The sequence below is a fragment of the Runella sp. R5_40 genome, from assembly GCF_057652295.1.
On record NZ_JBYFCH010000017.1, the window covers coordinates 57,672 to 155,264 of the forward strand.

Sequence of the window (97,593 nt, forward strand, 5' to 3'; positions counted from 1 at the left end):
TAAAACCCATCAAGTACAAATCCACCCGAATATGCTCAAGTTGCTTCATTACTTGATTTCCAATCGTGATTTGATAGCGTTTATGGTAAGTGCCTCCCAGTAAAATGGTCTCGATTTTGGGGTGCTCGTTCAATACCGCGGCCAAGGGTAAGCTATTCGTAATCACTGTCATTTCCAGATTTTTAGGAAACTGCTCCGCAATATGAAAATTGGTTGTCCCGCCATCCATGAGTATTGTCTGGTGATTGTAAAAAAGCTTTTGAGCTTTTCGGGTCAGCATCACTACTTCTTGCTGGTCGGCGCTGTAATTGTGCGTATTTTTAAACGATAAATACGAATTGGCCACCGCACCTCCGTGGACTTTCTTTAAAAGCCCCTTGTCTTCTAGCTCAATGACATCGCGACGAATGCTATCGTAGGAGACATTCAGCAATTGGCTCAACTCCAACAAATTGATTTTTTGGTCACGATTGAGCTTCTCAATAATGAGCCGTTGGCGTTCTTCTTTAATCATAGGTTAACGTGTCTGACAGGTATCCAAGTATCATTTGCAAAGTATTGAAAATTCTTTGCAAAAAAATGCAAAAAAAAGTTGCATTAAAACAAAAAGTTTGCATATTTTTGCAGTGTTGATTCAATCACAACTTGACCTATGATGAAAAAAACCTCGCGCTACCTTAGGGGTTTGTGTAGCTGCGAGGTTTTACAAGAATCTGTTTTAAAATGATGTGGATAGGAACGTCAGACCCAGCTGTTTCAGCTGGGTTTGTGTTTTTATCTACAGTTCACGAATACGGACATTGCGGTACCACACTTTGTCGCCGTGGTCTTGCAACGCAATCTTGCCTTTTGCAAATTTTCCAAATCCTTCCCAAGTCTTAAATTTACTATTGGCAACCAAGGCATCCCATCCTTCTCCTTTGGTTGGGAATGTCACCATTTGCTTGCCGTTCAACCAAAATGTTCCTTGTCCGTTTGAAATAACCATTTTAGCCTTGTTCCACTCTCCTGCGGGCTTCACGGCCGTCAGGTCTGCGGGTGGAATCATGTCATACAATGAACCTGCTTTGTGGTTACCATTTTTACCCGCAAATGAATCTGGGTGTTTGGCATCATCCAATACTTGCATTTCTGGCCCTGTGCTGTAAGGGCAACAATATTTTTTGTCTTCTACTACGCCCCACATCACGCCGCTATTGCCTTTTTCGGCGATTTTCCACTCCATTTCCAACTCAAAATTTTCGAACTCCTGGTCAGTTACTAAATCACCACCGCCTCTGGCAGTAAGGGTCATTGCACCATCTTCTACCTTCCATTTATCCGACACGGGCTGCCCTTGCTTATTAAAGTTGTGCCAACCGCTGAAATCTTTACCATTGAAAAGCTTTTGCCATTTTCCTTTTTTTTGCACAAATCCGCAGGTCAAAATAAGCGCTGCTGCTGCAAAAACGAGTGTGAATTTGAATTTTGTCATGATACTAAAAGTGATAAATTAAGAGAAACAAAAAATGAGTAGTCTTGGTTAAGACCACTCATCAAAAGGAATCTGTGCGACACCTATACTTATTTTACTTTATTTTTTAGCAGCTTGTGGCGCCATACTGTACTTACATTTCACTTTAATTACCTGCGCGATTTTCACAAAAACCATCTGTGGCACCTCTATATTGTGGTCAACCAAGGCAACGTCAAACTCAGAATTAAGAGAGATTGTTCCCTCAGCCACAGTGAGTTTTCCCTTGAGGGTGCGGGGTTTTGTCACTCCATGAATCGTTAAATCACCCGTGGCAGAGACGTCGTACGTACCGTTTTTAGTGTAATCAATTTTTTCTACCAACTTTCCTTTAAAAACGGCTTTGGGATACTTGTCCGAATCCATGTAGTTTTCGTTGAAATGCTCCTGCATCAACTTATTGGGAAAATCAAACTGCTTCATCACCATTTGCACGGCTACGTCTCCCGTTGCGGTGTTGATGATACTTACACTGTTCTTATTCACTGCCGAAATGTCCTCGACGGGGGTTTCTGAGAAGAAAGTGGTTTCTCCCTTATTGGTCAGATATATCCCCTGTGCTTGCAGCGAACCCACAAATAGCAGGCAGCCCAAGAAAAGTTTGATGCGTGTTTTCATAGCCATTCAAATAGGTTTGAGATGATTGTATGCTTTTATTTCATCATGCTTTTAGCTCTCTTGTCGAAGCTAAACGTACGCGACACATTGAATCCGTAGCGAATATCGCCTTTGCCCCAACTCCCCGCCGTATCACCAATAAACTGTTTTTCGACCATGCCTGATGAATTGGTAAAGTGGAGCTGGAAAACGTGCCCGCCCGTTTCGATGTCAAAGCCAATTGCCAACGAGTTATTGTACTTATCGCCAAGGTCATTGATAATATCTTGATCGCGGAAAGCCCAATAGTATTCGGCATTCAACGAGACGCGCTTACTGACTTTCATTCGTCCCCCAAAACCAAGGGCAAACAACGCGCGTTCTTGCGCAGCCGTAGCCACTCGATTGCGGTACAATAGCGTTGGGTTCAATTGCAGCGACAGCTTATCGTTAAATTTCCTTGCAATCAACAATTGCGTACAGTACGAGGTTTTGTCTTGGGTAGAAAGCGTCTTATCTTGGGTTTCGATGACTGCGCTAACCAAACCTGTGATAGACACGGGGATATTTTTTGTTCCACTTGCCTGCCGTAACAACTTGGCTTTCCCAAAGAAATCGTAGGTTTTTTGGACACTGCTACGCCCAACTCCAATCATGATGTTGTCGGTCAGGCCGTATTCAAACCCCAAACGGACAGTAGAATAATCAAGTCCAAACAAATTATAGGCACCCGAATTGAGGCGGTCAAAACGGTGGTGAATCAAAAAATCAAGGTGATTTTTCTTCACTGTTTCAACCGAATGCCCATTGATAATCCGTGTCCCTTTGAAGGTCGCAGAGGTATAGTCGGTTGTTTTGGGAGTTTCTTGCTCCAGCAATTTTGTCAAGTCATCTTGGGCATTTGCCTTGACCATACCTATCACTAGCCACAATAGGGCTATTTTAGCAACTACTTTCATAATCTGGGAATATCAAATGTGTTACAAGCTTTTTATTAATTGAGGAACTTCGGAAATTAGGCACTTACTGTGAGCGTATTGCCATTGGCACTTAGTTGAGCTTTATATACTGTCAAGGCTTTGGTAGCCGGTCCCACTTCTACAGCACCTGTTGTGCTAAATTCTGAACCATGATTGCTACAATAAAAATCATTTTGAGCCGAGCGGTAATCAATGGTTGTACCTTCGTGGGTACACGTTTTTGAAAGGGCAACGATGGTGCCTTTGGCATTGGCCACAATCACACTACCGACCACCACAAAGCGTCCATCCGTTTTTAAAGTTGAGTAGGTGCTTGACGTTAAATCAAGGGTAAAACTAATCGCTCCTTTGCTCAAATCCGCATTGCCTGTCAGTCCAGTAGTGCCTGTATTTGTCCCTGTGTTTGAGCCTGTTCCAGAAGTATCTGGGTCAACACTCCCGCTTGAGCAAGCCGTCAGGGTTGTTCCCATGCAGTAAAATGCCATTAACGCACTGCTACTAAGCCCCAAATTGCGCAAAAATTGTCCTCGTTTCATGGTTTGATTTTTCATGTTGAAAGAAAGATGGATTGTTGGTTAAAAACTCCTTTTGAACGTATTTACGAGTCTCCAACCGATATGGTTGCGTGAACGGCACTTTTTTTTATGCCTTGTAGCAAAAGAGAAGCAATTAAAACAACGAGCCTTGGATTACTTTAGGCTGAATACGAGGAGCTAAGAGTGCAAAGTGGCAGTGTTTATTTATTTGCTCAATCCAATAGCTCGACAGCTCGGGAGCATGAAGATTTTCACCACAGTGAACAAAAATGTAGGCGGTTGACAACCCCGTTTCAAACCAATTTTTTAAACGCTGTACCCATTCGTCCACCCTGCTGTAGTCGGTCGGGTGAAGTTCATTTCCCACAAAGCGGAGCGTAAGCGTTGAATTTGACAGGCCCATGTGAACCACATCGCGGCGGCCTGCCACATCCGACATGACTGTGCCCACGCCTAGCTCGTGCAGCATCTGCAAGGTTTCTTGCCAAATCATTGGTTGCGCAAACCAATCGGGGTGACGAAATTCGACCGCTATGGGAAATTTAGGGGGGAGTTGTTTCAAAAAAGCCATTAACACCTTGGATTGGCGCGCGTCAAAATACGGCCCTAGTTGAAGAAAAGTCATACCAAGATTAGCCTCTAAGCCCAACACCGACTTGGTAAATGCGTCGCTTAAAGGTTCACAACCGCGCAATTGGCGGTCGTGGCTTATTTCTTGGGGCCATTTGGGGCAAAACTTAAAATGAGCAGGTACTGACTCTTTCCACCGCTGAATGGTGGACTCCGACGGAATTTGGTAGTGCGTTACGTTTAATTCAATCGTATTGAACTGACGACTATAATGGTAAAGGAAATCTTTTTCTTTGGCTGTGGTGGGATAAATTTTCCCCACCCATTCTTTATTGGCCCAAATGGGTGGCCCAACAAATACTTGCTTTTCTCCCGCAATGGCAGTTCCTTTTAACACACTCTGATTGAAAACTGGGTCAGTGGGTAGCGCAAAATTAACCCCCGAAATATCCGTTAATTTTCCAAAATCCATGTAGGTATTCGCTTTAAAAAACCAAAAGCCGCTTTTTACAGCGGCTCGCCAATTTACAACAAAATGATGTTTATTATGTTTGATAAAACAGGCTATTTCTATTTCACTCGCTCGTCGTTGGTATAGACTCCAACTTCTTTGCGTCCATTACGGTGATAAAATGCGCCTTGTCCGTTGCGTTTTCCGTTGGCAAAGATACCCACAAATCGATCACCATCCACGTAATAGTACGTTCCCTTTCCATTGGGTAAATTATTTTGAAAAATTCCGACGTACTTATCACCATTGGGGAAATAATAAGCGCCGTAGCCCGCACGTTGGTCGGCCTGAAAATCACCTTTGTACTTCATTTTTCCGTCGGGATAGTATTGAACTCCAATGCCGTGGCGTCGCCCCATCCGAAAATCTCCTTCGTATCGCTCGCCGCTTTCGTGTACATAAATACCGTACCCATTTTCACAATTTCCCGCAGTACACCCTACCTTGTCGTCTTCTTCATCCTCCTCGTCATCGTCGGAAGCAGGAAACGAACCTGTGTTCGTAGAGGCGACAGTTACGGGAATTTTACTTTGATTTTTGGCCGTTAGGGGTGCTTCTGATTTCGACGGTGTGGCGGTCGTTGTTAGCCCTGCCGCATCCATCCAACCTTGCCGAATGGCGTCAATGCGGTATGTTTTGGCGGGATGAGAATATGTGGCTTTGTCGTCACCCAAGGTTTTGATGGCCACCAGCGACTCTTCTAAGGAAGCCCCAAGGCGCTGCATGACAAAACCTGAAAAACGGTCGGCTTCGAGTTCTTTTTGCGGACGCGCCCCTTTTCCATCAATGGTGTGGCCTTGTAAATGGTGCCCAATTTCGTGCGCTACAATACTGATGGCCGACCAGTCGGTGTGGGTTACGTTTTCAACGCGCTTCATAAACGCACCGTCATAAACGATGTAGCGCTGGCCGTCCACCACCGTCGCAAAGCAGTTTTCGGTGTTGGGACACTCGACCACGATAAAGTTTCGCAACAAGCCCACTTGCTTTAAGATTCGGTCCACGACCGCTTCGGCATGTTGGTTGGAGCGAAAGCTCAGGTAGTTACAAATGTCTTTGGGCGATTGGAGTTGTTTGAATCCAAAATAATGACAAACGAAGGCATCATCCTCCGAAGTGTCAGTTTTTGGGGTTGCCGCAGGAGATTGGGCAAACGAATAACTTGAAAGAGCTGTTAATAGGCAGATTAGGCGTTTCATAAGTGGTCGCAGTCAGGAATCGCATTATTGAAAAAACGATGGGTAGGTTCAAAAATTACATTCCCCTGAAAAAATAAAAACCTCTCCCAAAACTCAGGAGAGGCTTTCTGATTTCTCAAAATAGGTCAAGTTACTTTGCAGCAGCCAATGTCAAGTCGATAGCGAAATCATCATAAATCGCTTTGTCACCGATGTTAGCAAAGAATGTTTTTGAGCCATAACGAATATCCCACTTTGTACGGTCAAGCGTGATTTTTGCGTTAGCACTTACGCCTTTCGCATCTGCTTTCACTGTCGCAGGGAAAGTTACGCTTTGAGTAATTCCTTTGATTGTCAAATCGCCCGTGATGTTGATGTTAGCACCAGTTCCGTCCACTTTCTTGATGACGAATTTTGCTTTTGGATGCTTTTCTACCGAGAAGAAATCATCTGATTTTAAGTGACCCACCAATTTCGCGTTGTAACCTGCATCTGTCAAGTCATCACATTTGATGGTTGTCAAGTCAATTTCAAAAGAACCGCCAGTTACTTTAGCGCCGTCCACGTTCAACGAACCATTTGCCAATGCTACTGTTCCGTAGTGCTCACCAGTTACTTTTTTCGCGTGCCATTTTACCACACTTTTCGACGCATCTACTTTGTAAGCAACTGCTTTTTTCGAGCTATTTTTTTCAGTAGCAGAAGCACCGCTAACGGCCAACAAACCAGCTACCAACACACTTGCAATCATTTTCATTGTTTTCATTGTACTTAATTGTAGTTAAAAAAATTAGTGTTTATTGTGAATTTTGAAAGTTTTAAACGTTAAAAATGTACTAATTATAAACTAGGTTTATCGAATTAATAGGTTTTGATTTTACAACAGTTAAATGTGCAAAATTAGTTCGCATCAACCTATTCTTCGACAGATGGGCACTGGCCTTCTTCAGCAGCGCATGACCCTCGGAGGCGGTCAAGCAAGTCGCTTAGTGTGCTCGCTTCTTCTTCGGTCAACCGCTTCAACTGGTTTTCCCATTCTTGTTGCATGTTGTCCAGTTCCAACAAAATCTTTAGTCCTTCGTCAGTAACTACTACATCTACCGCTCGGCGGTCGCTGGGGCATTCTGTACGACGAACATAGCCTTTTGCCAGTAGTTTATCCACCAAGCGAGACGCGTTCGACATTTTGTCGAGCATCCGCTCAATGATGTCATTTACTCGTACTGGCTTCGGATGTTGACCTCGCAATATGCGTAATACGTTGTATTGCTGAGGAGTCAAATCGTAGGGCTTCAATAGACAAGCCTGACTATTTGATAACCAGTTTGTTGTATAAAGCAAGTTAATTGCGACTCGCTGATACGGGTTTTTAAACTTTGTTTGTTTGATGTCAGTTTCGATAGACATGGTACGTGTGTCATATTTGACGTTGCAAATATATGATGTATTTACATTATATGTCAATACATTTAATTTATTTTTTTAGAAAAAACTGAAAATAAAAATTTATCTCTTTGATAATCATCCAATTAGATAATTAACAAAATTTCAACAATTATTTTCTTTTTACTTAAACTGGACGATTTCAGGAGCCGAAATATCGAAATCCCTAAATCTTAACGGTGGGACTCCGTCGAAATTGGCCCGAAATGGCTGCCCAATGTCTGGGATTCCCGAATAAATACTCAGTCGAACCTGAAAAGTTGTAAACGTCAGGTTTTCGTTTCGGAACCTAAACCCAAGTCCATAGCCAGCAAAAGGTTTGTTTCGGAAGAGGTATTGTCCACTAAAGGCAGTCCATCCCAAATCGGCAAAAGTAAAAGGCGCAACCCTAAAACCCAAAAAATTGAGAGGGCTAAAGAAAACCGTCTCCGCACCAATGACCAATTTTCGGGTACCGCGCAGCTCGTCGCTGGAAATACCCCTAATGCCTTCGTTGCCACTTATGTTAAAATATTCATTGGCAAACCGATTGAACCCCCAAGCAAATTTGAGGTTGATAAAATGCCGCGCGTACCATTCTCCTCCAAAGCGATGCAATGGAGTAAAGTAATTGTTTTCGGTGCTAAAAACCCCTTGCTCGGTAGCGCCATCTTTTATGTAAGTGCCGATGTTGGTAAGGTTATATATGTACCCAATTTTAATGTAACGCGCCCTTGAATATTTTAAACCTATGTACTTTCGGTCGCCCAATTCGGCAGGGTCGCTGCCATAAACAAACGACACCAAATCTCCCACGGGTACGTCTTCAGTTCGGCCAAAACCATAGATAAGCAAATCGCGCTGGTATCGGCGATTAGAATACCCAATGCTCAACAAAGTGGGGCGGGTGTTTTGGAAAAGTTGGTTGGTACTATCGGTCACGCTGCGGTCACGATTATAAAAAGATTGGCGAGTATGCCGCAAAGCCACCACAAACCGAGCCCGTTCACGCAGTTTATCATCACCAAAAAATATACGAAAAGAGCGCCCCATCCACGCATCAAACAATACGTATTGCGACCAAAAATAATTCCTAACGGAGCGCCCAGTCAGGGAATCGAGGGTAAATTCAAACAACCGACGGTTGTAGTATCCCAATTCGATGGCTCCCGCATATTTCATTTGGGGGGTTAGGAAAGGACGATAGGCTTTAAAAGAAAGTTGTTTTTGGTCGCGCTGCACGTTGAGTATCCCCTCCCCTGCCACAAACGTTTTGCCAAAAGAAGGAATAAAATAGCGCCCAGCATATTCCAAACGCTGTCGTTCGTCGCGGCCGTTGTACGAAACCGTATTTTTGAACGACTGCCCCAGGCCGCGAAAATTTCGTTGTTCTATGCCAATCGTAAAATTATCAAAATTTGAAGCTGACCCATCGGGCAGCAGCGACCACAAATCTTGGGTATAAACGTGGACATCGACGGCATCTTTGGCATTGCGAAAGGGTACAATGACAATGCGTGCGTCGTGAAAAATCCCCTGTTGGCGCAAATAACGCTCGTTGTCGCGCATTTTTTCGGGGTCAATAACGTCGCCTTCCTCAAAAAAAAGATAATTTCTTAAAATGGTTCGTTCGCGGGTACTTCGGTGCAATTTATTTCCTGTTCGTTCAGTCCAATTTCCTGGTACTTGTAAGGTATCATGCACACTGTAACCAAAAACATCTAAACTATGGATATGGATTTCGCGAATCCAACGACCCGCAAACGGCAAATGCGGGTTTTGTTCCATTTGGGCCACTTGTCCCGAGTCGATGTGCCGATCAATATCTCGAAACAATACACTATAAAACGTCTTGGGAATCACCTTTTTAGCCGTTTTTCCAAAGGCGGTATCTTTGGCGGTGGGGGCATCTAGTTTCGCTTTAAAAAGGCTATCAATGGGCAGAGAAACGCGCATTGTATCTTTGACTTTTGTCGTTTTTCGGGGGTCAGGACGTTCAATAGCGGGCTTCTGCGCCAGCGACGATGCCGTCATCAGCACAAATACCACCCACAAAAGTCCATTTTTTATCATAAAAGCCATTTCCCTTACCACCACTTGCGATTCGTAGTACTACATACGAGTAAATTCAGTTGAAAATTAAAGAAACTTAGTCAAAATCATTACTCTTCTGCGAATTTTTAGAAACAGCTTTGCAGTAAACTTCTGAAAGTTGGCAGATAGTTTTTACTTTTGCCCTCGCAAAAGGCTAACGTTTGAATGTTTTCAAAGCTACTCATTCTTCTTTTTTTGCCCTTGGTTAGTTGCCTAGGGCTGTTGTCAGTAGGCAAAAAAGCCAATGCTTGGGCAGGTTGGGTCGCATCCTTTGTTTCTCTCCTCGGGCTTGGTATCTCTCTTTATCTGTTTCAATCGTGGGTACATGCTCCGCAGCAATTTGCCGTTGAGTGGTTTCAGCTCAAAGAAAAATCATTTACGTTATCGCTTCAAACCGACAACCTTACGCTCATCATGCTTGTTCTTGTGCATTTTGTGGCGTTGTTGGTTCAGCTTTTCTCCATCAGCTACATGCACGACGATGCGGGTCGTTGGCGGTATTTTGCCTTTTTGGGCGTGTTTGTCTTTTCGATGTTATTGATTGTGCTCGCTGGCAACCTATTTTTAATGTACGTAGGTTGGGAATTAGTGGGTTTGTCTTCCTATTTATTAATTGGATTTTGGTACGAAAAACCACGAGCCGTTTGGGCGGCAAAAAAAGCTTTTATCCTCAACCGAATTGGCGACGCGGGCTTTTTAATGGGAATTTTGCTCTTATTTTGGTATTTCGGAACGAGCGAACTATCAGTGCTAAATTCGCAGTTGGCGGTTAACAGTTTACGGTTTACAGTTTCTAATAATGAATTGACACTCATTGGCTTGCTGCTTTTTTGTGGAGCGGTAGGAAAATCAGCACAATTTCCCCTTTCGGCTTGGCTGCCCGATGCCATGGAAGGCCCAACGCCCGTTTCGGCACTGATTCACGCCGCAACCATGGTGGCAGCGGGGATTTTTTTGTTAGCAAGAATTTATTTTTTATTGACGCCCGATGCCCTTACCATCATCGCCCTCATTGGCGGAATTACCATGGTGATGGGTGCTTATCGCGCCATTTTTCAAACAGACATCAAAAAACTTTTGGCCTACTCCACCATTTCACAATTAGGTTTGATGGTACTCGGAATGGGGATTGGCGCGCGCGAAGCGGCTTTGTTTCACTTATTAACCCACGCTTTTTTCAAAGCAGGGCTATTTTTGTGCGCAGGAGCCGTCATCCACGCGGTGCATACACAAGACATGCGAAAGATGGGCAATTTACGCCCCAAAATGAAAATCACCTTCATTGCTTATTCGATTTGCGCGGCTGCATTGGCAGGCTTACCGTTCTTTTCGGGCTTTTTATCGAAGGATGCGATTTTGGTAGAAGCATTTGCCTGGGCTTCGCAACGAACTGCTATTGCGTACGTGTTACCCGTTGCAGCGCTTCTTTCAGCTGGATTAACGGCCTTTTATATTACGAAACAATGGCGTTTGGTCTTTCTATCCCGACCTGCCTCCGAAACGGTGGTTCACTCGCCTGACATACACGAAGCCGATAAGCTCATGCAGCTCCCGATGGTTTTGTTGGCAGGATTGTCGGTTTTTGTGTGGTTTTCGGTCAACCCTTTAGACGCCGCACACGGTTGGTTTTTCCAACTTTTTCCTAGCAAATTTAGCCATGAATGGCATACTATTGTTGCTACTTTATCAATAATTGTCGCAGCAATAGGCATTAGTTTGGGATACATTTGTACTTTTAATCACAACATTCCAGCTCTTGTTCAGCAATTTGGAACCTTGCACGATGCCATCAAAAAAGCATACGAACAAGGGTGGGATTCGGTCAAGCATCAACTCCAAATTCTGAGGGAGCATGACCCCGAAACGGAGCAGTTTTTGTTTTTAATAAGTCCTCTCCAAAAAATTGGACAATGGCTGTATCATCTCGATAGTAAAATTGTGGATGTAACCGTCAATGGATTTGCTTATTTAACCGTCATTATCGCTCATATTATTGGTCGTTTTGACCGAATGGTCATCGATGGAGGAGTCAACGGTGCGGCCTGGCTGGCAAGGTTTGTCGGTAGCCGAACCCGCAACCTCCAAAATGGCCAAGCCCAATCTTATTTTGTAGTCGTTCTCGTAGGAATTATCGCTGTTATCCTGTGGGTACTCCACTGAAACTAAGTTATGAAGATACCTTATCTACTTTCTTTTTTTGTATTTCACCCCTTGGTAGGGACGATTGCTATTCTCCTGATTTCTAACCGTTTCAAACACACGTACAAATGGATTACGTTGTTTTTTACGGCTTGTCAAGTACTTGTATCGGGGGTTTTATACGCCATGTACGACCCTTCCAACCCAGCCCCCCAATTTGTAGAAAAAGCAGATTGGATTACGCTTTCGTTGGGCAAGATGGGCACCGTTTCTATTGATTACCTGCTCGGAATTGACGGTATCAGTTTTCCGATGGTCTTACTTACGTCGATAGTGATGCTCGTGGGAGCGATTTCCTCTTGGACTATTGACAAACGCGAGAAGGCTTATTTCTCCTTGTATTTACTATTAACTACCAGTATCACAGGCTGTTTTATCGCCCTCGACTTCTTTCTGTTTTTCCTCTTCTTTGAGTTTATGCTCCTGCCCATGTATTTTTTGATTGGGCTGTGGGGAGGACCCCGCCGCGAATATGCGTCGATTAAGTTTTTCCTTTATACGCTTGTCGGTTCTTTGCTCATTCTGATTGTAATGATTGGGCTGTATTTGTCGGTTATCGACCCTGTTGAGTCAGAATTAACCCAAACGTTGGTACACACCTTCGACCTTCGTTACATGACAGATATGCGCAACTACTTGCCCAACAGCTTATTATCATTGTCGGGCGAGGTTTATTTATTTGGAATTCCTTCGCGAATGCTGGCCTTTTGGTTGTTGTTTCTTGGTTTTGCCATCAAACTTCCCATTGTCCCCTTGCACACGTGGCTACCCGACGCCCACGTGGAGGCCCCAACGCCTGTATCGGTGGTGCTTGCGGGGATTTTGCTAAAAATTGGGGGCTACGGTTTGTTGCGAATCGCCTACCCTATTTTTCCTGATGCAGCCAATGAATATGCCTTCGTCTTGGCACTTTTGGGCGTCATTTCCATTGTTTACGGCGGTTTTAATGCCCTTGCCCAAAACGACCTTAAAAAAATGATTGCCTATTCGTCGGTGTCGCACATGGGTTTTGTGGTACTCGGAATTGCTTCGCTTACGTCGGAAGGTATCAACGGTGCCATTTATCAAATGGTAAGCCACGGGGTGCTTTCGGCCATGTTATTTTTGGTGGTGGGCGTCCTGTACGACCGTACCCACAACCGCCTCATCGACAGCTACCGTGGACTGATTGGCCCAATGCCTGTTTATACTGTGCTTACGGGAGTGGCCTTTTTTGCTTCGCTGGGTTTGCCAGGGTTTTCGGGCTTTGTGGGCGAACTATTCACCCTCATGGGAGGTTTCAAATCGGCAGTAGTTCCAACTTGGGTAGCAGCCCTTGGCACCGTAGGCATTATTTTAGCCGCCGCTTATTTCTTATGGACACTCCAACGGATGTTTTTGGGGAAATTATGGGCCAAAAATCAAGACGATTTGGCGGTTTTGTATGACCTCGATGCACGTGAAAAATGGATGTTGGTGCCGCTTGGATTGTTGGCGTTCCTCATCGGGATTTTGCCCAATAGCCTCTTCCAGCTTTCGGACAAAACAGTGAGTCAATTGCTCAAGGTTTTTGAATAAACAGGGGCGAGTTGTGAGCAACCCTTAACACAATCAGAACAATACATTGGTCAGGTTGTGAGCAACCTGACTCACATACGCCCTCAATTCCACCATTTTAGTTTAAAAGTCCAAACCGTTCCTATCAGTATAGGAAGAAGGATATTCATACACCAAAGCGTCAGCGTTACTGCTAAAATACGCGCGGGTTCGACGTCGTAAAAGCTAAAAACGTAAAGGGAAGAAGCTTCTCGAATACCCAAATCGCCCAAAAAATTGAGGGCAGGAATGAGGGTTTTGGCAAAAAATACCAGAAATATACCCGCTATGGCAACATCGAAAGGGAGATTTACCTCAAAAAGCCAAAGTAGCAACGCAAACTGTAGGGTAAAAACGCCATAACGCAGGATTGCCCAACGAAACGCTTGACCAATTTCGGATAGTGTATATTCAGCAATGACTTCTACGTAAGGATCCACCCATCGAAACAATCGAAAACGAACCAAGAATTGCTCCGCTTCGCCGCGTTTGGCCATCAATACCACACCAAAAACAAGGGTCATCACCAAAACCAGCAGAAGCAATAGCTGCGGCCATTGTTGTAAAGTAGCTTGATGATATACCCAAAAACCCCAACCCAACGTGCCAAAAAACAAGGACACAAAAAACTGTAATCCATTGGAAAGCAGCGCTGCCCCTACCCCCGACAGGCGTTGGTGACTTTGTAACGAAAGTACCCTTCCTGCCGCATCACCGACGTTGTTGGGCATCAAAAACCCCAGTGCAAGTCCCGAAAGTACCCCTTGAAAGGCTTGTCCAAAGCTGATTTTTTCAATTTTTTGGGCCAAAAGTTGCCATTTACGGCTTTCGCAAGCCCAGTTGATGGGGGTCAGGAAAAGGGCGAATCCGAGGATTCCCCAATGCCCTTGCTGCAAATGAAAACGCAGGAGCCGATATACTTCCCCTAAACTTTGTCCTTTGGCCTCCACACTGACGTACAGGTAGAGCAGCATCCCCAAAAAAAGGAGCCATTTGAACACCCAAGTGATTTTTTTGAGCGAAGAAAGCCGAGAAAACCACGAAGGGCTGTTACTTTGCGTCATGCAAGATCAACAATCAAATCTGACTGAAAAAATTATTTTAGGGATTGACCCTGGAACCCGTATTGCAGGATACGGTGTCATTCGTATTATCGGTGCTCGTATCGACTTACTTCAATACGGCGTCCTAAAACTCGACAAATATAGTAGCCATGAACTAAAACTGAAGAAAATTTTTGACCGTATCACCCAACTTATCGAGGAATTTTTGCCCGATGAAATGGCCGTCGAAGATCCTTTTTACGGAAAAAATCCCCAGTCGATGCTCAAATTGGGGCGTGCTCAGGGTGTAGCGATGGCCGCTGCGCTCAACCGAAACATTCCGATTGTGGAATATTCGCCCAAGACCGTAAAAATGTCGGTAACGGGCAACGGCAATGCGTCTAAAGAACAAGTGGCTTTTATGTTGGAAAGTATCCTAAAAATGCCACTACAGCCCGAATACCTCGACGCCACCGACGCCGTCGCCATTGCGATTTGCCATCATTACCACGCCAACGCCCTACCATCGGCAGCCGCCAAAAAGAAAGGCGCAAAAAAAGGCGGTTGGTCAGCCTTTGCCAGCGAAAATCCAGGACGAATCAAGTAATTTTTTCCACCTTCCCGAAAGTTAACTGCCACCTTCCCGAAAGTTTTGAACTTTCGGGAAGGTAGAAGGAAGGTGGGGAAAAACATCTACGAACTCGCCACGCGAACCACTGGAACAATGATTTAAGCGTATAGTACAGGTCTTTTAACCTTTACTCGTATGCCACCGACTACAACACCTCCTACCGCGTTTCAGCTTCCGTACGTTGCTCGTTTGGGTTTCGTATTGCTCAGTGTCACATTATTGGTGTACTGGATGCATATTTTGGGGTCTATTGTTACCCTGCTGCTCTTCTCCATCATTTTGTCGATGGCCATGTTTCCCCTTACCAAATGGCTCGAAAAAAAGGGACTTCCGAGTACGTTGGCCATCACCCTCGCTATTTTAGCGTTTACGGCCGTTTTTGTAGGGATTGGCTTTGTGATTGGGTACGAGGTCAACGAATTTATGCAAATGCTCCCTCAAATGCTTTCCAAAATGGAATCGTGCGCGGCGCAGATACAGCAATGGGCGTACGAGCATTTGAAGATTTCGCACAAAATGCAAGTGAATAAGCTGCAAGAATATACCCAAAATCTAAGCTCCAAAAGCGGCGATATGGTTGGTTCAGCCGTTACGACCACGGGCTCAATGCTCGGAATGCTCGCGATAGTTCCCGTTTTTATCTTTTTTGTGTTGTATTACCGCAACATGCTTACGCAGTTTTTGTACAAGGTTTTTAGCAACACCCCAAAGTCAAAGCTGAACGGCGTTTTTAGCAAAATTTATGAAGTCGTACACAATTACCTCTACGGCCTGTTTCTGGTAACGCTTATTGTAGGTACGCTAAACTCGATTGGTTTATTGGCTTTGGGTATTCAATCAGCCTTTTTCTTTGGTTTTTTGGCGGCCATTTTGCTCATCATTCCATATTTTGGGATACTCATCGGTTCTATCCTGCCCATTGTGGTAGCGCTTGTTACCAAAGAATCACCCATGTATGCACTTGGTGTGGCTGGCATCTTTTTCTTTGTCCAAATTTTAGAAGGAAATTTTATTACGCCCTACATTGTAGGCTCCAAAATTAGCATCAACCCACTGGCGGCCATTGTCGCGCTGTTTCTTGGCGAAATGCTGTGGGGCATTGCTGGAATGGCCCTCGCCTTGCCACTTACGGCCATCTTGAAAGTCATTTTTGACTCGGTTTCTTACCTAAAACCCTACGGTTACGTCTTGGGAGAACCTGAGGTGGACAAAGAACGCGAACTAAAAAGCACCAAAATCCAGGCCCTCGAACGAGAACTGGTAGAAACCATCCACGAAACTACCGATGAAGTAAAGGCTATTTTCCACAAGAAAAAACCTGTCAAAAAAGCATCGTAATATCGGGGAATAAATTCCCCATTTTTTACCCAATATTGGTAGCAAATGGGCTTGGCATACGATTTTTATATTAAATAGCAAGACTCTAAACCACTAGAAAACAGCAAATAGGCCATGAAAACAATTGAAATCTCAGACATACAAGCAAGTACCATTGCAGGCATGGGAGCCGTACCACATTCGGAAGGTGTTTCGTTTCGGGTTTGGGCTCCCAACGCCAAAGCAGTATCGGTAGTTGGAGATTTCAACAGTTGGAACAAGGAAGCAACGCCCCTTTCGCACGAAGAAAATGGGTATTGGTCGGTCAATGTTCCAGACGCAACAATTGGACAGGAATACAAATACGTGCTTTTCACGGAGGTTACAGAATTGATGCGCAACGACCCTTATGCCCGACAATTGACCAATTCGGTTGGCAACAGCATCGTGCATGACCCACATTTTGATTGGGCAAATGATGACTCATTTCAGATGCCCAACTGGAACGAAATGGTCATTTATGAACTGCACATTGGGACTTTTAACGTAAAAGGGGAAGGTCAAATTGGCGATTTTTATTCAGCCATCGAACGCCTCGACTACCTTAAAGCACTAGGAATCAATGCTGTAGAAATTATGCCCATTGCCGAATTTCCTGGCGGGTACTCGTGGGGGTACAACCCTGCGCATCCTTTCGCCGTAGAATCGGAATATGGTGGGCCATTGGGGTTAAAAAGTTTTGTAAAAGCCGCCCACGAAAAAGGCATTGCCGTTATTTTGGACGTCGTTTATAACCACTTTGGCCCCACTGACATGGACTTATGGCAGTTTGACGGCTGGAGTGAGAACAATCTTGGAGGAATTTATTTTTACAACGATTGGCGAGCCACTACCCCTTGGGGAGACACGCGTCCCGATTACGGTCGGCCAGAAGTACGCCAGTATATTCGTGACAATGCCCTCATGTGGCTCGAAGAATATCGTTTGGATGGCCTCCGAATGGACATGATTCCGTACATGCGGAATGTCAACGCCGACGGCAATCCCGATAACGATTTAGCGGAAGGTTATTCATTGATCCAGTGGATTAATTCGGAAATCAGGGAAAAATTTCCCCACAAATTTACCGTTGCCGAAGACCTCCACACCCTTTCATCCATCACCGATAGTGTATCAAACGGTGGGCTTGGGTACAGTAGCCAATGGGATGCACAATTTGTCCACCCCGTACGAGAGGCCATCATTGCGATGCACGATTCCGACCGAAACATGGATGCGATTGCCCATGCCATTACGCACAAATACAACAACGACGCTTTTCAACGGGTCATTTATACCGAATCGCACGATGAAGTGGCCAACGGCAAGGCGCGGGTTGTTCAGGAAATTGCGGGTGAAGGCGACGTCGATAACTGGTATGCCAAGAAACGTTCCATTTTAGGAGCCGTGCTTACGCTCACATCGCCAGGCATTCCGATGCTTTTTCAAGGACAGGCATTGCTCGAAGACAAATGGTTTGATGATACCGACCCAATTGATTGGAATCGGCTTTCGGCCCACAAAGGTATTGCCAAACTTTACCGAGATTTGATTCATCTAAGGCTCAACAAACACCAAACTACGGCTGGGCTTTCGGGACAACACGCGATGGTATTGCACCTTGACCATGAACGTAAAATTATCGTCTTTTATCGTTTCCGAAACGGTGGCTACAACGACAACACCCTTGTTATCATTAACTTTTCGCAAGAACCCGCCCACGATTTTGGCATTCGTTTTCCCCAAAGAGGGCATTGGCGACTGCGTTTCAACAGCGACTGGGACGGCTACGACGCCGATTTTGACAACCATTTTACCAGTGATTTCATTGCTGTTGGGGTCGAAGACTCCAAACATTTATTGGTCCAAGTTCCCTTGGGAGCCTATGCTGCCCTCATTTATTCACTCGAAGAATAACATACTATTTCACTCATAAACATCACAAAATCATGAAAAAAGCAACCATCATCGTCGCCGCCATGTTGGCATTCGGAACCATCTCATTGTCAAGCTGCTCACGCGAAGAAAAACGCGACGTAGCCGACAACGTACAAAATGCCCAAGATGAGGTAAAAGATGCGGCTGATAACGTAGCCGAAGACGTAAAAGAAGCCAAAGAAGAAACGGCGGAAGAAATAAAAGAAGCCCGTGAAGAGCTATCGCTTAAAATTGAAAATCGCCGTCAAATCATCAACAGTGAGCTTGACGAGCTAAACGCAAAAATCAAAAAGGCGTCGGCCAAAGAAAAGGATAAATTAGAGGCAAAACGTGACAAGTTGAAAGAAAACTTGAACGACCTAAACGACGATTTGGCGGAAGTAAAAAAAGACGTTAAGCGCGACTGGAAACAGTTTAAACGCGACCTTAACGACCGCATTGACGCTATGCAAAAAGATTTTGAAAACTAGCCATTACACCCCAGTCCAGCTCCACAACGGAGCTGGATTTTTTCACTTCCTCTCATGAAACTCCAAGGCCAAAGTACCCTCATTTACCAAATTCCCCAGCCTGTTCCTGTTCAGATGATGCTTCGTCCGTATCGCCACGATGGGCAATCTATTGTAAAAGAGCAGTTTAGCATCCAACCAAGCGTACCTTTTACCGAATACATTGATGCTTACGGCAATCAATGTCAGCGTGCGATTTTACCCGCTGGCGATGTCACTATCACGACCGACGTGGAGGCACTTGTGCAGCCTTATTTGGCGCCAGCCATTCCTCTACCCGTTTATATTCCTGTAGCCGAGCTTCCCAATGAAGTGATGATGTATTTGTTGGCTAGTCGGTATTGCCAATCCGATTTAATTGATATTCAAAATCTTGCCAGAGAAATTGTTGGCAATAGCGAACTAGGTTATGCCCAAGTGGAAGCAATAAGGACATGGATTAATCAGTCGATTAGCTACCAATATGGCACCACCAACGCTACTACCACAGCCCTCGATACGGCGCAACAACGCGTGGGGGTTTGCCGCGATTTCACCCACCTTGCCATTGCACTGTGCCGCAGTTTGTCCATTCCAGCCCGCATGACGGTCGGCTTTTTGGACCAACTCGAATACATGGATCTGCACGCGTGGTTTGAAGCGTATGTCGGTAATCAATGGTACACCTTTGATGCTGTTCAACCGCAAACGCAAGGATGTCGGGTCGTACTTGGCTACGGCCGCGATGCCGCCGACGTAGCCATGGTAACACAGTTTGGAGCGGCCAATCTGCAATCGCTCACGGTCAACGTACAAGTTTTTCAAGAATAATAAGGTTTCCGCTTTTTATATGTTTCGAAAGCTGCATCAATTTTGGTGTAGCTTTTTTTGTGGCCATTTGGGAAAAACGGGGAAAATATTCTACAATTTTCCCTCACCCACAACTCCAACAAAAACTACATCAAAATACTGAAAATCAATTACTTAATATAAAATTTAACAATAACTGGAACAGCTTTTTTAGCTTTTACTGCGTCAATCTTTAACATCAACACAGTATGAAAACGAGCATCATCACCTACTTACTTTGTTTCGGATTAGTAGCACCGAGCCTCTATATACCATCGCAAGCCCAAACGTCGTCGAAGAAAAAAACGACCAAAACCAAGCTCAAAAAAACGCAGTCAGGCGCTTTGATTGGTGCAGGAGCAGGAGCGGTTATTGGAGGAATCATTGGTAAAAACAACCGAAATACCGCCATTGGGGCCATCATTGGGGCAACCGTCGGTGGCGCAACGGGTGCCATCATCGGGCAGTCGATGGACAAGAAAGCCGAAAAACTTCGCCAAGATTTGGGTCCTGATACTAAAGTAGAACGCGTTGGAGAAGGGGTAAAACTCACGATGAACGACCAACTCCTGTTTGACTTTGGCTCGGCTAAGCTCCGTCCCGAAACACTCGGTAATTTGAGAAAAATGGCCGCCACTCTCAAAAGCGACGACCACACCAATTTGCTCATTGAAGGAAACACCGATAACGTGGGTAGCGAAGCCTTCAACAAAACCTTGTCAGAACAACGCGCCGCTGCCGTATCCAATTTCTTGGTAAGCGAAGGTGTTGCCTCAAATCGGGTAAAACTGATTGGTTTGGGCGAAGCAAATCCCATAGCAAGCAACACATCTGAAACGGGACGCCAGCAAAACCGTCGGGTAGAAATTGGAATTTTTGCCAACGAAAAATTAAAACAACAAGCCGCTCAATCGGCCTTTAATGCCCAATAATTACCATACCTAACTTATTTTAACATACCAAAACCATGAGAACTCGCCTCTTCATCATCGCTTTAGTGGCCACCCTAAGCACAGCCTTTAGTGCTTCTGCCCAAGATTACCGCACGGCCGTGGGACTACGTTTAGGTTCTACCAACGGCATCACCATCAAGCACTTTACCAAGCGTAACGTAGCCCTCGAAGGAATTGTTTCTACCCGTTGGCGGGGTGTAGGTCTGACGGGACTTATCGAAGGGCACACCCGCTTTTTGGGAATCAATCGCCTCAATTTCATCTATGGCGCAGGTGGTCACGTCTATATTTGGGGGGAAGGAAACCGTGGCTATGCCCCTTACCAACGGTCTAGCATCGCAGGACTAGATGCCATTTTAGGACTAGAATACAACTTCCGTGAAGTACCCATCAACATCGGCATTGACTGGAAACCAACCCTCAATTTCAGCGTGGACAACGGGTTCTGGGGCGACGAAGCCGCTATTTCTATCCGATATACATTTTAGTGAAACGGGTCATTCACGACCCGCTTTTGCCCAAATTCAACCATTATTAAACATTAAAATCAACAATCGCCATGAATCGCAAACACATCATTTTAGCCATCGCTTTTGTAGCATCAGCCCTTACTTCATTCGCTCAAGACTCCGAAAACAGAGCAAGAACAGGTATCCGTGGTGGTCTAAACGCCTCGAATATGTACATCGATGAAGTTACCGACCGCAACCCTCGCTACGGCTTTCACGCCAGTTTATTTACCCAATTACCTTTGGTGAAAAATAAATTGTATCTCCAACCCGAAATTGGGTACAGCAACAAAGGAACGACGGCCAGATACAACGTTCTCAATACGTTTCAAGGAGAAAATACTTTTAGCCTCGATTATGTAGAAGTTCCTGTGTTGCTAACGTATAAAATTGGCAATTTTGTTGACCTACACGCGGGTGGTTACGGGGGCTATTTGCTCAATGCCAACACCAAAAGTAAAAGCGATGTAGGATCCACTCAAATCGAACTCGGCAAGGGCAATTTCAACGAAATTGATTACGGACTTTCGGCAGGTTTGAGCATCTATTTTGGCAAATTAATGATTGGTACTCGCTACAATTACGGGCTTCGTCCAGTAGCAACGAGCGATGCCGCCAAAGTATTTATGGGTAACGCCAAAAATTCCGTGGGACAAATCAGCGTAGGTTTTACGTTCTAGGCAATGCTGTTGGGGAGGATGCTTACATCCTCCCCACACCGCTAGTATCCTCCCCACACAGCCAACATCCTATCCACTGCTACGAGTACCTCAGTTTCTCTTCATCTAGGTCAATTCCGTGCAACAGTTTTCGCACAATTTCTTCGTCGATTTTATCATCTGTATTGTTTTTATTTTGCAGCCAAAGCCGCTGTTGTTCCAATACATCCAAGTAAATGCGCTTGGTTTCTTCGGTCAGTTCTTCAGGTTCCTCATGGCTTTTTTGTTCCCACAATGCCACTTTAGTCCGTAGTATTTCATTCGTAACGAGGTGTTTACGATAGTTTTGGTGGAAATAGTGCAACGAATGTTCAGCCATTCCCCTTTTTAGCATTGCTTCGGTTTCTTCTTCGGGCAAATAATCCCCATAATCAGGCAGTTCCAACTTTTTAATCAGCCACGGCAACGTAAGCCCTTGGAGTACCAACGTCGTAAGAATCACCACAAACGTCATGAACAAAATAAGGTTTCGGTGGGGAAAAGGAACGCCATTTACCTCTACAGGAATGGAAAGCGCCGCCGCCAACGACACCACGCCCCGCATCCCTGACCAAGACAATAAAACGGGGGCTTTCCAGCCTGGATTGGGGTCGGCTACTTGTATAAAATGACTCATTATTTTGGTCGTAACCACAGCGCCAAATGAAGCGATAATCCGCCCAATAATAAGCACGGCGGTAATGACCAAGCCGTATCCAATGGCCAACGGGAGCGCAATTCCTTCTTGCTTGAGCCCTTCGTGGATTTCGGGCAAGTCCAAACCAATCAGTAAAAAGACCACGCCGTTGAGCACAAAAACAAAGCTTTGCCACACGTTTACCCCCCGTAAACGTGACGAACTTGAGAGAAAAATATGTCTGCGGTTGGCCAATAACAACCCACCACTCACGACCGCCAAGACCCCCGAACTGTGGACTTCTTCGGCCGCGATGTACATCACATAAGGCGTCACAAACGAAAGTACAATGTCAATGTTGGCGTCGGTAGGCAATAGTTGGTGGGCTTTCATAAACAACCAACCTACCGCTAATCCAATCACCGAACCCCCAATGACCATCCACCCAAAACTTAACGCCGCCTCGTGCCAAACAAACTGTCCCGTGGCGACGGTGAGCATCGCAAAACGAAAGATAATCAGCGAGGAAGCATCATTGAGTAGGCTTTCTCCTTCCATGATGGAGGACATTCGTCGTGGAAGTTTCACAAATTTTAAGATGGCACTGGCACTTACTGCATCGGGCGGGGAAACAATACCACCCAACAAAAAGCCCAATGCCAACGAAATGCCAGGAATGCACCAATTAGCCACCAACGCCACCGAAAAGGCCGTTAAAAATACCACAACGAATGCAAAACTGCCGACAATGCGCCTCCAACGCCACAGTTCTTTCCACGACATGGCAAAGGCAGCATCGTACAACAACGGCGGCAGAAAAATGATAAAAATTAGCTCAGGTTTGATTTGTATTTTTGGGATACCAGGAAAAAAACTGATGATTAAGCCCGTGATGACCAACAGCACAGGATAGGCTACTTTTATCTTGTCAGCCAGCATAATCAGTAACAAAATGACGACAATCAGCGCGAGAAAAAAAGGAAAATGTTCAATCATAGATGTAAGAGGTTTGTTGCTTGATGGGTAGGTGGACGTTCAAATGTACATAAAAATTAAAATTACACCACTCATCAAATAATCGGTTGTCGGCAATGGATAAGTACTTTATTTGAAAAATTATCGCTTTAAAACGCCATGGTTCATTTATCGGAGCAAACCAAAAATGTATTGGAGGGAGTCAATTTCCGCAACAATTTGCTGGTGGTTTCGTCATTGAAAGAATTTTACCATCCCATCAAATCACACGGTTTTGCCATTAAATACGTGCTCAACGGGGTCGAGCATTATACCCTCAACGGGCAGGCGTATCCCGTGGGGGCGGGCAACTATTTGCTATCTAACAATACCAGCGATGGTCACGTAGAAATAGACAAAGGCGAATTTGTGAAAGGAATTTGCATCAATATAGTCCCTGAATTATTGGCCGACGTCGTAGCCAGTCGCCAGCGACCAGATACGGCTTATCCCGACGCGAATTTAGGCCATTTTTTTAGCTCACATCTTTTTTTGGAACAACAATACTCGGCCACCAACACCCGCTTAGGGCACCTATTACGGCAACTTCATACAGATTTTTTACAGAATGACTTATTGAACTCCCCCATTGAAAACGATTTTTTTTATACGCTTTCGGAGCTAATCGTTGCCGACCAAATACCTGTTTTTAAGCAACTTCATGCCATCCCCAGCCTTAAACCCTCCACAAAGAAAGACCTCTATCGCCGACTTCATCGGGGCAAAGAGTGCATCGACGCGCTTTTTCAATTTCCACTAGCCATCGAAACCGTCGCTACCGAGGCTTGCCTTTCAGAGTATCATTTTTTTCGTCTTTTTAAACAAGTTTTTGGCCACACTCCCCACCAATACCTCCACCAAAAACGCCTAAATCATGCCGCTCAGTTGCTTGGTCGCGAACGAGCATCGGTGACTGAAGCAGCAATAGCCTCTGGTTTTGCTGACATCCATTCCTTTAGCAAAGCTTTTAAAAAACACTTTGGCATTTCCCCAACCAGTTGGCTGCAAAAAGAAAGTTACTAACCCTAAGTTTCTGCGTGCCTCTGTGTTTTTTCAATCTGTGAGTATCTGTGGGATACAATTTATTTGCTCCATAAAAAGCCGTCATTTTTACAGGTTAAACGCATTTAAAGAAACAGCCTCGGAGAGGCGAAACATTTGTAGAAAATGTAAATACCCCCTTCCCAAAGCCCCATCGGAGCTTTCTACTAAGATATGGCTCCTCTGGAGCAATAAATAGTTACTTTCTATTTTTATGCGTTCAACCTATCATTTATACGAATTAGCAGGATTTGACAAACCGTTTCCTCAGCTTCGCCGTAGTTTTACCCCACAGTTTGAAAACACACTACGATGAAGAAAACTATCCTATTTTTGACGCTTTTAGTAAGCACTGCCTTTGCCCAGCAACCCACTCCCGACGCCCGTTTTGCAGGATTGGACACCCTCTTTGCCCGCGTCCTCAACGAATGGAAATGCGCAGGTTTTGCCGTGGCAGTGGTGGAAAAAGACAAAATTATCTATGCCAACGGCTTTGGTTATGCCGATATCGACACCAAGCGCCCCGTCACCGAGTACACCCAATTTGCCGCAGGAAGCTGCACCAAACCCTTTACCTGCACCGCTTTAAGCTTGCTACGAGCCGAAAATAAAATTGACTTCAACCATTCTGTCCGCGAATATTTACCTCAATTGTCCTTTTACAACGAGGAGATGAACAAAAACATCACCGTTCGCGACTTGATGTGCCACCGAACGGGCTTGCCTCGCCACGACCAAGCCTGGGCGCTATTTTCCACCCATTCCGTGGATACGTTGCTAAAACGGGTTCAGTACTTAGAGCCTAATTATGGGTTGCGCGAAAAATGGCAATACAACAATTTCATGTTTGCGGCGCAGGGAAAAATGGTCGAAAATCTCTCTGGGCAATCGTACCGTGCTTTTGTGAGGGAACGCATTTTTCAGCCTTTAGGAATGAAAGACGTTACTTTTTCGGTCGATAGCATGACGCTTTACAACGACCGTTCGTTGTGCTATACCGTTTCTGAAGATGACAAAATTATACCCTTGGATTACTTCAACCTAGATGTGATGTCGGCAGTGGGAGGTATCAATACTTCCGTCAGTGAAATGGCCAAATGGGTCATGTTGTGGACAAACAACGGCATTTACAAAGGTAAACGCCTCCTACCTGCCGACTACGTACGCGAAGCCATCAGTTCCCAAATGATTGTGCGTGATGCCGCCCCTTCGGCCAGCAATCCCTCATTACACTTTGAGAATTACGGCCTTGGCTGGTTTTTATCTTCCTATCGCGGACATTATCGGGTAGAACACGGCGGAAATATCTCAGGATTTTCAACCAACACTTGCTTCTTTCCCACCGACGGTGTAGGCATTGTTGTTTTCTGCAACCAAGCCGTGTCGCGGGTTCCGTCCGTTGTTCGAAACATTCTCGCCGACCGAATGCTCGGCCTTCCCGACAAAGATTGGCAAAGCTACCTGTACACCTCCGACATGGCGGCAAAAAACGCTGCCAAGAGTGCCAAGAGCCAAATGGCGAGCTTGACCAAAACCAACGTCAAGCCCGCGCATCCAGCGGACGAATACGAGGGTTACTTCCAACACAAAGGGTACGGAACGTTTGAAATTGTGAACCGTAATGACTCGCTTTTTGCCGTTTTTCCGTTGCAGCAATGGTATTTACGCCCCTACGGGCACGACGTTTTTGACGCCTTACCTGTCGATAAGCATGGCAAAGTAGCGTCCGAAGCCAGTGTTCAGCGGATTGTATTTAACCAAAACACCGAAGCCGAAATCGCCAGTGCTTCCATTGCTTTTGAACCTGAATTGATTCATCCGCTGGAATTTACGTGGTCACCTAAAGTCAAAAAATTACCCAAAGTTGTCCTGCAACGCTATGTAGGCGAGTATAATCTCAACGGGATGGCCATGAAAGTGGGCCTTAATACTGACGAAATTTTGTACCTATCGCTCCCCAACCAGCCTACCCGCGAGTTAGAAGCGCTCGGGAAAGGAAAGTTTCGGCTAAAGGGATTGAACGGCTATTCGATATCGTTCAGCCAAGATGCGAAGGAATTTTTGCTCACCCAACCTAATGGCATCTTCAAAGCCCTCAAAAAGAAAGCATAAACTAAACGACTCACAACGATGGAAACTTCTCAACTGGTAAAATCCAAGCTATTCAAAGTTTTTGTAGTGGTATTTATAGCCGCTTGCCTATTTAAAATTTTTGGAAGTGGCTATGATTTTGGCCAATGGCTTTACCGTTCGACGCACTAACCCTGCCCGTGCGAGAGGATACGCGTGCGGGAGGATACATATATCCGACCAACCGTGCGGGAGGATACTCATATCCGACCCCCAAAGGTTTCGCAAAACCTTTGCTAACGGTTCGCGAGGTTTTAAGAAACCTCTGCGTTGGTTTGGAGAAACCAACGGCACCAAACGTGCGGGAGGATACTCATATCCGCCCCAAAGGTTTCTCAAAACCTTTGCTAACGGTTCACGAGGTTTTAAGAAACCTCTGCGTTGGTTTGGAGAAACCAACGACACGACCAACTGTGCGGGAGGATACTCATATCCGACCCTCAAAGGTTTCGCAAAACCTTTGCTAACGGTTCACGAGGTTTTGAGAAACCTCTGCGTTGGTTTCGAGAAACCAACGACACGACCAACCGTGCGGGAGGATACTCATATCCGACCCAAAGGTGCGGGAGGATACTTATATCCGCCCCTCAAAGGTTTCGCAAAACCTTTGCTAACGGTTCGCGAGGTTTTAAGAAACCTCTGCGTTGGTTTGGAGAAACCAACGACACGACCAACCGTGCGGGAGGATACTCATATCCGACCCAAAGGTGCGGGAGGATACTTATATCCGACCCATCACGAGGTTTTGAGAAACCAACGGCACCAACTGTGCGGGAGGATACTCATATCCGACCCATCACGAGGTTTTGAGAAACCTCTGCGTTGGTTTGGAGAAACCAACGGCACGACCAACCGTGCGGGAGGATACTCATATCCGACCCCTTAGGTGCGAAATAGGCCCAGAGCAACGTCCGATTTTGCACAGAAATTGTTCAGTTTCGGACAAGAACTCATTCACATTTCCACTCAACTACCTGTATATCAAACCATTTTTAATCTTGGCACAACTTTAGTGACACATCATTATTTCAACAACCCAAATTCCAATGACAAGAGCTATCTTTTTACTGTTACTATCCACCCATTTCTTACTCGCTCAGACTGCCAAAATCAGCGGAAACGTCGCCAATACGTCCCAGCAGCCCCTCGATGGCGCCGTTATTTCGCTGTTAAAATCCAAAGATTCCACATTCGTTAAAGCAGCCATTACTGAGCCAAACGGTAATTTTGAATTTCTAAACATCAAAGCAGGCGCTTACCTCATAAGCATTTCACACTTAACCTATCAAAAATACCTGAGTAAAGCCTTTGAAGTGGGGCAATCTGACCTTGTATTGCCCCTAATTCAACTCAGTGAGGGCGAAAAAATGCTTGCAGAAGTGAAAGTAACGGGCAAAAAACCCTTTGTAGAAACCAAGATTGACCGAACAGTTATTAATGTTGATGCCCTGATTAGCAACGCAGGTACCAATGCCATGGATGTGCTGGAAAAATCACCAGGCTTGGCCATCGACCCCAACGGAGGGATTCGCCTCAAGGGCAAAACGGGCGTCGTGGTTTTTATCGACGACAAACCCACTTATTTGTCGGCGGAGGATTTGTCTAACTACCTCAAGTCATTGGCCGCGGGTTCGGTCGAAACCATCGAAATTATGCCCAACCCTCCCGCCAAATACGATGCCGCTGGCAACGCAGGGGTGATTAACATTCGTCTTAAAAAGAATACCGTCAAAGGCTTTAATGGTGGACTCAGCCTGAGCTACGGACAAGGCACGTATCGTCGTTCCAACAACAGCTTTAACTTCAATTACCGCATCAATAAGTTTAACTTTTTTAGTAATCTGAGTGTAAATCAAAACAATAGCTACCAAGATTTAACCATTTGGCGGCGGTATTTTCAGCCCAATACGACCATTTTTTCCTCGGCATTTACCCAAAATTCCTACATTCAACGGAACATTGGCGGCAACAATGCCAAAGTGGGTTTTGATTATTATGCCTCTAAAAAAGCTACATTTGGGGTCGTTCTTACGGGCTTTATTAATCCATCGCACGTGGATGTCACCAACAAAGCCAAGGTTTTCAACGCCTCTAACGAAGTTACTAGCTTGGTGGAAGCCATCAGCCCGACGGACAAAACCCTAAAAAACGGTAGCATCAACCTCAACTACGCCTACAAACTTGACAGCACGGGCAAAGAGCTTTCTACCAACGTTGACTATATTCACTACCAAGCAAACACGGCTCAGTCGCTTACCAATTCACTTTTTGATGCCCAAAATAAATTCGTTAGTCAGTCGGTTTTGGTGTCTTCTTTGCCCACAAACATCGACATCGGTACGGCCAAAATTGACTATGTGCATCCGTTGGCCAGCGGCGGAAAATTTGAAACGGGTGTCAAAACAAGTTTTATCAGTACGGGCAACGTCGCTGATTTTTCTGACCAAGTTGACGGTAAACTTTTTCCCAATTATGAATTTACCAATAGCTTCAACTACAACGAAAACATCAACGCAGGCTACCTCAATTATGCCAAAGAACTGCGTCGATTGACAGTTCAAGCAGGGCTTCGGTTTGAAAACACCAACATTCGCGGGCATCAGTTAGGAAATAAACAAACCAAAGATTCGACGTTTACTCGCAACTACAACAACTTGTTCCCTACTTTGTACATGCAGTATCGGTTGGACTCAGCGGCGGTGCACTTGTTAGGTTTTTCGTTTGGGCGACGCATCGAACGTCCTAATTATCAGGACATGAATCCCTTCTCCTACCCGCTCGACCGTTTTACGTACTACGGCGGAAACCCATTTTTACAGCCTACTTTCTCGTATAATTTTGAATTGTCACACACCTTCAAACAACGCATTACGACCACGCTTCAATACAGCGTCGCCAAAAACGTCATTTCCGAAACCAACGAGCAACGCGGTACTATTTATTACAGTCGCCCAGGAAATTTTGGGCAGCGAATTTCGTACGGCATTTCTGTAAATGGGAGCTTTCAATTGGCCAAATGGTGGTCGCTCAACCTTTATACTGAATACATCAGCAACGGATTCAAGGCGACACTCTACGGCCAAAAACTCGACGATTCGCGGTTTTATTGGGCTGTGGTTCCCACCAACCAATTTCAGCTCAAAGACGGATGGGCGGCGGAGTTGGCAGGCTCCTACCAAACCACCTTTTTGTTAGGTCAATTGCTCATTTATCCCATTGGAAACGTACGAGCAGGGGTTTCCAAACGTATTATGAAGAACAAAGGCACGCTGAAACTGAACGTCAGCGACGTATTTTATACCAATCAAATCAAAGGAGACATCCGAAACATAGCTAATGCCGAAGCCAATTGGTTTAGCTATTTGGATACCCGCGTGGCTACGCTCACCTTTTCGTACCGATTCAACAAAGGCAAAACGCTCAACCTTCGTCAAACGGGTGGCTCCGACAGCGAGAAAAGTCGGGTAAAAGCCTAGACTTGTTGAACGTTGTTTTTGCCGTACCGAATCAAGTAATCAAACACCAACAAAACACAAACAGCCACTGCGCCCATCAACAATTGGTCGGGTATGGCAGAAGTAAGTTTTGATACGTCGAAGGAAATCAACTTCACTCCTCGGGGCACAGTTCCTGAGGAGTTTTTTTGTGGAAAAAACAACCCAAAAACCAGCAATGCCCCCACAAAAGTTGCCACCATGTACCACACGTAGTTGGGTATAATAGGGGCAAATACGGTTTTGGGAGGTGCGATTTGCGTCAACACATTTTTCGTAAAATCGGGGACTGTTTTTTCGAGGCCATGCTGCTGCAACAACGTCCGAAGCGCAGGTTCTTTTGCTTCCGACAACGCCGCTTCAGTCTCAATTTTTAGCATAAGTTTGTCCGTAAAAAGCGGGCTTGGGGCGTCCAAATCAGCTTTTTTCAGAAGTTCTCGTAGTTTATTTTCTTTTTCCTCTTCCATCTTAGTTTCCTAATCAACGAGTATAATTTTATAAAACCATATAAGGCATATAAGTCTAACTGCAACGGTTTGAGCCTACTCCAACAAAAAACGCAAGGAATGTTCCAGCTTTTTTCGGGCGCGAAACAGTCGAATTTTAATATTTTCGGCCGTCAGACCCGTAATTTCTTGGATTTCTTTGACCGAACGTTCATCTAAATAATAAAGCGTTACAACCACCGCTTCTAACTTAGGCAATTGATTAATTGCCTCTCTCACAAACCGCTGCTGTTCGGAGGCTTCCATCGGTGGTGCTTCCGTGGAGGTTTCCTCCGACCAGTACGTATCCGATAATTCGTCCGTCAACGGAGCCGTATCCAACGCATTTTCTTTCAACTTTGAGGCTGCCGTTCGGTACGCAATGGTGTATAGCCACGTCGAAAACTTCGACCGTCGTTCAAAACGATAAAGCTGACGATACGCTTTGATAAAAACCTCTTGGGCAATATCCTCGGCTTCGGCTTCATTTTCCACCATTTTTACCGCAATCGTATAAACCATGTACTTATACTTATCCACCAAATACGCATACGCGCGATGGTCGCCCTTCAGAACTTGGTCAATGTATTTGTAGTCTTGCTGTTCCATTCCTACATATGACAGGCGTTTGAGAGCATTGGTTACAGATTCGTGAATTATACTGCGGAATTTAGGGCATACATTTTAAAACACATAGGGCACGTTAGAATTTTCACATAGTAATCATAGAATACAGCTTTGAACTCTGTTTTCTATGTGAAAAATACTGTGTGAACTATGTGGTTACCTCATAAAACACATAGGGCACGTTAGAATTTTCACATAGTAATCATAGAATTTTGTAACCAGTCTTGCACTTCTCGTGTCCTATGAGCAGTCACCTAAAAATTAACTGCTATGGACGAGATATTAAGAGATTGTATTGTGTCAATTACGGCCTTTGGTTCTGTATTCGGAACTCTTTACGTATTGCTCATGACCCGCCACCGCGAACGCATGTCGCTTATGGAACGCGGACTTTCTACCGCTGAGTTTTTTAACCAAAAAAGTACCTTATCTGCCACACTAAGGTACGGTTTATTGCTCGTTGGCATTGGCGTCGGCATTTTGTTTGGCAACTTTGCTCATACCCATTTCGATGTGCCTCCCCAAGGTGCTTTTTTATCCATGATTTTCCTTTTTGGCGGCATAAGCCTCATTATCAGCTTTTTAATCGAACGAAAGTTAAACAAATAAGATAGTAAATTCATTTCTCCCAAACAGCCATGAAACGTATTACTTTAATTCTTGTGTCGAGTATCCTCTTCTTCTTCACAGCCAACGCCCAAACAGATAATCTTTTCAAAGCCATCCAAGGCCAAGATAGTATTATGTTCAACATTACTTTCAACACCTGCGATTTAGGCCCGTTGGAAGAACTCGTTAGCGAAAACTTTGAGTTTTACCACGACAAAGGTGGCATTACGATGGGAAAACGTGCTTTCATCAATAGCCTTAAAAATGGCCTTTGTGCTCACCCTGAGCGTTACCAGTCGCGCCGCGAGCTTGTCAATGGCAGCATGGAAGTCCATCCGTTGGCTAAAGATGGCGTCATTTATGGGGCAATTCAGTCGGGGCGGCATCGATTTTATGAAACCAATAAAGGCCAACCCGAACGGTTTGCAAGCATTGCCCGATTTACGCATTTGTGGCTCTTGGAAGCGGGAAAATGGCGGCTTGCACGTGGCCTTAGCTACGACCACCAAACCACCGATGCACCTGATAAAGAAGCAACTACCTTTGAAAATGAAGAAGGAATCAACCAATGGCTCGCCCAAAACCACATTCCAGCGCTGGGAGTGGGGATTATTCGCGATGGAAAATTAAAAGAAATAAACGTCTATGGGGAAATAAAAAAAGGAGAAACAGCTCCCTACAATGCCCTTTTTAACGTGGCATCGTTGACAAAACCTGTCGTAGCCATTTTAACGCTTCGCTTGGTGAGTGCGGGAAAATGGAAGTTGGACGAACCCTTGGCCAATTATTGGATTGACCCCGACCTTAAAAATGACCCGCGCCACGCCCAATTGACCACGCGGCACGTTTTGTCGCACCAAACGGGCTTTCCAAACTGGCGTCGGAATCACCCTACCAAAAAATTAGCCTTTAACTCCGACCCAGGTACCGCCTATGGGTATTCGGGCGAGGGATTGGAATACCTCCGCAAAGCGTTGGAAAAGAAATTTAAAAAGTCGCTAGACCAACTTGCCAAAGAATGGGTACTGGAACCCATCGGAATGAAAGACACGCACTTTTACTGGGATGGCTCGTTTGACGAAAGTCGTTTTGCCGTGGGTTATAATACGCAAGGTATTCCATACAACATAAACAAAAACACTGCACCCAATGCAGCCGACGACTTGGTGACGACCATCGAAGACTATGGCAAGTTTTTGGTTTCGGTACTCAACAACGAGGGCCTTAGCAAAGCCGTGGCCGAAGAAATGGTGAAACGCCAAGTTAAAACCAAAGAAAACAAATACTTTGGACTGGGCTGGGAAATGTATGAATTGGCCAATGGAGACTATGCGCTTTCGCACGGTGGCGCCGATGAAGGTGTTAAAACCTTGGTGTTTCTTTTTCCCAAAACCCGCGAAGGACTCCTTATATTTACCAATGCCGACGACGGCTACAAAGCCTACGACCTTTTGGTAAAGAGTTACTTGAAAGACAAAGGAAAACAAATCATCGACATTGAAATGGGGAAAAAATAAATTAGGAGTTAAAAATTAGGAATTACGATAGTTGAATTTAGCATTTCTAATCCCCCAATTCGTAATTCCTAATGCTCTTCTACTCTTCCATTAGCTTCATCGTTTCTTGCTCGTAGGTATTTGCCGTTTGGCTATGGTGGAGCGACTGAATCACTTTAAGTGATTGTTCGATACTCCCCTTTTGTCCCAGCAATACCCCCTTGATTTCAGCGTTTGCTTGGATATCTTCCACTTCCAGTGCTGCTTGGTACGCCTCAATAGCCGCTTCATCCCCAAACTCGCACGAGCTCAAAATACCGTTTCGGTCATTACCCACCACAGCCGCTTTAAAATTGAGCCAAGCTTGGTGGAGAATCCCTACCAAGGTGCCTTCATTCGCGGGGATTTCACCTGCTTCGCGTATGTAAGCGGCTAGAGTTTCCGCAAAATTGACGCTTTCATTGTACATACTCGAAAAAATAACTTTCAAGCCTTCGTCTTTGGTATCAGAAGCGGCAATTTGATAGCCAGAAAGACGGTCGTTGTTAATTCTTAAAAGCTCATTGAGCGTCCGTGTTATTACTTCGTTCTGTATCATGGTCTTACGTTGTTTAGTGAATGAGTAGTCAATAAGCCAACAAAACAGTTCCACCCATTTTTAGGAAGCACATTGGGGAATTAGAACGCTAAAAAAGTCCCTAAAAGGTCAAATTGGGGAAAATACACCTCATTTTTTCTCACAAATAAGTATGGTATTTATTTTTTATACAATTCATTACCAAACAGTTATGACCACAAATTAAAGACAGCAACCATGAATAACATAGAAAGAAAAAGTGCAAGAGACTCGGCGGAGTCGAGGAAGTATTCCGCCTCCAAAATCACGCTTACCGTTTTGTTAGTAGGCATCGGGTTAATGGTAGCCGCGTATTTCGCAGGTTTTGTAACCCGCCCCAACGAACAGCGTTTTGGCAAAGTGCAGCCTACAGACTCCGCCATCGTCACCGAAAGTGACACCACCATTGGAAAATAAATTTGAAAACCATAAAACTCAATTAACATGAAAACCACAGAACAAAAAATCAAAGAAACCGCTCAAGAAGGCATCGAAAAAATGGAAAAAGCCGCCACAAAAGCAGAAGCCAAAGTGGAAGTAGCAGTAGCCAAGGCCCAAGCCAAAGCTGAAGTAGCAGCTGAAAAAGCCGACAGCAAATGGGAACAATTTAAGGACAAAGCAGAAGACGCTTGGGATGACGCCAAAGAAAAAGCCGAAGATATTTGGGAAGATGCCAAAGACGCGGCTGAAGATGCGTGGGACAAAACCAAAGAAAAAGCCCACGAGGTAGGCGAAAAAATATCAAAGAAAACGAAAGAAATCAAAGAAGATGTATCCGCTTAGCAGCTAAACGTCTTAAAACAAACGCGCCTGTGAGCAATGCTCGCAGGCTTTTTTTTTAGCAAAAAAAAAGAATGAACGCCAATCGCTCATTCAAAAAACGATCATTACAAAACACTCGCTATCTTCTTCACATCCAGCGGCTTTTCGACAAAACCATCTGCGCCAAGTGCCAAGGCTTGTTCGCGTAAGGCGCTCATGGCCGTCATCATCACGAGTTTGGCTTGCGGCATTTGTTGTCTCACTTGTGCGATATAATCAATGCCCGTTCCGTCGGGAAGGTTATTGTCCAGAAAAATCAACTGAGGGGCTTCGGCGGTCAGCTTGGCAAGGCCATCTGCAAGGCTGTGGGCCCGCATCGACACGATACCGTATTTTTTGAGAAACATTCCTAATAATAGACACGTATCCAGTTCGTCGTCGATTATCAATGCTCTCTCATAGACCTTCTCTAAACTCGCATTATCCATTTCAATAAATCATTAAATAAAAGGCTAATCTTTCAGTAGTGGGGATGCTTACGGTAGTGGTAAGCAATATATGTATTAACATTAAAAAACCGTGCCAGTAGCACGTAGAAATACGGGCTGGTTTTGGTAGAATCTCCCCAATCGGGGTAAAAATGCCTCAATTTTCCACTCAAATCCCCCTTCTGGGCTTTGGAACAGCCTTTTTATCTTATTGTTCGAATTCATCAGTAAATGAATAAATCATCACAAATCATTTAAACAAATAATTGCCATGACTAACAATTCAAAAGTAGTATTGGGCGTAGCTGCGGCAGCCGCAGCAGGTGCCGTAATCGGAATGATGTTTGCGCCAGAAAAAGGAAGCGATATCCGTGAAAAACTTCGCGAAACTGCGAATAATTTCGCTTCAGATTTGCTAGACGCGCTCCAAAACGGACGTACACAATACGCCCAAGTCGCCGAAGAAGTAGAAGACGCTGCGCAAAATGCAAAATCGAAAGTAGTAGGCAAAGTAGCTGAAATCAAAGACCGAGTAGAATCGGAAGCAGGGCAATTTGCCAACTCGCTCAAATCATAACCCCTTCATTCATCCCGACCAAGCGAGGTAGCTCGCTTGGTCATTTCCCTTACCGCCATGGAAGTCATCAAATCAGCCCATGAAATCAAAGATAACGCCACTGATTGGCTCGATTCTGCCACTACCTACCTCGAAGCCCGTTGGAACTTAGGCGTTCTCGACCTCTCAGAAAAATCAGCCCGCGCTGCTTCTCACGTCGTGTCGTTGTTGATTTTAGGTACCATCGGCACTATCGTGCTTTTATTTCTCAGCTTGGGAGTAGCTTGGTTGCTAGGCGAATGGCTTCATAGCCCCGCCAAAGGCTTTTTTCTAGTGGGTCTTTTTTATGGAATTATAGGACTCGTTCTGTTTTGGGTCAAAGACCAATTTATTCGGGTTCCCGTTGTCAATGCCTTTATCAAACAATTTTATTATGAAAAATAACATCCAAACCATCGAAGATATTCGGGCCGAACGCGCCAATTTGAAGAATAAATTAGCTTTGTCACAACTTCACATGCACACCCGTGTACAAGCCATCCAACAGGAGCTTAATCCCGCTCGGCAAGCCCTGGGTGTCGTGAAAGATGTGTTTGCTAGACCCCGCAAAGGACTTCTTTACGTAGGCGTTGGCATCGGCGTTGACCTGTTGCTTCGCCGTCGCTTACTCAAAAAAGCAGGTTGGTTGCCACGGCTAGTTGTTCCTTTTTTGGTTCAAAATGCCGCCGCCAACGTCATTCAACGCAACAGCACGTCGTTCCTAGAAAAAGGACTACGGTGGTTTAAAAAAGCAACCGATAAGCGCTAATTAGCCCCCACGGGCAAACGACTCAGTTGGGTCCAAAATTTAAGCAATGTTTTGACGGTATCGTTGAAGTTTTCGTACGAAGCAGGTTTCGTAATAAAACAATTGGCCCCCATCGAATAGCAATTGTCGATGTCTTCACTGGCGCTCGATGTCGTCAGAATCACAATAGGAATACGCCGTAACAATCCATCCGATTTTACGGCTTTTAGCACTTCCCTCCCATCCATTTTTGGCATATTTAGGTCCAGCAGTACCAAACCAATTCTGTTTTGCAACGCAGGAGAATTGAGGTTTGCTATTGCTTCAAGCCCATTTTTTGCATACACAATCGGATTTTTTATACCACATTCTTCCATGACCGACTTCAATAAATACACATCGTCTTCGTCGTCGTCACAAATAAGAATCGTTATTGCTTTGTTCATTCGTTTAGGTTATTTGGGAAGGTAAACGTGAAAAATGGCCCCCGATTCTCCCTGACGAGGTTCGGCCAGTATGTATCCGTTATGATTGGTGACAATTCTACGGCACAACGAAAGACCAATTCCCGTTCCTTCAAATTCGTTACGGCTGTGTAATCGCTGGAAAATTACGAAAATTTTCTCAGCATATTGAGGTTCAAAACCTATCCCGTTATCTATAAACGTAATTCGGTGGTATATATTTTCGCTCTGCAAATCGCCCGCATTCGGTATTTCTCCCCCCGCTACCTGTTGGTAGTCAATCGTCACTAGTGGGGCAACGCCGTCGTGGCAATACTTCATTGAGTTGGAAATCAGGTTAGTAAACAATTGTTCAAACTGACTTCGTACCCCCAACACCTCAGGAAGTGGCTGACTTATGATGCGTGCATTTTTCTGTACAATTCGCTCCGACAATTCTTCTCGTATATTTTTTAGCACCTCGTTCAGGTCAACTTTTGAGAAATTTTCTTCCCTTCGATTGGTCGCTTTTGAAAATGCTAAGAGGTCATTGATGAGGTTTTGCATCCGCATCGCCGACTGACTTATCTTCACCAGGCTATTTTGAGCATCTTCGTTGAGCTGTGGCGCGTGCCGAACCTGCAATCGTTCGCTAAATGCTCGAATTTTCCGCAATGGCTCCTGCAAATCGTGCGAAGCTACGTAGGCAAATTGTTCCAATTCGGCATTGGTACGTTCGAGTTCTGACAATTTATTTTCCAATTCCGTTTGAAACCCAATCCGACGGCTCAATTCAACGTACAAAAGACGGAAAAAGACGGCCAAAAAAGCCAAGGCTAACCCACACAGCCCCAATAGATACAGCGACATGTTGTGGTCAGCACTTTTTTGTAATTCAATGCGGACTTCTAAGTAGCCTTTCTCTTGCTGATCAAAACGCTCGGAGGTAGCCCGAATCTTATCCATATACCCTTTTCCAAGATTCAAGGTCTTTAGGTCGATTGGGATATTTTCTTTCGCACGGGCAATGTTCCCTCTAATGAAAATCAACCGTTGTTTTATAAATATCTCCAGCGAATCTAGCCGCTTCAATTGGGTATCATTGTCGCTCACGAGCGCCCGCAAGTCCGACTGGTAATGCTTTATGTTTTCGAGTCCTTGTTGGTAAGGCCCCAAAAAATGCTCCTGATGCGACAGTAGAAAACCCCGTTGACCTGTTTCTATATCAACTAATGTCTTGATTAGTTCTTTGTTCAAAAATCGGATTTGGTACGAATGCGCCACATCATTCGTCCGTTTTCCCATCTCTTCAAAGTGATTGAAGGTAACCCAACTCAAAAAAACCAATAAAAGTAAGCTGACAAACGTCGCCAAGATAATGGTAAAAAGAGCACTGGGGACGGAATACAAAGGATTCAAATTGGGAATTTTTTTACCCGAAAAACTGTGGAAATATTTCCCCAATTTGGGTAAAAAACGAATCAAAAACCACACTTTAATTTTCTGCGCTCTTGTTCTCATGCGAAACTGTTACCAAGTCTATCAAAATTCAGCATTTTTTTAGAATTAACTAAAATTTGCTGCCCCATTTTTCAAAAAAAATACCCAAAAGTGAAACTTGGGCATATTTTTTTAATACCACAACCACAGAACAATTCCCATACCACACCATGGCCGCACCTGCCTTTAACCTGTTACAATCGCAAAAGCAAACGCTTAAAATCTCGCCTTCCCAAATTCAGTTGCTGAATTTTCTGCAATTGAATTCACTGGAGCTTGAGCAGTACATCAAAAACGAGTTGGAAGAAAATCCGCTCTTGGAAGAACGCCAAAACGACGAGCAAGACGGAGAGGCGAACGATGCGGAGTTTTCGTCGAGCCCACAAGCCGAAGACCGTACCCAAGACTACATGGACTGGGACGAGTTTAGCAACGATGACTTACCCGACTATCGGACGCGCATTGACCATGCCTCCGACGATGACAAACTATATACGCCTGTGGTGGTCGAAACCACCGATTGGCGGAGTGAATTAAAAGAACAATTCCACTTGTTGCCTTTTTCAGAAAAGCAACTTCAACTTGCTGATTTTCTGATAGATTCCCTCACCGACCAAGGTTATTTACCTGCTTCAGTAAGCACCCTAGCAGATGACGTTTCGTTTACGACGGGGGTATTTGTGGAAGAAGAAGACGTGCATTTTTTGGTTGATTGTCTCCGAAAAATGGAGCCTATTGGTTTGGGAGCGCGCGACTTAAAAGATTGCCTGTTGATGCAGTTGGCCCGCGAAAAAAGTCCCGTTGCGGGCGTAGCTTCATGGCTGGTCGATGACCTTTTTGAGGAAGTTGCGGCCCGTAATTATGATAAAATTATGCGCATGAGCGGCCTGCAACAGCACGAATTGAAAGAGGCAATTGCGCTCATTAGCACCCTCCGCCCTTACCCAATTGTCGATGGCGGCAGCAGTTCAGCCATGGTGATGAAAGAAACCATTGTGCCTGATTACATCATAACGGTCGAAAACGAGGCCATCGAAGTTGGACTTAACACGCGCGGGATTCCACCGCTGAAGGTCAATACCGATTATGCCAAATCTGTGGGCACATCGCGCTCGGCGGCTAGTTACGTCAACTCAAAAATTTCGGCGGCCCAATGGTTAATCGAAGCCATTTTGCAACGCGAAGCGACCATGCTCAAAACCATGCGCACCATTGTAAATTTGCAACGTGCGTATTTTTTGACTGGAGATGTACGGCACTTGAAACCAATGGTGTTGCGCGACATTGCCGAACGCATCAAAATGGATGTATCAACCATTTCGCGCACAACAAGTGGAAAATATGCCCAAACTCCGTTTGGAATTATTCATTTAAAAGACTTATTTACCGAAGGTGTTAAAACCGACAACGGCGAAGAAGTTTCCAACCGCCAGATTCAATCCGCTTTGGTCGCGTTGGTGGGGCAAGAAGACAAATCTCAGCCGCTCAACGACACCCAATTAACGGAACTTTTGGCCCAGCAAGGGTATTCATTGGCCCGTAGAACGATTGCCAAATACCGCGATTTACTCGATATTCCGTCCGCAACCATGCGGCGAATTTTATAACGTACTTACTTGATTTTAATTAGTTTTTGCATCTCATGGCACAAAAAATCTTAGTCATCGACGACGACACCGACATCTGCTTACTTTTACGCCGCTTTTTAAGTAAAAATGGGTTTGATGTGGCCATTGCGCACAATGGTGTCACTGGTTTGGCCACCCTCGACGACTTTCGTCCAGACCTTGTTTTGACGGATTTCAAGCTAGGAGATATGGACGGCGTTACGATATTAGCCCAAATCAAAGAGCGGTTTCCTTACGTTCCTGTGCTCATTATAACGGGTTATTCCGACATAAAAGTGGCCATCAACGTCATGAAACAAGGGGCTTATGATTACATTACGAAGCCCCTTTTTCCCGACGAAATTCTATTGACCATCAAAAAAGCCCTCAGCCAGCCCACCCACCATATTGTGCCTGCGGCGGCTTCGGTCGAGGAAGAAACCAACAGCCCATCGTCGTCCCGTAAAAAAAGCAGTGGCCCCGCGCCTGCTTATATTTTAGGAAATGGCCCCGAATCTCAGCAGTTGTACAAACAAGTTGACTTGGTTGCTCCGACCAATTATAGCGTTCTCGTTTACGGCGAAAGTGGCTCAGGAAAAGAAGCTGTTGCCCTCGAAATCCACCGCCGAAGCAAGCGCGCCAACGGGCCGTTTGTGGCCATGGACTGCGGGGCTATTTCTCGCGACTTGGCTGCGAGTGAGTTGTTTGGGCACGAAAAGGGTTCATTTACGGGCGCACTCACCCAAAAAATCGGTCATTTTGAAATGGCCAATGGCGGTACGCTCTTTTTGGACGAAATTGGAAATTTACCTTACGATGTCCAGGTGTCTTTACTCCGCGTGGTGCAAGAACGGAAAGTGCGCCGAATAGGCGGAAATCGCGAACTCGAAGTTGACGTTCGCATCATTGTTGCCTCCAATGAGCGCCTCATCGAAGCCGCCCGCCGAGGAAAATTCCGCGAAGATTTGTATTACCGTTTCAACGAGTTTAGCATCGACGTCCCACCGCTTCGTGATCGCAAGCAAGACCTCATGGCGTTTGCTCAGTTTTTTCTTGATAAAACCAACGAGGAATTGGGGAAAAATGTCCGTGGTTTTTCGGCCGAAGTCATTCAGGCGTTTGAAGAATATCCTTGGCCTGGCAACCTCCGCGAGATGCGAAACGTCATCAAACGTTCCACACTGCTATCGGAAGGAAGCATGATAGAAGCCCGAACGCTTCCGTTTGAATTGCTGAATTACAGTCGATTGCTATTTTTAGAACCCAGTACCCCTGCGGTAGCCTCCATACCACCGCCGCCCGTAGAAGCACCCATTTATGCACCGCCCCAACCCGTCGTGGCGGTACCCGTAGCCGCGAAAGCTGTGTTTAACAAAACCGACCTAAAAGCCGCCGCGTTGGAAGCCGAATACGAAATGATTTTGAATGTGTTGAAGCAGGTTAATTTCAATAAAAGTAAAGCAGCCGCCGCTTTGGGCATCGACCGAAAAACGCTTTATAACAAAATGAAAAGCCTCAACTTAAACAGCTAGCACTCCTAGCTGTTTTTGGCATTTAAGATACCATGACCGTACCCTACGATAATCCGCTTAAAACATTTCAGCTCGACTTGATTGGAAGCCAAGTAGAATTGCTTTGCCGTATTCTACCTGACCTTATTTACGTGATTGACTTAAAAATCAACAAGTTAGCATTTGTCAGTGACCGAGTCACTGAATTGCTGGGGTATTCGCTCGACGATATTCACGACATGGGCGACACGTTTGGGCCGATTATGATTATTGAAGACCGTGCTAATTTTTCAACCCAAATCTCAGAAAAATTTCACAACCTTCAGATCGGAGAAAATGTAGAATTTATGATGGGATTTCGCCATAAAAATGGCGACATTCTTACGCTTCGTAACCGTGGCACTGTCCTTAAAAAAGACGAAGAAGGAAATAACCACTACCTGATTCTTACTGCCGAAGACGTCACTCAGTCGCAACTCAGGGAGCAAACAATTTATAAAAAACAACAACACATCGAAGACACCGAGCGAGCACTTAAGTTTGGCTCATGGGCTGTAAGCAATTACCCCGCCAACGACAAAGTGTATTGGTCCAACGGTGTTTTTGATATTACGGGGCTGTCTGTCAAAGATTATCCCGACAGCTTTGTTCCGTTTCAAACTTACTCGGAGCTGATTCCCACGCAGGAGCGCGAGCGCGTTCAGGCCATTGCCCAAGCTCACCTTGCCTCCAAAGACCCGTACTATGAAATTGAGCACGGGATGATTGACACCAATGGCCAACAAAAACAGGTTTTGCTTCGCACCCATGCTTTTTTTGACGAGCAAAGCTTTTCGCTGATTGGCACCGTTTCGGACATTACCCTCACCAAGCGCTACGAAGACGAACTTGCCACAAAAATTGTCGAGCTCGAACGTCAGCAGGCGCAAATGGAGGAAGCAGAATCTATTTTTAAATTTGGAAGCTGGGAATGGCAGTTGGGCCAGCAAAGTTTTCGCTGGTCGGAAGGTATGTTTCATTTGCTAGGCATTGACTCAAGCACCTGTCCCAACCATACTGTTCCCGAAGGGTTTTACAATCAGTTTGGACATCCTAGCGACATCAAGGCCATTGATGATTTTGCGGCCGAATTATTGGCAGGAAAAAATGCCATCAACGAACTCAACCACCGCTTGGTTGATAAAAATGGCGACTTGAAGTACATTTCTATTCGGGCAAAAAGCCATTTTGACGAACACGGAAAAGTCCAAAAAATCGTTGGAGTTTGCATTGACGTCACGCAGCTTGAAATTTATAAACGCGAACTCGAACGCCAGCTCGAAGCCGTCAATAAAAGTAACCGTGAGCTGGAGCAATTTGCGTACGTAGCTTCCCACGATTTACAAGAGCCGCTGCGCAAAATCATTGCGTTTGGCGAACGTCTCGAAAAGAAATACCAAGAAAGTCTCGGCGACGACGGGCGTTTTTTGCTCGGCCGCATGACCAATGCCGCCCAACGGATGAACCACCTCATCGAAGGGCTTCTGACCTACTCGCGGGCATCACGCCAGATGGAATCGCTGCAAACGGTTTCGCTACAAGAGGTTATTAAACAAGTACTTGAAGACCTCGAACTGAAAGTCCAAGAAAAACAAGCCACCGTCACGATTGGTGACTTGCCAACGGTGGACGCCCAACCCGTTCAGATGCGTCAGTTATTTCAAAACCTCATCGACAACGCCCTGAAATTCAGCAAAAAAGACACCAAACCAAGCATTGAAATTTCGGCAGCTGAGGTCAGTAAAAATGACATAAAGTACAACCCTCAGCTTAATTCTGAGCTTCATTATTATAAATTTTCGGTCAAAGACAACGGCATTGGCTTTGCGCCCGAATACAATCAACGCATTTTTGGGATTTTCCAACGACTTCATGGGCGCTCCGAGTACGAAGGAACGGGCTTGGGGTTGGCCATTTGTCGAAAAATTGTGGAAACCCACCAAGGATATATCGAGGCCGAAGGCCAAGAAGAGCAAGGAGCCGAGTTCGTCTTTTACTTGCCTGTCAAATAACTGCCTCATTTTAACCTATGTTTAACCTGTAACACCAACCATTTTGGAAGCACACGACACCCACTACAGCAAAAATCGAGCATTAATTTTGGTCGCCGAGGATGATGAAGACGACCAACTTTTCACCAAAGAAGCCTTTGAAGAAGCCCGTTCTTATATTGACATTCGCTTTGTAAACGATGGTCTTGAGTTGCTTGATTACCTCAAAAAACGCAACAAATACGCCGAACCCGCCGATGCACCACGTCCTTCGCTTATTTTGCTTGACCTCAATATGCCCAAAATGGACGGTCGCGAAGCCCTCAAAGAAATTAAGTCGGACGAAACGCTCCGTACCATACCAATCGTTGCCCTCACTACGTCCAAAGCCGAACAGGACGTCTTAAAAACGTACCAATTGGGCGTAAATAGTTTTATTACCAAACCCGTCACATTCACCGAATTTACCGAAATAGCCCGAACCCTCGGCCACTACTGGCTTGATATTGTCCAACTTCCTCAAAATCGTAAGTAAGCTTTTTTAACGCACATGAGCACCGAAACCCTCAAACTCCTCATCGTTGACGACGATGAAGATGATTTTTATTTGACCTCCGATTACATCAAAGAAATACCTTCCAAGAAGTTTGACATCACTTGGGCAAATTCATTTAACGAGGGCATCAAAAAACTCACGCAGGATAACTTCGACCTGTGTTTTTTTGATTTTTTGTTGGGAGCAAAAACGGGTATCGACTTGCTCAAAATGGCCCTCGACAGGGGTGTAAGCTGCCCCATTGTGCTGCTTACGGGCAAAGGCGACCAGCACATCGACCTCGAAGCCATGCGTCTTGGGGCGATGGATTATCTGGTTAAAAGTGAGTTGGATTCTGAGAAATTAAATCGGTGTATTCGGTACTCATTGGAGCGTGCAGAGAGTGTTCGGCGGCTTCGAGAAAGCGAAACCCGACTGCGCAACATCTTTGAACACATAAAAGATGCGGTTCTTTTGAAGCGCCCCAATGGGCTCATTTTTTACCACAATACCGCCGCACTCACCCTCCTTGGGTTTGACGAAACTGACATCCGACAACTTCATTTTCGCGATTTGTTTGTCACCGTTTCTGATTACGACCGCTACGTGCTGGCGCTTGAACACCGCGATTCGTTAGACCATTTCGATGCGCTATTGCTCCGAAAAAACAACGAACGGACACTCTGCTCGCTTCACATCAGCAGGCATACCGACAGCGAGGGGCTTCCGTACATTATGATTGTTATTCAGGATATTACGGCCCGAAAAAAACTTGAACGGGACAGATTATTAGCCGAAAAAGCCGCTTCTACGGCCCGTCTTGTACGAACGCTTGCCCACGAAGTTCGGAATCCCCTTACCAACATTCACTTGTCGCTCGACCAACTAGAACCCGAGCTTGAAGACGAAGATTTGCGCCTTTTTACGGATATTATTCGACGTAACGGCCACCGAATCAACGGTCTTATTACCGAACTCCTCAATTCGTTTAAACCTCAAGAAACGATTCTCAAACACGTTTCTATTCAAGATATTTTGGAAGCAGCGCTGGCTGAGGCCATCGACCGCATCAATTTGAAGAAAATAACGCTCATCAAAGAATTTGGGCCAGCGTGCCTTTTGGAATTGGATGCGTCAAAGATTAAAATTGCCCTACTCAATCTTATTATCAATGCCATCGAGGCCATGGAACCCGAATCGGGCGTGCTTACCATTGTTACGTACATCGACGACGAAACTTGTTTTGTCAAAGTCCAAGACAATGGCTCGGGCATTAGTCCAGAAAACCTAAACCGTTTGTTTGAGCCTTATTTCACCTCAAAAACAAACGGTTTAGGGCTGGGATTGGCCGCTACGCTTACCATTTTACATTCGCATCAAGCGACGGTCGAAGTCGAATCCGAACTTGAAAAAGGCACTACTTTTACTGTGATGTTTCCACTTGCGAAATATACGTCCTTTGCTGAGGAGGAAATGGTCTGATGATTGTTTTTCGAAACAACGACCGCAATAACTCAATCGCCAACGCACCCACCACAAGCAGCATGGCAAACACCGTGGCCCACACTAAAATACGGTGGTACTCTGCTGCTTGATGACGTGCAATGAGGATGCCCGTAAAAGCCCACAAAACTGAAAGGCTCAGGTAGCCATTGCGCAGTAGGTTCAGAGCAATACCCGTCACAATGGCTCCAATGACAACCATCGTACTTGCCCACGACACTTCGTTTTCTGTCCAGCCCCAACTCACCAAATAGGCCGTCACGTTGGCAATCGTGGCAATGCAAATCCAGCCCAAATACATCCCAAATGGCGCTTTTAGTGCCACCCGACTTCCGAGCGTAAGCGCAGGGGCAATTCCATCTATTTTACGATTGATTTGAACCAATTGGGCCAATAACAACACCATAACGACCACCGAAATGGCGATGTATTCAAAATGCCACAAACAAATCCAAGAGGCATTCAGAAAGCAGGTCGTCACAAAACCCAACCCGATACTTCTAACCGTTTCGCCCGTGGCAGGATCCACATTTCTTTGAAACATCGACTTGCTTTGTTTGACACAAAACCAAAAAAGGAGAAGATAAATCACTCCCCAAATGGAAAATGTGATAGGGGCAGGGACAAACAAATTAGGATATTGGTCAGAAAGCTGTCCCGTGGTTTTATGGTTTAAAGGTAGCGCTACGGCAAGGTAGTTGGCCGCAATCATCACTACAAAAAAGACCCAGTTAAGCAACTGTAAAGTCTTGACGCCTAGGTTATTCATCTGTGCTTTCATAGTTTTTCATGTTTTCTATTAGTAATAAAACACGCGTTCCAAAGCCATTGTTTGCCCCAACTGTGGCATTTGTTCCACATTTTCTCCCATGTCTCGCCTCATTTTCCCCATTTTTCGGGTGGTTTTGGCACTGGAACAAGGTTTTTAACTTACTGAGCATCAATCAATTTTTCAACCTAAAACCATTTTCAATCATGCGCTCTCTCTTGTATATTATCGCGGTTATTTTAGTAATAGGCTGGTTAATTGGGGCATTTGCCTACAGCGCTTCTGGGCTTATTCACATTCTTTTGGTATTTGCCGTTATCTCGTTCCTGATTGGATTTATCCGTAGAGGAACGGTTTAGCACCCCTACACTACGTTTTTGTTGATGTTTCACTTAAAAAACTGTTCAATTGTATGGAAGCTCTCATTTTGTTAATAATCATGGGCGTCGGACTCATCGGACTTGCAGTTTCATCGGCGTTGCTTTATTCAACTTATCATCCAAAGCAGGATGGACTCAACACAAACGTAGATCAAGCACACCGTGACTTGTTCTTTCGGAAAGTCAAAAACAACGCCACCCGTATGCGTCACGCTCTTCACTAATAGATAGTACCATAAGCAAAACGGGCCATTCCATCTGCCTTGGAATGGCCCGTTTTTTTTGTTTTATTCTTTCCATAGTGGTAAAAGCCCAGTAAGTTGTCTTTAGGATAGTTGGGAAAGAACCGCCCACTGCGTATTTTTGCAGGAAAGAAAAAACTCGTATAGTTGAAATTTACAGCCCAAATAACGTCTATCATCCTCTTACTCTTAACCTCCTTGGCCGTTTGTGCTCAAGAGGTTAGTATCCAAGTTCTCCAACAAGGAACGTCTTTTAGTGACTCTTCTTTTTATGATATTATTCCCGTTGCCAACCAATTTTGGATTGGCGGGAAATACGGCACCCTCAAAGCCAGCGATGCCTACGGCCAATTATCCGACATTTCGTACCCCAACCAACACGTTGATATTTATAAATTTGACCGCTTCGACGACCAAAATCTGATTGCTTGCGGCGATAAAGGAGTGATTTACAAACACAACTTAGTGTCAAAAACGTGGGAAGTGATACGGGTGAAAGGCTACGAAAAAGCGTGTTTTTACAACATGGCCGTCGTCAACGACTCTACGGCGTTCATCTGCGGGGGCAATTCGGCCATTGCCCACTCTCAGAAAACCGTTCCTTTGGGTTTTATTCTCAAATCCATTGACCGAGGTCGCACTTGGAAAAAAGTCTATAGCAATCCTTTTCAAATGGTTTGGTGCGTTAAGTATAACCCTCATAATCAGCAAGTATATGCCTTGATGTACACCCCAAACAAGACTTTTTTGTACGCCCTATCCAACGACCAATGGAAACGTCAGGAAAAAATAGGCAATAGTATTTTTCACGAAATTCAGTTTGACAGCCCTTCGCAGTACGTAGCCATGGGTGGGTGGATTGGGAAAAAAGGGCGCGTTCATCGCAATCGGCAGCGTTCCGAAATCCCACTTTCAGGCTTGGTTTGGGGGCGTGTGACCAACGACAAATACGAGCTTTACACCGCTTGCAACGGCCAAATTTTATTGGGCGACAACACAGGAAAATACAAACGATTTGGCGTACAACTCAACGACCAATTTAGCATTTACGAAGCCGTTTTTACTTCCGAAAACACCGCATTAGCCATTGGTAGCGCCCAAACCCTGCTTAAAATCACGATTCAGCCCACGCCTCCCACTGTTGGAAGCGCTCAGTAAAGTTGAAGAAATTTTTGCAAGCCCAAGGCAATCAATGCCGTTGTGTAAGCATCGGATGTAAAGTAAAGCACATTGCGCACCACCGTTCCTCCCGAAAAAAACACCCCTCCCTTCCAATAAATCTGGTCTTTTTCTTGCTGTTTTTGACGGCTTAAAAACTGCACAAGTAACCCTATTTTTTCTTTAGGAACATCGGCTCCTGCTTCTTTAAAATACAACATCGCCAACAGCGCATAAGCCGACGACTGCACCACATCTCGGTGATTTACTTTTCGACGACTCCGAAAACTTCCATTGTCCCGCTGCGACGCCACGAGGTGACTTAACATGATTTTAGCAGTTGGTCGTAACGAAGAATCGCCCGCAGCCAAGGCTTTGGCGACTGCATAATGAAAATGGTAGCGGTTTGGGTAATACGTCGCCGCCCGCCGCCAACGCTGCATTTTTGCCTGGTGTTCAATAAAGTTTTTTGCCCCTACCCGCCCTCGGCTTTGGGAAAGTTCCCCTTTTTTGGCCAAATAGGTCAGTACGTTGGCGTTCACGACGGCGTCTAGGTCGTTGGTACCGTACGGAATGTAAGGCTGATAAGGCGTTGGATAGCAAATGCTACTTTTTAGAAAAAATGTCTGGTTGTGTCCAATCGTTTTTAAGATATTCCAACGTTTAAATTCCGCCTCTTTTCCTAGCCAAGTCATGTAAGCACTTGAGTTGGGTAAACCATTAAACAAGTAATTGTACCAATGGCGGTTTTTACGATTTTCGTCCAAAAACGCGTCAAAAAGCCGATGGCTTACCAAGCTGTCATTTGTGCCAAAAATGTGGTTGTGATACCAAATCGCCAAGTTACCCGAAGCCGTATCGTCGGCGTCATTTTCGACGTTGGCAGCATTGTTGATATACCGAGAATTCAATTTATACTGCGTTGGGCGCCGCACCAAGGGCACAGGCTGCGGTTCTGCCCCCCGTTGTAAGTCACGGTTGGGCGACATTTTTTTCCAAAAATTAAATTCCAAATCGGTCGCGTACGAACAAATTTCGGGGTAGGCTTTGAGCAGCATGGGACGAATTTCTTGCAAAGCGGTGTCCGACAAATACATTTCGGCCAGCAAGTTATGAATACCAATTGTGGTAAAACTGTTTGAGTCTCGGTACTTGTGGCGTGTACCTAATAATACAAAACGCGTGTGCATTTGCATGTAAGCAGGCCATTCGCCCGCATATTCTTTGCCTTCAATGGTGAGCGCACACTGGCTCTTTTCCAAATAGTTAAGAGCAAATTTCACTTCCAACGCAATCGAATCAGGTGTTTGGGCGTTAGTTGTGGTACTTGCTCCCCAACAAATGATACCCATGCAGAGATGAATCAATTGCCAACATCGTATGTATAACTGAGAAAGACGAAGGGACATTTTATTGAAAATCTTTTTTACTTATAACAATACCGCCAAAATAGGATTCGTTATTTGAACGAAAAAACAAGAAAAACGGCCTTGTTGAAGTTTGGCAAAGTTATTGATAGACAACAAATCGACGGATTCTTAGTTCTTTTAAGGCAATAATTGTACTTTTGCCGAGTTAATAAACAAACATTTAAGGTACAAAAATTCGTAATTAACGATTACAAGGATAACTAATAACGATTAACTATTTAATCTAAATGGTCAAATTCAGTATGAAAGCGGCGATTTGGGTGCTCTCAGCCACAGTGCTGATCAGTGCTTGTAAGTCGAAACACCCTTCGAGCCTCAATCCAGGCAAGAAAAGTACAGCAACGAACGTGGATTTTGCTTCTAAAAACGGCAAAGCCAAAAAAGGGAAGAAAGGTGTTGCAGCAACGTCTGCCGAGCCAGAAGGCTTCGCAGTAATGCCTTACAAATCGCAAGTGGTAGGGCCTAACCTTGTGTTTATCGAAGGAGGCCGTTTTACCATGGGGGCGTTGGAAGAGGATGTGATGAACTCTCGTGACAATCGTGAGCGTACGGTCAGTGTGCAGTCTTTCTACATGGATGAAACCGAGATTACCAACCTCAACTACCTCGAATACCTCCATTATGTACAGCGCGACTCATCGGCTGAGGTAGCTTCTAAAGCACTTCCTGACACAACGGTTTGGTACGACCCCTTGTCGTTCAACGACTCGTACGTAACGTACTACTTCCGTCACCCAGGTTTCCGTATGTACCCAGTAGTGGGTGTATCGTGGGTACAAGCAAACGACTATTCTATCTGGCGTACCAACTTTGTGAACGATAACCTAGCCAAACAAGCTACGGGCAAACCAAAGAAATCGTCGCTAGGTGGTAAGAAGAAAAAAGGCCAAGCCATGGCTGAGTCGGAAGCATTGATGACCAACGCGCGCCCTGCGGTAGAAAGTGGCTACGTGCTACCGAACTACCGTCTTCCAACTGAAGCTGAGTGGGAATATGCCGCCAAAGCAATGATTGGTACACAGTACGCCGACGAAAACCAGTCGAACCAACGTATTTATCCTTGGGATGGCTCATCGTTGCGTAACCCACGTGGCAAACACAAAGGTGAAATGATGGCCAACTTCAAGCGTGCCAAAGGTGACTATGCAGGTATTGCTGGTAAGTCAAACGACGGTGCCATTATCACGGAAGAGGTGTATAAATACCCTGCCAACGATTTCGGTTTGTACAACATGGCTGGAAACGTAAACGAGTGGGTATATGACGTTTATCGTCCGTTGTCATCAATGGACTTCAAAGACTTGAACCCGTTGCGTCGTGATGGTTTCTTGGACGAAGAAAAACGCTATGACGTAAAAGGTAACAACTCAGTAATCAACGACAAACTCCGTGTGTATAAAGGAGGTTCTTGGAACGACGTAGCTTATTGGTTGTCACCAGGTACACGCCGTTTCTTATCACAAGATTCTTCGACGGCCATGATTGGTTTCCGTTGTGCGATGATTTCGACAGGTAGAAATAAGTAGTAATTAATTTTATATTTTTACACGAAAAGAGGCGGCTGAAAAGTCGCCTCTTTTCGTGTAAAAACGATTGATTATCAAGCACTTTTACTAAAATACAAAATCTATCTAAAAAATATTTTTCATAAAATAGTTGGATTTAACGAATCACTGCTAGACCTTTGCAACCAGCAAAATGGCCAGAGAAAAAAATCTCTGGCCATTTAAAAGTCCTAATAATACATATATTCGATAGGATATAAGTATTTATTAAAACCACAAAAACAACCACCAAAAACTGTCCAATTCGCCACGATTATGAAACAGGCTCTAAAAGTATTCTATTCGATAGGTTTACTATTTTTTGTATTTCAATCGAATGCACAAAACACACCCATTATTAACGCTACCTTATCGGGAACCGTCATCGATGCCGTCACCAACGAACGCCTTATTGGCGCTTCGGTGTCCATCAAGGGTACCACCAATGGCGCTTCTACCGACGCTAATGGTGAGTTTCGACTCGTTACGGGACAAAAACTTCCATTTACCCTCATTGTAACTTACATTGGGTATAAAACCCGCGAACTTATTGTCAACGAACCTAAAGTTGAGATTCGTTTGGAAGCTGGTTCTAACCAACTCGAAGACGTGGTGGTTACTTCGCGTCGTCGCCAAGAGTCGGTACAAGACATTCCCATTCCGATTTCAGTAGTACGCGGTGTAACGGTAGAAGACCAAGGTGCTTTTAACGTAAACCGTTTGAAGGAATTGGTACCAACTGTTCAGTTTTATGCCTCAAACGCTCGAAACACCACCCTCAATATCCGAGGATTAGGCTCAACCTACGGATTAACCAACGACGGAATCGACCCTGGTGTTGGCTATTACGTTGATGGTGTTTATTATGCTCGTCCAGCAGCTACTTCCCTCGATTTTATTGACATCGACCAAGTAGAGGTACTTCGTGGTCCACAAGGAACCTTATTTGGAAAAAATACAACTGCGGGCGCCTTCAACGTCACCTCACGCGCTCCTTCTTTTGACCCAACCGCCAGCTTTGAGCTTAGTTACGGAAATTACGGCTACATTCAAGCAAAAACTTCTATCTCTGGCCCATTGAGCAAAAAACTAGCGGCAAGGGTTTCGTTTTCGGGTACACAAAGAAATGGGTTGTTTTATAATACTCGCACCCAAACCAATATCAATGACATCAATAATATCGGCGTCAGAACGCAGTTTTTGTACAAGCCAACTGAAAAGATAAACATCACGTTTATCGCTGACATCACTGACCAAAAACCTGTGGGGTACGGTTGGCCAGTCGCTAAAGTAGTCACTACCCAACGCGCAGCTTACCGTCAGTTCAACGCCATCATTGCCGATTTGAACTATAAATTGCCCTATCAAAGTGCTTTTGAAAGAATATTAGACTTAGATACGCCGTCAAGAGCTGGTAACCAATTAGGTGGATTGTCCTTGAATGCAGACTTTAAAATCGGCAAAGGAACGTTGACCTCAACAACGGCATGGCGTTATTGGAAATGGGATCCCCTTAACGACCGCGATTACACTGGCTTGCCTTCTTTCACCATATCGTCAGGAACCTCTGCCCATGACCAGTTTTCGCAAGAATTCAGATATTCAGGAAAAATCAATGACAAACTAAGCGGCGTAATTGGTGCTTTCGGTTTGTGGCAAGACTTAAGAACAGATCCAGTGCACACTGAAGAAGCAGGTTCGGCACAGTGGCGTTTTGCCCAAAGCTCTACCAGTGCGCTTTGGAAAACTCCTGGCTTGTTTGATAATTTTGGTATCAAAACTACCTACGGCATCAAGTCATCCAGCGTAGCATTATTTGCGCAAGCGGACTGGGCCATCACCAGCAAATTGCACATCTTACCAGGTATTAGATACAACAACGACACAAAGAAAGCTAACTACAGTCGAGTTACCTACGGAGGCTTACAAACTACCGACGCCGCTTTATTGGCCTTGAAAAATGGGGTATATAGCAACCAAACCTTTGACATTGATGCCTCTGAAGGTAATTTCTCTGGACAGCTAACAGTACAGTATAAATTCAACAAAAACGTCAATGCTTTCGGAACGTATTCACTGAGCTATAAACCAATTGGTGTCAACGTAGGTGGTTTGCCAACGGCAAGCGGTCGAGTATTGACTGAATTGGCTACGGTTAAACCAGAAGCGGTTTCTCACCTTGAATTTGGGTTAAAAACCAAGCCTTCTGCCAACTCCGTGTTGAACATCGTATTTCATAACACCGACATAAAAGATTACCAAACGCAAGTACAAACTCCTGAACCTGGGGTAAATAGAGGATATTTGGCCAATGCTGAACGCGTAAGAGTGATTGGTTTAGAAATAGATGGAAACATCAAAGCAAATAACCACCTCTCTTTCACGGGTGCTTTTGCCTACACAGACGGGAAGTACGTGAAATTCACCAACGCTCCAGTGCCTATTGAAGAAGTGGGTGGCGCACAAGCTTTCAAAGATGTTTCGGGAGGTCAGTTACCAGGTATTTCAAAATACGCAGGATCACTTGGTACTGAAATTACGGGCAAAGGAAGCCTATTGGGACTAAAAGGCAATTTCTTCGGTGGTCTTGATGTGTATTACCGCTCTACATTCTCGTCAAGCCCTTCACCTTCGGCTTTCTTAGACATTGAAGGATACGCGTTGCTCAACGGCCGCGTAGGTTTCAGAGCATCAAATGGCTTGTCTATTTTCATCTGGGGAAGAAACTTAGGCAACAAAGATTACTACGAGCAATTGTTGGTCGCTCCAGGTAGTGCAGGCCAAATCGGCGGTATTTTGGGTGATCCACGTACCTACGGCGTAACGCTTCGATACACGCTATAATCTCACTGTATTTTGAACGAGGGTGTCGTTTTTAACCCTCGTTCAAACCCTAAACAAACACAACCATGGCACAGACATCCGTTCAAAAAAGAGTATTTGGAGGTGATTACATTCTCTTCGGTCTTTTTGCTTTTATCTTAGTAGCCGCCGTGGGTCTGGGAGGATGGCAGCTTTGGGGAGCCAACCTGAAACTGAGTTTTAAGGACTTATTTACCTCCGAAACCCTCCTTTTTATTGGGGCAGGTTTTCTGGCCCAAACCATCGACGGTGCTTTAGGAATGGCCTACGGAATAAGCTCTACGTCACTTTTGTTGAGCTTGGGCGTCCCTCCCGCAGCCGCGAGTGCGAGTGTGCACATTGCGGAAGTATTCACCAGCGGCGCTTCGGGCTTGTCGCATTGGAAGTTTGGGAATGTCAACAAAAAACTGTTCAAGCTTTTGCTCATTCCTGGCATTATTGGGGCAGTCACGGGTGCCTATATTTTGAGTTCGTTTGACGGCAATTTGATTAAACCTTACATTTCCATTTATCTACTTGTTATGGGTGTAATCGTTATCCGTAAAGCCTTGGGTAAGAAAAAAGCCAAATCAAAAACCAAATACGTCGGGCCGTTGGCACTCCTTGGTGGCTTTGTCGATGCCGTTGGAGGCGGTGGCTGGGGACCTGTTGTTACCTCCACTCTCATTGGCAGTGGACGTGACCCTCGCTATACGATTGGTTCGGTCAATACCGCCGAGTTTTTTATTGCAGCTGCAGGTGCAGGGATGTTTACCCTACTGATTGGCATTGATAACTGGCGTGTGGTTATCGGGTTACTTCTTGGTGGCGTCATCGCTTCTCCCTTTGCGGCGTATGTGTGCGGGAAAGTAAACCCAAAAATCTTAATGGTAATTGTCGGAATCGTTATTATACTTCTTAGCCTACGCAATATTTTGACTTTGTTTTAATGCTCAACGCCATGAACATCAACATCTTTGCCTTTGCTGTTCCCCTTTTCTTATTTTTTATCGGATTAGAATACTTTATAGCTAGAAAAACAGGGAAAAAGTATTTTCACTTTAATGAAACCATTGCTAACCTCAACGTTGGGATTGCAGAGCGCTTGATTGACCTGTTTACCGCAGGCGCTTTTTACTTTGTCTATGACTATTTGCATCGGCATTTTGCGCTACTTGACATCCAACCGACACCGCTTCATTGGATTCTTTTACTGTTGTTTACTGATTTTTTGTGGTATTGGTACCATCGGCTTGGCCATGAAGTAAATATTTTTTGGGCGGCGCACGTCGTTCATCACCAAAGCGAAGACTTTAATTTAACTACGGGCACCCGAATCACCATCATTCAGGCCGTAGCCCGAACATTCTTTTGGACCATCATTCCCATCATTGGTTTTCCAGCGGAAATGATTACAGTCGTACTTATCATTCACGGGATTTACCCCTTTTTTACGCATACACAGCTCATTGGAAAACTAGGAATCTTAGAATATATTTTAGTAACGCCGTCGCACCACCGCGTTCACCACGCGGCCAATGAACAGTATCTCGATAAAAACTACGGGGATATGTTCATCATCTGGGACAAACTGTTTGGGACGTTTGCCAAAGAAACTGAAGCACCCGTCTATGGCCTAACAAAACCACTCGAAAGTCACAGCTTTTTATGGCAACACTTTCACTTTTTTGTCGAACTAGGACTTGCCGTAACATCACAAAAAGGGTTCTGGAACAAACTAAAAGTCGTATTTGGTAAACCTGCTGAGTTCGATGAACGAATGAGGTCAAAAGCAGAAATCCTTTTTTTATCTCACCGAAAAGTACAAGCTCCCACTCACCGATTTAAAGGTTATGTACTGGGTCAAATGGCGTTTACGCTCTTTTTACTCTTTTGGTTTTTGCTGTTAGAACACTACGTTCCGCTACCAGTACAGCTCGCTATTTCTTTGTTTATTTTATTAACCTTGGTCAACAGTGGGGCCATTTTAGAACAACGCCGATGGGTATTTTACCTCGAATACCTACGGATGGGAAGTTTGATGGGCGTCGTTTATTACTACTACCCTACTCCGACCACCTTTGTACTTTCGGCGGGCTTATTAGTAGCCGCCTTGGTTTACTTACGAAGCATCGAACGCCAATACCTACGCTTACTCTACGGAAACATTTACCTCCCAAATTCTTAATACAACATGAGAGCCATCATAAAAAACATTGGAGAAGATTATTTTATCTCATCATTACCAACTTCTTATCAAAAAGTACAGCCCGTAAAAAATCGCGGACTTCTCCCCAACATTCGGGTGAATGCCGAGGTAGGTGTATGGCAAAACCTGCCCGTTTATTTGGAATCAAACAGTTTTTTCTATCTGCACGATTTGCTAAATGAAGGGCCTTTGGTACTTAGTACATACAGTCCTGCATGGGAAAAATACGGCGCAACCCACCTCGACCGCCTCAACAAAGCATTTGACGTTATCTCAAAATTAGGCGCTAACATGCTCGTTATCAGTACTGAGCAATTCAAACACATTGTTCATACGGTACAAGATTATGGGATTGAGTTTAACATAGTCCAAGATTTAAACAATAAAATCAGCGAAGCACTGGGGGTCTATTCCGAATTTGAACCCGTTTGGGACCGCATCGCGGGGATTTCGGAGGATGTACCTTTCCCTGCCACGTTTGTCATAAGCCGAAACCGATACATCGTCTATGACTACGTTGACAAGGACTTTGAATATGCTGTTTCAGAAAAAGAAATTGAACGGGCCGTAAAAATTGCACTAAAATAAATCCATCTTATGTCAGACACATCCAACAAAAACAAGCAAACGGCCTTAGGCGACGTAGCCGCTAGACAGCTGGCGATTGCGACCCGTACCGTGCCGCAAATGGTGACCATCACCCCTCGCTGGTTGACTCGCCTTTTGAACTGGGTTCCTGTAGAATCAGGCGTTTACCGTCTCAACAAAGTCAAAAACGCCAACAGCGTTGAAGTCGATTGTTCGGCGCGCGACGAGCGGGTTCTTCCCCAAACATTCGTCGATTACATTGACAATCCGCTCGAATACAATTTGTCAGCCGTACAAACCATTGTGGACGTTCATACGCGCGTTTCTGATTTGTACAGCAAACCTTACAATCAGATTTCGGAGCAGTTGCGCTTGGCGATTGAAACCATTAAAGAGCGCCAAGAAAGCGAACTTATCAATAACAAAGAATACGGTTTGCTGCACAGCGTCGTTCCGTCGCAAGTCATCAAAACGCGCCTTGGCCCTCCTACTCCCGATGATTTGGACGAGCTGATTGCCAAAGTTTGGAAAGAACCTGGGTTCTTTTTGCTCCACCCGTTGGCCATTGCGGCGTTTGGTCGTGAGTGTACGCGCCGTGGCGTACCGCCTCCAACTGTTTCATTGTTTGGGTCACAGTTTATTACTTGGCGGGGCATTCCGTTGATTCCTTCGGACAAGCTTCCTATCCAAAACAATAAAACCAAAATCATTTTGCTGCGCACGGGCGAGAGCCGTCAGGGAGTTGTAGGACTCATCCAACCTGGCTTGCAAGGCGAGCAAACCCCTGGACTTTCGGTTCGTTTTATGGGCATCAACGACAAGGCCATCGCCTCTTACCTTGTTTCACTTTACTGCTCGTTAGCAGTATTGGTGGACGATGCCATTGCAGTTTTGGAAGACGTTGAAATCGGCAACTACCATGAGTACAAGTATTAATACCTCGACAGGACTGCCCGACGTAGCAGCATTGGAAGCACTGGCCAATCAGTTTTTTGCTGCTTTGCCAGGTGAGCATCCGATTGCGCAAAGGTTTGCCAAACAGGCGATTCATGCCCTTACACCTGTTCACGCAGGTGCTCCAAATGAGGTTCCTTTCTATTTTGCAGACGGCGCACCCACGCCGCCTGCATTGGGTGGCCTTGGCATTACACCGACTTTGCACGACCCAACGGCTTTTGTCGCTACTGGTACAGAACCGACTACGCCGCACGTGGTCGAACCTGCCAGCATTAGCTCAAACGGCGGACGAATTCCTAGTTCCGTCGCGGGAAGCGGTGCGTCGCCCTCGGCGATTCAGCACGGCAACAACATTAATCTGGAAAATCCACAAACCAGTTTTCCCGACGAAAACTTAAAAAGTGACGCTATTCCTTCCTCTATTGGGTCGGGCAGGGAAACATCCCCAGAACAGTTGCCCTACCAATCCAATTTTTCGTTTGAATCCGAATTACAACAAGCACTGGAAGCACTTTCGGGGTCAAACCACGTTGCGTCAGTACCTCAACTAGGCAGCCCTTACTATTTTCTTTCGGGCAACCCTTTGCACGGCTTAGGGGATGGTTTCGTACCGCAATTGCCTTTTGTTTCTCCAACAACAGCTTCCGCCAGTAGCTTAAAATCAACTCCAAAGCTCCCGTTGGACGCTGCACTCATCAAAAAAGACTTTCCCAGTCTTCAGGAAACTGTCAACGGGAAACCTCTGATTTGGTTAGATAACGCGGCTACGACCCAAAAGCCTAAGTTGGTCATCGACCGTTTGAGTTATTTTTACGAACACGAAAACTCAAACATTCACCGCGCTGCCCACGAATTAGCTGCTCGCGCTACCGATGCCTACGAAGCAGCACGCGAAAAAGTTAGGGCATTTTTGAATGCCGCTTCGACCAACGAAATTGTGTTTGTTCGGGGGGCAACGGAAGCGATTAATTTGGTAGCTAAAAGTTTTGGAGAACAATTTATTAACGCAGGTGACGAAATCATTGTCAGCCACCTTGAGCACCACGCCAACATTGTACCTTGGCAGCAATTGGCGCAGAAAAAAGGCGCGCGTTTGCGCGTGATTCCCGTGGATGATGATGGCCAAGTAATCTTGGAAGAGTACGTAAAATTGCTCAACTCCCGCACCAAACTCGTATCGTTTACGCAGGTTTCCAACGCCTTAGGAACGGTTACTCCAGCCAAGCAAATCGTTGAACTCGCTCACCAGATTGGCGCAAAAGTGCTCGTCGATGGCGCCCAATCGGTTTCGCACATGAGCGTGGATGTTCGTTACTTAAACGCCGACTTTTTTGTCTTTTCGGGACACAAGGTGTTCGGGCCAACGGGCATTGGCGTGGTTTATGGCAAAGAAGACTTGCTGAATCAGATTCAACCTTGGCAAGGTGGGGGAAACATGATCAAAGACGTGACGTTTGAGCGTACCGTTTACCACCCCGCTCCTTCTCGTTTTGAAGCAGGAACGGGAAACATCGCCGACGCAGTGGGGCTCGGCGCTGCCATTGACTACGTCACAGGTTTAGGCATGAACCTTATTTACCAATACGAGCATCAATTGTTGCACTACGCCACTCATTTGTTGAAAGACGTTCCAGGACTTCGATTGGTAGGTACTGCTCCCGACAAAGCCAGTGTTTTGTCGTTTACCTTAAAGGGGTACACCAACGACGAAGTAGGACAAGCCCTTAACAAAGAGGGAATTGCGGTTCGTACGGGACACCATTGTGCACAGCCTATTTTGCGGCGTTTTGGCTTGGAAAGTACCGTTCGACCTTCGTTGGCGTTTTACAATACCTGCGCCGACATCGACACGTTGGTAGAAACGCTCTATCGTTTGCAACATAAAAAATAACCCTAAACCTTATAGGTTTTTAAAACCTATAAGGTTTCAGAATTGAAACCTTTCTTTCACTATGTCTGACGTAAAAGAATTTATCGATAAGCTTCACCACACGCACAAAGCAGAATGGGAAGCAACGCCAAAAATCCAAGATTCGATTGATTGGTTGACGAACCTCTTTGAGTTTCTTTTTCCCAACAACCGTTTGCATAAAAAGGCAACCTATGTGGGTATCCTCAAAAAGAATCAAATTGACCTTGAGAATATTTTATTGAGTTACTTAGACCCTACGGAAGCCGATATTGAAGGGACGGTCAATGCCTTTTATCAATCATTAGAAACGGTCTATCACCATTTACGAGCCGACGCCGCCAAGATTTACGAGTTTGACCCCGCCGCTACGAGCATTCACGAAGTAATCGTTTCTTATCCAGGCTTTTACGCCATTGCCGTTTACCGAATCGCTCATCAGTTAACGCTCTTAAAAGTACCCGTTTTACCACGGATTTTGAGCGAGTATGCGCACCGAAATACGGGCACCGACATTCACCCTGCGGCGAAGATTGGAGTCCCCTTTATGATTGACCATAGTACAGGCATTGTAATTGGCGCAACGGCCATCATTGGAAATAATGTTTCTATTTATCAAGGAGTTACGCTAGGAGCATTGCAAGTAGCCAAAGAGCTGGCCGAAGTAAAACGCCACCCTACGGTAGAAGACAACGTCATCATTTACGCCCGAACTACCATCCTTGGCGGAAAAACCGTCATTGGTAAAAACAGCATCATTGGGGGCAGCGTATTTTTAACCAAAAGTGTAGCACCCAATTCGCACGTTTTTAATACCCACCAACTCCGAATCGAAGTAAAAGACGAGGTGTTTGACTAAGGTTTGCTTTTTAAGCCTTGTGTTTTATTTTTGCCAATTAATCTATTAAATCTATAAAATTGATATTTATTTTCAAAACCTGATACAATTATGAAAAGATTAGACACTCAGACCTTTACTTTCAACGAAAAATTGACAGAAGAACAAATCTCTTTTTTCAATCAAAACGGTTTTTTGCACTTTAAAAACTTCATTGCCAAAGACACCGTTCAGTTGTTTCTCAACGAATTCAAGCGAATTGAAGAACAAATTTTGGTCGATGGCGAACAAAAAATCAACGGAGTGCCCCTCAAGTTTGGCAAAGACCTCGACGGCAGTCCGTTGGTTCAGCGAATTTGCTTTGCGTCAAAGTTTAGCCCCATCCTACGCGAGTACATCCAAGACCCTCGTCTCCAATCGCTTACGGCTTTAATCGGCGGTGATGCCCGCGTGGGAGAAGACGAAAAAGATGGGCTGGTCTTTAACCATTACGTTCGAGACAAACACAGCAAGTTTACCTCTATGGGATGGCATACCGATAGCCCACGGGACTTGTTTTTAGGACAAAAGATTCACAAAATGCTCAATATCGGTACTCACCTTGATGACTGCCTAAGCCGCAACGGGGGTCTCAAGGTGTTACCGGGTACGCACACCCAAGGCGTTTTTCAGACGCTTTTCCGCAAAAAACAATTCATCGACCACCAGCCCGACGTCAACGAAGTAGGGCTCGATATTGAAGCGGGTGATTTGACCATTCACGACGGCGACTTGTGGCATCGGGTAGAAGCCAGTGTTTTTGAGGGCGAACAGTCACGCCGTCGCGTCATGTATGTACCCATTGTGACAGGAAAATACGTACCCAAAAACGAACATAGCAAAACCCCTTTTTATCAGCGTCTTGCGAAATATGTTGTTAAATAAGCTCCATTGGCTTGTAATAATTCACTCATTCGTAATACGTATTTCCCCATGAACAATCCCCAATATGCCCTCGTAACAGGCTCAGCCAAAGGCATCGGAAAGGCCATTGCCAACGAACTTGCTCAACGTCAGTACCACCTCCTCTTGGTCGATTTTGACCAAGAGGTGCTCGAATATACCCAAACCGAACTGCGCGGGCGCTACCCTGCGCTCAGTGTTCACACCTTTGTGCAAGATCTATCCGAACCAGAAGCCGTCGCCAACATTGAAAAATGGGTGACTCCCTTCAAGGATAAATTAAAGGTGGCGATTAACAACGCAGGGTTTGGACTGACGGGGCGATTTACCGACCTCAATATTGAAGAGCAACTCAACATGGTGGATGTCAACTTCAAAGCGGTCGTGCGGCTTTCGTACCTGTTTGTTTCTATCCTAAAAAACAACGGAGAAACCTATTTGCTCAACGTAGCCAGCACAACTGCCTACCAGTCTGTGCCCTACCTCGCCGTTTATGCGGCCTCCAAAGCGGCGGTATTGTCGTTTACGCGCAGCCTTCGGTTTGAGCTAAGGGAAACTGGCCTTTCCGTTTCGACCCTCAGCCCAGGCAGCACCGACACCGATTTTGTCTATCGCGCCAGAATGGGCGAACATACCAAAAAGACAGCGTCCAAAGTGAATATGACGCCCGAAGCCGTAGGCAAGATTGCCATAAAAGGGTTGTTTGCCAAAAAATCAGAAATCATCCCTGGTTTTCTCAACGTCCTCAATGCACACCTACCCAAGTACGTACCCAAACTTTTGACAGAAAAAGTAGCCGCAAACATCTACGAACCCCGAAACTAACCGAAGTTATGTCAAAGAGCATTCCTGTCCTTATCCCTTCCGAAATCCATAGCATTGTCGATAAGCAATATACGCAAGTACACCAGCTGCTCGGCAAACGCCTTGCCTTGATGTTTGGCTACCTCATTGCTCAATCTGCTCAAAGCGCAGTGTTTTCGGCTTTTTTCAGGAAAAACTTACTGGAGTTGGGAGAAAACCCCGACCTGCTAGAAGTGGAAGAAGACGAATTGCTTGTGATTTTATTTGGCTCAAAAATAGCCACCGAAGGAGGAAAAATTCCCGATGAACTGTACGATGCCCTTACCCAACGCTACTCGCAGGAACAGGTCATTTTGCTCGTGAGTTTTGCGACTCAATTGGTTGCCGCAACGATGTTCAACGCAACGCTGGAAGTCCAAGTCGAAGCATCGCTACAACCGTATGTGTTACCCGAAGCATTCAGAACTGAGTTATGTTTAGTATAAAAACCTATTTCGCGCTTTTTGTGGGCTATTTTTCGATTGTATCTTTGGTACAAGCGGCTGACTTTGACTTTACCCCAACCCTGCAAAAAGCCCACCAAGAAGTGTTTAAACTTCGGCTGGAAGGTGCAAAAAAATTGGCCGCGTCCGAAAAATCAACCAATCCATTTCGGGCTTACGTGGAGCATTATGCCGAAACAATTCACTTACTCAACACCGACACCGAAGAGGCTTATAATGCGTTCCTAACCCACGAAGATGAACGCCTCGACGCCATTGAAGACCTCGACGAACAGTCACCTTACCATCGGTTTTTGCGGGCCGAAATTAAACTACTGTCGGCAGTCGTGCGGATTCGTTTTGGCAATGAGGTAAAAGCGGCTTGGAATGTGATTCAAGCGGCGAAGCTGTTGGAAGAAAACCAAAAATTGTTCCCTCAATTTCTACCAACCTATAAATCGCTGGGCTGCCTACACATCGTCATTGGCTCCGTTCCCGACAACCACCGTTGGGTACTCAAATTGCTGGGTTTAAAGGGTAACATTGCTCAGGGCGTTGCTGAATTGCGCCGAGCTACCAAAGACAAAGAGTGGGGAAACGAAGCACTGCTTACGTCCTTTTTTATTCAAGAATTTGTCTTGAAGTTTGACGAACGCGAAAACACCGAACTGCTCAATACAATTGAAAATCAATCAGATAATCTCAGTTTTTATTGGTTAGCCACGGCCATTTCGCTCAAAAGTACCCGCAACGAGCAGGCATTGAAATTGCTCAAAAAAGCACCATCCGACCCCACTTACCCCGCACTTTCCATTTTTACGCTCTACCGCGCCGACGCCCATTTGCTCAAAGGTGACTACATTGAAGCGAGTCGGCTGTATGCGCTTTATATCCGTCAATTCAAAGGTAAATCTTACCTCAAAGAAGCCTATTACAAACTAGCCCTGTGCCATTGGCTCACGGGAGATTCAACGAAGGCTCAACAATCGTTGTCGCGGATTCCGTCGGTGGGAGTGGCTTACGCGGAGTCGGACAAAGCCGCCGAGAAGTTCTACGAAAGCTATTCAAAAACACACCAACTTCCGAACAAAACCCTGCTCAAAATCAAACATGCTTCTGACGGTGGGTATTACGAAAAAGCGGCGGAATTGCTGACTCAACTTACTGAAAAAGACCTAGAAACCCCTAAAGAACGCGCCGAGTATTATTTCCGAGCGGGGAAAGTGTTTCAACGTACGCATCAAAGTGACCAAGCCTTGGCTTCGTTTGAAAAAGCCATTCAATTGTCGGCCAAAGAAAGTTGGTATTTCGCACCGAGCGCGTCGTTGCAGATTGGTTATTACTACCAAGAAAAAGGGCAACGCCAGCAAGCCAAAGCCTATTTTGAGAAGGCAATTTCTTACAAAAAACACGAATACAAAAACTCCGTTGACAGCAAAGCGCGCGCTGCGCTCACTGAAATGGGGTTTGATAGCTAATATTTTGCTTTATTCAACCCACCAATTCTATACAATTTTCTGAGACAGCTTATACACACAATCGGTCAGACGATAGTCAGACCGTTATTCAGTTTGAGGAATGTCCTTTGGAAAACAGGTTGAACGCATTAAAAATAAAAAGTGACTATTTATTGCTCCAGAGGAGCCAAATCTTCGTAGAAAGAAATAATTAGCCTCCCCTAAAGCCCCATCGGGGTGGCCGACGCTTGATGAAAGAGGTCACCCCGATGGGGCTTTAGGGAGGGGTTTGTTTACTTTTACTACAAAGGTTTTGCCTCTCCGAGGCTGTTTTTTAAATGCGTTTAACCTGTTTGGAAAATAAAATTTGGGATAATTCAAGCGATTACCCCAAATTGACTCATTTCCCAAATTCCCTTTCACTCTCCCTTTACAGGGCTATGAAAAAGACTCAATAAAAAATTATATTAGGCTAACCTTGAAAGGTTCAAAAAATCGTTCATTCAAATCGTTTCGTAAGCGTTTTGGATGGAAAGTTCGGCGGTCGTTTTCGTAAATCTCGCTCAAACTTTGGGTGACATAATCCACCTCGCCAGGCGTGTTGTATTTACTAAACGAAAAACGAATATGTTGGGCTTCGGGCGCGGCTTGAAGCGCCGTCAACACGTGAGAATCAGTAGCTTGAAGATTGGAACACGCACTTCCACCCGAGGCAGCAATGCCGTACAAATCCAAGTAACTCAGCAAAGACTCTCCTGATTTTAAGGCGGGAAACACGACGTGGAGTAACGTATAAAGGCTATTTCCCGAAGAAGCACTCTCACCGTTAAACGTACAGCCTATTCCCAAATTTTCGAGTTGTTTAAACAGGCGATTTTTCACAAAACGAATGCTCTTTTCGTGGGCCTCTAGGTCTTGGTAAGCTACTTCAAGGGCTTTCCCGATTCCGACGATGGCCGCTACATTTTCCGTTCCCGAACGGAGCGAACGCTCCTGTCCTCCACCGTGTAATAAAGGTTTTATCTTACGTTTGGGTGAAACATACACAAAACCTACGCCTTTTTGGGCGTGAAACTTGTGCCCCGACCCAACTAAAAAATCAACAGGAAGACGCTGTAAATCAAACGGATACTTGCCAATTGTCTGGGTGGTATCCGATAAAAAAAGCGCTCCAGCAGCTTGGCACAGACGGCCAATCAACTCCAAATCATGCAGGTTTCCGATTTCATTATTGCCGTGCATAAGCGCCACCAATGAATGCGGAAACTCTTTCAATAATTCTTGCAAATGGCCTATATCTATCTGCCCTTTTTCATCTAGCTCCACGTAATGTAGCTGGATTTTATGCTCTTTTTGCAACCAACGAAGGGGTTGCAGCACGGCTTTGTGCTCAGTAGGACTTGTGATGACGTGCCGAAGTTCGTACGCATTCACCGCTGCGGTAATCACCCAATTCAACGCCTCCGTTGCGCCCGATGTAAAATAAATAGCCTCAGAAGGCGCATTGAGTAGCTTCCCAATTTGGGCTCGGCTTGTTTCAATGGCTTCGCGTGCTTGCCGTCCAAATCCATGACTCGAGGATGGGTTGCCGTAAAAAGTGGTCAAATAGGGCATCAACGCCCCTAACACCTCACGGTCGATGGGGGTAGTTGCTGCATTGTCAAAGTATATTTTCATGGTGTCTGATGATTGGAATGTTAGAGAGGTGGAGAAAAATACTCCGTCGGGGTAAGCCCCCGACGGTTATTTGAAATAACTAACCCACCTTAAATATACATACAGACTAATTTTTGGGGACTTCCCCCCTTTTATTGTTGGCTTGACGAGGCATTTGCCACTAAATTAACGTCAAGCGTAAAGTCGTTTTCGATGGCCTTATCTCCCAAGTTTTCGAAAAAGTTGCTCGACCGATAGCGAATGTCACCCTTAGCACGATTGCCTTTTTTTGACGGACGAGCTTGCGAAACGCCTCCAAACAACATAAATGAGGCAACAACAACTGGTACTTTTTTCATGGTGTTTCTTAATTTAAGTTTAAAAAATAATTATTCCTATATACATTATAGATATTTTGTATAAATGAAAGACTGCATTCAAATGATTAATTGTTAAAAAATTTTCGATGAATTTTGATGAGCGATACTTTTTCTAAAAAAGCTTCACTTTCAAGTGAAGAACAAAACTTAGCTTAGTTGAATAAATAGCCAAATGGTATATCACTTCGCTCAGTGATTGTGGATGCAAAGGTGAGAAATAAAAAAACAATTTTCCAACTATTTTTCAAAAAAAATTAAAAAATGAAATTTCAATTAGTCTATTGATTATTAGGAGTTTATGCCTTCATTTTTTAGTCTAAACAAGGCATTTAGTCGCTACTACTCTTCAAAAAGTACCATTTTACCCCTAGAATACGCTCAAAACGAGAATAAATAATACATTTAGAAGATTTCATGCCAATATATTTTACATATAGACTAATTTATTTACTATAAATAGATAGATTTTAGGGTAATAATTATAAAAAAAATTATATTTAAAGCTTGTTTATATGAAACAGGCTTTTCAACTTTGTGCCCACAATTAACAATCAGCAGCTTCTATACCAATGGTAGTAAGCTTCTGGTCAAACCCAAACTCATTTCTTCCATTTATTTTAAAAATATCCACTAACCAGTAAACCAATGGTTAGTTATTTACGGGCAAATACAGCTTACAGGAAATCATTCAAATGAGATAATATACACAGAAAAAGAAAAAAACGAAAAACCTACAAAAATTTCTATATTTATTCGATAGTCTTTAATCCAATAACAAATTTTGAAGTAACCATTTTTAAATCACCCAATAAACAAAACGTGCCAGAGTAGCGGCAACTACCCTGGCACAAGCTAAAGCAACAAAGGCTCATTGGCTAAAATGATACCATTTCCTTCACAGGAAGTGGCACAACCATTTGTTTTATTTAACCACTGCAAAGTAATGAAAAAAATTTTATCTCTGTGGGGCTTACTGCTATTTACCTCATGGCTGGCTTCGGCCCAAACTACGCCGACCATCAACGCGACGGTTTCGGGTAAGCTCATCGACCAAAAGACACGGGAGGCATTGGTAGGTGCGTCGGTCGTCATCAAGGGAACCACCAACGGAAGTACCAGCGATGCCGATGGCAAATTTACCCTTCGAACAGGGCAAAAACTACCCTTCACGGTCGTCGTCAGTTACATCGGTTACCTGACCAAAGAACTCATTGTCAATTCAGAAAAAGTAGTTCTTGAAATTGCGCCTGACACCAAACAACTCTCTGAGGTTGTGGTGGTTGGCTACGGAACGCTTGAGCGAAAAGACCTCATTGGTTCCATTTCAAAAATTGACCCTGCCGAATCAAAAACCATCCAAGCGGGCAGTTTCGACGCCCAATTGCAAGGCAAAGTATCGGGTGTACAGATTTCCAGCAACACGGGGGTTCCTGGAGAAGCGGTCAACATTCGAGTACGCGGGGCAACTTCCATCAACGCCGACAATGACCCACTTTATGTCGTGGATGGCGTATTTATCAACAACAATTCCTTGCAAACCATCGGAACGGGCGGTAAAGCTACTTCCCCGATTGCCGACCTCAATCCCAACGACATTGAAAGTATCGAAGTCCTCAAAGACGCCGAAGCGACAGCTTTGTACGGTTCACGCGGTGCCAACGGAGTGATTTTGATTACGACCAAACGCGGAAGTTTTGAACAAAAGCCGAAGATTTCGCTGAACGCATCGTACGGACAAGCCAAAGCTACCAAACTTTGGGAATTGACTACGGGGCCAGAGCACGCCCAACTCGTCAACGAGTGGTGGATCAATACGGGCAAAGACACCCCTTCGCTCAACCGCACGTTTGCCAACCGTCCCTTCCGCCCAGTAACAGAAGGCGGACGCGGGCTGCCCGAAGAACAACAAACATACGACCGTTTGAGTGAACTGTTCCGCACGGCAAGCTTATCTAATTACGACCTTTCGCTTTCGGGCGGTACCAAAAGCACCAAGTACTACATTGGCGGTGGTCTCAACACGCAAGAGGCTATCATTAAACCGATTACCTTCCAACGCGCAAGTTTTAAAGTCAACCTTGACCAAAAGGTAAATGATAACGTTCAAGTAGGCGTGAGCAACACCTTTACCCGCACGTACCGCAACCAAGCCCGTGCGGGAGATGGCCCTGCGGGAGGACTCCTACAAGCGGCATTGCACACGCCAACGTACCTTTCGCCCGTCAACGAACAAGGGGTTTTGGTCGGGCGCGCAGGATTTGACAACCTTACGTTATTGCTTGATAATTATAATGTTAACTCCGCCAGCTTGCGCTACATTGGCAACTTATACGCGGATGTTCAACTTTTACCAAACCTAAAATTCCGCAGCAGCTGGGGCGTTGATTACAACAACTACAACGAATCTGAATATTGGAATAACTTGTTGATTTCGGGAAGTCCGAACGGGTTGGCGACGTCTTCGATTAGTCAATTTACCACTTGGTTGAACGAACAAACGCTTACTTTCCGTCAGAAAATCGGGGTCAAACACTCGTTTGGAGTTTTGGTAGGAAATACGCTTCAAAGCGATTTGCTGACCCGTACGTATGCCGAAGGACGCGGTTTTGCCAATAATCAATTTACCCAAATTTCGTCGGCCGCTACTACTGCCGCTTCCCAAAGTTGGAGCAAAAGCAACTTGGCCTCGTTCTTTGCCAAAATAGACTACAATTTTGGCGGAAAATACCTCATTGATTTCAGCGCTCGGGCCGATGGTTCGTCGCGCTTCGGAAACAACCGCAAGTGGGGCTTTTTCCCTTCGGCGGGGGTCGCGTGGCGGATTAAACAAGAAGCATTCTTACAAGACATTCGGGTCTTGAGCGACCTCAAACTACGGGCCAGCGTCGGGGTAATTGGAAACCAAAACGGCATTGGAAACTTTGCCTCGCAGGGTCTTTGGACGGGTGGTTCGGGTTACCAAAGTTCGGCGGGAATTGCGCCTCAGCAGTTGGGGAACGCCGATTTACAATGGGAACGTACGCGTCAGTTTAACGTCGGACTTGATGCTTCGTTCTTAGACCAACGCCTCAACGTAGAATTTAACGTCTATAACAAATACACCACCAACGGTTTGCTGCAATTGGCCTTGCCCGCCACGTCAGGGTTTAGCAATTACTGGTCGAACGCCGCAGAAATCACCAACAAAGGTTTTGAACTGGGCATCAGTTCGGTCAACATTCGCAAGGGTGATTTACAATGGACTACCAGTTTCAACATTGCCCGCAACATCAACAACATTGAAAAACTACCCAACCCCCTTCGTTACGGAAGCCGCGATTTGATTTTGCAGCAACAGGGCACACCACTGTATTCGTTTTGGGTGTATAAAGAACTGGGCGTTGACCCACAAACGGGAAATGTCATTTACGATGACGTCAACAAAGACGGACAAATCACCGTGGCGGACCGCCAAATTGTGGGCAGTATTTGGCCAAAATTCTTTGGAGGCTTGACCAACAACTTCTCCTACAAAGGCTTTGATATTGGCTTATTTTTCTCTTTCCAATACGGCAACAAGATTTATAACCACAACCGCTTCTTTGGCGAAGGAGGCGGCGCGCGCGACGCGGCACGAATCATTTTTGCCAAAAACAACCAACGTTGGCAAAAACCTGGCGACATCACCGACGTGCCTCGTCCCGATGGCATCAACGTCAACAACTACCGCGACGGCGGCAGCCGTTGGTTAGAAGATGGCTCGTTTGTGCGCCTTCGCTCCCTGAACGTAGGGTACTCAATCCCAAAATCAGTTAGTCGTAAAATTGGAGCTGACCAGCTTCGCGTGTATGCTTCGGGAACCAATCTTTGGCTATTGACCAAATACACAGGTTTAGACCCTGAGTCGAGCGCAAGCAGCGACCAAAACCAGCAAGGTATCGACTTAGGTACACCTCCCCAACCGCTAGGAGTACAGATTGGTATCAATGTTACATTCTAAAAATTGAACAAAACAATGAAATTCAAACATCATATACTCTGGGTAAGCTTAGCGCTGGCAAGTAGTTCTTGCGAAAAATTTCTGGATGTTCAGCCCAAAGAATTTATCTCCGACGCCGCCACCATTGTGGACCGTTCTTCGGCCGAAACAGCCGTAAGAGGAGTCTATAGCGCCCTCGCCGACGGCAGTTACTACGGCACTTCTTTCCAATCCATTGGTTATTTGTCGGGCGATAATATCGTTTGGACGGGTTCGCAGTCGCAGGTTCAAGAGTTTATCAATAAAAAAGTCAATGCCGACAATTCAACCATTAGCTCGGCTTGGATTTCGATTTACCGAACCATCAACCGCGCCAACAACGTCATCGACAAAGTCCCCGCCGTTAAAGATGCGCAGTTGACCGATGCCCTTCGGAATCAGTACATTGGAGAAGCTTATTTTGCGCGTGCATTGGCCTATTTTGACTTGGCTCGGACGTGGGGTGGCGTACCTATTATTACCAAACCGACCATCAACCCCACTGACAACAGCGGAATCAAACGCAGCAGCGTTGCCGAAACGTACGCCCAAGTACTCAAGGACTTAGAAACGGCCGAACCGCTTTTACCCGCCACCACTGACCGTTATCGGGCTACCCGCAAAACCGTTTGGGCCTTGAGAGCGCGTTATCATTTGTACCAAAAAGAGTGGGTCAAAGCCGAAGAATATGCCGACAAAGTCATCAGTGACGCGGCCAACTACAAATTGACAAAACCGTTTAGTGCGTTTTTTGCTAACGATGCCCGCGGAACGACTGAATCTATTTTTGAGATTTTTTACAACGGTACCACCGAAGTAAACAGCCACCGTGGACAATGGCAACCCCAAACCAACGGCGGTACGCGCCAGTGGGCTCCCAACGATGCCCTCGTGGCTTTGCTCAACAACCCCGCCGTGGGAGGAACGCGCAGTGCATTGGTCGCCAAAGACAACCAAAACCGCTGGTACGGAAATTTGTACTACCGCAACCCTGCCTCTGACCCAAGCTACGTACTTCGTATTGCGGAAATTATTTTGATTCGGGCCGAAGCGCGTGCTCAACAAGATAAACTCGCACTTGGCTTGGCTGATTTGAACTTGATTCGCGACCGCGCGGGCATTGCTGCCAGTACAGCCGCCACCAAAAACGATTTGTTGTTGGCGATTGAAAACGAGCGTCGCGTAGAGTTTGCATTAGAACCACACCGTTGGTACGACATCGTCCGCACGGGGCGTGCTCCTGTCGTCTTTAATCTTTCGGACGCTAATCGCTACGTGTTGCCTATTCCTGTCCAGCAACTTCTTTCTGACAAAGCATTGGAACAAAACCCTGGCTATTAACCCCTAACACCTCTTAACATCCTCCCTCACAAGCCGCAACGGCGTACGGGGAGGAGTTTGGGGAGGGGTAGTCCAAATCATAACAACTTCTATTCACCTTATAACCGTTAGAACCAACCATGGCAAAAGAATTACTCCTCGACGATTCTACCGAATGGCAAGGATGGGAAAAAAACATTTTTCGATTCTTTGGGCTCTATTTCCTAGTTCAGGTTCTTCCGCTCGACCTTCGATTTTTTAAGCACTTATTTGTAACCGAAGATTGGGCGTTTAGCTACCGAAATATCTTTTATTTGTCCAAATACTCTCCAAATTTCATAGGACAAGAAAGCTTTATCAATTGGCTGATTGTGGCCGTTTTGGTGGGCATTGGTGCGCTCATTTGGTCACGAATCGACAAACCAACGACTGATTATAACAAGCTTTACTACGGAATCCGCGTTTTGGTTCGCTACCGCTTGGCACTTGGTGTGATTGCGTACGGATTCATTAAGTTTTTTCCATTGCAAGCGCCCCTCCCTTCACTCAGTAACCTCAATACCAATTACGGTGACTTCACGGCTTGGAAACTATTCTCGTTGGGCTTGGGCGTCGTTCCTAATTACCAATCGTTCCTAGGTTTGGTCGAAATTGTGGGTGGACTTCTGTTGCTCCACCGTAAAACTGCCACCATTGGTACGCTCATTATTTTGCCTTTTACGGGCAACGTCTTTGTTTCCAACATCGCTTACGAAGGGGGCGAATACATCTATAGCTTTTATCTTATTACGCTAGCCCTCTTTTTGTTTTCGTACGACGCCCTCCGCTTGTTTACGTTGGTATCACTTGAAAAACCTACCCTTCCCAACAAGTATCAACCTGTTTTTCAGGCCAATTGGCAAAAAGCTCGCTGGGCGTTGAAAGCCGTTTATATTCTTTTGTTTGTAGTGTTGTATGGCGCAGAAACCTACGCAGCCTACAAAAAAGGGCCGTACCAATTCCCTGCCAAGCAAGGCTTACCTCATTCAGAAGGGATTTACAACGTCAGCGAATTTAAGGTCAATTCCACACCCCTGCCCTACTCAAAAACAGACTCGACACGCTGGCAAGATGTGGTATTTGAAAAATGGAATACGCTCAGTATCAAGTCAAATCGTTCGGTGAAATTGGATTTGACCAATACTGAAGAGATTCACACCAACGACGACGACCGCACTTATGAATTGGCAGGTTCGCAGGGGCGTCATTATTACAGTTACGAAGTGGATGAAAAACAACACGTTTTGCACCTCAAAAACCGTAACAAACACTACGCGAACGAAGCCCTTGAATTGCATTATTCTCAGCCCAATGACTCAACGATTGTCCTCTCGGGAATCAACGAACGGCGCGATTCGGTGTATGCTGTACTGCACAAAATCAACAAAAAATACCTCACGTTCGAAGCGCAAAAAACAGGACGTCGGAGCGGCTTAAAACTCTAAACTCAAACGCTTTACTGCTATGTCAAAGACACTAAAAATCACTTCGGAAAGGGTCGATTTAGGAGCGGCTTCCGCTCTAAACATACAATCGGTAACGGAGCCATTTCCGCAACACAAAGAACCAGCACAGGCGTCGGGTACTGCATGGCCGCTGTGGAAAAAAATTGCGTTCCGCATTGCGTTTGTCTTTTTTGTGGCCATGTCGTTGCCCAACAACCTCGACTGGTACAAAGAAGTGGCGACGTTTGATTGGTTGCACCTGCACTACCGTGACCTGTACGACGTGGCGCGTTTTGGTTCTGGTTTAAACTTCTTTGGCAACCGCATCTTTGGCAGCACCCTCAACGGGTACGCCGTTTGGGTCATTACCTTCCTGTTTGCTATTGTCGTAGGATTGGTCTGGACGGGCATTGCCACCGTCACTAAAAAAGACCGTAAGGAATACAACTTGCTTTATTATTGGCTTCGCGTGATTGTGCGCTACCGCGCAGGCATTGGCATCATCGGATTTGGCTTCACCAAACTCACACCTACGCAACTTCCTTACCCGTCTTGGGGCGTATTAAATACCAATTTTGGGGATTTGACCCTCCAAAAAATCTACTGGCTTTCGATTGGGATTGTGCCTTGGTACGAAGTATTCACTGGCGTGGTTGAAGTAGCAGCTGGAGCGTTATTATTTTTTAGAGCCACTACGTTTTGGGGAGCCGTTTTACTATTTGGCGCGCTGGCCGACATCGTTTATGTCAACTTTTCCTACGACGGCGGCGTACACGTTTACAGCTCTTACTTTGTGTTGTTTTCGGCCTTTTTATTAGTTGACTACATTCCAAAACTCTACAACCTTCTTATTTTGGAGAAGCCGACTATTCCTACCACCTACTACCCTACTTTTTCTGAAGCTTGGCAGCGTATTACGCGCATTTCGCTCAAAACAGGTACGCTCATTTTGTTTTTACCCGTTTTTACGTACTTGTCGGTCATCAACTTTTTGTACGACCCTTACAAACAACCTGCCCTCAAAGGCATCCCACAGTTACGGGGAAATTACCACGTCACGGAGTTTCGTCACAAAGGCCAAGTGATTCCATTTTCGCCGCTGGATACTTTGCGCTGTCAGCAAGCCACGTTTGAAAAATGGACCACGCTTACCTTCAAAGTCAACAAACCTGTGGATTTGGATTTATCCAACGGCGGCGGCGCTCCCATGCGCGACATCAACCGCACATTTGAACTAACGGGCGTAGCGGGTGGCCAACGCGTGTTTTACTACGAAGCCGACACCGTGCATCACGTGCTGTATTTGCAAGACAAAAACCGTGGACAACGCCAAGAAGGGCGGGAGTTTTTGGGGAATCGCTCCGATTTTGGAGGCGACGGACGCACCAATGCATCAGGCAAAAAGAAGAACGAAAAGAAAAAAGAAGACAACTGGATTCCTAAAGAAGCTTTGGCCATCATTGGCCCCGAAGCCCCTAAGATTGAACCCATTGCGTATTCAACTCGCCGCGTCAAGGGCATTGAAGCCGAATCTCGTCCTGGCAAACGCAACCGCATGATTCTAAAGTATGACGTTCAGAACGGTGGCAATCGGGTGGTGTTGACGGGCATTGATGAGCACAAAGATTCTATCCGAGTCGTACTCGACCGCTACGAGAAAAAATATGCTTTGTCGAGAAGTACGCTAGAGGCTGGAAAGTACAATTAAAAACTCATTTTTAACTAACTACATTGTCAAGTAAACAATTTCATTTCTTACCCGCAGAAACCCGCTGAATAATACAAACGCAGATTTTCGCTGATAAAGAACTCAATGTAGCTAGTCTCATCGGCGAATATCTGCGGCACTAAATCTGCGTCAATCCGCGGGTAAAACTTAAAAAAACTTATCTAACAATGTACTAACCATTATTTTTATGAAAATCAGAAAACTACACTTCATTTTACTCTTGATAGTGAGTTCGGCCATTACTGCTTTGGCCCAAAAGTCCGTATCAGGAACCATCAAAGACAAAGAAACGGGCGAGGCGCTACCAGGCGTCTCGGTCATTGTCAAAGGCACGCAAACGGGAACCATTTCCGACCAACAAGGCGCTTTCAAACTGTCTGTTAACGATAATTCGACCCTCATTTTTTCTTTTATTGGATACACGTCCATTGAAAAAGCCGTTACCAATCAGTCTATTTTTTCTATCGAATTAACATCGGACACCAAACAACTTAGCGAAGTTCGGGTAGTAGGCTACGGTACGCAAACCAAAGCCGAATTTACGGGTTCAGCTGTGCGGGTTTCGGGCGAAGCCATCAAAGAACAGCCCGTGCAGAGCTTTGACCAAGCCCTTCAAGGCCGTGCACCTGGGGTGAGTATTGGTCAACCCAACGGGGTTTTGAACAACCCGCCCGTGATTCGGATTCGGGGCGTCAACTCCATTTCGTTGAGCTCGTACCCGCTGATTGTCGTCGATGGAATTCCCATCAACACAGGCAACGTTTCGACCAGCACAGCCGTTCCTAACAACCCCCTTGGCGACATCAATCCCGCTGATATTGAATCCATTGACGTATTGAAAGACGCCGCCTCTACGTCTATTTACGGTTCGCGGGCAGCGGCGGGGGTATTGCTCATTACGACCAAGCGCGGAAAAGCAGGTAAGCCTCGCATTACGTATGAAACCTGGGCGGGCGTATCCAACGTCGTGCGTTTGCCTGAGTTATTGAACGCCGAACAGTACATCGCCATCAAAAACGAGGCGGTATTAAATGCCAAAATTTTGGGAGGAAATGCCAACAACGACAAAGTAGCTTCGGCTTTATTTTTCCCTAACTATGACGAAAACAAAAACCCGATTGACACGCGCTGGTACGATTACATTTACCGCACGGGGACATCTCAAAGTCATAACATCAATATTTCGGGCGGTACACCCACTACGTCGTACTACTTTTCTGCCAACTATACCAACCAAAATGGCTTTTTGGTCGCCAACGAGTTTAAACGCAAAGCGATTCGTTTCAACATTGACCAAGAAATTACGTCTTGGTTGAAATTAAAAGGAAGCGTTTCGTACAACAGTAGTTACAACAAATCACCATACGCGGGTTCATTGCCCAACTCCAACTTCTTTTTGGTAGGAGCAGCCCGCTTGGCAACGGCACTATCGCCCAACATTCCTGCCTTTAACGCCGACGGTTCGTACAACATCAACCCTTCTGCCCTCAATACCATCGGCATGGGCAACAACCAAGTGGTAAGCAACTGGGGAAATCCCGTGGCGTTGTTGAGAGAAAACCGCTACACGTCCGAAAACGACCGCATTATTGGTACCCTTTCGGCCGTAGCTAATCTCGCCAAAAACCTCGATTTTACCTCTTCTTATTCGATTGACCGCCTCCGTACGGACAACGTAAGCTTTGACAGCGCCATCCAAGGAAATGGTTTTTCAACGCGCGGAAACGCTACCAACACCACTGGAATCAGGGATACGTGGAACTGGACTAACACACTTTCGTACAACCTTGGTTTTGGTGGAAAGCACTCAACTTCGGCATTGGTAGGGTATGATATTCAGAAGTTTGACTATACCGCATGGGGAGCGTCACGTACGCAAACCTCCGACCCTTTCTTTGATAATTACCAAGGAAACTGGGGAGCCATTTCGGCGACTGGAAATGAGATTAGCGAACGCGCGTTCCTCTCGTTCTTTTCCCGTTTGAATTACGACTTCAACAAAAAATACTTCGTTACCTTTAACTTCCGCCGCGATGGCAACTCGGCTTTGGGGGCGGGTAAAAAATACGGAAACTTTGGTGGTGTGTCGGGTGGCTGGGCCTTGTCAGAAGAACCATTTTACAAAAACTTGTCACTTTCCAACGTGCTAAGCAACGTCAAACTCCGCGCCAGTTGGGGGCGCGTAGGCAACGGAAACCTCAACGACGCCTACAGTTCGCTCGAACTTTACAGTGGCTCGCTTTACGGCAGCGTTCCGACTTGGGGAATTTCGCAAGCAGGAAACTCAAATTTGGGTTGGGAAACCAGCAACCAAACCAACATCGGAGCCGATTTGGGTTTGTGGAACGACCGCGTTCAGGTGGAAGTTACGTATTTCAACAACGACGTCAACGGTCTGATTTTGAGCGCTCCGCAGGCAGTTTCCAAAGGGATTCCTGGCAATGCGATTTTGGGTAACGTAGGTTCGATGTACAACCGTGGACTTGAGCTGGGCATCAACGCCACGGTGCTTCGCAAAGGAGACTTTTCGTGGAATACGTCGTTCAATATCACCTCGTTAGAAAACAAAGTAACGGCATTGGCCCAAGGCAATACGGACATCGTGGGAACCACGCACGTGTCGTACGAAACCACCAACATCACACGCGTGGGTTATTCGGTAGGAAGTTTGTACGGAGCCAAAACCGCAGGCGTTAATCCCGACAACGGACAGCGTATTTTTATCAATGCCAAAGGTGAAAAAGTGCAGTACAGCCAAGTGGTATTGCCAGGGCAAAGCCAGTGGACGTACTTAGATGGCACGAAAGCGCCCGCGATTACAGGAGCAGATTACTACCTCATTGGCAACGCCCTTCCCAAGTGGTACGGTGGCTTGACCAACACTTTCAAATACAAGAACTTCGATGCAGCCGTGAGTTTGTCGTTTGCGGGAGGTAACTACATCATGAACGGTACCCGCGCTACCCTTCTCGACCAACGTGCCTACAACAACTCTACCGAAATCTTGAACCGTTGGCAAAAACCAGGTGACATCACCGACATCCCGCGCTTGGTGTACAACGACCAACTTTCGAGCGGTTCGTCGTTCCCCGTATCAACGAACGCCGAAAAAGGAGATTTTCTCCGTTTGCAAAACGCGTCACTTGGCTACCGCATTCCTGCCAATCCTGTGTTCACGAAGCTCGGACTTAGCACGGTTCGGGTCTATGCCCAAGGCTCTAATCTGTTTTTGTTGACCAACTACACAGGCACCGACCCAGAATCGTCGGTCAACGGAAACTCAAACGTGACGCCAGGCATCGAAAAGAACTCGGTGGGTCAAGCAAGAACCTTCACCTTTGGCTTAAATGTGAGTTTTTAGGGGGGCGTTAGCCGTTATCTGTTAATTGTTAACCGTTATCCGTTAATCGTTTACCACTAAAACTCTCATTATCAAAGGTTTTGAAGAATCCAAAGTAGCCTCGGTAGAGGCGTAACATTTGTCGCTAAATCAATTGAAAATGAAAAAAAGTCAGAAATACATCGGAAAAAGAGGCATCATTGGCGCATTGTGCGTGGGGTTGGTATTGTCAACGGCCTCGTGCAACGACCAAGAACTACTCAATCCCCAACCAGAAACCGCCATCAGCGGCGCCAATGCTTTTGATACCCCTGATCGAATTTTGGGGTTGGTCAACGGCGTTTACAAATCCATCAAAAACGCCAACTTCTACGGGGGCAATTACTACACCTACACCGAAGCCCGAGGCGAAGAGTTTATCAACCGTACTAGCAATACCTTTACCGCCTACGAAGCTTGGAATCAAACGCTTAATTCGGGTTCAAACTTCGTGGCAGGTTTTTGGTCGGCGGCGTACACGGCCATTAACAATGCCAATATTCTAATCAAAGGGCTGAACGACAACCCAACCAAAGTAAGCGCTGCACTCAACAAACAGTACATTGCCGAAGCAAAATTTGCCCGCGCGCTGAGTTATTTTGCCTTAGTCACCCTCTACGCCCGCCCCTTCAACGAAGACAAAGGCGCGTCAAAAGGACTGCCATTGCGCTTACAAGCCGAAACGTCAACGGACAACAACGACCTCAAACGCAGCACCGTAGCCGAAGTTTACGCGCAGATTATCAAAGACTTGAACGAAGCCGAAGCCGATTTACCGTTGAACCACGCCACGGCTCTCCTCAACACCACCCGCGCCCACCGCAATACGGCCATTGCCCTCAAAACGCGGGTTTATCTCAACAGCGGTAACTACGCCAAAGTGATTGAAGAAGCCAAAAAAATTGTCTCTGAAACCGCTCCTTACGCGGCAGCTTCGGGCGTCAACCACAAGCTTCAAAACATCGTCGAAATTTTTACGACCAATTACACCTCGACCGAATCTATTTTGTCGGTTCCTATGACGGATTTGGACAACGTCGGTGGGCAATCGTCGTTTCCATACGTCTTTAACGCCAATTCGGAATACAACCTCAATCCCAACGGCATTTGGGGAGAAACCGAATGGCGGACGTCGGACCTTCGTCGCACGTTTGCGCGGACGGCATCGGGGCTTCAGTTCCTTACCAAGTACAGCAAGCCCTCTCCGTTTTTGGACTATATGCCGATTATTCGCTATTCGGAAGTATTGCTCAACTACGCCGAAGCCGCTGCTCGCACGGGCGATTTGACCAAGGCCGTTGAACTTTTGAAAGCCGTGCGTAACCGCTCAGATGCCAGCTATGTATTCCCTCAGAGCGCGATTGGTACGCAAACCGCTTTGGTCAACACCATTTTAAAAGAGCGCCGCATTGAATTGCTAGGCGAAGGGTTTCGTTCCAACGATTTGCTACGCAACTTGTTGCCACTCCCTGCCAAGTCAAGCAGTGCGTTGAGCGCTCCCGAGGTCAAACCGACCGATTCTAATTACACATTCCCACTTCCCAACGTGGAGATTGTGACAAACAAGCTTTTGTTGGATTAATACCGTACCACTAACATCAAAACAAAAAAAATGAAAACACCCGTAACTTTCGTAGGCGCTCTCCTGTTGGGCGTGAGCCTGTTGGCTTTTCGTAGTGATAACCCGCACGAAGCCGAGATTAAATCGTGGCATCAAAAACGCATCGAAAGCCTGAAAGCCGAAGAAGGATGGCTCAACTTGGCGGCGCTTTTTTGGCTCAAAGAAGGCGAAAATACCATTGGCGGAAACGAAAAAAATAGCATCGTTTTTCCAGCGGAACACAGCGATGCGTTTTTGGGAAAAGTTATTTTAAAGGATGGTAAAGTAACGTTTGAAGCAGCACCCCAAGCAGCGGTGCAGTTGGGCGAACAGGCAGTCGCCAACGCCGAACTTTTCCCCTACCAAGGCAAACCCACGGTTTTGAAACACAAAACGTTGCGCTGGTTTATTATCCAACGAGGTGATAAATTCGCCATTCGCTTGCGCGACTTGGAAGGTACCTACGTAAAAGCATTCAAAGGCATCGAAACCTTTCCGATTACGACAGACTGGAAAGTGAAGGCGAAATTTATTCCAACGGAAGGTAAAAAACTTACCATTTTGGACATCACTGGACGGTCGTACGAACAGGCATCTCCTGGTAAATTTGTATTTACGATTGATGGCAAAGAATATAGCCTTGAGTCAGTAGGATCGAAAGAACGTCCTCACTTTGTGTTTGGAGATTTGACCAACAAACACGATACTTACGGTGGCGGACGTTTCTTGGACGCGCCTGCCCCCGACGCTGAGGGATATACGTACATTGATTTTAACAAAGCTTACAACCCTCCCTGTGCTTTTACCCCGTATGCTACTTGCCCGTTGCCTACCAAAGAAAATCGGTTGCAGGTAGCCATCAAAGCGGGTGAAAAGTACCACGGAGACCACTAAACATTAAAAAAATGCCCAAAACTCTAAGCAGGGTGCTCTTGACCGTTGTATTACTCCCATTGTTGATTCCAACTTTGGGAGTTTTTCACGCAGAAAACCCTCCCCAAACCCCTTCCCAAAACATTGCTTCGGATACCGCTCATTTTCCCCGTTCTTTCGGACTTGGCAGAGTGGCGACCCAAGCAGAAATCAAAAAACTAGACATTGATGTCCGCCCCGACGGCAAAGGATTGCCCATTGGTTCGGGCATTTCGGCCAAAGGAAAATCCATTTTTGAGCTCAAATGCGCTCCCTGTCACGGAATAGGCGGCGTGGGTGGCCCCAACGGCTCGTTGGTCTCTTCGGTGCCTGCTGCGGGCAAACGCCCCGAACGCACCATTGGCAATTATTGGCCGTACGCTACCACGGTTTTTGACTACGTGCGCCGCGCAATGCCTTTCAACGCCCCTGGCTCGTTGACCGACGAGGAAGTGTATCACCTAACGGCGTACTTGCTTCATGCCAACAAAATCATCGACGAAACGACGGTGATTGATGCCAAAAGTCTGCCCAATGTTGTGATGCCTGCCCATCAACTATTCATTCCCGACAACCGCAAAGGTGGCCCCGAAATCAAATAACGATGAAAAACAAACTCATTGAGATTGGGCAGATTGCCCCCAAATTTAGCCGACGAAAATTATTAGGTGGTGCCGCAACCGCCGCCGTAGCCATCGTACAAACGGCCCAAGGCAAAAACCTCCAGCAAGCCATTACAATCGGCGATTTGCCCAACGACCCCACCAAAGTAGTAGGTACGCTGGCGGGCGAAGTAGGTACCCGTTCTTCGTTTGAAAAATTGGTTAAAAAGCCTTCCGATATTTCGTCGCGCTCTCCTTTGCAGGATTTTTACGGAATGATTACCCCCTCCGATTTGCACTTTGAGCGTCACCACGCGGGGGTGCCTGCCATTGACCCCAACAAACACGAGTTACTGATTCACGGATTGGTCGAAAAACCGTTGGTTTTCAAACTGTCTGACCTCAAACGTTTTCCTTCGGTATCTCGCATTGCTTTTTTAGAATGTTCGGGCAACTACCGCACGGGCAAAGAAACGCTATCGCCCCAAGAAATTTGCGGGCTCACCAGTCAAAGTGAGTGGACGGGGGTCAAACTTTCGACGCTTTTTCGGGAAGTTGGCGTCAAGCCAAACGCGTCGTGGTTTTTGGCCGAAGGAGGTGATGCCGCCGTGATGACCCGCAGTATTCCCATCAAAAAAGGCTGGGACGACGCCATTATTGCCTACGCCCAAAACGGCGAAGCCCTTCGTCCCGAACAAGGCTACCCCGTTCGGTTATTTTTGCCTGGTTGGGAAGGCAACACCAGCGTAAAATGGTTACGCCGCCTCGAACTGTCGGACGCCCCTTTTATGACCCGCGAAGAAACATCCAAATATACCGAAAGTGTCAACGGAAAAATTCGACAATTTAGCTTTGACATTGATGCCCGTTCCATTATTACGTACCCTTCCTATCCCCAACGCATCGAAAAAGGCTGGGTCGAAATTAGGGGTTTGGCGTGGAGTGGACGCGGCAAAGTAGTCCAAGTAGAAGTAAGCACCAACGCAGGAAAATCGTGGCAACTGGCCCGACTGCAAGAACCGATTTTGGACAAAGCCCACGTGCAGTTTCGATACTTATGGGAGTGGAAAGGAGAATCTACCGAAATTATGAGTCGCGTAACGGACGAAACAGGCTACGTTCAACCCACCTACCAGCAGCTCATTGCTGCCCGAGGTGCGGACGGAGGCTACCATTTCAACGCCATTGCGTCGTGGCAAATCAAATCCGACGGCTCTGTCCTGCATAAACCAGAGAAATAACCGTACTATCGTAAATTTTCATCATGTCTTTTCTTGCGCTTGTTACTGCTTTACTAATTGCTCAAAAACCCGCAGAAGATTCGGTCAAAAACGACCTTTCGGTCAGCGTAGAAATACGTCCGCGCTTAGAATTTAAAGAAAACTATCGGCTTTCTTCGGAAGAAACGTTTGACCCAACGACCTTCATCAGTCAGCGTAACAGGCTTAATATCAACAATCTACGCAAAAACTTTAACCTCCGTGTGTCTTTTCAGGAAATTCATTTATTCTTAAAAGATGGCGTTAGCTCGCAGGTAGGGAGTCTCAATTTCAATGAATTATACATCGAACCAAAAATAGGCAAGCATTTTTCGGCCCTTATTGGTCGGCAAAATTTTCAGTTAGACAACGGACGGATGTTTTCGGCCGCTCCATGGTCGCAGCAACATCGTTCGCACGAAGGCATTCGGCTTCAGTACGTTATCCGTTCGTTGAGAACCGATTTTGCGGCCTTTTTCACGCGAAATTACGGCAACCGCTTCGAGGCTAGTTATTCGCCCGTGGCTTCGCATAAGTACCAGTATTTGTTGGTACATCAACTAAAGGGAACCCACCAGCAGCTCACTTATACCCTCATCAATTCGGCAGAGCTCTTTGACAAAACCTATTTTAATGCCAAACGCTACGCGACGGGTGGCCGACTGGAATACAACCTAAAAAGGATTTATACCACGCTCAGTGCCTTTTACCAATACGGACGAAACCAACAAAATCAGCGCGTAAGGGCCTATTATATTCAACCCGAGGTCAGCGCTACGCTTAAAAAATTTACGTTGAGGGTGGGAGCTGAACTGCTTAGCGGTAATCCAGCCGATGTTAAAAGTGGCTATTCTAATTCGTACGAAATCGCCTACGGGGTTGCGTGGAAATTTATGGGTAACATGAATTTTTACGCAAAATTTCCCGCCGATGTCGCCAACAAAGGCTTGTTTAATCCCTATCTTTTTTTGTTTTACCGCCTCACCAAAAAACTACAGTTGCGCCTCGACAACCACTTGTTTTACAGCCAATACGCCTTGGCAACCCAATCTCAAAAATACCTCGGATACGAAACCGATTTCTCCGTCAATTATAAACCAACCAACTACATTGACCTCAACTACGGGCTATCGTTTTACGACCCCACGTCCAGTACGTTGCTACTGAAAAAAATACGGAACACCACCGCGACGCCCGTCTGGAGTTATTTGATGGTTTCGTTCAATCCAACGCTTTTTTCGCGAAAGAAATGAAATTCGCGTATCAAAATCATTTCCAAGAACTCTAAAAAATAAATGCCTCATACAGACTTTGACGCCATCGTAGTAGGTTCGGGCCCCAATGGGCTCGCGGCCGCCATTACCCTCCAACGAGCAGGGCTTTCGGTACTGTTGGTCGAGGCCAAAAGTACCCTTGGAGGAGGAATGCGCACCGCCGAACTTACCTTACCAGGCTTTCACCACGACATCTGCTCGGCCATTCATCCGATGGCATTGGCTTCGCCTTTTTTTAAGTCGTTGCCACTGCAAAACCACGGGCTTGAATTTGTGCACGCTCCCATTGCCGCCGCTCATCCGTTCGACAACGGTACGTCGGCCGTGCTTACTCGGCATTTGGAAGAAACAGCCGCGTTGCTAGGGAGTGATGAAACGACGTACAAAACGTTAATCAAACCCCTCAAACAGCAGTGGGACACGTTGATACCCGCTATTTTGGGGCCTTTACGCTTTCCCGAAAAACCCATCGAATTGGCTCAATTTGGGCTTTCGGCCTTGCAACCCGCTACTTGGCTAGCCAAAAAATTTAAGACGCCCTCGGCTCAAGCCCTCTGGTCAGGTATGGCCGCTCATTCAATTTTGCCGCTTGAACAACCCACTACTTCCGCCATTGGTTTGGTGCTGATGACCGCCGCGCACCTCGGCGGGTGGCCCATTCCCAAGGGAGGAAGCCAACAAATTGCCAATGCGTTGGGGGATTATTTTGAAGCCTTGGGCGGAAAAATAGAGAAAAACTTTCAGGTGACCTCTTTGTCGCAATTACCCTCGTCGAAGGCGGTTTTATTTGATATTACTCCGCGTCAACTCCACCAAATCGCTGGGCATACCTTTTCGTCCATCTACCGTTGGCAGCTCGAAAAATACCGTTATGGCATGGGGGTTTTCAAAGTAGATTGGGCGCTGGATGGGCCTGTACCTTTTACGTCGAGGGATGCGCGATTGGCAGGAACACTTCATTTGGGAAATACCATCCAAGAAATAACCGCTTCTGAACGAGCCACTTGGAAAGGAGAACACCCCGAAAAACCTTTTGTGTTACTAGCCCAACAAAGTTTGTTCGATACAACACGCGCACCCGAGGGAAAACATACGCTTTGGGGGTATTGCCACGTCCCGAACGGTTCGACCAAAGACATGACCGAGGCAATTGAGAACCAAATTGAACGGTTTGCACCAGGGTTTCGTGAACGAATTTTGGCAAAAAACACCTTCCATACCGCCCAATTGGAAGAATATAACGCCAATTACATCGGGGGAGACATCAACGGGGGGGCCGTCACGTTTGACCAACTTTTTACGCGCCCTGCTTTACGTTGGTCACCTTATCGTACCTCCACCAAAGGTTTGTATCTTTGTTCTGCCTCTACCCCACCAGGCGGAGGCGTTCACGGAATGAGCGGATACCACGCCGCCAAACAAGCCCTTAAAGACATTTTTAACCTAACTACATCCCAATGAAACACCTATTACGCATCCTTTTGGCATTTTTTCTGCCGTTTGCTCTCTTTGCCCAAACGCCCATAACCATCAACGAAAAAACTATCACGCGCCACGGCCCCGAAAAAGGCGCGTTGCTCATCATTGGCGGCGGCACGATTCCCCCCGAAATTTGGGCAAAATTCATTGAATTGGCAGGTGGAAAAGAGAAAGCAAAGTTAGTGGTAGTGACCGCCGCAGCGGGAGATTCGGCGGCCTTGAGTCCGTCGCACGTAGAACTGGTAAAAAAACAAACGGGCGCTTCGCAAGTGACATTACTCCACACCAAAAACCTCAAAGAGGCCAACAGTGAGGCGTTTGTCGCGTCGCTCCGTCAGGCGACGGGCGTGTTTTTTGTGGGTGGACGTCAGTGGCGCATTGCGGACTCTTACCTCAATACGCTTACGCACCAAGCCTTCAACGAGGTATTGGAGCGCGGCGGGGTCATTGCGGGTACGTCGGCGGGGGCGAGTATTCAAGGGTCGTTTTTGTGGCGCGGCGACACCAAAGGCCCCCATATTTTGGTTGGAGACCATACCCAAGGACTGGGTTTTCTCAAAAATTCGGCCATCGACCAGCACTTACTTCGTCGAAACCGCCAGTTTGATTTGGTGGACTTTATTCGTCAATCGCCCGATTTGATTGGTCTTGGCTTGGACGAATCTACTGCCGTTTTGGTACAAAAAGATACCTTCGAAGTCGTTGGAAAAACGTACGTGGCCGTCTATGATTACCAAACGATAATCGGTAAAGGTGCTTCTCACGTGGTCAACAATAACGAAGACCACACTGCTTCCAATGGGCCTTTTATTTTGTTGAGCAGCGGCCAAAAGTATGATTTACAACAACGAAAAGTTATCCAAGAAAATAGAAGAAACACTACTGCTCCCAATCGTTAAGCATTAACTTTACACGACACTCACCCACCGCAATGAAGCTTTTATTTAATTCGCTTTTTTCTCCTCTTCTTTTATTGGTGTTTTGCTTGAACGGAATGGCTCAAACAGCTTGGGATGACACGCAAATGAAAAAATGGCCCGAAGGAGTCAAAGAGATTTCGGTAAAAAGTAGCGTTGACGGGGCAGTGCAAAAAGCCCTCTTTTTTGCACCTCCCAACCCGTCCGAAAAGCGGCCTTTAATCGTCAGCCTACATACGTGGAGCGGCGACTATACCCAGTTTGACCCCTTGGTTTTTAAGGTAGTTGAAAAGGGTTATTATTATGTCCATCCCGATTTCAGAGGACCTAACAACCGCAAAGAAGCCACAGGCAGTAAGCTGGTTATCAACGATATTGAGGACATCATCCAACATTTACTCAAGACCGAACGCATCGACCCCAGCGAAGTGCATATCGTTGGGGTGTCGGGGGGTGGATACGCTACTTTACTGTGTTACAGTCGTTTAAAGTTGCCTGTTAAATCATTTTCGGCTTGGGTACCTATTTCCGACCTTGAGAGTTGGTACCACGAAACGTCTCGCCGTAACCTAGCCTATGCGGGACAAATCTTGAAAAGTACATCCGACAACGGAACACCTGATATTACCGAAATGCGCAGCCGATCACCGCTGTTTGATACCATAAAAAACCGCCCTAGCGAGTTGTTTATTTACACGGGTGTCAACGACGGGTACACGGGCTCAGTTCCCATTACTCAATCTATTCGATTTTACAATAAACTTGCCAAACGCAACAAAGACAAAGTCACTGATCAAGAGACCATTACCCTCCTAAGTCAGCGACAGTTACCCCACGTATCGGGGCCATTTTTGGAAGGTCGAAAGCTGTATGTACAGAAAAAATCGGGCAATGTCAGTCTCCGAATTTTTGATGGTACCCACGAACAATTGACCCAAGTAGCCTTGGGTCTTATCCCCGTGCAAGGACAAAAAGCAAACCCGACCTCGATGCGGTTGCTAGCGATTGGAGCTTCCAATGAACAAGCGCCCAATAGCTGGGTAAATCAGTTGGTGGGGACACTTCCGTTTAGTAACATCGTCAACTACTCGATTTCGGGCAATACGGTTGGGTTTAACAACCTTGATAACCCCAAGCTCAACACTTTGCGCAACTTGGATTCATTGGTACAGATGGCTTTGGCTAAAAACTACCAAGAGCCTTTCGACTATATTACGATTGCGCTGGGCACTAACGACTGTAAAGCCATTTTTGCAGCTGATTTTGAAGTGGTAAAAAAGAACTTCCAAGTCTTATTGGACAAACTTCAAAGCAGTAAATTGTACGCCCCTCATAAAACCCGCCTCATTTTAATGACTCCGCCGCCCATTGATCATACCAAGGCGATTGCTAAGTACGAAGGTGGCAATGAGTGTGTGCGACGCTTGAATCAGTTTTTACGGCAATTGGCCACCGAACGCCACTTGCGTTTTTTGGATACTTTTTCTTCGCTTTCGGTAGGGTTTGAGGCAAAAACAACCGATGGCGTGCATCTCTCCACCAATGCACAGCGCTCCATTGCGGAGGAGTTGATACGTTTTGTTGAAGCAGATAGAAAGCGTGGTGGGAAAGAATAAATAGGGTAATTCATTGCGCGTATTTCACTCTGTCTAACAAGTATTGACCCAATAAACTGCGATGCAGGCTACTCCGTCAATACAACCATTTGATAGCAATTCCCCCTAAAAAAGTAACAACAAATTTGCGAAACCAATTAGCTGCACATATATTTGCAATTAATTGGTTTCGTATTTTAACTGCGAACAACCATCTAAACCAAGAAAAAACATGAGCAAAATAATTTTCGATAGTGGAATATCTCTTGATGGATTTTTCGCAGGAGATAACAGAAGCCCTAAAAACCCTATGGGTGGGGTTTCGGGACAAATTCATTCGTGGATGTTTAATCAAAAAGCTTTTTGGGAGTACCTAGGGTTTGAGGGAGGGAAAGAAGATGGCGCTGATGGAAAGTTGATAAGAGAAACTATTGAACGAACGGGTGCATTTATAATGGGTAAGCGTATGTTTGAGGAAGGCGAAGCTAGTTGGCCCAATGACCTGTATAAAGCGGACGTTTATGTGTTAACAAACGAAAAACGCCCCCCTTGGATTCAAGAAGGGACAACCACTTTTTACTTTATAAATGATGGCATAGAAAGTGCGCTGGAAAAAGCAAAACAATCAGCAAAAGGAAAAGACATAAGAATACAAGGCGGTGCAAACACGATTCAACAATTTCTAAATGCTGGACTTGTGGATGAATTCTTTATTCATATTGCCCCCGTTTTTCTAGGCAGTGGAATTCGCCTTTTTGATGGTATCGATAAAGACAAATATGCACTTCACATCCAAGAAGTAATACCCTCCCATCTAACAACCCATATAAAATACAAACTGGCAAAAAAAACTTAATACGCCGCCGCTATCGTAATCACCGAAACCTCATTAGCACCGTTCTCAAGCAAAGTCGCCACGGCCGATTCGAGCGTAGAACCCGTGGTAACGACATCGTCCACAATCGCAATTCGTTTTCCTACTACTTCCGCAGGACGAACTACCTCAAAAATCCCCGATACGTTTTCAAAGCGCTCTAAGCGGGTTTTTCGGGTTTGGGTGGAGGTAAATTGCGCCCTCGCCAGCACCTCCGCCGACCACGGAACACCCATGGTTTCCGACAGTCCTTCGGCAAACATATCACTTTGGTTGTAGCCTCGTTGTGCTTTTTTACGGGGGTGAAGGGGAACGGGCAACAACAAATCAATTTGCTTTTGGACACCGCCCGCCCGAAGTTCCTCGCCGTAAAGCCGTCCTACCACCTGCCCCACTTCAGGCCGATTTTTGTACTTCAACTGGTGAAGCAAACGCTGAACTTTCCCTCCTTTTTCAAATTTCAAGAAAGTATAAACGAAAGAAACCGCCACTTTTCCCGCAAATTTGTTGGTAAGCTCGGGGGTGGAAATTGTGTGTGACTGTGAGCGAGGCAATGTCAGGCGGCATGAAGTACAAAGACATGTTTCGTTTCCGACCAACGGCGTTGCGCAAGCACAGCAGGTATTGGGGTAAAATAAATCCAGTAAATCGTTCCAGAGGCGAAGAAGTACGTTCATGGTTTCATGTCTTTTCTTTTTGACTTCAAACCAGCCTGAAAGTTACGGCTCTTCCCGACTTGAAGTCGGGACAAACACGGCCTAACGTCTCTGACGTTACTTTATGAATGACTAAACAAAATTGGATTTAAGTAGCTTTCAGGTTTACTACCTACGGGTGCCGACGCCAACCACGTTTCCCAATCTGCTTTTTGATAACTGTTCTTTGGCGCCATTATTTGCTGGTCTTTGTCCATGTAAATCATCGTCATCACTTTACGGGCTTTGCCAGAGACGTTGGCACCCGCACGGTGAAACAACCAACCCGCGTGGTAGCTTACTTCGCCCAAATCAAACGGCGTTTCATGGAGCGAAAACTGCGTAAGCGACTGTTGCATCAGGGCTTCGCTTTCATCGCTGATTTCCACGTCCCGCCCGATTTCTACCAATTGACTTTTTTCGGCAAATGCCAACGGCCCCATTTCCAAGGGCGTCGCTTGCAGCGGTATCCAAACCGTGACGGTTTTGGGCGAAGCCAAAGGCCAGTAAAACTGATCGGCGTGCCAAGGAGTGATGCCGCCACTTGGCTCTTTATAAAGGGCTTGGTCGTGGTACAAACGCACCCCCTCCACTTCCATCAAATCGGCGGCGATTTGCGCCAAACGCTTTGAAAACACAAATTCTTTCGCGGTTTCATCTTCCCGCCAAAGGTTCATAATCTGTAGAAAAGCTTTTTCGTAGGTAGTTCGCTCTTCCATGGGTTTGGTGAGTTTGTTGAGCTTAAAAACCAAATCCGTAATGATTTCCCCGTAATACGCAATCGCCTCGGCGCTGAGCACATTTTTAAGCTTTACGTAACCATTTTCGCGGTAAAATGCCACTGCTTCGGCAGGTACAGCATAGGGAGTTGACAATTCTTCGAGTAAGGCTGACTTTTGCATATACGTTTCGATTGCGTTGTTTGATGATGCAAAGTACCGTATTCGTTGAATTTCAAAAATTCTGTTTTTTAGCCAATTAATGTAGTATTTTAACTCTTTGTATTGCTTATTTTAAAATACAAAAGCAATATTCTACATTTTATATGCGACCGCTGCTTGAACAACTGACGTTTGAACATACCTCCTCCTTTCTTGTACGGGCGTTTGAGCGTCCCTATTTCGACGCGCCCTGGCATTATCACCCCGAATTTGAACTTACTTACATCGTTCAGGGCGCTGGACAGCGTTTTGTAGCCGATAGCATCGAGGCTTTCGACGCAGGCGATTTAGTACTGTTAGGCGCCCACGTTCCGCATTTTTGGCGCAACTCCGTCGAATTTTACCAACAGAATTCTAAGCTGACCGCCCAAGCCGTCGTTGTGCAATTTCCGCCGCAGTGGGTCAACGACTTTATCAACAACGTCCCTGATTTTAAATCCATTCGTTCTTTGCTTCTAAAATCAGAAAGTGGCCTTGTTTTTAGCGCCGTCTCCCCCACCCTTCACCAAAAACTCCTCCAACTTCCTACCCTTACGGAAGGCTTTCGGTTGGTGGCTTTGCTCGACATTTTATTGCAGCTTGCCACTCAAACCCCCTTTCGGTCGCTGGCAAGCCCTACGTATCGCCTTACCATCGACGACTCAGAAACCGAACGGATGAAACGTATTTTAGAATTTACGTTGGCCCATTTTCAAGAGGAAATTTCGCTCGAAACCATCGCCGATGTCGCCCATTTGACGGTACCTGCCTTTTGTCGTTACTTCAAAAAACGGACAAAAAAAACGTACATCGAATACCTTAATCACCTCAAAATCAACCATGCTTGCAAACTTCTGACTACCTCCGAGCTGAGTGTAGCCCAGGTTGGGCTCGAATGTGGGTTTCATAACTTGTCTAATTTTCACCAAACTTTCAGGCGGCAAATGGGTCAGTCCCCCTTGGCCTTTCGAAAAACGAACCCCCTTAGGTAGTTTTTGGGTGTGTGGTTCTTTTTTAACTAATTCCACGCGCCATGACCTATCTATCTCGACTTTCATCTCTACTACTTTTCGTAGTTATTTGCTATCTAAGCGATGGCTGTATCGAATCTTATTCGCCACCTGAGGTGAATCAGGCACAAAATTACCTAGTGGTGGAAGGGACACTCAACCCCTCTATTACCAGTGAAATACGCTTGAGTCGTACCCAAAAAGTCAAACAAACGGGGGCTACGTTGCTCGAACAACGCGCCCAAGTGAAAGTCGAAAGCGACCGAGGCAATACCTATAACCTCGTTGAAACCCAGCCTGGCGTTTATACTTTAAAAGCGTTTTCGGCGACCGAAAGTGAAAAGTTTCGGCTACACATTCAAACCATTGGCGGCAAAGAATACCTTTCGACCTACGTCCCCCTCATCCAAACGCCTGCCATTGATAGCGTCACTTACCGTGTCAATCAAGCACGTACCAACGTGCAAATATTCGTCAATACCCACGACCCGCTGAACAAAACTCGTTTTTACCGTTGGAACTTTGAAGAAACGTGGGAGTATCAAGCGCCCTTGTATTCGGGTTATGAAATAGTGGCGGGGAAAGTTAGACCACGTACCGAAGACATCAACACCTGCTGGGGCAACCAAAAATCGGCCCAAATTACGTTGGCAAATACCTTACGCCTAAGCCAAGATGTTGTTCAGGATGTTCCCCTTACGACGGTGTTGTCCATCAGCGGGAAATTAGCCAGAAGGTACAGCATTTTGGTACGTCAATACGGGCTATCGCGCGAAGAGTTTGATTATTGGGCAGCACTTTCCAAAACCAACGAAATCACGGGTAGCCTCTTTGATGGACAACCCTCGCAAATAACGGGCAATATCAGCTCCGTCACCTCGCCCGAAGAACCTGTATTTGGATTTTTCAGTGCTTCAACGCCACAATTCAAGCGGTTATTCATCACCGAATACTTAGGCAGATTTACGGTGCAAGACCAACTCTGCGAGCCCCTCGACACCCTTCCTGAGCCCGAAATCATCCGTAAATCGACCAATGCGTCGTTTTTGGTCCTTATCGAGCACCCCGTGCCAGGTTCCCCCATTGCTTTTTACACCATCGGCAGCATCCCGTGCAGCGACTGCCGCACCCAAGGCGGCACCAACAAGCGGCCTGCGTATTGGTAGAAGGGGGGGAACCTTAACGAACAAGCAAAATCTCACTTGGATTTTTCCCAAACTCCTTTTTGAAGGCATACGAGAAATGCGACAAGTCTTCAAAACCTACTTCTAAATACACATCACTCGGTTTTTGGTGTTGGGTACTAATTTGAAAAAAAGCTTCTTCTAACCGTTTCTTTTTGAGCCAAGTACCAGGAGTCATGCCAAATATTTTCAAGAAATCGCGCTTAAAAGAGGACACGCTTCGCCCTGTCATAAAGGCAAAGCGTTCCAAGCTCACATTGAATCGAAAATTTCGATTCATAAAGGTTTCAAGGTCTATTTTTTGCGGCACACCGAAGTTAAAAAAAACATTTGCCAACATAGGTTCAGAGGTAAGAATAATCAGAAGTAGTTCTTCTCGCTTAATATCGGCAAACGTAGCATCCAGTTCCTGCCCATTCGAATAGTAAGGTTCAAGCGACTGTATATAGCTTCCCATCAACTTACTTTCATTTAAAAACAAAAAGGCATCGGGGGTTTCTGAAGGAGTTATTTTAAAGGGATGTCGTTCAAAAAATTGTTTCAGAAACGGTTCATCGAGGGTAATGATTATTTTTTTAAACTGCTCGTCTTCCTTGTATTTCGTGTAACGAATAAAATGATTTTTACGGGCAATGTAATAATCCCCTGACTGCACCCAATATTGTTTATTGCCATCATACGCTTTCATGGAGCCTTTGAGCAAATACATAAAATAATGATGATGGATAAACTGTTCGGGAGAAATTTCAGGCCCCAAATGACAGGAATGGATGCTATTTATTTCCACGTTGCTTGATTTACTTTAAACTATCGACACTCGCAAGTACCGCTTCTTCTTTGTTTCGAGGATACCAATCTAGCATGTCAATTGCCTTCCGATTTGACATCTGAATGTAAAAATCATCTGCGGTTGGCTTCATCTCACCTATCTTGGCTGCCTTTTGTGGACGCTCTTGTTTAATAAGCTGTGCTACGTCATAAAAACTCATCACCTCCTGAGAAGTTGCTAAAAAACGATGACCATTCGCTTCAGGATGTAGCATTGCTTTAATATGAAGTGCCGCTACGTCCCTAACGTCAACTACCCCAAATGTAAACGCTGGGCTTTCTGTCACATGACCATCAACAATCGTTTTTATAACTCCTTCTAACGACGCAGAAGTAATCGTTCCTAACATCGGCCCAAAGATAGCTACTGGATTAATCACTGTAAACTCCAATCCTTCGCCTTCTGTATTAACAAAGTCCCATGCAGCTTTTTCCGCAACGGTTTTTGATTTAATATAGGCCATAATAGGCGCATTTTCATCTGTCCAGTCAGCTTCTGTAAATACATAGCCTTTCTTTTTCATACTGTAGCCAATCGCCGCAAATGAAGAAGTAAGCACAACCCGCTTCACTCCCGCCGCTTTCGCGGCTTTCAGAACTCTCAACGCCCCGTCGCGCGCTGGAATAATAAGTTCATTTTCGTCTTTTGGTTCCCCCAGTGGAAAAGGCGAAGCTACGTGCAAAACATAATCACAACCTTCAACAGCTTTATGCCAGCCCCCCTCGCTAGTAAGATCGGCTTCGAAAAAGCTTAGATGTTCAAAATTAGTAATTCCACCCTCCACTAAAGCGTCCAAAATTTCATTTTTTCGATGTAAAGCACGTAGGGTTGTTTTTACGTTATATCCTTGTTGTAATAATTGTAAAACGGTATGGATACCCACAAATCCAGTGCCACCAGTTACTAATACGGTTTTCATTCTTTTTTTGATTTAATGACGGTGCAAAGTTCCGCAATCAAACCGCAATTCATTTTGTTGTGGCGTCCAATTTTACTTTGCTGTGAAGTTCAGAATCTTACTTAAAAGCTAAATGAAAGAAGAAAATCGGCTAAAAAAAAAGCGTCAAACTTGCTGATTATCAACAAATTTGACGCTTTAGAGTGGGCCCAGCAGGGCTCGAACCTGCGACCACCTGATTCACTTTCCTCTGGTTTCCCAAAGTAGTAGGACTATCTCACCACCCTTCCCAAATTAATTTAGGAGTCGGGTGAGGGGCGTTAGTAGAAGCTTATTGGTTGGTTTCCTCACTTCTTAGTCTCTGCACCTTCCAAGTTACTTTTAAACCGTTCACTTGGCTTGGCTCAGGATTACCATCGGCGCTACCCGTTAAGGCTTCCCTGAATTAACCCCTATTCCATCTTTTGCTCACACAAAAGCGGCACCGTCTAAAATTTTTTGAACATTTTTAACACTAAGCTCTGGATTATGCTCTTCTGCATGGCAATTAGAACATAACAACAAACATTTTTTTGCTTCTTCTACAATATTCTCCCATTTTTTATTGGAAAGAATTCTAGCGTCTAGTTTAAACTGCTTAGTTGTAGAATCCACATGATGAAAATGCAATGCTGCCAGATTCGCGTTATAACCGCATTTGCTACATTGTCCTCCAAACATTTGTACTAATTTCATTTTTCGTGAAATTGATCTAACTGTCTGTGAGTGATATGTATTTGTTTGCTTTTTTACCCTGTAATAGTGGTCTTTTTGCTTACATGTATTACTACAATACTTTTGCTTTTGACCATAAATTTCAGTTTGACAAACAACACAAGCGCGATTCATTAATTCAAAGAACTTTAATTGATGAGTCAGATGCTCTAACCGACTGAGCTATGGGCCCTAAAAATACCTCTTCGATATTTTGTGGGTGCAAAAGTAGAAAATGAACTTTACATTCGCAAGCAACTGACCTTTTTCCTGCCTGCGTTTTAGCGAACGGCTTCTTTCAACGTTATTTCGTGTTTGCCTGGGCCTAGTTGTAGGGTTTTAAACGCCGAAGCTACCTGCTTTCCGTTCACCACTACTTTGTCCTCCGCCTTAGATTTTATTTCTACCTCAGCGGCCATGTTGGCGGGAACGTCAAAAGTAAAACGCTTTATGCCGTCGCTCGTTCGCTGGTAACTTGCACTTACGTTGCCCCTCATAAAAGGCACTTTGATTTCGCTCGACGCTAATTTCCCTAATTGTGGTTTGATAGATACCACGCTTCCCCCCGCTGTTTTGGGCTGAATCCCCCACAACTGACGCGGAATGATGTTGGCAGGCACCGCTCCCCAAGCATGGTTCCAGTCAGAATTCGGTTTGTATTTCATGTCCCACGCTTCGAGGGTAATCGTTGCGCCAATCCGAATCATGTTGTACCAGCTACGGTCGCTTTGGTCGGTCAACAATTGCAACGCGTAGTCTTGCGCGCCCGCTTCGTACAGCGCTTCCATCAGGTACTGCGCCCCATAGACGCTGCACGCCATCCCGCGCGATTGAATAAACTGAGCCACTGATTTTTTGTAAACCTCTGGTACAACCCCAAACGCCAAGGCCGTCATATTGGCATGAACCGACGCATGGTCAGTGCCTTCGCCGTCCACGTAATGGCCTTTGGTTTTATCAAACAACTTCTCGTTAAGCGCCGTTTTGACCTTCGCGGCTCTGAGTTGAAAATCAAGTTCGTCGCTTGTTTTTCCTAAAATTTTGGCAGATTCGGCCATAATTACCATGTTTTTGTAGTAAAAACTGTTGATCATGGTATTAATTGGGCGAAACACAAACCCGTCGCGTTCCCCTTCGGCCGTCGCCAATTTCCAGCCCGTGTCTTTTTGCGCGGGGGGCCAGTCGGTGATGTCGCTCAATTTTTCTTTCGGGTCGGTGAAGCCCAGTTTCTTCATAAACTCAGGGGTATTTTTGGGCGACTGCGAACTAATAAGTCCATCCTCACGGTCGAGTTCCATGAGTGTTTTATGCTTCAACGGTTCGTAGTACTTTTCAATCAACTCCGTGTTCCCCGTGTACATGTAATCGGCATAAAACATCATCGCCACGTGCAGTTGCCATTCCGTCGGCCACGTAGGATGTTGCATAAAATACTCAATCGTACGGCGCGCAATGGCGTATTCGCGGTCGGTGGTGTAGTGGCTCAATTGGTTCAAATACGCATCCGCTTCGTACGGAATCCGCTCGCGATCCCCATCCACGTACAAGCCCGCAAACGTGGTGGCTTTGATGGAATATTTGCACATGTCCCAAATGGCGTTCAATACCGAATCTGAACTGTTGAAGTAACTTTGGTTATTTTCCCAATAATTGTAATAAACCACTTGCGTCAAGTCTTTGGCTTGCAGCGGACTGCTGGCTTTTTCGATTTCGCAGTAACGAAAAGGCAACAAGACGGGAAAAGAATCAGGTAAAACCACCGCCTTCGGCCCCGTGTTTCGTTGGTCAGGTTTTAATCGAAGGGTATATTTTGTTTGGTTGGGCGACACACCTAATCGCACCTCTTGGTAGCGAATCGTCCCCGTGGGTTTGCGGTTGATTTGTCCATTTTCCAACTGTTCCCCCAAATGAAAAATCAATGTATCGGGGCTATTGGTTGCGTAGTTAATTTCCAAATTGGCAAAAGCATCTTTACCAAAATCGACAAAGTACGAATTATTGGCTTTTTTGGTAAAAACGCGTGGCTTTATGCGGTCAGTTTGGAAACGATTGCCCGTTGTTAGTTCTCCATCGCTTTTTCCCACGGTAAACACCTGCGCTTTTGAATACTGACTCGGACGCCCCGCTGCATCCCAAATGCGTACTTTCCAATGGTAGATTTTTCCCGTTTGCAGGGCTGTTCCTTGGTAGGTTACGTTGGTTGAACCATTTTTATAGACTGGGCCGCTGTTCCATACATCCCCTTCGTTTTTGTCAATAAGTGCTTTGGAAGAAGCCACAAGTACTTGAAAACCTGTTTGTGTAACGGCTGAAGTGGGTACCAACCAGCCAAATTCGGGTAGTACATCTTTAATAGCTACTTGTGTTGGTTCTCGGATGTACTCTACGGTCAAGCCCGTTGGTGACACACTTCCTTGCTGAACACGGGTATGGTTGGGGGCGTTGTTTTGGGCTAAAATGGCCGTTGTTTCCACCAATAAACACAATAAAAGGGGCAGTTTTTTCATAAAATCACGCATCAATGGGCAAGTTATTGCTAACATAAAAAGGTAAAAAATGGGTTTTATACCCGTGTGCCCCGTGCCCGTGTGAGGTGGTTTCTCAAAACTGCCAACCCGCGTGAGGCGGTTTCTCAAAACCGCCCTACTCGTGCAAGGTGGTTTCTCAAAACCACCACACATTTTTCGATGAATTCAGCAGGTTTTGAGAAACCTACCTTAACCCCATAAGTGTACGTAATTTATTTTTAATATTGTAAATGCGCAAGAAGACACATTTTTTTGGGG

85 protein-coding genes (1 of these 85 cut by a window edge) are annotated in these 97,593 nt (G+C 45.7%); 57 read left to right on the plus strand and 28 right to left on the minus strand.

Annotation, left to right across the window (positions count from 1 at the left end; all coding sequences use genetic code 11):
- The 10 genes from AC23N5_RS22810 to AC23N5_RS22855 form a co-directional block, all read right to left on the minus strand.
- Positions 1–514, minus strand: partial view of a DeoR/GlpR family DNA-binding transcription regulator gene (locus AC23N5_RS22810; RefSeq protein ID WP_183976607.1) — the 5' portion only. The gene continues 236 nt to the left of window position 1, outside the view; only the first 514 of its 750 coding nucleotides appear in the window; its start codon is at positions 512–514; its stop codon lies beyond the left edge, outside the window.
- Positions 515–778: 264 nt separating this feature from the next.
- Positions 779–1,474 carry a 3-keto-disaccharide hydrolase gene (locus AC23N5_RS22815; protein WP_183976605.1) on the minus strand — a complete coding sequence of 232 codons (696 nt, stop codon included), beginning with the start codon at positions 1,472–1,474 and terminating at the stop codon, positions 779–781.
- Positions 1,475–1,573: 99 nt separating this feature from the next.
- A complete protein-coding gene (locus tag AC23N5_RS22820) occupies positions 1,574–2,131 on the minus strand; it encodes a YceI family protein (protein WP_487757395.1) in 558 nt (185 codons plus the stop codon).
- A gap of 35 nt (positions 2,132–2,166) precedes the next feature.
- Positions 2,167–3,069, minus strand: coding sequence for a DUF5777 family beta-barrel protein (locus AC23N5_RS22825; RefSeq protein WP_183976601.1), 903 nt, complete (start codon positions 3,067–3,069; stop codon positions 2,167–2,169).
- Positions 3,070–3,125: 56 nt separating this feature from the next.
- Complete coding sequence (locus AC23N5_RS22830; RefSeq protein WP_229601397.1) at positions 3,126–3,626, minus strand: QcrA and Rieske domain-containing protein; 501 nt, start codon at positions 3,624–3,626, stop codon at positions 3,126–3,128.
- 133 nt (positions 3,627–3,759) lie between these two features.
- Positions 3,760–4,668, minus strand: a complete 909-nt coding sequence (locus tag AC23N5_RS22835; protein ID WP_487757396.1) for a DUF72 domain-containing protein — start codon at positions 4,666–4,668, stop codon at positions 3,760–3,762.
- Between the two features lie 98 nt (positions 4,669–4,766).
- Positions 4,767–5,906 carry a hypothetical protein gene (locus tag AC23N5_RS22840; protein ID WP_487757397.1) on the minus strand — a complete coding sequence of 380 codons (1,140 nt, stop codon included), beginning with the start codon at positions 5,904–5,906 and terminating at the stop codon, positions 4,767–4,769.
- 130 nt (positions 5,907–6,036) lie between these two features.
- Entirely contained in the window at positions 6,037–6,651 is a 615-nt protein-coding gene (locus AC23N5_RS22845; protein WP_183976594.1) for a YceI family protein, read from the minus strand.
- Positions 6,652–6,800: 149 nt separating this feature from the next.
- Positions 6,801–7,292 (minus strand): MarR family winged helix-turn-helix transcriptional regulator, encoded by a 492-nt coding sequence (locus tag AC23N5_RS22850; RefSeq protein ID WP_183976592.1) that lies wholly within the window; start codon positions 7,290–7,292, stop codon positions 6,801–6,803.
- Between the two features lie 159 nt (positions 7,293–7,451).
- Positions 7,452–9,380: a BamA/TamA family outer membrane protein gene (locus AC23N5_RS22855; RefSeq protein WP_487757398.1), complete on the minus strand. Its 1,929-nt coding sequence runs from the start codon at positions 9,378–9,380 to the stop codon at positions 7,452–7,454.
- Between the two features lie 186 nt (positions 9,381–9,566).
- Here AC23N5_RS22855 and nuoL point away from each other — a divergent pair, with 186 nt between their 5' ends.
- Both nuoL and AC23N5_RS22865 read left to right on the plus strand, forming a co-directional pair.
- Complete coding sequence (gene nuoL, locus AC23N5_RS22860) at positions 9,567–11,561, plus strand: NADH-quinone oxidoreductase subunit L (protein WP_487757399.1); 1,995 nt, start codon at positions 9,567–9,569, stop codon at positions 11,559–11,561.
- Between the two features lie 9 nt (positions 11,562–11,570).
- The gene (locus AC23N5_RS22865) at positions 11,571–13,157 is read left to right on the plus strand and encodes a complex I subunit 4 family protein (RefSeq protein WP_487757400.1); all 1,587 of its coding nucleotides are present in this window, start codon (positions 11,571–11,573) and stop codon (positions 13,155–13,157) included.
- A gap of 83 nt (positions 13,158–13,240) precedes the next feature.
- On the opposite strand, the gene AC23N5_RS22870 is transcribed toward AC23N5_RS22865, so the two are convergent.
- Entirely contained in the window at positions 13,241–14,239 is a 999-nt protein-coding gene (locus AC23N5_RS22870) for a lysylphosphatidylglycerol synthase domain-containing protein (RefSeq protein WP_487757401.1), read from the minus strand.
- Between AC23N5_RS22870 and ruvC the strand changes: the two genes are divergently transcribed.
- The 8 genes from ruvC to AC23N5_RS22910 all read left to right on the plus strand — a co-directional run bounded on the left by ruvC (position 14,238) and on the right by AC23N5_RS22910 (position 21,622).
- Positions 14,238–14,825, plus strand: a complete 588-nt coding sequence (ruvC, locus tag AC23N5_RS22875) for a crossover junction endodeoxyribonuclease RuvC (protein ID WP_183976581.1) — start codon at positions 14,238–14,240, stop codon at positions 14,823–14,825. The genes AC23N5_RS22870 and ruvC overlap by 2 nt on opposite strands.
- Positions 14,826–14,984: 159 nt before the next feature.
- The gene (locus AC23N5_RS22880) at positions 14,985–16,187 is read left to right on the plus strand and encodes an AI-2E family transporter (RefSeq protein WP_487757402.1); all 1,203 of its coding nucleotides are present in this window, start codon (positions 14,985–14,987) and stop codon (positions 16,185–16,187) included.
- 114 nt (positions 16,188–16,301) lie between these two features.
- On the plus strand, positions 16,302–18,122 hold the full coding sequence (locus tag AC23N5_RS22885) for an alpha-amylase family glycosyl hydrolase (RefSeq protein WP_487757403.1): 1,821 nt from the start codon (positions 16,302–16,304) through the stop codon (positions 18,120–18,122).
- A 32-nt stretch (positions 18,123–18,154) separates the two neighbouring features.
- Positions 18,155–18,613 (plus strand): hypothetical protein, encoded by a 459-nt coding sequence (locus AC23N5_RS22890; protein ID WP_183976575.1) that lies wholly within the window; start codon positions 18,155–18,157, stop codon positions 18,611–18,613.
- Between the two features lie 54 nt (positions 18,614–18,667).
- Complete coding sequence (locus AC23N5_RS22895) at positions 18,668–19,462, plus strand: transglutaminase domain-containing protein (RefSeq protein ID WP_183976573.1); 795 nt, start codon at positions 18,668–18,670, stop codon at positions 19,460–19,462.
- Between the two features lie 227 nt (positions 19,463–19,689).
- The gene (locus tag AC23N5_RS22900; protein ID WP_487757404.1) at positions 19,690–20,412 is read left to right on the plus strand and encodes a YiaD family glycine zipper/OmpA-like lipoprotein; all 723 of its coding nucleotides are present in this window, start codon (positions 19,690–19,692) and stop codon (positions 20,410–20,412) included.
- Between the two features lie 35 nt (positions 20,413–20,447).
- Positions 20,448–20,921, plus strand: a complete 474-nt coding sequence (locus AC23N5_RS22905) for a hypothetical protein (protein ID WP_487757405.1) — start codon at positions 20,448–20,450, stop codon at positions 20,919–20,921.
- Positions 20,922–20,992: 71 nt separating this feature from the next.
- Positions 20,993–21,622 carry a porin family protein gene (locus tag AC23N5_RS22910; protein ID WP_164489988.1) on the plus strand — a complete coding sequence of 210 codons (630 nt, stop codon included), beginning with the start codon at positions 20,993–20,995 and terminating at the stop codon, positions 21,620–21,622.
- A gap of 79 nt (positions 21,623–21,701) precedes the next feature.
- Here the strand turns inward: AC23N5_RS22910 and AC23N5_RS22915 are convergent, their stop codons facing one another.
- The gene (locus AC23N5_RS22915; RefSeq protein ID WP_487757406.1) at positions 21,702–23,273 is read right to left on the minus strand and encodes a Na+/H+ antiporter; all 1,572 of its coding nucleotides are present in this window, start codon (positions 23,271–23,273) and stop codon (positions 21,702–21,704) included.
- A 138-nt stretch (positions 23,274–23,411) separates the two neighbouring features.
- Here AC23N5_RS22915 and AC23N5_RS22920 point away from each other — a divergent pair, with 138 nt between their 5' ends.
- From AC23N5_RS22920 to AC23N5_RS22935, 4 genes are all read left to right on the plus strand, one after another.
- Positions 23,412–24,314 (plus strand): helix-turn-helix transcriptional regulator, encoded by a 903-nt coding sequence (locus AC23N5_RS22920; protein WP_487757407.1) that lies wholly within the window; start codon positions 23,412–23,414, stop codon positions 24,312–24,314.
- Between the two features lie 330 nt (positions 24,315–24,644).
- Positions 24,645–26,444 carry a serine hydrolase gene (locus AC23N5_RS22925; RefSeq protein ID WP_487757408.1) on the plus strand — a complete coding sequence of 600 codons (1,800 nt, stop codon included), beginning with the start codon at positions 24,645–24,647 and terminating at the stop codon, positions 26,442–26,444.
- 112 nt (positions 26,445–26,556) lie between these two features.
- The gene (locus tag AC23N5_RS22930) at positions 26,557–27,348 is read left to right on the plus strand and encodes a hypothetical protein (protein ID WP_487757409.1); all 792 of its coding nucleotides are present in this window, start codon (positions 26,557–26,559) and stop codon (positions 27,346–27,348) included.
- A 160-nt stretch (positions 27,349–27,508) separates the two neighbouring features.
- On the plus strand, positions 27,509–29,938 hold the full coding sequence (locus AC23N5_RS22935) for a TonB-dependent receptor (RefSeq protein ID WP_487757410.1): 2,430 nt from the start codon (positions 27,509–27,511) through the stop codon (positions 29,936–29,938).
- Here the strand turns inward: AC23N5_RS22935 and AC23N5_RS22940 are convergent.
- On the minus strand, positions 29,935–30,423 hold the full coding sequence (locus AC23N5_RS22940; RefSeq protein WP_487757411.1) for a hypothetical protein: 489 nt from the start codon (positions 30,421–30,423) through the stop codon (positions 29,935–29,937). The two genes, AC23N5_RS22935 and AC23N5_RS22940, sit on opposite strands and share 4 nt — an antisense overlap.
- 75 nt (positions 30,424–30,498) lie before the next feature.
- Positions 30,499–31,050: a sigma-70 family RNA polymerase sigma factor gene (locus AC23N5_RS22945; RefSeq protein WP_487757412.1), complete on the minus strand. Its 552-nt coding sequence runs from the start codon at positions 31,048–31,050 to the stop codon at positions 30,499–30,501.
- Positions 31,051–31,338: 288 nt separating this feature from the next.
- On the opposite strand from AC23N5_RS22945, the gene AC23N5_RS22950 reads away from it, so the two are divergent.
- On the plus strand, positions 31,339–31,677 hold the full coding sequence (locus AC23N5_RS22950; RefSeq protein WP_183976551.1) for a DUF6249 domain-containing protein: 339 nt from the start codon (positions 31,339–31,341) through the stop codon (positions 31,675–31,677).
- A gap of 29 nt (positions 31,678–31,706) precedes the next feature.
- Entirely contained in the window at positions 31,707–33,194 is a 1,488-nt protein-coding gene (locus tag AC23N5_RS22955) for a serine hydrolase domain-containing protein (protein WP_487757413.1), read from the plus strand.
- A gap of 79 nt (positions 33,195–33,273) precedes the next feature.
- On the opposite strand, the gene AC23N5_RS22960 is transcribed toward AC23N5_RS22955, so the two are convergent.
- A complete protein-coding gene (locus tag AC23N5_RS22960; protein WP_487757414.1) occupies positions 33,274–33,771 on the minus strand; it encodes a ferritin-like domain-containing protein in 498 nt (165 codons plus the stop codon).
- A 216-nt stretch (positions 33,772–33,987) separates the two neighbouring features.
- On the opposite strand from AC23N5_RS22960, the gene AC23N5_RS22965 reads away from it, so the two are divergent.
- On the plus strand, positions 33,988–34,206 hold the full coding sequence (locus AC23N5_RS22965; protein ID WP_183976545.1) for a hypothetical protein: 219 nt from the start codon (positions 33,988–33,990) through the stop codon (positions 34,204–34,206).
- Between the two features lie 27 nt (positions 34,207–34,233).
- Complete coding sequence (locus AC23N5_RS22970; protein WP_183976543.1) at positions 34,234–34,572, plus strand: YtxH domain-containing protein; 339 nt, start codon at positions 34,234–34,236, stop codon at positions 34,570–34,572.
- A 104-nt stretch (positions 34,573–34,676) separates the two neighbouring features.
- Here the strand turns inward: AC23N5_RS22970 and AC23N5_RS22975 are convergent, their stop codons facing one another.
- Complete coding sequence (locus AC23N5_RS22975; protein WP_183976542.1) at positions 34,677–35,039, minus strand: response regulator; 363 nt, start codon at positions 35,037–35,039, stop codon at positions 34,677–34,679.
- Positions 35,040–35,310: 271 nt separating this feature from the next.
- Between AC23N5_RS22975 and AC23N5_RS22980 the strand changes: the two genes are divergently transcribed.
- The 3 genes from AC23N5_RS22980 to AC23N5_RS22990 are packed head-to-tail and all read left to right on the plus strand — an operon-like array spanning position 35,311 to position 36,403.
- Positions 35,311–35,616 (plus strand): YtxH domain-containing protein, encoded by a 306-nt coding sequence (locus tag AC23N5_RS22980; protein ID WP_183976540.1) that lies wholly within the window; start codon positions 35,311–35,313, stop codon positions 35,614–35,616.
- 57 nt (positions 35,617–35,673) lie between these two features.
- Positions 35,674–36,039: a phage holin family protein gene (locus tag AC23N5_RS22985; RefSeq protein ID WP_487757415.1), complete on the plus strand. Its 366-nt coding sequence runs from the start codon at positions 35,674–35,676 to the stop codon at positions 36,037–36,039.
- Positions 36,029–36,403, plus strand: coding sequence for a hypothetical protein (locus AC23N5_RS22990; RefSeq protein ID WP_183976536.1), 375 nt, complete (start codon positions 36,029–36,031; stop codon positions 36,401–36,403). Before AC23N5_RS22985 ends, AC23N5_RS22990 begins: the two co-directional genes overlap by 11 nt.
- Here AC23N5_RS22990 and AC23N5_RS22995 read toward each other — a convergent pair.
- Positions 36,400–36,828, minus strand: coding sequence for a response regulator (locus AC23N5_RS22995; protein WP_183976534.1), 429 nt, complete (start codon positions 36,826–36,828; stop codon positions 36,400–36,402). The two genes, AC23N5_RS22990 and AC23N5_RS22995, sit on opposite strands and share 4 nt — an antisense overlap.
- 9 nt (positions 36,829–36,837) lie before the next feature.
- Positions 36,838–38,346, minus strand: coding sequence for a sensor histidine kinase (locus tag AC23N5_RS23000; RefSeq protein ID WP_487757416.1), 1,509 nt, complete (start codon positions 38,344–38,346; stop codon positions 36,838–36,840).
- A 149-nt stretch (positions 38,347–38,495) separates the two neighbouring features.
- Here AC23N5_RS23000 and rpoN point away from each other — a divergent pair, with 149 nt between their 5' ends.
- From rpoN to AC23N5_RS23025, 5 genes are read left to right on the plus strand one after another with little or no spacing between them, the layout of a single operon-like run.
- Positions 38,496–39,932, plus strand: a complete 1,437-nt coding sequence (gene rpoN, locus AC23N5_RS23005) for an RNA polymerase factor sigma-54 (protein ID WP_487757417.1) — start codon at positions 38,496–38,498, stop codon at positions 39,930–39,932.
- Between the two features lie 35 nt (positions 39,933–39,967).
- On the plus strand, positions 39,968–41,464 hold the full coding sequence (locus AC23N5_RS23010; protein ID WP_183976529.1) for a sigma-54-dependent transcriptional regulator: 1,497 nt from the start codon (positions 39,968–39,970) through the stop codon (positions 41,462–41,464).
- A 32-nt stretch (positions 41,465–41,496) separates the two neighbouring features.
- Positions 41,497–43,494: a PAS domain-containing sensor histidine kinase gene (locus AC23N5_RS23015; RefSeq protein WP_487757418.1), complete on the plus strand. Its 1,998-nt coding sequence runs from the start codon at positions 41,497–41,499 to the stop codon at positions 43,492–43,494.
- 43 nt (positions 43,495–43,537) lie between these two features.
- Positions 43,538–44,008: a response regulator gene (locus tag AC23N5_RS23020; protein ID WP_183976525.1), complete on the plus strand. Its 471-nt coding sequence runs from the start codon at positions 43,538–43,540 to the stop codon at positions 44,006–44,008.
- Between the two features lie 15 nt (positions 44,009–44,023).
- Entirely contained in the window at positions 44,024–45,490 is a 1,467-nt protein-coding gene (locus tag AC23N5_RS23025) for a hybrid sensor histidine kinase/response regulator (protein WP_183976523.1), read from the plus strand.
- Here the strand turns inward: AC23N5_RS23025 and AC23N5_RS23030 are convergent.
- Positions 45,432–46,292 carry a hypothetical protein gene (locus AC23N5_RS23030; protein WP_183976522.1) on the minus strand — a complete coding sequence of 287 codons (861 nt, stop codon included), beginning with the start codon at positions 46,290–46,292 and terminating at the stop codon, positions 45,432–45,434. The genes AC23N5_RS23025 and AC23N5_RS23030 overlap by 59 nt on opposite strands.
- Before the next feature lie 194 nt (positions 46,293–46,486).
- Between AC23N5_RS23030 and AC23N5_RS23035 the strand changes: the two genes are divergently transcribed.
- From AC23N5_RS23035 to AC23N5_RS23045, 3 genes are all read left to right on the plus strand, one after another.
- Positions 46,487–46,639 (plus strand): lmo0937 family membrane protein, encoded by a 153-nt coding sequence (locus AC23N5_RS23035; protein ID WP_122931076.1) that lies wholly within the window; start codon positions 46,487–46,489, stop codon positions 46,637–46,639.
- Positions 46,640–46,692: 53 nt separating this feature from the next.
- Entirely contained in the window at positions 46,693–46,884 is a 192-nt protein-coding gene (locus tag AC23N5_RS23040) for a hypothetical protein (protein ID WP_183976520.1), read from the plus strand.
- A 165-nt stretch (positions 46,885–47,049) separates the two neighbouring features.
- A complete protein-coding gene (locus tag AC23N5_RS23045) occupies positions 47,050–48,060 on the plus strand; it encodes a WD40/YVTN/BNR-like repeat-containing protein (protein ID WP_487757419.1) in 1,011 nt (336 codons plus the stop codon).
- Here the strand turns inward: AC23N5_RS23045 and AC23N5_RS23050 are convergent.
- The gene (locus AC23N5_RS23050) at positions 48,054–49,469 is read right to left on the minus strand and encodes a prenyltransferase/squalene oxidase repeat-containing protein (RefSeq protein ID WP_487757420.1); all 1,416 of its coding nucleotides are present in this window, start codon (positions 49,467–49,469) and stop codon (positions 48,054–48,056) included. The genes AC23N5_RS23045 and AC23N5_RS23050 overlap by 7 nt on opposite strands.
- A 248-nt stretch (positions 49,470–49,717) precedes the next feature.
- On the opposite strand from AC23N5_RS23050, the gene gldJ reads away from it, so the two are divergent.
- The 12 genes from gldJ to AC23N5_RS23110 all read left to right on the plus strand — a co-directional run bounded on the left by gldJ (position 49,718) and on the right by AC23N5_RS23110 (position 64,082).
- Entirely contained in the window at positions 49,718–51,016 is a 1,299-nt protein-coding gene (gldJ, locus tag AC23N5_RS23055; RefSeq protein WP_183976514.1) for a gliding motility lipoprotein GldJ, read from the plus strand.
- 294 nt (positions 51,017–51,310) lie between these two features.
- The gene (locus AC23N5_RS23060) at positions 51,311–53,878 is read left to right on the plus strand and encodes a TonB-dependent receptor (RefSeq protein ID WP_487757421.1); all 2,568 of its coding nucleotides are present in this window, start codon (positions 51,311–51,313) and stop codon (positions 53,876–53,878) included.
- 65 nt (positions 53,879–53,943) lie between these two features.
- Positions 53,944–54,825, plus strand: a complete 882-nt coding sequence (locus tag AC23N5_RS23065; RefSeq protein ID WP_487757422.1) for a sulfite exporter TauE/SafE family protein — start codon at positions 53,944–53,946, stop codon at positions 54,823–54,825.
- Between the two features lie 11 nt (positions 54,826–54,836).
- Positions 54,837–56,063, plus strand: a complete 1,227-nt coding sequence (locus AC23N5_RS23070) for a sterol desaturase family protein (protein ID WP_487757423.1) — start codon at positions 54,837–54,839, stop codon at positions 56,061–56,063.
- A gap of 6 nt (positions 56,064–56,069) precedes the next feature.
- Positions 56,070–56,672 carry a redoxin domain-containing protein gene (locus AC23N5_RS23075; protein WP_183976506.1) on the plus strand — a complete coding sequence of 201 codons (603 nt, stop codon included), beginning with the start codon at positions 56,070–56,072 and terminating at the stop codon, positions 56,670–56,672.
- Positions 56,673–56,681: 9 nt separating this feature from the next.
- The gene (locus AC23N5_RS23080; protein ID WP_487757424.1) at positions 56,682–57,608 is read left to right on the plus strand and encodes a family 2A encapsulin nanocompartment shell protein; all 927 of its coding nucleotides are present in this window, start codon (positions 56,682–56,684) and stop codon (positions 57,606–57,608) included.
- Positions 57,592–59,520 carry a family 2A encapsulin nanocompartment cargo protein cysteine desulfurase gene (locus tag AC23N5_RS23085; protein ID WP_487757425.1) on the plus strand — a complete coding sequence of 643 codons (1,929 nt, stop codon included), beginning with the start codon at positions 57,592–57,594 and terminating at the stop codon, positions 59,518–59,520. The genes AC23N5_RS23080 and AC23N5_RS23085 overlap by 17 nt, the downstream gene beginning before the upstream one ends.
- Before the next feature lie 61 nt (positions 59,521–59,581).
- Positions 59,582–60,397 (plus strand): serine O-acetyltransferase, encoded by an 816-nt coding sequence (locus AC23N5_RS23090; RefSeq protein WP_122931086.1) that lies wholly within the window; start codon positions 59,582–59,584, stop codon positions 60,395–60,397.
- 90 nt (positions 60,398–60,487) lie between these two features.
- Complete coding sequence (locus AC23N5_RS23095) at positions 60,488–61,300, plus strand: phytanoyl-CoA dioxygenase family protein (protein WP_487757426.1); 813 nt, start codon at positions 60,488–60,490, stop codon at positions 61,298–61,300.
- A 48-nt stretch (positions 61,301–61,348) separates the two neighbouring features.
- Positions 61,349–62,143, plus strand: a complete 795-nt coding sequence (locus AC23N5_RS23100) for an SDR family NAD(P)-dependent oxidoreductase (RefSeq protein ID WP_487757427.1) — start codon at positions 61,349–61,351, stop codon at positions 62,141–62,143.
- A gap of 8 nt (positions 62,144–62,151) precedes the next feature.
- Positions 62,152–62,607 (plus strand): carboxymuconolactone decarboxylase family protein, encoded by a 456-nt coding sequence (locus AC23N5_RS23105; protein WP_183976497.1) that lies wholly within the window; start codon positions 62,152–62,154, stop codon positions 62,605–62,607.
- Entirely contained in the window at positions 62,595–64,082 is a 1,488-nt protein-coding gene (locus AC23N5_RS23110) for a tetratricopeptide repeat protein (protein WP_487757428.1), read from the plus strand. The genes AC23N5_RS23105 and AC23N5_RS23110 overlap by 13 nt, the downstream gene beginning before the upstream one ends.
- A gap of 441 nt (positions 64,083–64,523) precedes the next feature.
- Here the strand turns inward: AC23N5_RS23110 and AC23N5_RS23115 are convergent, their stop codons facing one another.
- Together AC23N5_RS23115 and AC23N5_RS23120 are read right to left on the minus strand one after the other, a co-directional pair.
- Complete coding sequence (locus AC23N5_RS23115; RefSeq protein WP_487757429.1) at positions 64,524–65,738, minus strand: cysteine desulfurase family protein; 1,215 nt, start codon at positions 65,736–65,738, stop codon at positions 64,524–64,526.
- Positions 65,739–65,869: 131 nt separating this feature from the next.
- Positions 65,870–66,076, minus strand: a complete 207-nt coding sequence (locus AC23N5_RS23120; protein ID WP_487757430.1) for a hypothetical protein — start codon at positions 66,074–66,076, stop codon at positions 65,870–65,872.
- 964 nt (positions 66,077–67,040) lie between these two features.
- Between AC23N5_RS23120 and AC23N5_RS23125 the strand changes: the two genes are divergently transcribed.
- The 14 genes from AC23N5_RS23125 to AC23N5_RS23190 all read left to right on the plus strand — a co-directional run bounded on the left by AC23N5_RS23125 (position 67,041) and on the right by AC23N5_RS23190 (position 88,500).
- On the plus strand, positions 67,041–70,076 hold the full coding sequence (locus AC23N5_RS23125) for a SusC/RagA family TonB-linked outer membrane protein (RefSeq protein WP_487757431.1): 3,036 nt from the start codon (positions 67,041–67,043) through the stop codon (positions 70,074–70,076).
- A gap of 15 nt (positions 70,077–70,091) precedes the next feature.
- Positions 70,092–71,435: a RagB/SusD family nutrient uptake outer membrane protein gene (locus tag AC23N5_RS23130; RefSeq protein ID WP_487757432.1), complete on the plus strand. Its 1,344-nt coding sequence runs from the start codon at positions 70,092–70,094 to the stop codon at positions 71,433–71,435.
- A 119-nt stretch (positions 71,436–71,554) separates the two neighbouring features.
- Positions 71,555–72,898 (plus strand): DoxX family protein, encoded by a 1,344-nt coding sequence (locus AC23N5_RS23135; protein ID WP_487757433.1) that lies wholly within the window; start codon positions 71,555–71,557, stop codon positions 72,896–72,898.
- 19 nt (positions 72,899–72,917) lie between these two features.
- On the plus strand, positions 72,918–74,606 hold the full coding sequence (locus AC23N5_RS23140) for a hypothetical protein (protein ID WP_487757434.1): 1,689 nt from the start codon (positions 72,918–72,920) through the stop codon (positions 74,604–74,606).
- Between the two features lie 208 nt (positions 74,607–74,814).
- Complete coding sequence (locus AC23N5_RS23145; RefSeq protein WP_487757435.1) at positions 74,815–77,988, plus strand: SusC/RagA family TonB-linked outer membrane protein; 3,174 nt, start codon at positions 74,815–74,817, stop codon at positions 77,986–77,988.
- Between the two features lie 139 nt (positions 77,989–78,127).
- Positions 78,128–79,588, plus strand: a complete 1,461-nt coding sequence (locus AC23N5_RS23150) for a RagB/SusD family nutrient uptake outer membrane protein (protein ID WP_487757436.1) — start codon at positions 78,128–78,130, stop codon at positions 79,586–79,588.
- Between the two features lie 30 nt (positions 79,589–79,618).
- Positions 79,619–80,500 (plus strand): DUF1684 domain-containing protein, encoded by an 882-nt coding sequence (locus AC23N5_RS23155; RefSeq protein ID WP_487757437.1) that lies wholly within the window; start codon positions 79,619–79,621, stop codon positions 80,498–80,500.
- 11 nt (positions 80,501–80,511) lie between these two features.
- Positions 80,512–81,120 (plus strand): c-type cytochrome, encoded by a 609-nt coding sequence (locus AC23N5_RS23160; protein WP_487757438.1) that lies wholly within the window; start codon positions 80,512–80,514, stop codon positions 81,118–81,120.
- 2 nt (positions 81,121–81,122) lie between these two features.
- Positions 81,123–82,361 carry a sulfite dehydrogenase gene (gene soxC, locus AC23N5_RS23165; RefSeq protein ID WP_487757439.1) on the plus strand — a complete coding sequence of 413 codons (1,239 nt, stop codon included), beginning with the start codon at positions 81,123–81,125 and terminating at the stop codon, positions 82,359–82,361.
- 23 nt (positions 82,362–82,384) lie between these two features.
- Positions 82,385–83,632, plus strand: coding sequence for an alginate export family protein (locus AC23N5_RS23170; protein WP_487757440.1), 1,248 nt, complete (start codon positions 82,385–82,387; stop codon positions 83,630–83,632).
- Between the two features lie 42 nt (positions 83,633–83,674).
- The gene (locus tag AC23N5_RS23175) at positions 83,675–85,114 is read left to right on the plus strand and encodes a phytoene desaturase family protein (RefSeq protein WP_487757441.1); all 1,440 of its coding nucleotides are present in this window, start codon (positions 83,675–83,677) and stop codon (positions 85,112–85,114) included.
- Positions 85,111–86,031: a cyanophycinase gene (locus AC23N5_RS23180; protein WP_487757442.1), complete on the plus strand. Its 921-nt coding sequence runs from the start codon at positions 85,111–85,113 to the stop codon at positions 86,029–86,031. Before AC23N5_RS23175 ends, AC23N5_RS23180 begins: the two co-directional genes overlap by 4 nt.
- Before the next feature lie 32 nt (positions 86,032–86,063).
- On the plus strand, positions 86,064–87,665 hold the full coding sequence (locus AC23N5_RS23185) for an SGNH/GDSL hydrolase family protein (RefSeq protein WP_487757443.1): 1,602 nt from the start codon (positions 86,064–86,066) through the stop codon (positions 87,663–87,665).
- A gap of 211 nt (positions 87,666–87,876) precedes the next feature.
- A complete protein-coding gene (locus tag AC23N5_RS23190) occupies positions 87,877–88,500 on the plus strand; it encodes a dihydrofolate reductase family protein (RefSeq protein WP_487757444.1) in 624 nt (207 codons plus the stop codon).
- Here AC23N5_RS23190 and AC23N5_RS23195 read toward each other — a convergent pair.
- A complete protein-coding gene (locus AC23N5_RS23195; RefSeq protein ID WP_487757445.1) occupies positions 88,497–89,195 on the minus strand; it encodes a ComF family protein in 699 nt (232 codons plus the stop codon). The two genes, AC23N5_RS23190 and AC23N5_RS23195, sit on opposite strands and share 4 nt — an antisense overlap.
- A gap of 101 nt (positions 89,196–89,296) precedes the next feature.
- A complete protein-coding gene (locus AC23N5_RS23200; RefSeq protein ID WP_183976438.1) occupies positions 89,297–90,115 on the minus strand; it encodes a phytanoyl-CoA dioxygenase family protein in 819 nt (272 codons plus the stop codon).
- A 143-nt stretch (positions 90,116–90,258) separates the two neighbouring features.
- Here AC23N5_RS23200 and AC23N5_RS23205 point away from each other — a divergent pair, with 143 nt between their 5' ends.
- Positions 90,259–91,125 carry a helix-turn-helix domain-containing protein gene (locus AC23N5_RS23205; protein ID WP_487757446.1) on the plus strand — a complete coding sequence of 289 codons (867 nt, stop codon included), beginning with the start codon at positions 90,259–90,261 and terminating at the stop codon, positions 91,123–91,125.
- Between the two features lie 41 nt (positions 91,126–91,166).
- Positions 91,167–92,309, plus strand: coding sequence for a DUF4249 domain-containing protein (locus AC23N5_RS23210; protein ID WP_487757447.1), 1,143 nt, complete (start codon positions 91,167–91,169; stop codon positions 92,307–92,309).
- A 13-nt stretch (positions 92,310–92,322) separates the two neighbouring features.
- On the opposite strand, the gene AC23N5_RS23215 is transcribed toward AC23N5_RS23210, so the two are convergent.
- The 4 genes from AC23N5_RS23215 to AC23N5_RS23230 all read right to left on the minus strand — a co-directional run bounded on the left by AC23N5_RS23215 (position 92,323) and on the right by AC23N5_RS23230 (position 97,350).
- Positions 92,323–93,114: a helix-turn-helix domain-containing protein gene (locus tag AC23N5_RS23215; protein ID WP_487757448.1), complete on the minus strand. Its 792-nt coding sequence runs from the start codon at positions 93,112–93,114 to the stop codon at positions 92,323–92,325.
- Positions 93,115–93,124: 10 nt separating this feature from the next.
- Positions 93,125–94,075 (minus strand): SDR family oxidoreductase, encoded by a 951-nt coding sequence (locus AC23N5_RS23220; protein WP_487757449.1) that lies wholly within the window; start codon positions 94,073–94,075, stop codon positions 93,125–93,127.
- A gap of 447 nt (positions 94,076–94,522) precedes the next feature.
- Positions 94,523–94,789: a hypothetical protein gene (locus tag AC23N5_RS23225; protein WP_487757450.1), complete on the minus strand. Its 267-nt coding sequence runs from the start codon at positions 94,787–94,789 to the stop codon at positions 94,523–94,525.
- 299 nt (positions 94,790–95,088) lie between these two features.
- Positions 95,089–97,350, minus strand: a complete 2,262-nt coding sequence (locus tag AC23N5_RS23230) for an alpha-L-rhamnosidase-related protein (RefSeq protein ID WP_487757451.1) — start codon at positions 97,348–97,350, stop codon at positions 95,089–95,091.
- Positions 97,351–97,593: the final 243 nt, after the last annotated feature.

Bases quoted from the DNA above. Each gene is read 5' to 3' on its own strand.
- AC23N5_RS22840 (WP_487757397.1), bottom strand. From the start codon at position 5,906: ATGAAACGCCTAATCTGCCTATTAACAGCTCTTTCAAGTTATTCGTTT.
- AC23N5_RS23080 (WP_487757424.1), top strand. From the start codon at position 56,682: ATGTCAGACACATCCAACAAAAACAAGCAAACGGCCTTAGGCGACGTA.
- AC23N5_RS23050 (WP_487757420.1), bottom strand. From the start codon at position 49,469: ATGTCCCTTCGTCTTTCTCAGTTATACATACGATGTTGGCAATTGATT.
- AC23N5_RS22825 (WP_183976601.1), bottom strand. From the start codon at position 3,069: ATGAAAGTAGTTGCTAAAATAGCCCTATTGTGGCTAGTGATAGGTATG.
- AC23N5_RS22850 (WP_183976592.1), bottom strand. From the start codon at position 7,292: ATGTCTATCGAAACTGACATCAAACAAACAAAGTTTAAAAACCCGTAT.
- AC23N5_RS22970 (WP_183976543.1), top strand. From the start codon at position 34,234: ATGAAAACCACAGAACAAAAAATCAAAGAAACCGCTCAAGAAGGCATC.
- AC23N5_RS22835 (WP_487757396.1), bottom strand. From the start codon at position 4,668: ATGGATTTTGGAAAATTAACGGATATTTCGGGGGTTAATTTTGCGCTA.
- AC23N5_RS23075 (WP_183976506.1), top strand. From the start codon at position 56,070: ATGAGAGCCATCATAAAAAACATTGGAGAAGATTATTTTATCTCATCA.
- AC23N5_RS22890 (WP_183976575.1), top strand. From the start codon at position 18,155: ATGAAAAAAGCAACCATCATCGTCGCCGCCATGTTGGCATTCGGAACC.
- AC23N5_RS23135 (WP_487757433.1), top strand. From the start codon at position 71,555: ATGGCAAAAGAATTACTCCTCGACGATTCTACCGAATGGCAAGGATGG.
- AC23N5_RS23110 (WP_487757428.1), top strand. From the start codon at position 62,595: ATGTTTAGTATAAAAACCTATTTCGCGCTTTTTGTGGGCTATTTTTCG.
- AC23N5_RS22985 (WP_487757415.1), top strand. From the start codon at position 35,674: ATGGAAGTCATCAAATCAGCCCATGAAATCAAAGATAACGCCACTGAT.
- AC23N5_RS23035 (WP_122931076.1), top strand. From the start codon at position 46,487: ATGCGCTCTCTCTTGTATATTATCGCGGTTATTTTAGTAATAGGCTGG.
- AC23N5_RS22920 (WP_487757407.1), top strand. From the start codon at position 23,412: ATGGTTCATTTATCGGAGCAAACCAAAAATGTATTGGAGGGAGTCAAT.
- AC23N5_RS22910 (WP_164489988.1), top strand. From the start codon at position 20,993: ATGAATCGCAAACACATCATTTTAGCCATCGCTTTTGTAGCATCAGCC.
- AC23N5_RS23220 (WP_487757449.1), bottom strand. From the start codon at position 94,075: ATGAAAACCGTATTAGTAACTGGTGGCACTGGATTTGTGGGTATCCAT.
- rpoN (WP_487757417.1), top strand. From the start codon at position 38,496: ATGGCCGCACCTGCCTTTAACCTGTTACAATCGCAAAAGCAAACGCTT.
- AC23N5_RS22905 (WP_487757405.1), top strand. From the start codon at position 20,448: ATGAGAACTCGCCTCTTCATCATCGCTTTAGTGGCCACCCTAAGCACA.
- AC23N5_RS23225 (WP_487757450.1), bottom strand. From the start codon at position 94,789: ATGAAATTAGTACAAATGTTTGGAGGACAATGTAGCAAATGCGGTTAT.
- AC23N5_RS23195 (WP_487757445.1), bottom strand. From the start codon at position 89,195: ATGAACGTACTTCTTCGCCTCTGGAACGATTTACTGGATTTATTTTAC.
- AC23N5_RS22960 (WP_487757414.1), bottom strand. From the start codon at position 33,771: ATGATACAGAACGAAGTAATAACACGGACGCTCAATGAGCTTTTAAGA.
- AC23N5_RS22815 (WP_183976605.1), bottom strand. From the start codon at position 1,474: ATGACAAAATTCAAATTCACACTCGTTTTTGCAGCAGCAGCGCTTATT.
- AC23N5_RS23000 (WP_487757416.1), bottom strand. From the start codon at position 38,346: ATGAGAACAAGAGCGCAGAAAATTAAAGTGTGGTTTTTGATTCGTTTT.
- AC23N5_RS22945 (WP_487757412.1), bottom strand. From the start codon at position 31,050: ATGGAACAGCAAGACTACAAATACATTGACCAAGTTCTGAAGGGCGAC.
- AC23N5_RS23060 (WP_487757421.1), top strand. From the start codon at position 51,311: ATGAAACAGGCTCTAAAAGTATTCTATTCGATAGGTTTACTATTTTTT.
- AC23N5_RS22980 (WP_183976540.1), top strand. From the start codon at position 35,311: ATGACTAACAATTCAAAAGTAGTATTGGGCGTAGCTGCGGCAGCCGCA.
- soxC (WP_487757439.1), top strand. From the start codon at position 81,123: ATGAAAAACAAACTCATTGAGATTGGGCAGATTGCCCCCAAATTTAGC.
- AC23N5_RS23210 (WP_487757447.1), top strand. From the start codon at position 91,167: ATGACCTATCTATCTCGACTTTCATCTCTACTACTTTTCGTAGTTATT.
- AC23N5_RS23145 (WP_487757435.1), top strand. From the start codon at position 74,815: ATGAAAATCAGAAAACTACACTTCATTTTACTCTTGATAGTGAGTTCG.
- AC23N5_RS22845 (WP_183976594.1), bottom strand. From the start codon at position 6,651: ATGAAAACAATGAAAATGATTGCAAGTGTGTTGGTAGCTGGTTTGTTG.
- AC23N5_RS22900 (WP_487757404.1), top strand. From the start codon at position 19,690: ATGAAAACGAGCATCATCACCTACTTACTTTGTTTCGGATTAGTAGCA.
- AC23N5_RS22870 (WP_487757401.1), bottom strand. From the start codon at position 14,239: ATGACGCAAAGTAACAGCCCTTCGTGGTTTTCTCGGCTTTCTTCGCTC.
- AC23N5_RS22990 (WP_183976536.1), top strand. From the start codon at position 36,029: ATGAAAAATAACATCCAAACCATCGAAGATATTCGGGCCGAACGCGCC.
- AC23N5_RS23025 (WP_183976523.1), top strand. From the start codon at position 44,024: ATGAGCACCGAAACCCTCAAACTCCTCATCGTTGACGACGATGAAGAT.
- AC23N5_RS23205 (WP_487757446.1), top strand. From the start codon at position 90,259: ATGCGACCGCTGCTTGAACAACTGACGTTTGAACATACCTCCTCCTTT.
- AC23N5_RS22855 (WP_487757398.1), bottom strand. From the start codon at position 9,380: ATGATAAAAAATGGACTTTTGTGGGTGGTATTTGTGCTGATGACGGCA.
- AC23N5_RS22915 (WP_487757406.1), bottom strand. From the start codon at position 23,273: ATGATTGAACATTTTCCTTTTTTTCTCGCGCTGATTGTCGTCATTTTG.
- AC23N5_RS23160 (WP_487757438.1), top strand. From the start codon at position 80,512: ATGCCCAAAACTCTAAGCAGGGTGCTCTTGACCGTTGTATTACTCCCA.
- AC23N5_RS23015 (WP_487757418.1), top strand. From the start codon at position 41,497: ATGACCGTACCCTACGATAATCCGCTTAAAACATTTCAGCTCGACTTG.
- AC23N5_RS23065 (WP_487757422.1), top strand. From the start codon at position 53,944: ATGGCACAGACATCCGTTCAAAAAAGAGTATTTGGAGGTGATTACATT.
- nuoL (WP_487757399.1), top strand. From the start codon at position 9,567: ATGTTTTCAAAGCTACTCATTCTTCTTTTTTTGCCCTTGGTTAGTTGC.
- AC23N5_RS23115 (WP_487757429.1), bottom strand. From the start codon at position 65,738: ATGAAAATATACTTTGACAATGCAGCAACTACCCCCATCGACCGTGAG.
- AC23N5_RS23090 (WP_122931086.1), top strand. From the start codon at position 59,582: ATGTCTGACGTAAAAGAATTTATCGATAAGCTTCACCACACGCACAAA.
- AC23N5_RS23100 (WP_487757427.1), top strand. From the start codon at position 61,349: ATGAACAATCCCCAATATGCCCTCGTAACAGGCTCAGCCAAAGGCATC.
- AC23N5_RS23120 (WP_487757430.1), bottom strand. From the start codon at position 66,076: ATGAAAAAAGTACCAGTTGTTGTTGCCTCATTTATGTTGTTTGGAGGC.
- AC23N5_RS22865 (WP_487757400.1), top strand. From the start codon at position 11,571: ATGAAGATACCTTATCTACTTTCTTTTTTTGTATTTCACCCCTTGGTA.
- AC23N5_RS23190 (WP_487757444.1), top strand. From the start codon at position 87,877: ATGAGCAAAATAATTTTCGATAGTGGAATATCTCTTGATGGATTTTTC.
- AC23N5_RS22820 (WP_487757395.1), bottom strand. From the start codon at position 2,131: ATGAAAACACGCATCAAACTTTTCTTGGGCTGCCTGCTATTTGTGGGT.
- AC23N5_RS22930 (WP_487757409.1), top strand. From the start codon at position 26,557: ATGATTTTGGCCAATGGCTTTACCGTTCGACGCACTAACCCTGCCCGT.
- AC23N5_RS23095 (WP_487757426.1), top strand. From the start codon at position 60,488: ATGAAAAGATTAGACACTCAGACCTTTACTTTCAACGAAAAATTGACA.
- AC23N5_RS22955 (WP_487757413.1), top strand. From the start codon at position 31,707: ATGAAACGTATTACTTTAATTCTTGTGTCGAGTATCCTCTTCTTCTTC.
- AC23N5_RS22995 (WP_183976534.1), bottom strand. From the start codon at position 36,828: ATGAACAAAGCAATAACGATTCTTATTTGTGACGACGACGAAGACGAT.
- AC23N5_RS23150 (WP_487757436.1), top strand. From the start codon at position 78,128: ATGAAAAAAAGTCAGAAATACATCGGAAAAAGAGGCATCATTGGCGCA.
- AC23N5_RS23170 (WP_487757440.1), top strand. From the start codon at position 82,385: ATGTCTTTTCTTGCGCTTGTTACTGCTTTACTAATTGCTCAAAAACCC.
- AC23N5_RS23180 (WP_487757442.1), top strand. From the start codon at position 85,111: ATGAAACACCTATTACGCATCCTTTTGGCATTTTTTCTGCCGTTTGCT.
- gldJ (WP_183976514.1), top strand. From the start codon at position 49,718: ATGGTCAAATTCAGTATGAAAGCGGCGATTTGGGTGCTCTCAGCCACA.
- ruvC (WP_183976581.1), top strand. From the start codon at position 14,238: ATGCAAGATCAACAATCAAATCTGACTGAAAAAATTATTTTAGGGATT.
- AC23N5_RS23040 (WP_183976520.1), top strand. From the start codon at position 46,693: ATGGAAGCTCTCATTTTGTTAATAATCATGGGCGTCGGACTCATCGGA.
- AC23N5_RS22925 (WP_487757408.1), top strand. From the start codon at position 24,645: ATGAAGAAAACTATCCTATTTTTGACGCTTTTAGTAAGCACTGCCTTT.
- AC23N5_RS23105 (WP_183976497.1), top strand. From the start codon at position 62,152: ATGTCAAAGAGCATTCCTGTCCTTATCCCTTCCGAAATCCATAGCATT.
- AC23N5_RS23130 (WP_487757432.1), top strand. From the start codon at position 70,092: ATGAAATTCAAACATCATATACTCTGGGTAAGCTTAGCGCTGGCAAGT.
- AC23N5_RS23155 (WP_487757437.1), top strand. From the start codon at position 79,619: ATGAAAACACCCGTAACTTTCGTAGGCGCTCTCCTGTTGGGCGTGAGC.
- AC23N5_RS23085 (WP_487757425.1), top strand. From the start codon at position 57,592: ATGAGTACAAGTATTAATACCTCGACAGGACTGCCCGACGTAGCAGCA.
- AC23N5_RS23010 (WP_183976529.1), top strand. From the start codon at position 39,968: ATGGCACAAAAAATCTTAGTCATCGACGACGACACCGACATCTGCTTA.
- AC23N5_RS23230 (WP_487757451.1), bottom strand. From the start codon at position 97,350: ATGTTAGCAATAACTTGCCCATTGATGCGTGATTTTATGAAAAAACTG.
- AC23N5_RS23185 (WP_487757443.1), top strand. From the start codon at position 86,064: ATGAAGCTTTTATTTAATTCGCTTTTTTCTCCTCTTCTTTTATTGGTG.
- AC23N5_RS22940 (WP_487757411.1), bottom strand. From the start codon at position 30,423: ATGGAAGAGGAAAAAGAAAATAAACTACGAGAACTTCTGAAAAAAGCT.
- AC23N5_RS23030 (WP_183976522.1), bottom strand. From the start codon at position 46,292: ATGAAAGCACAGATGAATAACCTAGGCGTCAAGACTTTACAGTTGCTT.
- AC23N5_RS23175 (WP_487757441.1), top strand. From the start codon at position 83,675: ATGCCTCATACAGACTTTGACGCCATCGTAGTAGGTTCGGGCCCCAAT.
- AC23N5_RS23200 (WP_183976438.1), bottom strand. From the start codon at position 90,115: ATGCAAAAGTCAGCCTTACTCGAAGAATTGTCAACTCCCTATGCTGTA.
- AC23N5_RS22880 (WP_487757402.1), top strand. From the start codon at position 14,985: ATGCCACCGACTACAACACCTCCTACCGCGTTTCAGCTTCCGTACGTT.
- AC23N5_RS22965 (WP_183976545.1), top strand. From the start codon at position 33,988: ATGAATAACATAGAAAGAAAAAGTGCAAGAGACTCGGCGGAGTCGAGG.
- AC23N5_RS22975 (WP_183976542.1), bottom strand. From the start codon at position 35,039: ATGGATAATGCGAGTTTAGAGAAGGTCTATGAGAGAGCATTGATAATC.
- AC23N5_RS22935 (WP_487757410.1), top strand. From the start codon at position 27,509: ATGACAAGAGCTATCTTTTTACTGTTACTATCCACCCATTTCTTACTC.
- AC23N5_RS22950 (WP_183976551.1), top strand. From the start codon at position 31,339: ATGGACGAGATATTAAGAGATTGTATTGTGTCAATTACGGCCTTTGGT.
- AC23N5_RS22830 (WP_229601397.1), bottom strand. From the start codon at position 3,626: ATGAAACGAGGACAATTTTTGCGCAATTTGGGGCTTAGTAGCAGTGCG.
- AC23N5_RS22885 (WP_487757403.1), top strand. From the start codon at position 16,302: ATGAAAACAATTGAAATCTCAGACATACAAGCAAGTACCATTGCAGGC.
- AC23N5_RS22895 (WP_183976573.1), top strand. From the start codon at position 18,668: ATGAAACTCCAAGGCCAAAGTACCCTCATTTACCAAATTCCCCAGCCT.
- AC23N5_RS23140 (WP_487757434.1), top strand. From the start codon at position 72,918: ATGTCAAAGACACTAAAAATCACTTCGGAAAGGGTCGATTTAGGAGCG.
- AC23N5_RS23070 (WP_487757423.1), top strand. From the start codon at position 54,837: ATGAACATCAACATCTTTGCCTTTGCTGTTCCCCTTTTCTTATTTTTT.
- AC23N5_RS23125 (WP_487757431.1), top strand. From the start codon at position 67,041: ATGAAAAAAATTTTATCTCTGTGGGGCTTACTGCTATTTACCTCATGG.